Origin of the sequence: Bradyrhizobium tropiciagri, assembly GCF_018130505.1 — a bacterium.
Classification (GTDB): Bacteria; Pseudomonadota; Alphaproteobacteria; order Rhizobiales; family Xanthobacteraceae; genus Bradyrhizobium; species Bradyrhizobium tropiciagri_B.
This window is the reverse complement of sequence record NZ_JAFCKH010000014.1, coordinates 1-112,797: the sequence shown is the minus strand read 5'-3', so window position 1 is coordinate 112,797 and position 112,797 is coordinate 1. Positions and strand designations below refer to the sequence as shown.

Annotated in this window: 99 protein-coding genes, 2 tRNA genes and 1 pseudogene; 52 read left to right on the top strand and 50 right to left on the bottom strand. The window is 65.5% G+C overall.

The annotated features are described in order from the left end of the window. Positions 1-280: 280 nt before the first annotated feature. On the bottom strand, positions 281-853 hold the full coding sequence (locus tag JQ633_RS30680) for a hypothetical protein (RefSeq protein WP_211989217.1): 573 nt from the start codon (positions 851-853) through the stop codon (positions 281-283). 108 nt (positions 854-961) lie between these two features. Here JQ633_RS30680 and JQ633_RS30675 point away from each other — a divergent pair, with 108 nt between their 5' ends. Continuing rightward, positions 962-1,906, top strand: coding sequence for a LysR family transcriptional regulator (locus JQ633_RS30675; protein ID WP_211989214.1), 945 nt, complete (start codon positions 962-964; stop codon positions 1,904-1,906). A 74-nt stretch (positions 1,907-1,980) separates the two neighbouring features. After that, a pseudogene (locus tag JQ633_RS30670) lies at positions 1,981-2,322 on the top strand (IS5 family transposase); the annotation flags it as partial. 305 nt (positions 2,323-2,627) lie between these two features. Here JQ633_RS30670 and JQ633_RS30665 read toward each other — a convergent pair. From JQ633_RS30665 to JQ633_RS30655, 3 genes are all read right to left on the bottom strand, one after another. After that, positions 2,628-3,044: a cupin domain-containing protein gene (locus tag JQ633_RS30665; protein ID WP_349631631.1), complete on the bottom strand. Its 417-nt coding sequence runs from the start codon at positions 3,042-3,044 to the stop codon at positions 2,628-2,630. Between the two features lie 261 nt (positions 3,045-3,305). After that, positions 3,306-3,382 (bottom strand) — tRNA-Arg (locus JQ633_RS30660). Between the two features lie 92 nt (positions 3,383-3,474). Continuing rightward, entirely contained in the window at positions 3,475-3,756 is a 282-nt protein-coding gene (locus tag JQ633_RS30655; protein ID WP_211989209.1) for a hypothetical protein, read from the bottom strand. 222 nt (positions 3,757-3,978) lie between these two features. On the opposite strand from JQ633_RS30655, the gene JQ633_RS30650 reads away from it, so the two are divergent. Beyond that, positions 3,979-4,431 (top strand): hypothetical protein, encoded by a 453-nt coding sequence (locus JQ633_RS30650; protein ID WP_211989202.1) that lies wholly within the window; start codon positions 3,979-3,981, stop codon positions 4,429-4,431. Positions 4,432-4,646: 215 nt separating this feature from the next. Here JQ633_RS30650 and JQ633_RS30645 read toward each other — a convergent pair whose 3' ends face one another. From JQ633_RS30645 to JQ633_RS30635, 3 genes are all read right to left on the bottom strand, one after another. Further along, the gene (locus tag JQ633_RS30645) at positions 4,647-6,911 is read right to left on the bottom strand and encodes a cation:proton antiporter domain-containing protein (RefSeq protein WP_211989200.1); all 2,265 of its coding nucleotides are present in this window, start codon (positions 6,909-6,911) and stop codon (positions 4,647-4,649) included. Between the two features lie 148 nt (positions 6,912-7,059). Further along, entirely contained in the window at positions 7,060-7,347 is a 288-nt protein-coding gene (locus tag JQ633_RS30640; protein WP_249159762.1) for a hypothetical protein, read from the bottom strand. Positions 7,348-7,375: 28 nt separating this feature from the next. Next, positions 7,376-7,600, bottom strand: coding sequence for a hypothetical protein (locus JQ633_RS30635; RefSeq protein ID WP_211989196.1), 225 nt, complete (start codon positions 7,598-7,600; stop codon positions 7,376-7,378). Between the two features lie 422 nt (positions 7,601-8,022). On the opposite strand from JQ633_RS30635, the gene JQ633_RS30630 reads away from it, so the two are divergent. Then, complete coding sequence (locus JQ633_RS30630) at positions 8,023-9,648, top strand: L,D-transpeptidase (RefSeq protein ID WP_211989194.1); 1,626 nt, start codon at positions 8,023-8,025, stop codon at positions 9,646-9,648. 11 nt (positions 9,649-9,659) lie between these two features. On the opposite strand, the gene JQ633_RS30625 is transcribed toward JQ633_RS30630, so the two are convergent. Beyond that, positions 9,660-10,061, bottom strand: a complete 402-nt coding sequence (locus tag JQ633_RS30625) for a muconolactone Delta-isomerase family protein (RefSeq protein WP_211989192.1) — start codon at positions 10,059-10,061, stop codon at positions 9,660-9,662. Between the two features lie 100 nt (positions 10,062-10,161). Continuing rightward, entirely contained in the window at positions 10,162-10,455 is a 294-nt protein-coding gene (locus JQ633_RS30620) for a hypothetical protein (RefSeq protein ID WP_211989189.1), read from the bottom strand. Positions 10,456-10,582: 127 nt separating this feature from the next. On the opposite strand from JQ633_RS30620, the gene JQ633_RS30615 reads away from it, so the two are divergent. Then, entirely contained in the window at positions 10,583-11,548 is a 966-nt protein-coding gene (locus tag JQ633_RS30615) for a GlxA family transcriptional regulator (RefSeq protein WP_211989186.1), read from the top strand. Between the two features lie 49 nt (positions 11,549-11,597). Here the strand turns inward: JQ633_RS30615 and JQ633_RS30610 are convergent, their stop codons facing one another. Beyond that, positions 11,598-12,422: a YkgJ family cysteine cluster protein gene (locus tag JQ633_RS30610; RefSeq protein ID WP_211989184.1), complete on the bottom strand. Its 825-nt coding sequence runs from the start codon at positions 12,420-12,422 to the stop codon at positions 11,598-11,600. A 648-nt stretch (positions 12,423-13,070) separates the two neighbouring features. Here JQ633_RS30610 and JQ633_RS30605 point away from each other — a divergent pair. Then, positions 13,071-13,940 carry a DMT family transporter gene (locus JQ633_RS30605; RefSeq protein WP_211989181.1) on the top strand — a complete coding sequence of 290 codons (870 nt, stop codon included), beginning with the start codon at positions 13,071-13,073 and terminating at the stop codon, positions 13,938-13,940. Here the strand turns inward: JQ633_RS30605 and JQ633_RS30600 are convergent. Then, positions 13,937-15,400, bottom strand: coding sequence for a cryptochrome/photolyase family protein (locus tag JQ633_RS30600; protein WP_211989178.1), 1,464 nt, complete (start codon positions 15,398-15,400; stop codon positions 13,937-13,939). The two genes, JQ633_RS30605 and JQ633_RS30600, sit on opposite strands and share 4 nt — an antisense overlap. An 18-nt stretch (positions 15,401-15,418) precedes the next feature. Next, positions 15,419-16,078, bottom strand: a complete 660-nt coding sequence (locus JQ633_RS30595) for a peroxiredoxin (protein WP_211989174.1) — start codon at positions 16,076-16,078, stop codon at positions 15,419-15,421. A 387-nt stretch (positions 16,079-16,465) separates the two neighbouring features. On the opposite strand from JQ633_RS30595, the gene JQ633_RS30590 reads away from it, so the two are divergent. Next, on the top strand, positions 16,466-17,047 hold the full coding sequence (locus tag JQ633_RS30590; RefSeq protein ID WP_211989172.1) for a hypothetical protein: 582 nt from the start codon (positions 16,466-16,468) through the stop codon (positions 17,045-17,047). A 60-nt stretch (positions 17,048-17,107) separates the two neighbouring features. Here the strand turns inward: JQ633_RS30590 and JQ633_RS30585 are convergent, their stop codons facing one another. From JQ633_RS30585 to JQ633_RS30565, 5 genes are all read right to left on the bottom strand, one after another. After that, entirely contained in the window at positions 17,108-18,949 is a 1,842-nt protein-coding gene (locus tag JQ633_RS30585) for an alkaline phosphatase family protein (RefSeq protein ID WP_211989170.1), read from the bottom strand. A 139-nt stretch (positions 18,950-19,088) separates the two neighbouring features. Beyond that, on the bottom strand, positions 19,089-22,313 hold the full coding sequence (locus JQ633_RS30580; protein ID WP_211989168.1) for an efflux RND transporter permease subunit: 3,225 nt from the start codon (positions 22,311-22,313) through the stop codon (positions 19,089-19,091). Then, on the bottom strand, positions 22,306-23,529 hold the full coding sequence (locus tag JQ633_RS30575; protein ID WP_211989166.1) for an efflux RND transporter periplasmic adaptor subunit: 1,224 nt from the start codon (positions 23,527-23,529) through the stop codon (positions 22,306-22,308). The genes JQ633_RS30580 and JQ633_RS30575 overlap by 8 nt, the downstream gene beginning before the upstream one ends. Before the next feature lie 113 nt (positions 23,530-23,642). Continuing rightward, a complete protein-coding gene (locus JQ633_RS30570; RefSeq protein WP_211989164.1) occupies positions 23,643-23,972 on the bottom strand; it encodes a hypothetical protein in 330 nt (109 codons plus the stop codon). Positions 23,973-24,076: 104 nt separating this feature from the next. After that, the gene (locus tag JQ633_RS30565; protein ID WP_211989162.1) at positions 24,077-24,304 is read right to left on the bottom strand and encodes a hypothetical protein; all 228 of its coding nucleotides are present in this window, start codon (positions 24,302-24,304) and stop codon (positions 24,077-24,079) included. A 198-nt stretch (positions 24,305-24,502) separates the two neighbouring features. Here JQ633_RS30565 and JQ633_RS30560 point away from each other — a divergent pair, with 198 nt between their 5' ends. After that, positions 24,503-27,187: a bifunctional diguanylate cyclase/phosphodiesterase gene (locus JQ633_RS30560; RefSeq protein WP_249159761.1), complete on the top strand. Its 2,685-nt coding sequence runs from the start codon at positions 24,503-24,505 to the stop codon at positions 27,185-27,187. Between the two features lie 53 nt (positions 27,188-27,240). Here the strand turns inward: JQ633_RS30560 and JQ633_RS30555 are convergent, their stop codons facing one another. Both JQ633_RS30555 and JQ633_RS30550 read right to left on the bottom strand, forming a co-directional pair. Then, complete coding sequence (locus JQ633_RS30555; protein ID WP_249159760.1) at positions 27,241-29,706, bottom strand: PAS domain-containing hybrid sensor histidine kinase/response regulator; 2,466 nt, start codon at positions 29,704-29,706, stop codon at positions 27,241-27,243. 72 nt (positions 29,707-29,778) lie between these two features. Beyond that, positions 29,779-30,540 carry a thermonuclease family protein gene (locus JQ633_RS30550; protein ID WP_211989156.1) on the bottom strand — a complete coding sequence of 254 codons (762 nt, stop codon included), beginning with the start codon at positions 30,538-30,540 and terminating at the stop codon, positions 29,779-29,781. Positions 30,541-30,782: 242 nt separating this feature from the next. Between JQ633_RS30550 and JQ633_RS30545 the strand changes: the two genes are divergently transcribed. The 4 genes from JQ633_RS30545 (at position 30,783) to JQ633_RS30530 (ending at position 34,447) form a co-directional block, all read left to right on the top strand. Further along, entirely contained in the window at positions 30,783-30,989 is a 207-nt protein-coding gene (locus tag JQ633_RS30545) for a hypothetical protein (protein WP_211989154.1), read from the top strand. A 180-nt stretch (positions 30,990-31,169) separates the two neighbouring features. Continuing rightward, positions 31,170-33,185 (top strand): acetyl-CoA carboxylase biotin carboxylase subunit, encoded by a 2,016-nt coding sequence (locus JQ633_RS30540; RefSeq protein WP_211989152.1) that lies wholly within the window; start codon positions 31,170-31,172, stop codon positions 33,183-33,185. A gap of 99 nt (positions 33,186-33,284) precedes the next feature. Continuing rightward, positions 33,285-34,151, top strand: coding sequence for an isocitrate lyase/PEP mutase family protein (locus JQ633_RS30535; protein ID WP_211989151.1), 867 nt, complete (start codon positions 33,285-33,287; stop codon positions 34,149-34,151). Continuing rightward, positions 34,148-34,447, top strand: coding sequence for an acylphosphatase (locus JQ633_RS30530; RefSeq protein ID WP_211989150.1), 300 nt, complete (start codon positions 34,148-34,150; stop codon positions 34,445-34,447). Before JQ633_RS30535 ends, JQ633_RS30530 begins: the two co-directional genes overlap by 4 nt. A 9-nt stretch (positions 34,448-34,456) precedes the next feature. On the opposite strand, the gene JQ633_RS30525 is transcribed toward JQ633_RS30530, so the two are convergent. After that, a complete protein-coding gene (locus JQ633_RS30525) occupies positions 34,457-35,269 on the bottom strand; it encodes a class I SAM-dependent methyltransferase (protein ID WP_211989149.1) in 813 nt (270 codons plus the stop codon). A 176-nt stretch (positions 35,270-35,445) separates the two neighbouring features. Here JQ633_RS30525 and JQ633_RS30520 point away from each other — a divergent pair, with 176 nt between their 5' ends. From JQ633_RS30520 to JQ633_RS30505, 4 genes are read left to right on the top strand one after another with little or no spacing between them, the layout of a single operon-like run. Next, entirely contained in the window at positions 35,446-36,003 is a 558-nt protein-coding gene (locus tag JQ633_RS30520; protein WP_211989148.1) for a GbsR/MarR family transcriptional regulator, read from the top strand. Between the two features lie 24 nt (positions 36,004-36,027). After that, positions 36,028-36,693 carry a DUF4166 domain-containing protein gene (locus tag JQ633_RS30515; protein WP_211989147.1) on the top strand — a complete coding sequence of 222 codons (666 nt, stop codon included), beginning with the start codon at positions 36,028-36,030 and terminating at the stop codon, positions 36,691-36,693. Beyond that, positions 36,690-38,126: a TIGR01777 family oxidoreductase gene (locus tag JQ633_RS30510; RefSeq protein WP_211989146.1), complete on the top strand. Its 1,437-nt coding sequence runs from the start codon at positions 36,690-36,692 to the stop codon at positions 38,124-38,126. Before JQ633_RS30515 ends, JQ633_RS30510 begins: the two co-directional genes overlap by 4 nt. A 10-nt stretch (positions 38,127-38,136) precedes the next feature. Further along, positions 38,137-38,559 (top strand): hypothetical protein, encoded by a 423-nt coding sequence (locus JQ633_RS30505; RefSeq protein WP_211989142.1) that lies wholly within the window; start codon positions 38,137-38,139, stop codon positions 38,557-38,559. A gap of 3 nt (positions 38,560-38,562) precedes the next feature. Here JQ633_RS30505 and JQ633_RS30500 read toward each other — a convergent pair whose 3' ends face one another. Beyond that, positions 38,563-39,417, bottom strand: coding sequence for a LysR family transcriptional regulator (locus JQ633_RS30500; RefSeq protein ID WP_211989140.1), 855 nt, complete (start codon positions 39,415-39,417; stop codon positions 38,563-38,565). Positions 39,418-39,536: 119 nt separating this feature from the next. Here JQ633_RS30500 and JQ633_RS30495 point away from each other — a divergent pair, with 119 nt between their 5' ends. Continuing rightward, positions 39,537-39,965 (top strand): tautomerase family protein, encoded by a 429-nt coding sequence (locus tag JQ633_RS30495; RefSeq protein ID WP_211989138.1) that lies wholly within the window; start codon positions 39,537-39,539, stop codon positions 39,963-39,965. A 24-nt stretch (positions 39,966-39,989) separates the two neighbouring features. Here JQ633_RS30495 and JQ633_RS30490 read toward each other — a convergent pair whose 3' ends face one another. Together JQ633_RS30490 and lipB are read right to left on the bottom strand one after the other, a co-directional pair. Next, the gene (locus JQ633_RS30490; RefSeq protein ID WP_211989136.1) at positions 39,990-40,652 is read right to left on the bottom strand and encodes an SGNH/GDSL hydrolase family protein; all 663 of its coding nucleotides are present in this window, start codon (positions 40,650-40,652) and stop codon (positions 39,990-39,992) included. Next, the gene (gene lipB / locus JQ633_RS30485) at positions 40,652-41,389 is read right to left on the bottom strand and encodes a lipoyl(octanoyl) transferase LipB (RefSeq protein WP_211989134.1); all 738 of its coding nucleotides are present in this window, start codon (positions 41,387-41,389) and stop codon (positions 40,652-40,654) included. Before lipB ends, JQ633_RS30490 begins: the two co-directional genes overlap by 1 nt. A gap of 60 nt (positions 41,390-41,449) precedes the next feature. Between lipB and JQ633_RS30480 the strand changes: the two genes are divergently transcribed. Continuing rightward, positions 41,450-41,692, top strand: coding sequence for a FliM/FliN family flagellar motor switch protein (locus tag JQ633_RS30480; protein WP_171712315.1), 243 nt, complete (start codon positions 41,450-41,452; stop codon positions 41,690-41,692). 96 nt (positions 41,693-41,788) lie between these two features. Further along, positions 41,789-41,873: transfer RNA gene (locus JQ633_RS30475), tRNA-Leu, on the top strand. 85 nt (positions 41,874-41,958) lie between these two features. Here JQ633_RS30475 and JQ633_RS30470 read toward each other — a convergent pair. Continuing rightward, positions 41,959-43,587: a winged helix-turn-helix domain-containing tetratricopeptide repeat protein gene (locus JQ633_RS30470; protein ID WP_249159759.1), complete on the bottom strand. Its 1,629-nt coding sequence runs from the start codon at positions 43,585-43,587 to the stop codon at positions 41,959-41,961. 32 nt (positions 43,588-43,619) lie between these two features. On the opposite strand from JQ633_RS30470, the gene JQ633_RS30465 reads away from it, so the two are divergent. Next, positions 43,620-44,810 carry an acyl-CoA dehydrogenase family protein gene (locus tag JQ633_RS30465; protein WP_211989132.1) on the top strand — a complete coding sequence of 397 codons (1,191 nt, stop codon included), beginning with the start codon at positions 43,620-43,622 and terminating at the stop codon, positions 44,808-44,810. A 24-nt stretch (positions 44,811-44,834) separates the two neighbouring features. Continuing rightward, positions 44,835-45,737, top strand: a complete 903-nt coding sequence (locus JQ633_RS30460) for a GNAT family N-acetyltransferase (protein WP_211989424.1) — start codon at positions 44,835-44,837, stop codon at positions 45,735-45,737. Between the two features lie 15 nt (positions 45,738-45,752). Here JQ633_RS30460 and JQ633_RS30455 read toward each other — a convergent pair whose 3' ends face one another. Genes JQ633_RS30455 through JQ633_RS30435 form a run of 5 tightly spaced genes read right to left on the bottom strand, consistent with a single transcriptional unit; the run spans position 45,753 to position 56,293 of the window. Further along, positions 45,753-47,819, bottom strand: a complete 2,067-nt coding sequence (locus tag JQ633_RS30455) for an SWIM zinc finger family protein (RefSeq protein ID WP_211989125.1) — start codon at positions 47,817-47,819, stop codon at positions 45,753-45,755. Between the two features lie 9 nt (positions 47,820-47,828). Then, the gene (locus tag JQ633_RS30450) at positions 47,829-48,995 is read right to left on the bottom strand and encodes a VWA domain-containing protein (protein ID WP_211989124.1); all 1,167 of its coding nucleotides are present in this window, start codon (positions 48,993-48,995) and stop codon (positions 47,829-47,831) included. Further along, a complete protein-coding gene (locus JQ633_RS30445) occupies positions 48,992-51,409 on the bottom strand; it encodes a DUF5682 family protein (protein WP_211989123.1) in 2,418 nt (805 codons plus the stop codon). Before JQ633_RS30445 ends, JQ633_RS30450 begins: the two co-directional genes overlap by 4 nt. A 10-nt stretch (positions 51,410-51,419) precedes the next feature. Next, a complete protein-coding gene (locus JQ633_RS30440) occupies positions 51,420-52,523 on the bottom strand; it encodes an ATP-binding protein (RefSeq protein ID WP_211989122.1) in 1,104 nt (367 codons plus the stop codon). Beyond that, on the bottom strand, positions 52,523-56,293 hold the full coding sequence (locus JQ633_RS30435) for a DUF4132 domain-containing protein (RefSeq protein WP_211989121.1): 3,771 nt from the start codon (positions 56,291-56,293) through the stop codon (positions 52,523-52,525). Before JQ633_RS30435 ends, JQ633_RS30440 begins: the two co-directional genes overlap by 1 nt. 550 nt (positions 56,294-56,843) lie before the next feature. On the opposite strand from JQ633_RS30435, the gene JQ633_RS30430 reads away from it, so the two are divergent. Beyond that, the gene (locus JQ633_RS30430) at positions 56,844-57,218 is read left to right on the top strand and encodes a hypothetical protein (protein ID WP_211989120.1); all 375 of its coding nucleotides are present in this window, start codon (positions 56,844-56,846) and stop codon (positions 57,216-57,218) included. Here the strand turns inward: JQ633_RS30430 and JQ633_RS30425 are convergent. Together JQ633_RS30425 and JQ633_RS30420 are read right to left on the bottom strand one after the other, a co-directional pair. Next, entirely contained in the window at positions 57,215-58,582 is a 1,368-nt protein-coding gene (locus JQ633_RS30425; RefSeq protein ID WP_211989119.1) for a polysaccharide deacetylase family protein, read from the bottom strand. The two genes, JQ633_RS30430 and JQ633_RS30425, sit on opposite strands and share 4 nt — an antisense overlap. 96 nt (positions 58,583-58,678) lie before the next feature. Then, positions 58,679-59,494 carry a polysaccharide deacetylase family protein gene (locus JQ633_RS30420; protein ID WP_211989116.1) on the bottom strand — a complete coding sequence of 272 codons (816 nt, stop codon included), beginning with the start codon at positions 59,492-59,494 and terminating at the stop codon, positions 58,679-58,681. An 84-nt stretch (positions 59,495-59,578) separates the two neighbouring features. Here JQ633_RS30420 and mgtE point away from each other — a divergent pair, with 84 nt between their 5' ends. Then, entirely contained in the window at positions 59,579-60,997 is a 1,419-nt protein-coding gene (mgtE, locus tag JQ633_RS30415) for a magnesium transporter (protein WP_211989114.1), read from the top strand. A 69-nt stretch (positions 60,998-61,066) separates the two neighbouring features. Continuing rightward, positions 61,067-61,375: a helix-turn-helix domain-containing protein gene (locus JQ633_RS30410; RefSeq protein ID WP_211989112.1), complete on the top strand. Its 309-nt coding sequence runs from the start codon at positions 61,067-61,069 to the stop codon at positions 61,373-61,375. A gap of 279 nt (positions 61,376-61,654) precedes the next feature. On the opposite strand, the gene JQ633_RS30405 is transcribed toward JQ633_RS30410, so the two are convergent. Further along, complete coding sequence (locus tag JQ633_RS30405; RefSeq protein ID WP_211989110.1) at positions 61,655-61,822, bottom strand: hypothetical protein; 168 nt, start codon at positions 61,820-61,822, stop codon at positions 61,655-61,657. 225 nt (positions 61,823-62,047) lie between these two features. On the opposite strand from JQ633_RS30405, the gene JQ633_RS30400 reads away from it, so the two are divergent. Then, positions 62,048-62,389, top strand: a complete 342-nt coding sequence (locus JQ633_RS30400) for a nuclear transport factor 2 family protein (RefSeq protein ID WP_249159758.1) — start codon at positions 62,048-62,050, stop codon at positions 62,387-62,389. A 6-nt stretch (positions 62,390-62,395) separates the two neighbouring features. Here the strand turns inward: JQ633_RS30400 and JQ633_RS30395 are convergent, their stop codons facing one another. Next, positions 62,396-63,730, bottom strand: coding sequence for a histidine kinase (locus JQ633_RS30395; protein ID WP_249159757.1), 1,335 nt, complete (start codon positions 63,728-63,730; stop codon positions 62,396-62,398). 71 nt (positions 63,731-63,801) lie between these two features. On the opposite strand from JQ633_RS30395, the gene JQ633_RS30390 reads away from it, so the two are divergent. Continuing rightward, positions 63,802-64,446, top strand: a complete 645-nt coding sequence (locus JQ633_RS30390; protein ID WP_211989108.1) for a response regulator transcription factor — start codon at positions 63,802-63,804, stop codon at positions 64,444-64,446. A 137-nt stretch (positions 64,447-64,583) separates the two neighbouring features. Here the strand turns inward: JQ633_RS30390 and JQ633_RS30385 are convergent, their stop codons facing one another. Continuing rightward, on the bottom strand, positions 64,584-65,027 hold the full coding sequence (locus JQ633_RS30385) for a hypothetical protein (RefSeq protein WP_211989106.1): 444 nt from the start codon (positions 65,025-65,027) through the stop codon (positions 64,584-64,586). Between the two features lie 343 nt (positions 65,028-65,370). Further along, positions 65,371-65,517, bottom strand: coding sequence for a hypothetical protein (locus tag JQ633_RS30380; RefSeq protein ID WP_211989103.1), 147 nt, complete (start codon positions 65,515-65,517; stop codon positions 65,371-65,373). 278 nt (positions 65,518-65,795) lie between these two features. On the opposite strand from JQ633_RS30380, the gene JQ633_RS30375 reads away from it, so the two are divergent. Beyond that, positions 65,796-67,058, top strand: a complete 1,263-nt coding sequence (locus JQ633_RS30375; protein WP_211989101.1) for an MFS transporter — start codon at positions 65,796-65,798, stop codon at positions 67,056-67,058. A gap of 94 nt (positions 67,059-67,152) precedes the next feature. Here the strand turns inward: JQ633_RS30375 and JQ633_RS30370 are convergent, their stop codons facing one another. Then, the gene (locus JQ633_RS30370) at positions 67,153-69,426 is read right to left on the bottom strand and encodes an FdhF/YdeP family oxidoreductase (protein WP_211989099.1); all 2,274 of its coding nucleotides are present in this window, start codon (positions 69,424-69,426) and stop codon (positions 67,153-67,155) included. A 296-nt stretch (positions 69,427-69,722) separates the two neighbouring features. Continuing rightward, positions 69,723-70,493 carry an enoyl-CoA hydratase gene (locus JQ633_RS30365; protein ID WP_211989098.1) on the bottom strand — a complete coding sequence of 257 codons (771 nt, stop codon included), beginning with the start codon at positions 70,491-70,493 and terminating at the stop codon, positions 69,723-69,725. Between the two features lie 132 nt (positions 70,494-70,625). Between JQ633_RS30365 and JQ633_RS30360 the strand changes: the two genes are divergently transcribed. Beyond that, entirely contained in the window at positions 70,626-71,165 is a 540-nt protein-coding gene (locus JQ633_RS30360; protein ID WP_211989097.1) for a PaaI family thioesterase, read from the top strand. 71 nt (positions 71,166-71,236) lie between these two features. Next, entirely contained in the window at positions 71,237-71,848 is a 612-nt protein-coding gene (locus JQ633_RS30355; protein ID WP_211989096.1) for a TetR/AcrR family transcriptional regulator, read from the top strand. Between the two features lie 19 nt (positions 71,849-71,867). Here the strand turns inward: JQ633_RS30355 and JQ633_RS30350 are convergent, their stop codons facing one another. Then, positions 71,868-73,439, bottom strand: a complete 1,572-nt coding sequence (locus tag JQ633_RS30350; RefSeq protein ID WP_211989095.1) for a winged helix-turn-helix domain-containing tetratricopeptide repeat protein — start codon at positions 73,437-73,439, stop codon at positions 71,868-71,870. Positions 73,440-73,602: 163 nt separating this feature from the next. Here JQ633_RS30350 and JQ633_RS30345 point away from each other — a divergent pair, with 163 nt between their 5' ends. Beyond that, positions 73,603-73,845 (top strand): DUF1127 domain-containing protein, encoded by a 243-nt coding sequence (locus JQ633_RS30345; protein ID WP_211989094.1) that lies wholly within the window; start codon positions 73,603-73,605, stop codon positions 73,843-73,845. A 12-nt stretch (positions 73,846-73,857) separates the two neighbouring features. Here JQ633_RS30345 and JQ633_RS30340 read toward each other — a convergent pair whose 3' ends face one another. Next, positions 73,858-74,772: a LysR family transcriptional regulator gene (locus tag JQ633_RS30340; protein WP_211989092.1), complete on the bottom strand. Its 915-nt coding sequence runs from the start codon at positions 74,770-74,772 to the stop codon at positions 73,858-73,860. 120 nt (positions 74,773-74,892) lie between these two features. Here JQ633_RS30340 and JQ633_RS30335 point away from each other — a divergent pair, with 120 nt between their 5' ends. The 9 genes from JQ633_RS30335 to JQ633_RS30295 all read left to right on the top strand — a co-directional run bounded on the left by JQ633_RS30335 (position 74,893) and on the right by JQ633_RS30295 (position 84,776). Further along, the gene (locus JQ633_RS30335) at positions 74,893-76,389 is read left to right on the top strand and encodes a CoA-acylating methylmalonate-semialdehyde dehydrogenase (protein WP_211989090.1); all 1,497 of its coding nucleotides are present in this window, start codon (positions 74,893-74,895) and stop codon (positions 76,387-76,389) included. 22 nt (positions 76,390-76,411) lie between these two features. Beyond that, positions 76,412-77,557, top strand: coding sequence for an isobutyryl-CoA dehydrogenase (locus JQ633_RS30330; RefSeq protein ID WP_211989417.1), 1,146 nt, complete (start codon positions 76,412-76,414; stop codon positions 77,555-77,557). Continuing rightward, positions 77,554-78,636 carry an enoyl-CoA hydratase/isomerase family protein gene (locus JQ633_RS30325; protein ID WP_211989088.1) on the top strand — a complete coding sequence of 361 codons (1,083 nt, stop codon included), beginning with the start codon at positions 77,554-77,556 and terminating at the stop codon, positions 78,634-78,636. The genes JQ633_RS30330 and JQ633_RS30325 overlap by 4 nt, the downstream gene beginning before the upstream one ends. A 24-nt stretch (positions 78,637-78,660) precedes the next feature. Continuing rightward, positions 78,661-79,548, top strand: a complete 888-nt coding sequence (mmsB, locus tag JQ633_RS30320; protein WP_211989087.1) for a 3-hydroxyisobutyrate dehydrogenase — start codon at positions 78,661-78,663, stop codon at positions 79,546-79,548. Positions 79,549-79,681: 133 nt separating this feature from the next. Then, on the top strand, positions 79,682-81,412 hold the full coding sequence (locus JQ633_RS30315; protein ID WP_211989081.1) for an AMP-binding protein: 1,731 nt from the start codon (positions 79,682-79,684) through the stop codon (positions 81,410-81,412). 5 nt (positions 81,413-81,417) lie between these two features. Further along, on the top strand, positions 81,418-81,897 hold the full coding sequence (locus JQ633_RS30310; protein ID WP_211989080.1) for a MaoC family dehydratase: 480 nt from the start codon (positions 81,418-81,420) through the stop codon (positions 81,895-81,897). A 170-nt stretch (positions 81,898-82,067) separates the two neighbouring features. After that, a complete protein-coding gene (locus JQ633_RS30305; protein WP_211989079.1) occupies positions 82,068-82,214 on the top strand; it encodes a hypothetical protein in 147 nt (48 codons plus the stop codon). 305 nt (positions 82,215-82,519) lie between these two features. After that, a complete protein-coding gene (locus JQ633_RS30300; RefSeq protein ID WP_211989075.1) occupies positions 82,520-83,437 on the top strand; it encodes an SDR family NAD(P)-dependent oxidoreductase in 918 nt (305 codons plus the stop codon). 97 nt (positions 83,438-83,534) lie between these two features. After that, the gene (locus tag JQ633_RS30295) at positions 83,535-84,776 is read left to right on the top strand and encodes an NAD(P)/FAD-dependent oxidoreductase (protein WP_211989073.1); all 1,242 of its coding nucleotides are present in this window, start codon (positions 83,535-83,537) and stop codon (positions 84,774-84,776) included. 92 nt (positions 84,777-84,868) lie between these two features. Here JQ633_RS30295 and JQ633_RS30290 read toward each other — a convergent pair whose 3' ends face one another. The 3 genes from JQ633_RS30290 to JQ633_RS30280 form a co-directional block, all read right to left on the bottom strand. Further along, entirely contained in the window at positions 84,869-85,948 is a 1,080-nt protein-coding gene (locus JQ633_RS30290; protein ID WP_211989071.1) for a D-TA family PLP-dependent enzyme, read from the bottom strand. A 108-nt stretch (positions 85,949-86,056) separates the two neighbouring features. Next, on the bottom strand, positions 86,057-87,874 hold the full coding sequence (locus tag JQ633_RS30285) for an ABC-F family ATP-binding cassette domain-containing protein (RefSeq protein ID WP_211989069.1): 1,818 nt from the start codon (positions 87,872-87,874) through the stop codon (positions 86,057-86,059). Positions 87,875-87,878: 4 nt separating this feature from the next. Then, a complete protein-coding gene (locus JQ633_RS30280; protein WP_211989067.1) occupies positions 87,879-88,373 on the bottom strand; it encodes a YaiI/YqxD family protein in 495 nt (164 codons plus the stop codon). A 134-nt stretch (positions 88,374-88,507) separates the two neighbouring features. Between JQ633_RS30280 and JQ633_RS30275 the strand changes: the two genes are divergently transcribed. Together JQ633_RS30275 and JQ633_RS30270 are read left to right on the top strand one after the other, a co-directional pair. Further along, entirely contained in the window at positions 88,508-89,314 is an 807-nt protein-coding gene (locus JQ633_RS30275) for a hypothetical protein (protein ID WP_211989065.1), read from the top strand. After that, entirely contained in the window at positions 89,315-89,923 is a 609-nt protein-coding gene (locus JQ633_RS30270) for a 2-hydroxychromene-2-carboxylate isomerase (protein WP_211989063.1), read from the top strand. It abuts the gene before it with no gap. A gap of 156 nt (positions 89,924-90,079) precedes the next feature. Here the strand turns inward: JQ633_RS30270 and JQ633_RS30265 are convergent, their stop codons facing one another. Then, positions 90,080-92,452 (bottom strand): xanthine dehydrogenase family protein molybdopterin-binding subunit, encoded by a 2,373-nt coding sequence (locus JQ633_RS30265; protein ID WP_211989061.1) that lies wholly within the window; start codon positions 92,450-92,452, stop codon positions 90,080-90,082. 201 nt (positions 92,453-92,653) lie between these two features. Here JQ633_RS30265 and JQ633_RS30260 point away from each other — a divergent pair, with 201 nt between their 5' ends. Then, entirely contained in the window at positions 92,654-93,697 is a 1,044-nt protein-coding gene (locus JQ633_RS30260; RefSeq protein WP_249159771.1) for a Ppx/GppA phosphatase family protein, read from the top strand. 164 nt (positions 93,698-93,861) lie between these two features. Next, the gene (locus JQ633_RS30255) at positions 93,862-94,557 is read left to right on the top strand and encodes an RlmE family RNA methyltransferase (RefSeq protein WP_211989052.1); all 696 of its coding nucleotides are present in this window, start codon (positions 93,862-93,864) and stop codon (positions 94,555-94,557) included. Between the two features lie 65 nt (positions 94,558-94,622). Here JQ633_RS30255 and JQ633_RS30250 read toward each other — a convergent pair whose 3' ends face one another. From JQ633_RS30250 to JQ633_RS30240, 3 genes are all read right to left on the bottom strand, one after another. Continuing rightward, positions 94,623-95,396 (bottom strand): COG4705 family protein, encoded by a 774-nt coding sequence (locus JQ633_RS30250; protein WP_211989050.1) that lies wholly within the window; start codon positions 95,394-95,396, stop codon positions 94,623-94,625. Positions 95,397-95,524: 128 nt separating this feature from the next. Continuing rightward, positions 95,525-96,964, bottom strand: a complete 1,440-nt coding sequence (locus JQ633_RS30245) for an MFS transporter (RefSeq protein WP_433995710.1) — start codon at positions 96,962-96,964, stop codon at positions 95,525-95,527. 311 nt (positions 96,965-97,275) lie between these two features. Next, positions 97,276-100,497 (bottom strand): AIDA repeat-containing protein, encoded by a 3,222-nt coding sequence (locus tag JQ633_RS30240; protein WP_249159756.1) that lies wholly within the window; start codon positions 100,495-100,497, stop codon positions 97,276-97,278. Positions 100,498-101,159: 662 nt separating this feature from the next. Between JQ633_RS30240 and JQ633_RS30235 the strand changes: the two genes are divergently transcribed. The 4 genes from JQ633_RS30235 to JQ633_RS30220 all read left to right on the top strand — a co-directional run bounded on the left by JQ633_RS30235 (position 101,160) and on the right by JQ633_RS30220 (position 104,758). After that, positions 101,160-101,405: a hypothetical protein gene (locus tag JQ633_RS30235; RefSeq protein WP_211989045.1), complete on the top strand. Its 246-nt coding sequence runs from the start codon at positions 101,160-101,162 to the stop codon at positions 101,403-101,405. A gap of 202 nt (positions 101,406-101,607) precedes the next feature. After that, positions 101,608-103,098: an IMP dehydrogenase gene (gene guaB / locus JQ633_RS30230; protein WP_211989043.1), complete on the top strand. Its 1,491-nt coding sequence runs from the start codon at positions 101,608-101,610 to the stop codon at positions 103,096-103,098. A 208-nt stretch (positions 103,099-103,306) separates the two neighbouring features. Then, the gene (locus tag JQ633_RS30225) at positions 103,307-104,329 is read left to right on the top strand and encodes an NADP-dependent oxidoreductase (protein WP_211989035.1); all 1,023 of its coding nucleotides are present in this window, start codon (positions 103,307-103,309) and stop codon (positions 104,327-104,329) included. Between the two features lie 108 nt (positions 104,330-104,437). Continuing rightward, positions 104,438-104,758, top strand: a complete 321-nt coding sequence (locus tag JQ633_RS30220) for a hypothetical protein (protein ID WP_349631630.1) — start codon at positions 104,438-104,440, stop codon at positions 104,756-104,758. Between the two features lie 7 nt (positions 104,759-104,765). On the opposite strand, the gene JQ633_RS30215 is transcribed toward JQ633_RS30220, so the two are convergent. Beyond that, positions 104,766-105,605, bottom strand: coding sequence for a metallophosphoesterase family protein (locus JQ633_RS30215; RefSeq protein WP_211989033.1), 840 nt, complete (start codon positions 105,603-105,605; stop codon positions 104,766-104,768). Positions 105,606-105,884: 279 nt separating this feature from the next. Here JQ633_RS30215 and JQ633_RS30210 point away from each other — a divergent pair, with 279 nt between their 5' ends. Continuing rightward, on the top strand, positions 105,885-106,307 hold the full coding sequence (locus tag JQ633_RS30210; protein ID WP_211989031.1) for an MAPEG family protein: 423 nt from the start codon (positions 105,885-105,887) through the stop codon (positions 106,305-106,307). 24 nt (positions 106,308-106,331) lie between these two features. Then, positions 106,332-107,630, top strand: a complete 1,299-nt coding sequence (locus JQ633_RS30205; protein WP_211989029.1) for an RsmB/NOP family class I SAM-dependent RNA methyltransferase — start codon at positions 106,332-106,334, stop codon at positions 107,628-107,630. Between the two features lie 86 nt (positions 107,631-107,716). Here the strand turns inward: JQ633_RS30205 and JQ633_RS30200 are convergent, their stop codons facing one another. Next, entirely contained in the window at positions 107,717-108,967 is a 1,251-nt protein-coding gene (locus JQ633_RS30200; RefSeq protein ID WP_211989027.1) for an MFS transporter, read from the bottom strand. Between the two features lie 114 nt (positions 108,968-109,081). Between JQ633_RS30200 and JQ633_RS30195 the strand changes: the two genes are divergently transcribed. After that, entirely contained in the window at positions 109,082-109,531 is a 450-nt protein-coding gene (locus JQ633_RS30195; protein WP_211989025.1) for a winged helix-turn-helix transcriptional regulator, read from the top strand. Positions 109,532-109,629: 98 nt separating this feature from the next. Here JQ633_RS30195 and JQ633_RS30190 read toward each other — a convergent pair whose 3' ends face one another. Together JQ633_RS30190 and JQ633_RS30185 are read right to left on the bottom strand one after the other, a co-directional pair. After that, entirely contained in the window at positions 109,630-109,962 is a 333-nt protein-coding gene (locus JQ633_RS30190; RefSeq protein ID WP_211989023.1) for a DHCW motif cupin fold protein, read from the bottom strand. 119 nt (positions 109,963-110,081) lie between these two features. Continuing rightward, entirely contained in the window at positions 110,082-110,453 is a 372-nt protein-coding gene (locus JQ633_RS30185; RefSeq protein ID WP_211989021.1) for a nuclear transport factor 2 family protein, read from the bottom strand. Positions 110,454-110,591: 138 nt separating this feature from the next. Between JQ633_RS30185 and guaA the strand changes: the two genes are divergently transcribed. Together guaA and JQ633_RS30175 are read left to right on the top strand one after the other, a co-directional pair. Further along, a complete protein-coding gene (guaA, locus tag JQ633_RS30180) occupies positions 110,592-112,190 on the top strand; it encodes a glutamine-hydrolyzing GMP synthase (protein ID WP_211989014.1) in 1,599 nt (532 codons plus the stop codon). 458 nt (positions 112,191-112,648) lie between these two features. Beyond that, a partial coding sequence (locus JQ633_RS30175; RefSeq protein WP_211989403.1) for an FAD-dependent oxidoreductase occupies positions 112,649-112,797 on the top strand: 149 nt, incomplete at its 3' end.

The window sequence follows — 112,797 nt, the reverse complement described above, 5'->3', positions numbered from 1 at the left end:
AAAAGTGGCAATTCGCGACGCCCGTGCTAAGGTGCGTACTCATAAAATCTGCCGCTGAGAGTAGGCGGACCTGATGTCCGCTTGTCCCCCAACAGCGGCGCGAAAGCGGAAGTTGTCGGACGTCGAGAAGGGCCACAAGCGGAAATCGAGCACCGGATTACGAGCGGGAAACAGGATGCTTCAGTTCAAGGTTAGTCATGCTCGGAACCGTTCCGTGCATCCGCTTCTCGGCTAGGATAGGCCCGGACCTGACGGAGCAACTTCTTTGAGCCCGCCGCGGTTAGCCAGCCTGCTGGCCCAGACTTGCCTCGTAACGCGCGCTGGCCAATTCGAAGTTGCGGCGCGCTTCTTCGCGGTCGGATCGGCCCTCTTGAAGCGTCAATGAATCCCATTTGCTGCGTTCCGCGGCAAAGAAATCGCCGCCGTAGATGTGGATTGCACCACTCAGCCGATCGATCGGGTTGATCACCGAATGGATGATGTCGGTACCGAGAGGCACGGTATCGCGCGCGCACAAGGCCTTGGCGCCGGCAGCCTCTATCCTGCTTGGTTCGTCCGAAATGCGCCGCCAGAAGACGTTGTCCTCGCGACCGGCGTAAACGCCGATCACGGCCCACATGTGATGATCGTGAGGCGGCACGATGTAGCCGGGGGGCCATACCACGTTGAGGATGGTCAGCGTCTCGGAATGGAAGAGCGCGCGGCTCTCGGGACGCGAGGGCTCGCCGAGCCCCTTGAACACCGCTGATGGTTCAGACATCGCGCGGGCAACGACCTCGTGAATCGCCCGGTGAGTTGAATCCTCCGCGAACGCCGCGCGGCAGTCGGCAACGAAACGCTCTGTTTCAAACATCGCGATTTCCCTTGGCAAATTTCGGCTTGACGACCTAAGGATGTCGCGACTTGCTCAATGTGTCCAATGCATTTATTGTCTAATAATTCATGCGATTGGTGCATTGAAATGGACCTTCGACAGCTGCGCACCTTCGTCGTCGTTGCCGAGGCAGGCGGCTTTGCCGCCGCGCAACAGCAGCTGCGCCTAAGCCAGCCTGCAGCTTCTCGCCAGATCCAGGCGCTCGAAGACGAGCTGGGGATACCATTGTTCGACCGCGTTGGCCGCGGGATCAAGCTGACTTCAGAGGGCGAGGATCTGCTACGGCGCGGCCGCCGTCTCCTGCAGGATGCAGAGTCGTTCGGCGAGCGTGCACGCGCACTGAGAACCGGCAAGGCCGGTGCCCTGCGGGTCGGGTGCAGCACCCAGCATATGGAAACGGTGCTGGCCAATTTCCTGCCTACGTTCCGGCGCAAGCACCCCTCCGTGGTCATCGAGTTGATCGAGGATGGTGGCGCCCGCGTTCCGGATCGTCTGCAGCGCGGCGACGTTCATCTCGCGATCATTCCAGCCGCAGACGATGGCTATCACCGTCGGTTGCTGGCTCCCGTCCATATGCTTGCTGTGGTTTCGCCGCGACATGGCTTCGCAAGCAGGCGGAAGCTGGAAATTGCGGAACTCGCCGAGGAGTCATTGCTTCTCCTGCGCCGGGACTTCGCATCTCGCGGCTGGTTCGATGCCGCCTGCAACATCGCGCACATCAGGCCACGCGTGACTCTTGAAAGCGCGGCGCCTCACACGCTGCTCGCGCTGGCAAAAGGCGGGAACGATGTCGCCATCGTGCCGTCGAACGTCCATATCCCGCCCGTCGGCGTTCGGGCCTTTCCGCTGATTCACAGCGGCGCCTCGATCGGGCGCTGGACCGCCGTAGCGTGGGATCCGCAGCGCTTTCTGGCGCCTTACGCCAAATCCTTTATCGACGAACTCGTCGCCTATTGCGGCCAGCGCTATCCGGGACGCGAGTTTGCCAAACGCGTTTCTCCTCTACCGAGACCGCAAGAAACAGAGGCATAATCGCATTGCACGTGTTGCCGCGGGTTGGCCTGCTTCCGGAGCCAGGCCGCAATGAGGGCACAGTCGAAACGCTGCAGGCGCACGACGTTCGACTTGCTGGAAAATTGCTGTCTCGTCTCAAATCCGGATCAATGCTCCTTGCCGACCGTGGCTACGACGCCGATTGGATCAGAGAGCTTGCCATGAAGAAAGGCGCGTGGGCCAATATCCCGCCCAAAAGCAACCGAAGCGATCCGATCTGCTTTAGCCCGTACCTCTATCGCGCTCGCAACCAGGTCGAACGGTTCTTCAACAGGATCAAACAATGCCGTCGGGTGGCGACGCGCTACGACAGGCTTGCGGGAAACTACCTCGCCTTCATCCAACTCGCATCTATCCGGCTATGGTTGGCCGCGCGTTATGAGTCCGCACCCTAGCTTTGCAGCGTCGGGACGCCCCGACATTTTTCCGACTACACCTGCCTACTAGTCCCGGGGCCTCATTGCTCCGGGGCCATTTTCTTCTGGCAACCTCACCATCTGTCGTATCAACGCTGGAGTATGCAATGATGATCGCGCCGAATACGCGCCCAGTGCAGGAGTCGCCAACGGTCGGCTGCGCTGGCCTGCGCAGACACATTGGCTTGGTCAATCCGCAATGCATCAGGCACGGCAAGCCGCCGGGACACGATTTTTCGAGCCCGACGGCGTAGCTTCCTCAGTTCGTGAGGCCGCGCGCAGCCTTACTTTACAGGCTCCATCATTGGTTTGCCTTTGTCGATGATGTGGACCGTCAACATCTTCAGGGTCTTGTCGCCGGCCACTTTGAAACCCCCATGGGGAACGTCACGAATGTTAATCGTCGCTGCTCCCGTGGGAAACGGCACCTCTTTGCCATCGGGCAGTGCCAACGTTGCGCCCTCCAGAACGTAGACGGCTTCCTCGCCGTGATGAGTGTGGCGAACAAGGTTGTTTCCGGGCGATACGTCAACGACGCTGACTACGATCTCCATGTTTGTGCCAGTTAAATCGGCTCGTTTCAATTCCGTTCGGTTCGTTTGAGCATTTGCGGAGCAACTAAGGGCAAAGAAAATCAAAACGAAAAACCGAAGCATCATTTCCTCCCTCAAAAGTTGATAATTGAAAATCAATCTGGCCACCGCGAATTGCGATGGCACTCCATTCAACCGCAACTGCAGAGCGAGTTCAATGACGGGCTTGATCCACGGATGGGAGAGGGGGCGCTATCTCGATTGCGCTCACTCGCAAGGCTGACGAGAGTTCATCGGCATTGTCGCGGGCGATTGTGCAGGAAGCAAATCGTCGGCAAGATCATCGCGAACCGATCGTCTCTGGATGCTCACGATCCCGCTGCACGACCGCGCTGATCGTTTCAGCCGCTGCGCTGAGGCTTAGATGTTTGGCGCACTCGGAGAGATTCGAACTCCCGACCCTCGGAATCGAAATCCGATGCTCTATCCAGCTGAGCTACGAGTGCATTGAGGGGTCGATTACCAGACTTGCGGGATCAGGGCCAGCAGGCGCGGGGTGTGTTCCGCGCGCCGCCGTCCGGTGTCCGCGAGCCGGCCTTCAGTAGCAGGGATGGCGGCGGCCGTCCTGGCCGATATAGGCGGCCGAGCTCTGGTAGCATTTGTTGAACGAGGGGCCGTCGTAATAGGCGAAGGTGCCGGGCGTCGGGCCGGGGCCGTAATTGTGCAGGTAGCTGATGTGGTAGGGCAGGCCCCAATGGGCGTGGCGGTGGTGATGCCGGTGGTGGCGCGGGTGGGCGGAGAGGTCGGCCGCGACCGCGGGGACGGCCAGAAGGGCCGTGGCGGCGAGGGCGAATGCAGCGAAAAGCCTGGTCTTGGTCATCTTGGTCAGCCTCCGGACATCACGCGGGAATCGGCATTTTCGCCACTCCTTGTGTCCATTTAACCCGGAATCGGGCGAAAAGCTGCGGAAATTCGGTCACAGCGCGCCAAATTTTGCCTTTTTGAGGATGCTTAACGGATTGCCAACACAGTCCGGCCAGAGTCTTGCGGTCAGGTCCGGTCCGGGCCGACCTTCCTCGGCACCTCGGTTTCGAACGGGTCCATGCGCATCACGCCCCTTGCCCTGCTGGCCTTCGGCGCGCTGCTGGCGATCACGCCGGCGCGCGCGGCGGTGCTGCACATCACGCGTGACCATGGCGGCTATGTCGAGGAGTACAAGGCGAAGTACAAGCAGATCCGCGAGCGCGGCGAGCGCGTCGTCATCGACGGCATCTGCAACTCGGCCTGCACGCTGGTGTTCGGCATCGTGCCGATGAACAAGATCTGCGTCACGCCGCGCGCCAGCCTCGGCTTCCACCAGGCCTATTACGACAAGGCCTTCACCTTCGGCATCAAGGTCACCAGCATGGAGGGCACCTCCGACCTGATGTCGTATTACCCGAGCAGCGTGAAGGACTGGATCCGCCGCAACGGCGGGCTCACCACCGAGATGAAGAAGATCAAGAACGGCACCGAGCTCTGGAAGATCGTCGATCCCTGTCCGGACGAGTGGTAGGGCGATTGAGCCGCAGCGACATTCTCGCTCGACGCGTCTGCTTCACGCGAACCGGCGGTGTCCGCAAAATTTCGGAATAATGAAAAAATACCACTGAGTTGCCCGACGCGTCAAGCCGTCTTTTTCGAGGGCTCGCGGCCGCCGGCTACTTTGCATGGGGTTGTTTTTGGAGATTTGGGGCTGGTGCCCTTGCTTCGTCCCGTCAGCGCGGAATCTCAGGTCTTCGGCCTGACCTCGCCATCTGACACCAAGAGCACCGAGGCCTTCGACTTGCCGAGCACGGCGGCGGCGACGCTGCCGAAGTTCAGCGTATCGCCCTGGATGCGGTCGACGCCGAGCACCACGAGGTCTGCGCGGCTCGATGCGATCTCCTGCAGGATCGCGACCTCGGGCGCGGTGTTGGCGCGCAGCGTCGTCGCGACGTTGACGTCGTAGCGCGATGCGGTGGCCGCGATGTCCTTGAGGATCGCTTCCTCGCGCGCCAGCGACATGCTGGGGCTGCCGCGGCGGGCGCCCTTGTCGCGCGTGGTGGAGACATAGACCACCTGCAGCGGCTCGCTGGAGAGGCGCGCCAGCGCGATCGCGACCTCGGCGCCGCGCCGCGAGACGTTGCTGCCCGAGACCGGCACCAGGATCTTCCGCGCGTTCTCCGTCGGCTCTTCCAGGTGGACGCCCCTGGCGGCCGCGATCGCCAGCGGGCCGTCGAAGCCGGAGGTCATCTCGTCGATCCGCCGGTCGAAGCCGCCGTCGCGGTCCTCGACCCGCGCCATGCCGACGACGAGCAGGTCAAAGCCCTTCCTGGCTTCCTCGGCGATCGCCTCCGCGACCGCCTTCTCGGGCGCGCGGGTGATGACGTCGACATTGCCGCCGCCGTCGGCGTCCGCCTCGGCGCTGGCCTTCGCCGCGTTGATCACGGCCGACTCGTGGCTTTGCTCCTCGCTGCGCTTCTTCTCCGCGAGCTTGGCCTCGGCGCCGACATGCAGCACCGTGATCGGCAGGCCGCGGCCGCCGGCGAGGAGGCCGGCGAGATGCGCCGCGAACTTGGCGTTGGCGCTTTCGTCGACCGCGAGCAGCAGCCGCTCGAGATTGGCGACGAAGCCGCGCTGCTCATATTCCTCGCGCGCCAGCCGCTCCTCTTCGTCCTTGCCGAGCGGCAGCTTCGCCAGCGCCGCGCGCAGCATCGGCGGCATCGCCATCGTGGTCAGGATCGCCATGGTGACGATCATCGAGAACATGGTCTGGCTCAGCACGCCCATCGACAGGCCGATGGTGGCGATGATCACCTCGGTCGAGCCGCGCGCATTCATGCCGCTGGCCAGCGCGTAGGATTCCTGCCGCGTCAGCCCGCCCAGCGCGCCGCCGGCGAAGGCGCCGCCGAACTTGCCGATGCTCGCGATCAGGATCAGCGCCGCGGTCAGCAGCAGCAGCGAGGGATCCTTCAGCACGGTGAGATCGGCGGAAAGGCCGGCGAGGCCGAAAAACACCGGCATGAACAGGCTCGAGATCAGCCCGCGCAGCCGCTCGTCGATCTGCCGTGTGAGAATGGGGGACTCGCCGACCAGCACGCCGGCGATGAAGGCGCCGAGCACGGTGTGCACGCCGATCAGATGCGTGATCATCGCCATCACGCTCATCAAAAGCAGGATCACGGTGATGACAGCTGCCGAGCTGACCAGATTGTCGTTGGCCCAGCGGATCAGGCGGAACACCAGGCGACGGCCAATCGTGAAGCTGATTGCGAGGAAGGCCAGCGTGCCGAACAGCGCCTGCGCCACCGACACGAGATCGAGCGTGCCGCGCGAGGCGAGACTGAAGATCATCGCGATGATGATCCAGCCGATCGTGTCGTCGATGATCGCGGAGGCGACGATGATCTGGCCGACATTGCGCCGCATGAAGCTCATCTCGCGCACCACGACGGCGACGATCTTCACCGAGGAGATCGACAGCGCGGTGCCGAGGAACAGCGCCGCGATCAGTCGTGCCTCCGGATGCGGCAACAGACTCTGCGGCAGGAACTCGCCGAGCGTAAAGCCGCAGACGAACGGCACCGCGATGCCGGCGATCGAGATCGTGGTGGCGGCGCGGCCGACCTTGCGCACCAGCTTGAGATCGGTCTCCATGCCGGTCAGCAACAGCAGCAGCAGGATGCCGAAATGCGCGATGCCGTCGAGCAGCGCCCTCTGCTCGGCCGACGGCGGAAAGATCGCTGCCTGCGCCGACGGCCACAGCCAGCCGAACAGGGAAGGGCCGAGCAGGAGGCCGCCGAGCAACTCGCCGATCACCGACGGCTGCCTGACGCGCTGCATCAATTCGCCGAGCCCGCGCCCGACCACGATCAGCAGCGCGATCTGCGCCAGCAGGATGAACTCGGACGGCTTTGCCGTCTTGCCGCCCTCGGCACCCGCTGCCGTGACGGTCGCAAGCAGGATGACGGCCGCCCAGATCGTCGGTTGGAGCCGCCCCCAGCGGATCGCCATTGCCACTCCGATTGCTCGTCACGGCGGGCAGCGCGGCCCGCACCTCACTCTGTCAACGCCCGAGTTCCCGAAGCGATCCATGCTCGCGCCGGGGTGTCGTCACAGTTTGGATGAGATTTACGATTGGAACCGGGTCGGGCGCACCCTACTACTTCGATCGCAGCACCTGCCGAACCAGGGCGCGATCATCGTTCGCCTGCGAAGGCACGCGTTCGAATCTGGAGCGGCTGAAGCAGCCGAGGCCGCCCAGCTCGTAATAGCCGTCGCGCTCGAGATCCCGCGTCACCTCGTAGACCCGTCCCACCGACAGCGTGTCCCGCTGCAGCGTGTCGTCGACGCAACGGACGTGGAAAATCTTGCCTGTCTCGACCAATGCCTTCATCCCTGACTGTTGACGTTCGTCGGCCGGCGCGTCGTGCGACACGCGGGCCATCATCACATGCGATGATCGTCGCCGTTGACGATCACGATACTTCTTTCGGCAGCTTCCATTCGGGCGCCGGATCGAAGGTTTCGTCGTCGGCAATCCGCTTCATGTGGTAGCCCGCCGGAAGCACCTGGCCGCCGGCCTCGTCCGCGATGGGAACATCGAGCACGAGGCCCGATATCAGCGCATGCTCCCACGCTTCCTTCTCGGTCGGGAAGGCGCGGTCGATTTGCTTGTCGCGATCGAACAACGCGTAGGCCATCCTGCTTCCTTCGACGCAGCTTGAGCGCGGCCGGTTCATGGCCGTCTCGCATGTTCACTTGTGAACGTTTGGCTGTGGCGGGCGTTCCTCGCGCAGATCGATGAAACGGACGCGGTGTCACGTTTCTGCCGCGAGCCTTGAGGATCATCCGGAGCGCCGGCGAGTTGGTTTCACGATACGCCGCAAGACGCTGGCGGGAGCGGTCCGGTCTGCCATGCGTCAATATCAGCCATCGGCTGCCCTTCCTCCGGTGCGGGCCGTCGTATATGAGAATCTACACCGGAAACCTGCCGGTGGCCCGAGAATTGAGTCCTAGGATCGAATTGGGCGCGTGGAGAGTGACGAAAGTTAATTAATCCAAGAACCGTAATGTGGCACTTGATCGACGCAGGCACCGACACGCACTTCAAGCGGGGCAGAGAATGGGACATCGATTGACGACGGCGCGCTCGACCACGGCGATGCGACGTTGGAGGCTTCCCGCGATTGTGACATTGGCGGCGGTCGTCACACTCGCTGGGCTGACCGCGGGCGTTGAAGCGCGCGAGGCGCGCCGCGCGGCGGCGGTCGAGGCGACGGCGCCTCGCGAGGCCGGCCCGCCGATCATGGCGATCGTGTCGATCAAGTCGCAGCAGGTCACGTTCTACGACGCCGACGGCTGGATCGTGCGCGCGCCGGTGTCGACCGGCATCAAGGGCCGCGAGACGCCGGCCGGCGTGTTCGCCGTGATCGAGAAGGACAAGGATCACCACTCGACCCTCTATGACGATGCATGGATGCCGAACATGCAGCGCATCACCTGGAACGGCGTCGCGCTGCACGGCGGGCCGCTGCCTGGCTATGCCGCCTCGCACGGCTGTGTGCGCATGCCTTACGAGTTTGCCGAAAAACTGTTCGACAAGACCTGGATCGGGATGCGGGTGATCGTCTCGCCGAACGACGCCGAGCCAGTCGCTTTCTCCCACCCCGCGCTGCTGGTGCCGAACAAGGATGCCATCGCGGCCGCCCCCGGCCGGGCCCAGGCGGCCGCCCGCGAGGCCGCGGACGCGGCGAAGGTCGCCGACGAGGCGAAGAAGGCCGCCGCGACGACCGCGCGCGATCTCACATCGCTCACTGCGTCACTGCGCAAGCTGGAACAGGCGAAGACCCGCACCGCCGCCGAGCTCGCCTTCGCCGACAAGGTGATCGCGAGCGCCAAGACCGATCAGGCCAAGGCGAAGGCCGAAGAGCTGAAGCAGAAGGCCGCGCCCAAGGCCGAGGAAGCCGCGACCCAGCTCGAGGCCGCCAAGGCCGACGCGACCGCGAAGCGCGACGCTGCAGCCGCGGCGAAGGACGCCGCCAAGGCGGCCGAGACAAAAAAGGCCGACACCGCCAAGGTGGCGCTGGATGCCAAGCTCGCGCTCGAGCCGGTTTCGATCTACATCAGCCGCGCGACGCGAAAGCTCTACGTGCGGCGCAACACCCACAAGCCCTGGGCCGACGGAGGCGAGGTGTTCGATTCGAGCATCGAGTCCCCAGTCACCATCCGCGATCCGGACAAGCCGATCGGCACGCATATCTTCACGGCGATGGCGCGCAGCGATAGCGGCCTGCGCTGGAGCGTGGTCTCGATCGACGGCGGCGACAGCGCCAAGGACGCGCTCGACCGCATCACCATCCCGCAGGATGTGCTCGATCGCATCGGCCCGACGGCGTTGCCGCGTTCCTCGATCATCGTCTCGGACGAGCCGCTGAGCACCGAAACCAACTATCGCACCGAGTTCGTCGCGGTGCTGAGCAACCAGCCGCAGGGCGGCTTCATCACCCGCAAGCCGTCGATGGAGGATCGCATCGCGCGGACCGGCGGCTGGGGCAGCGAGGACGACGACGGCTTCGGCTTCTTCCAGCGCAGCTGGGACCCGCAGGGCGGAACGACGACAACGCGCCGGCGCGGCGGCCAGCAGCAGTATTACGGCGGCCAGACCTATTATGGTGACCAGAGCTACGGACAGTCCGGGCAGTATTACGGGCAGACCGCGCCGCAGGTGCGGCAACCTGGCCTGTGGTGAATTGACAAGGCCTATGGCGAACCCGTCGCCATTCCCTGTAATTGCCGCAGCGGATTGAGCGGGGCCAGCGGGATCAGCTCGAAGCTCATGAGGTGAGCTTGGCCCAGCGGCAGCTTCTCCAGCATCTCATGCGCGGCTGCGGTGTCGGTCACGTTCAGGATGAACGCGACGCCGGGACGCCCTTGCAGCGAATACCATTGGTCGATCTTGCCATCGAGATAGAGCTTCACGGTCTCCCGGACCTCGGTAGGCAGGATCGCGCGCGCCGCGGCCGGATCGATGCCCGGGTTGATGGTCCCGATCGCGAGGATGCGCGTGGTCGGCGTCGGCGGGGCGGACTGCGCGCGTAGGGGACCCGCGTTCGTCGCGAGAAGGATCGACGCCAGCAGCGCAGCCGCGATTGTGATCTTCATTGTCGCTCTTCCTTGTTTGCTCTTCGTTGCGACCCGTATCGCCGTCCCTGAGGGCGGCGATACGGTTTGATTTCGGATGTGATCAATTTGAGCTGTGCGCTCACTTGCCCTGGATCAAGAGCCCCAGCGGGGCGAGCGGGCCGACCTGCATCAGCTCGTATGAAGCATGGCCGCCGGTCACGAGCGGCAAGGCCTCGACGGTCGCCCTGGCCTGATCGAGCGACTCGACGTTCATCAGGAAGATCACGCCGGGCTTGTCCTGGCGATACCAGAACTGCTCGATCTTGCCGTCGAGATACAGCTTCAGCGTGGCCGGCACCTCGCCCGGCATGATCTGCTGCCGCTGCTCCGGCGTGAGCGGCTTGATGATGTTTCCGATCGCGATGACTTTCATGTGCGCTCTCCTTTGTTATCCGCTTGTCCGCGGCGGCCGCTTTCGAGGCTGCCGACGGCGAAAGGACTAGCGCGGAGGCCGCGGGACCGGTATTGTCGTAAACGACAACTTTGAGGTCATTTACGCCATGCGCATCCTGCTGCTCGCCCTGGAAGGATTCTGGGACACCGGGCTGACCGTGATGCTCGATGCATTCACGATCGCCAATAATTTCGCGAAGGCGCAGACCGGCGGAACGCTGCATCTCGACGTCTCGATCGTCGGCGTGCGGAAACAGGTCCACTCCGGCCAGGGCTTTGCGATACCGGTCAAGCCGATCACGCCGGAGCTGAAGCCGGACTGGGTGATCGTGCCGGCGCTGAACACCAGCCGGCCCGAGCAACTCATTCCGGCGCTCGCGCGGCGCGACGTCAGGCAGGCGATCGAGCAGCTGCGAAGCTGGCATGCCGCGGGCGCGCGCATCGCCGCGTCGTGTATCGGTACCTTCGTTCTGGCCGAGGCCGGGCTGCTCGACGAAGGCGAGGCGACGACCACGTGGTGGTTGGCGCCGCTGTTCCGGCAGCGTTATCCCAATGTCCGGCTCGATGAAGGACGCATGCTGGTGACGTCGGATCGGGTGGTCACGGCAGGTGCCGCGATGGGGCACCTCGATCTGGCGCTCTGGTTCATACGCCAGGCGAGTCCGGAACTGGCCGCCGTCGTGTCACGCTATCTGTTGGCGGACCTGCGCTCCTCGCAGGCGCGGTTCGTTGTTCCCAACCATCTCGCGCAGGCCGATCCGCTCATCGAGCGGTTCGAACGCTGGGCGCGCGAGCATCTGAAAGAGGGGTTCTCGCTGCAGGTGGCGGCTGACGCGCTCGCGACCAGCCCGCGCACATTGCAGCGCCGCTGCGAAGCGGTGCTCGGCAAATCGCCGCTGTCCTATTTCCAGGATCTGCGGGTGGAGCGCGCCCGGTCGCTGCTGGCCGGCAGCGGCCTCGATATCGAGGCGATCGCCGCCGAGGTCGGCTATGTCGACGGAGCAACGTTGCGGACCCTGTTGCGCGAACGTCTGGGGCGCGGTGTGCGCGAGCTCCGTGCCGATCTGCGTTGAATCACTTGGCTCGAGACGAGCCTGGTCGCCGCGAGCGAGATCGGCGCGACTACTTCGCCGGCGCGGCCTGTGATCTCGACAACTCGAGCAGGGCAGGCCGGTACGGCGGGTAGGGGTCGTCGTCCTCGGGAATGGCGCAATGGCCGAATTCCTGCTGGATGCGCTGGATCTCCATGACCCGCTCGTTCAACCGCTGCAGGTGCTCCAGCGACCGCGCTTTCCAGTAGCGGAACGTGTCGAGCGTCAACGGCACGAAGGCGGTGCCGAACAGCGTCGGATCGGGCACGACGGTCCGGCCGATCAGCAGATATTTGTTCTCGCCGACGATGATGAGGGTGGCATAGGGGCGCGTTGCGGTCACCCTGATGCCGTTGAGCGACAGCTCGACCAGCTTGCTGAAATACGGCTCCTCGCGCCAGCGCTCCGGATTCTCGATGTCGACCTGCGCGTTCAATGTGTCGAGGCCGAAATGCAAGACGATGCCGGCTTTTTCCGGGAACCAGTCGTCGTCGAAATGTCCCCGCAGCCAGGCGCAACTGAATGAGCGGCACTGCCGCGGGCGCTGTTCGTAGATCTCGCACCCGCCGCCGGCCATGATGTGCTTGCACACGGTATCGATCGGTTTGCCGAGATCGGTGACTTCGAGCACCTTGCAACAGAGCGTACACGTTCCGCACTGCCGGACGGTCGGCGCGGCGGGAATGCCGAGCGTCCACCCGCCCTTGCTCTCGCGGAAAAGCAGCTTCTGCTTCTCCAGCGCGTTCAGGGCGCGCTCGACCTTGAGGCGGGACAACCCGGTCGCATCGACAATACTCTTTGTCGTCGTCGCGCCGCTCTCGACCGCGCGAACCACGACCAATGCCACTTGATCCATGTTCGTTTTTCTTGACCGGCGTTTCTTGTGCCTGGCTTGTCGAGCTCTGGCGGCGACAATTCGCCCAGGCTCCAACATCCAAAATCAGGGCAGCCGAACGCTGCCTCGATCACAACACTACTTGAGTCTATCCGCGGTAACGTGATGTAGCGCGGTGCAAATCTGCATGGCTTCGTTGAAGACAAATCGTCGTGATCGATGCGATAAGCCTATCGCGGCATTTTCATACCAAGGGTGCGGCGGTGAAATGATACCCGTCATTTCAGCGCGGTCCGAGCTGACCGTTCTCGCTGCGCTCGAGCCGACCTGCGAACCGGCAAGACCCTCGATAGAGGCTGCGCGAGCTGCGTCTTCTCAAGTTCCGAATTGTCTCTTGACGTGCACCCATGTTGCGAGAGCGCGAAGGCGCATCCCCATCCTCAGCTGTCATCGGCCGGCTTGACCGGGCGATCCAGTACGCCGAGGCCTCTCGGCTCAACAACGACTGCCTCTGGAATACTGGATCACCCGGTCAAGCCGGGTGATGACGCCGCGTTGTTTGGCTGTCGACGCAGGGACGACACTGCGAGCACGGCAAGCGCCCCGCGCAAGCACGCTGCAAACTTCGCGATTGCCCATTGCCCCATCTTCGGGCAATGACGGCGGCAAATGAACAAGAGTTTCGAGGAAATTGCCGCTCGTCTCGCGCCGGCGATCTTTGTCGTGCTGTGGAGCACGGGATTCATCGGCACCAAATACGTCATCGACAATGCCGAGCCGCTGACCTACCTGGCGATCCGTATGGCGTTCGTGGTGGTGGTGATGGCGGTGATCGCCGCGGTCGCGCGGCCGGCATGGCCGGATCGCATCGGCGTGTTCCACAGCGCGGTGGCCGGCATCCTGGTGCACGGCTTTTATCTCGGTGGCACCGCGATCGCGATCGCGCATTCGATACCGGCCGGGCTGTCGGCGCTGATCCCGGGCCTGCAGCCGATCCTGACCTCGACCATCGCCAACCGCTGGCTGGGCGAGCGCGTCACGCCGCTGCAATGGGGCGGGCTCGTGCTCGGGCTCGCCGGCGTCGTGCTGATCCTGCACAACCGGCCGATGACGGGCGACGCGGGCTGGGGCTGGCTCGCCTCCGGCGTCTCGCTGATCAGCATCACGCTCGGCACGCTCTATCAGCGCCGCTACTGCAACCGGATCGACTGGCGCGCCGGCAATTTCGTGCAGTATGTCGCGGTCACGATCTTCTTCGGCATCGGTGCCTGGCTGTTCGAGACCAACGTCGTGCACTGGACCAGCGAGTTCATCCTGGCGCTGGCCTGGCTGGTGTTCGCGCTGTCGATCGGCTCGATCTCGCTGTTGTACTGGCTGATCCGTCACCACGCCGCGACCTCGGTCGCGAGCCTGTTCTATCTGGTGCCGGCAGTGACCGCGCTGATGGCTTATGTGCTGTTCAACGAACGGCTCGACTATGTCGCCATCGCGGGCATGGCCGCCTGCGCTGCGGCGGTGCTGCTGGTCAATCGCCGCTAATCCTTGCCGCGGATCTTTGCGTAAGCGGCAAGCGCGCGTTCGCGGCCCAGCTTGTGATCGACGATCGGCTTCGGATAAGTCTTGCCGAGTTCAATGCCGGCGCCTGCGAGTTCGATCGGCGTCGCGGTCCAGGGCTGATGGATCAGATCATCGGGCAGCTGCGCCAGCTCCGGCACCCAGCGCCTGATATAGCCGCCCTGGGGATCGAACTTCTCGCCCTGCAGGATCGGATTGAAGACGCGGAAATACGGCGCGGCGTCGGCGCCGGAGCCCGCGACCCATTGCCAGTTGGCGGGGTTGGAGCCGGCATCGGCATCGACCAGCGTATCCCAGAACCATTGTTCGCCGGCACGCCAGTCGATCAACAGGTGCTTCACCAGGAACGAGGCGACCACCATCCGCACCCGGTTATGCATCACGCCGCTGTGCCAGAGCTCGCGCATGCCGGCGTCGACGATCGGATAGCCGGTCAGGCCGCGCTGCCAGGCCTTCAGCGCACGGGCATCGCGCTTCCACGGGAACGCGTCGAATTGCTCCTGCAGATTCCGCTCGGCCATGTCGGGGATGTCGAACAGCAGATGGCGGCAGAACTCGCGCCAGCCGAGTTCGCTGAGGAACTTGTCGATGTCGCCGGCAAGCCGTGGGTGCTCGGCGGCGGCAAAGCGCGCGGCGTACCAGACCTGCCGTGGGCTGATCTCGCCGAAGCGCAGATACGGCGACAGGCGGGAGGTGCCGTCGCGGTCGGGCCGGTCGCGATCTCCAGTGTAGCCGCGGATGCCGTCGCCGAGGAACGCCTTGAGCCGCGCCTGCGCCGCGGCCTCGCCGGGTGTCCAGCTCTCGCGCAGGCCGCCGGCCCAGTCGGGCCGGCTCGGCTCGAGCTTCCAGTCGTCGAGGGATTCGCCCTCAAGTCTGCCAACCGGGGTGAGCTTCTTCGGCGCAGGCAAAGGTCTTGGGGGATCGCCCAGCCCCTGGACGCGCCGCCAGAACGGCGTGAACACGCGCAGGGCGCGGTTCTCCTTGTTGCGGATCGCGCGCGGTTCGACGAGCAGGTCGCCGGGGAAAATCTGCGTAGAGATGCCGTCACTTGCGAGCGCGGCCTCGACGTCCTTCGCAACCGCTTGATGCGGCGTCTGCGAAATCTCGTTCCAGAACACGGCGCTCGCCTTGGTCTCGCGGGCGAGCTGCGCGATCACGGAGGCGGCGGGCCCGGAGCGCAGCAGCAGCGTTCCGCCGATCGCCTCAAGGCTCGCGCGAAGCGATCGCAGCGATTGCGCGAGCCACCAGCGCGCCGCGCCCCCGAGGGGGCGCGCGGCGGGTGGCCTCAATGCGCGACTGTCCTCGTCGCGGATATAGAGGCTGATGACCGGCGCGCCGCGGCCGGCCGCCTCGTGCAGGGCCGGGTGATCCGACAGCCGCAGATCGTCGCGGAACCAGACGATGATCGGCGGCGCGGACGTCACCCGGACGCTGCGTGCCGGTTACTTCGGCTGCGGCACGATGCGGATATACGGCTTCGGCGACTTCCAGCCCTGCGGATAGATGGTCTTGGCCTCGTCGTCGCTGACCGAGCCCGCGATGATCACGTCTTCGCCCTGCTTCCAGTCGGCAGGGGTGGCAACGCGATGCTTGGCGGTCATCTGCAGCGAGTCGATCGAGCGCAGGATCTCCTGGAAGTTGCGGCCGGTGGTCATCGGATAGACCATTACCAGCTTGATCTTCTTGTCCGGGCCGATCACGAACACGTTGCGGACGGTCTGGTTGTCGGCCGCGGTGCGGGTGAGGGGATCGCCCGAGGTCGAGGCCGGCAGCATGTCGTAGAGCTTGGAGACGTTGAAGTCGGTGTCGCCGATCATCGGGTAGTTCGGCGCGGCGCCCTGGGTCTCCTTGATGTCCTCGGACCATTTGGCGTGGCGGTCGACCGGGTCGACTGACAGGCCCATCAGCTTGACACCGCGCTTGTCGAATTCCGGCTTCAGCCTGGCCAGCGCGCCGAGCTCGGTGGTGCAGACGGGGGTGAAATCCTTGGGGTGGGAGAACAGCAGCGCCCAGCTGCTGCCGATCCAGTCGTGGAAGCGGATTTTACCTTCGGTGGTCTCAGCTTCGAAATCGGGGGCGACTGCGCCAATCTGAAGTGCCATGATCTTACCTCATCTCATTGAAGTTGCTGATGAATTCTTTATAGAGGCGTCCACGCCAATATACGGCGCGCAAAGGCTTAAGTGAACTGGCTGATGAAAAAGGCGAAATTCTTCTCTCAACGCGGGAACTCATAACACCTTCTTTTGATACCCGCGCCTGCGGCGAAATAACAGATGCGACACGAAAAGCTTGGAAATGCCCAGATATTGCCGCTTCCCGTCGTCATCACGCCGACCCTGGTTGCTATACGACCGAACCATGACATGGGTCCCAGCGACTAAATGGCAACCATCTAAAAATCTCGGAACGCAAGTTCCGAATCGTTAACCACTCGTTTACGCCCGCGTGGAAAAGCTGGCCTAAGATAGGAATTGAAAGCTCCAACAATGTCTGCCCCAAGTACCAAGGCCGCTGAGTCTCTCAGCGGTGCGTTGCATCCATCCTGCCGCAAGACCGCCGCCCATGCGCTGACCATCGTGCGCGATGGCGTCATCACCGGCGAAGGCCCGACCACCCGCGGCCGCATCCATTTCTCTCGCTCGCTCGATGCCGATGACGCCGCCTGGTGTGCGCGCATCCTGACCGCATCCGCCGTCGAGCATCAGCCGGTCAGCCGCGCCGAGGTCGAGGCGCTGTTCGCGATCAACGAGGCCGCGGCCGAGCGCTCGGACGACGGCAGGTTCGACGACCTGCTCGCCAAGGCGATCGCCCATCACGCCGCTTCGGAGTCCGGCCTGCCGGTGCCACCGCGCACCGTGGCGCTGGCCGCCGATACCGACATCGAGGATTGGGCGCCGACGCAGGGTTCGAAGATCGACACCAAGGTGCTGGAGTGGATCGCGGGCCAGATGCGTGGCAAGCGCCGCGCCGGTCACGCGCTGGCGGCAATGGTGGCGACGCTGGTCGGTGCGGCCGCGCTGCCGCTCGCAACCCAGCTGCCCAACATGTTCGACATCGGGATGATGTGATCGCCCGGGATGATGCGTGCATCATCCCGAACGAACGGTTTCAAGCAATAGCGGCGGGGATTACTTCCCCGCCGTTTTCTGTTTGCCGCTGGTCTCCTCGAGCCCGAGCGTACGCCCCGGGAATCCCGCGACGTCGAAATAGCGGGTGGAGTTCACGCGCTGGAATTTCAGCACCGTGCGCAGGCCGTTGGCCGCCGCCTTCTTCGAGCTGAGGGTGCCTTCGGCCATCTTCGGCACGATGCCGTTCGGCAGCGCTTCCGACATCACCCGGCCGACCAGTCCGCCATTGTTCGGCGCGCGCAGGCCGAGCAGTTGCGCCGCGGTCATGCCGACGTCGGCGTTGCTGACCGGGAGTGCATCGACATAGCCTGACTTGAAGTCCGGGCCGATCGCCGCGGTGAAGTTGAAGGTGTCGCCGCGGCTGAAGCTGCCGTGCATGCCCTGGCCCTGGCGCAGCACGGTGTCGGCGATCTGCACCGAGCAGTTGGTCGGGATCTCGCAGCCGCTCGACCAGGAGCGGAAGTTGACCACGATCGACGGGTTAGGGGTCACCGCCTTGCCCTTCAGGTTGAGGTTGGACATCGGCAGCGTGCCGGGGAAGTTGCCGAGCTTGTCGTCGACGAACAGGCCGCTGACATAGTCCTGCTCGAGCAGCGCCTTGATGACGCGGTCGGCGAGCTTCTTGTCCTTGTTCGGCAGATAGATCAGGTCCGAGCCGCCATTGGTCGCGATCACGACGTCCGGCTTGGCCGGGTCCTGGCCGAGCACGCCGTTGCCGGCCTTCGGGTGGGCGTTGTCGGCGACCTTGGCGTTCTTGTCGTTGGGGTCGAACAGCGGCAGGTTCAGCGCCTTGGCGAGATCGATCGCCAAGAAGCCCATCGGCAGGAAATCCTTCGGCGTGTCGTCGTAGGCGATTTTGGCCGAGGGGCTGGTCTTGCTCTCCTTCGAGATCGTCGAGAAGCCGTGGTCGGAGGAGACGATGATGTTGGTGTTGTCGGCGAGCCCGAGGTCGTCGAGCGTCTTGCGCAGCTGCGCGAGGTTGTTGTCGGCGTTCTTGATGCCCGCCATCGAGGTCGGACCGTTGATGCCGGGGGTGATGGTGTTGAGGCTGTCGCCGGTGTTGTGCTGACTGCCGTCGGGATCGCGCGACCAGAACACCAACACGAACGGCTTGTTGCGCGCCTTGAACATCGGCAGCACGACCTTGGTCGCGACATCGGCCATGTAGCCCTGCTGCGCGATATTGGCGACCGTGGTGCCCGGGGTCTTCGCGTCACCGGCCTTGGCATTGTCGCCGCGGCTCGGGGTGGCCAGCGGCAGGCCGGCCTTGGTCAACGCGTCCTTCATCTCGTCGGAGAGCGGCACGCCGGTCTTCCCGCCGGTGGAATCGTCGACCACGATCGTGTTCTTGCCGCGATCGGTGTGATCGAACAGCAGCGTCGGGCCGACCTTGCCGATGGCTGCGGTGCTGAAGCCCTGGCCGCGGGCCATTTTCAGCAGCGTCTCCTCGTTGAGGTAGTCGCCGTTGAAATGGTCGTCGACGTCGGCGAGCACGGCGTCGTTCTCGATGAAGGGGACAACGGTGTCGCCCGCCGGCACCGAGGTGTAGCCGGTGTAGATTGTGTTGGAGAAAGTGCCGGTGTCGCCGAGATAATGGCCGGTCGACAGCGCCGAGCTATTGGCCATGGTGAAGGTCGGGAACAGCGAATGCGAATTCTTGAAGTTGACGCCCTTGTCGCGGATCGCGGCCATCGCCGGTGCGGTCTCCGGGGTCACGATGCCGCCGCGCAGGCCGTCGGGGACGAACAGAATGAGGTTGCGGGGCTTTGCATTTTGCGCCGAGGCGGCGCCCGCTGAGAGCGCGATCATGCTGGCGGACAGCAAGGTGATGGCACGACGCATTTATATTTCCCCCTGAAAAGCAAACCGCGGCGGATCGCCGCTGCCTCCGTTTAGTTTTGCCACATGACAGAATTGTAACAGCGGTTTCTCGCTGCCATAACTGTGCAGTTTTTCCAGCGCAGCGGCGCTCAACAAGCCGTCATTCGGCTGGCTGAACGGCCGCGCCCTCGTCACGCGCCAGCTTACCGGCATGACCGTACCGCGCATAGAGCGCAGGCAGCACGGCCAGCGTCAGCAGGGTCGCACTGATCAGGCCGCCGATCACCACGGTGGCGAGCGGCTTCTGCACCTCGGCGCCGGTGCCGGTGGCAAAGGCCATCGGCACGAAGCCGAGCGAGGCCACCAGCGCCGTCATCACCACGGGCCGGAAGCGGGTGAGGGCGCCTTGCTCGATCGCCGCCCGCGTCGGCACGCCGCGTTCGCGCAACTGCCTGACGTAGCTCAGCATCACCAGGCCGTTCAGCACCGCGACGCCCGACAGCGCGATGAAGCCCACCGCCGCCGAGATCGAGAACGGCATGCCGCGCAGCCACAGTGCAGCGACGCCGCCGGTCAGCGCCAGCGGCACCGCGCTGAACACCAGCAGCGCATCGCGCGCCGAGCCCATCGCCGCCAGCAGCAGCAGGAAGATCATCGCAAAGCAGGCCGGCACGACCAGTGCGAGCCGTTGGCGCGCCGCCGCGAGATTCTCCGATTGGCCGCTCCAACTCATCCAGTAGCCCGGCGGCAGCTTGACCGATTGCGCGACCCTGGCCTGGGCTTCCTCGACCACCGAGCCGAGATCGCGGCCGCGGACATTGGCCGTCACCACGATGCGACGCTTGCCGTTTTCGCGGCTGATCTGGTTCGGCCCTTCGGTGAAGGAGAACTGGGCCACCCGATTCAGCGGCAGGCTCTGCACCGGCGAGGCCGGCGTCGCCTTCGGCAACGCGACCGGCAAATTGCTCAGCGCCTCCAGATCTGACCGCACGCTCTCCGGCAGCCGCACCACGATGTCGAAGCTGCGATCGCCCTCGTAGACCACGCCGGCATCCTGGCCGCCGACCGCGGCGCCGATCACATCGTGCACGGAGGAGACGCTAAGACCACGGCGCGCGATCGCCGCCTTGTCGACCTTGATCTCCAACACGGGCAGGCCGCCGGCCTGCTCGACCTTGACGTCGGTCGCGCCGCGCACGCCCCGCAGCGCCGCCGCGACCTGGCCCGCGGCCTTCTGCATAGGCTCGAACTCGTCGCCGAACACCTTGACCGCGATGTCGCCGCGCACGCCGGCGAGCAGCTCGTTGAAGCGCATCTGGATCGGCTGGGTGAACTCATAGACGTTACCGGGCAGCCGGCCGACCGCCTTGGCGATCTCGTCGATCAGCTGCTCCTTGGTCATCGACGGATTCGGCCAGGCTTCGCGCGGCTTCAGGATGATGAAGGTGTCGGAGGCGTTCGGCGGCATCGGATCGCTCGCCACCTCGGCAGTGCCGGTCTTGGAGAAGACGAACGATACCTGCGGGAAGCGGCTGACGGTCTTTTCGACCGACAGCTGCATCGCCTGCGACTGCGACAGCGCCGTGCTTGGAATCCGCAGCGCGTGCATGGCGATATTCTTCTCGTCGAGCGAGCGGATGAACTCCTGACCGAGGCGTGAGAACCCGACCAGGGCGGCCGCGAACAGCGCGACCGCCACTGCGATGACGGGGGCGGGTGTCGCAACCGAGCGCCGCAGCAATGGATGATACCAGCGCTTCAGCGCGGCAACGATGCGGTTTTCTTTCTCCTGGACACGACCGGTGATGGTGATCGCGATCAGCGCCGGAACCAGCGTCAGTGACAGTACGAAGGCGGCGGCGAGCGCGAGGATCACGGTGAGCGCCATCGGCTCGAACATCTTGCCTTCGACGCCGGTGAAGGTGAGCAGCGGCACATAGACCAGCAGGATGATGGTCTGGCCATAGAGGCTCGGCTGCACCATCTCCACGGCGGAGGCGCGCACCGTCGCCAGCCGCTCGTCGCGGCTGAGCACGCGGCCGAGGGCGTGCTGCTTCTCGGCGAGATGCCGCAGGCTGTTCTCGGTGATGATGACGGCGCCGTCGACGATCAGGCCGAAATCCAGCGCGCCGAGGCTCATCAGATTGGCGCTGATGCGGCCCTGCCACATGCCGATGGCGGTCATCAGCATCGCAATCGGGATCACCAGCGCCGTGATCAACGCCGCGCGGAAATTGCCGAGCAGCAGGAACAGTACGGCGATCACGAGTAGCGCGCCTTCGCCGAGGTTGCGCGCAACCGTGCCGATGGTCGCATCCACCAATTGGGTGCGATCGAGCACCGTCTCGACTTCGACACCTGGCGGCAGTGACGGCGCGATCGCGCGCAGTTTGGCGCCAACCGCCGCCGACACCGTGCGGCTGTTGGCGCCGATCAGCATCAAGGCGGTGCCGACCACAACCTCGCGGCCGTTCTCGCTGGCGCTGCCGGTGCGGGTCTCGCCGCCGATTGATACGGTCGCGATGTCGCGTATCCGCACCGGGACGCCGCCGCGGGTGGTGACGACGACGGCGCCGAGCTCCTCGATATTCTCGAGGCGGCCGCCGGAGCGCACCACAAAGCCTTCGCCGTTGCGTTCGATGTAGCGCGCGCCCCGGCTGACATTGTTGCTTTCGATCGCCTTGGCGACGTCGGCGAAGGTGAGGCCGAGCGCGATCAGCTTGGCCGCGTCGGGATTGACCTGATACTGCTTCAGGTAGCCGCCGATCGAATCGACGCCGGCGACACCAGGGACCATCTTGATCTGCGGCTTGATGATCCAGTCCTGCACCGTGCGCAGATAGGCGTCCTTCTCGACCTCGCTCTGCAGAACCTGGCCATCCGCGGTGAGGAAGTGGCCATCCTTCTGTAGGCCCGGCGTGCCGTCGCTCCGCACGGGCTGACCCGAGAAATGGACGGTCCACATGTAGATTTCACCGAGCCCGGTCGAGGTCGGACCGATCCGCGGCTCGATGCCCTGCGGCAGCCGCGCGCGGACCTCGGTCAGGCGCTCGCCGACCTGCTGGCGGGCGAAATAGATGTCGGTGGATTCGCTAAACACCGCGGTGATCTGCGAGAATCCGTTGCGGGACAGCGAGCGCGTGCTCTCCAGCCCCGGCGCGCCGGCGAGCGCCGTCTCGATCGGAAAGGTGATCTGCTTCTCGATCTCCGCCGGCGACAGTGCCGGCGCCGTCGTGTTGATCTGCACCTGCTTGTTGGTGATGTCAGGGACCGCGTCGATCGGCAGCCTGGTCAGTGCGATGCCGCCGAGGAACATCAGGATCGCCGCGAGCGTGACGACGACCCAGCGGTGACTGATCGCAAGGCCGATGATGCGCTCAATCATGGCCGTGCTCCGCCTGGTCTTTCTCGAGCTCGGCCTTGAGCGTGAAGGTGTTCTGCACGGCGATAGTCTCGCCGGGAGCGAGACCGGCCACGATCTCGATATCGTCGTCGTCCTCGCGGCCGGTCCGCACCGACCTGGCCTCGAACCCGTCGGCATCGCGCACGAACACGGTGGGCGTGCCCTTGATGGATTGAACCGCCTTCTTCGAGACGATCACAGTCGACGGCGCCCCGGCGAGCGGCACCTCCGCGGTGACGAAGGTGCCGGGTTTCCAGCGATGGTCCTTGTTGGGCAGCGTCGCAATCACGCGCGCGTTGCGGGTCTCGCGGTCGAGCAGGGGGCTGACGAAGATCACATCCGCGCTGGCTTCATCCTCGGTGCCGACGGCGCGGATCTTGACCGACACGCCTTCACGGACCGCGCCGATGTCTTCGGGCGAGACCGCGAGATCGACCCAGATGTCGTCGAGATTGACGATGACGTAGAGCTCACTCTCCTGGCCCTCGCGTCCGATCAGCCCGCCGAGATCGACCCGCCGCTCGGAAACGCGGCCCGAGATCGGCGCCCGCAGAAACTGGGTCCGCAAGCTTTCCGGTGGCTGGTTCGGCAGGTCCGCGATCTCGCTGTCCGACAAGCCCAGCGCGAACAGTTTCTGCCGTGCGCCGTCGAGCTTGATCTGGGCATCGTTCGCGCTCAGCCTGGTGCGCAGGAACTCGTTCTCCGACACGGTGCGGCTCTCCACCAGCGTCTTCTGCCTGTTGTACAGCGTCTGCTGCAGGTCGTTGGTCAGGAGGGCGGCGAGGTAGCCGCTCTTGGCATCGGCGACCTCGCGGCTCTCGATGGCGGCGACGATTTCGCCCTTCTCGACGCTGTCGCCGAGCCGCTTGCGCAGTTCAGTGACCGTCCCGAGCACGCGCACCGAGACACGGCCGATATGGTCGGCGTCGGGGATCAGCGAGCCCGGTGCGAGGAAATGGCGCTTCAGCATGCCGCCGCTTGCCTGCGTCAGCGTGACGCCGGCGTCGCGAAGCTGGTCGTCGCTGAGCTCGATGTGGCCGGGAGGATGGTGCCTGGCCTCGGCCGTTGGCGCGCCGGTGGTCGCGGCCTGCTGCACCTGGGTGTGCAGGATGACGGGCCAGCCGATCCAACCGGCGGCCAGCATGACCAGGCCGATGCCGGCGGCGACGCCGGCGAAAAATACAACAATCCGTTTCATCTACGCCTCTCCGCAGCGCGGGCAGCAAGCCACGCGCCGTCGCAACATCGATCTGTGCGGAAACGTGCCCGCTGCCCGGCGGCAGCGAGACACGGCCGGTCATGCCGACCGGATCAGGCGCGTGGTGGTTTGAAGGGTGACAGGCGATCGGCCGAGGCGGGCAACTGCATCGCGGCATCGCCGTAGCTGTGCGAAGCATAGGCGATGGCGACCGCAGTCTCCTGCGGAGCCATCGACGCGACGTGCGTCAGGCAGTGATCGCCGTGCAGCGAGGCGGGATGTGCCGGCGCCTTGCCGCCGGTGTCGTTGATCGACCGCGCAATGGAGACAGCGGACGAGACGTCGTCGTCGCCATCGAACGCCCAGCCGTGGAAGATGGACAGCACCAGCGCGAGCGAGATCAATCCCGCGAGCAGGCTGCGCCAGCCGCGCGTTCGCTGCAAAGTTCGAATCGTGGCGGCGGAAGCGTCCATGCGCCCCTAGTTAGCGCCGCAATCGCGCGCATTCAAGTTCCGGGCGCGGCGGAATCGCGTCGAATACTATAACGTCAGACGTTGTCCGCCACGCGACGCATCAGCCATCGCCGGGCCGCGACGACGGCCCAGATTGCCTCGACGAGGCCGAATGGCCACGCGCCCTGCAGAAAGCCGTAGGCGGAACCGAGCGCGCAGGCGACCGCGAAGGCCAGGATGAACCAGGGGCTGCGATCTTCGGCCGCATAGCAGACGAGCATCATCGTCACGGCGAACAATCCGAACAGTGTGAGTGCATCCATCGCGATCGATCCCCGGTCTTGGGGACGTTGATATCCCACCCATCCGTGCGATGAAATATGAGCTCGGCTCCGCAGCTTGGCTATGCGGTCGTCTTAACCCCCCGATAACTGACTTTCCTAACGACCCCTTGGGTTGTGTTCCCGTACAAGGGCACCCCCAGGGGCAGGAAAATGTCGGTTTGTTCAACGAACAGCGGGATGCCGGAAAGCCGGCGGCTGCCGAATGAAGGTGTGCGGCGCGCCTCGCGCGCCGGCGCCATTCAATGGCTCGTCTTGAGCGCGGCGTTGCTGGTGCTCGCGATCACGCTCGGCACCGGCTATCTTGCCTTGCAGTTCCGCGAACGCACGCTCGACGTTTCCGAACGCGAGCTCAACAACACCGCGCTGCTGCTGTCGCGGCATTTCGACCAGCAGCTCAGCGATCTCCAGCACGTCCACGACGATATCGTGAATTACCTGCGCGCCGGCCAGATCGACACCGCCGACCAGTTCGAACGATCGATGTCGCTGCTCAGCGCGCACGAGATGCTGCGCACACGGCTGGCGGCGCTGCCGCATGTCGGCGGGCTCAACCTGTTCAATGCCAAGGGCTGGCTGATCAACTCGTCCGAGATGTGGCCGGTGCAGGACATCAGCATCTCCGACCGGCGCTATTTCCAGGAGTTCATCTCGGGAAGGCCGACGTCGCCAGTCATCGTCGAGCCCGCGATGAGCAAGGTGACTGGAAAGTGGACCACGATCTTCGCCCGCAAGATCACCGGCCGTAACGGCGAGATCATCGGCTTCGCCAGTCGCGGCGTCGAGCCCAGCCATTTCGAGGATTTCGTCGCCTCGCTTGCGCTGAACGACGACACCGTGATCTCGATGATCCACCGCGACGGCACCATCATCGCGCGCTATCCGCAGGATGCCAGCGTGGTCGGCGGCAACATCGTCGACCAGCCGCTGTTCCGCAAGGTCCTGAGCCTGGGCGGCAATACCTCGGGCCGCTTCGCCGGCCCCTCGGGTGAGGATAATATCGGGGCGGTCAGATCGCTGGCGCATTTTCCGATCCTGATCCTCGCGACGACCCAGACCTCGACCGCGCTGGCGGACTGGCGCGCCCAGACCAAGCTGCAATTCTGCGCCGCGGTGCTCGCGGTCCTCATCGTCGTCGTCACGATCTTCCTGATCGTCCGCCAGCTGCGGCGTCAGCATGATGCCGCGCAGCGACGGCTGAGCGAGAAGAGTCAGCACCTCGACACCGCGATCAACACCATGACGCAGGCGCTGCTGCTGTTCGACGCCGACGCGCGGCTGGTGATCTGCAATCAGCAATATATCGACATGTTCGGATTGTCGCCCGACGTCGCAAAGCCGGGATGCCATCTGCGCGACCTGATCCTGCATCGGCAGGAGACCGGCTCGTTCGTCGGCGATGTCGACGAATACTGCGCCCGCTTCACCAATCCGGAGAGCGACAAGATCCGGGACACGCTGGTGTCGACACCCGACGGCCGCAACATCCGCCTGGTCTACCGGCGATCGCCCGACGGCGGCTGGGCCACCACGCTCGAGGATGTCACCGAGGGGCGGCGCGCGCAGGCCAAGATCGAGTATCTCGCGCATTACGATGCGCTGACCAGATTGCCGAACCGGACGCTGCTGCAGCGTCACGCGGAAGGGCTGTTGCGCGAGCCGGCGGCCCCCGCCTTCGCGATTCACTATATCGACATCGACGAGTTCAAGCGCATCAACGACACGCTGGGGCATCTGATCGGCGATGAATTCCTCCGCGGCGTTGCCGAGAAGCTGCGCCAGGCGGTCGGCCCGAACGACTTCATTGCGCGCCTCGGCGGCGACGAGTTCGCCATCATCCAGCACGATATCGCTTCCGACGACGATGTCAGCGACCTGGTCGCGCGCATCTACCAGTCGCTGCGGGCGCCGTTCGATTGCCACGGCCATCGCCTGTCGGGCGATGCCAGCATCGGGATCGCGATCGCGCCACGCCATGGCACCGATCTGTTCGGCCTGCTCAAATGCGCCGATCTTGCGATGTATGCCGCCAAGGCGGCGGGCCGCAGGACGTACCGCTTCTTCGATCCGGCGATGGAGAAGCAGGCCCATCTGCGCCGCGCGCTGGAGGCTGATATGCGCACCGCGCTGAGCGAGGGCGGCTTCGAGCTGCACTACCAGCCGCTGGTCGACCTGCGCAGCGACGAGGTGACCTGCTGCGAGGCGCTGCTGCGCTGGCGGCACCCGGTGCGCGGCATGATTTCGCCGGCGGAATTCGTGCCGATCGCCGAGGAGACCGGGCTGATCGAGGAGATCGGGCAGTGGGTGCTGCGCACCGCCTGCATTGAGGCGGCGAACTGGCCGGCGCACGTGCGGGTCGCCGTCAACGTCTCGCCGGTCCAGTTCAAGTCGGAGACGCTGGCGCTGAAGGTCGCGAGCGTGCTTGCCGAGAGCGGGCTCGACCCGCGGAGGCTCGAGCTCGAGATCACCGAGGCGGTGCTGATCGCCGATGACGACGCGGCGCTGGTCACGCTCGGCGAACTGCGCACGCTCGGCGTTCACATCGCGCTCGACGATTTCGGGACCGGCTATTCGTCGCTGCAATACCTGCAGCGCTTCCCGTTCGACAAGATCAAGATCGATCGCAGCTTCGTCAAGGAAGTGACCGGCAACTCCGGCTCGGCCTCGATCATCCGCGCCGTGGTCTCGATCGCCGCCGACCGCAACATGATCACGACCGCCGAAGGCGTCGAGACTGACCAGCAGCGCGACACCGTGCAGATGCTCGGCTGCACACAGATGCAGGGCTATCTGTTCAGCAAGCCGGTTCCGGCGCATGACGTGCGCATGCTGCTCGCGGCCGACGGTGTCGAGGACGCCGCCTGAGGGCGTCGAATTCGGCCGGCATCGCCCGCGTCAGCCGACACGGCGCGGGGCGCTCACGGCTTCATGGCAGTCGCGCGCTGCTCGGTGATCGCCTTGCGCAGCGTGCGCGACAGCGCTTCGACCGAATAGGGTTTCTGGATCAGCTCGAACCCGCTATGGGCGTTCTCGGCGAGCACGTTGCTGTAGCCGCTGGTCAGCACCACCGGCAGGCCGGGGAAGCGGTCGCGTATGACGCCGGCGAGCTCGACGCCGTTCATGCCGGGCATGATCACGTCGGAGAACACGAGGTCGGCGGCGAACTCGTTCTCCGAGAGCATCGCGAGCGCGGCGTTGGCGCTGGCGGCGCGCTTGACCGAATAGCCGAGGTCCTCGAGCAGCTCGGTGGAGAACTGGCCGACCTCGTCATTGTCCTCCACGACGAGCACGCGATAGCCGCGGCCGATCGAGGCCTGCTCGCTGCCGGTGGCGGCGGCGATCTTGGCATCGAGAGGCCGCATCGCCTGCGGCAGATAGATCGTGAAGGTCGCGCCATGGCCGAGCGTGCTGGTGACCTCGATGTCGCCGTCGGACTGCTTGACGAAGCCGAACGCCTGGCTCAATCCGAGCCCGGTGCCCTTGCCGACTTCCTTGGTCGTGAAGAACGGCTCGAAGATCGCGTCGAGATTTTCCGGTGAGATGCCGGTGCCGGTATCCCGGATCGAGATCGCGACGAAATCGCCGCTGCGCGAAGCCTGCGCGCGCAGGGCAGGGATGTGCTGCACCTTCCTGACCGCGATCGTCAGCAGTCCCTCGCCATTCATGGCGTCGCGGCCGTTGACCGCAAGGTTGATCAACGCCGTCTCGAACTGGCCGATGTCGGCAATCGTAAAGCAGTCGGGATTGTCGATCCGGACCTCGATGTGAATGCTGGCGCCGACCAGCGGGCGGATCAGCTGCGCCACGGCGTCGACCTGCGCGCCGACATTGAAGACCTCGGGTTTCAGCGGCTGCCGGCGGGCAAATGCCAGCAGCTGGCCGGTAAGCTTGGAGGCTCGCTCGACCGTCTCGGAGATCGCGTCGATGTAGCGGCGGCGGCGATCGTCGGGGAGCTCGCGGCGGCGCAGGAAGTCGGTCGCGGAGCGGATGATGGTGAGCAGGTTGTTGAAGTCGTGCGCAACGCCGCCGGTGAGCTGGCCGACCGCCTCCATCTTCTGCGATTGCCGCAGGGCCTCCTCGCCGAGGCGACGCTCGGTGATGTCGACGGCCTCGGGCACCGCGCCGACGATACTGCCGTGCTGATCGTGCAGCGGCCGCATCGCGAAGTCGAAATAGCGCTCGCCGATCGGCAGGCGCAGCGGCATCTCGAGCTTGACCTCTTCGCCGCCCATCACCGTGGCGAAGGCGCTTCGTACCGTCGCCGGCATGCCTTCGGTCGCCGTGAACCACGGCGTGTCCCAGAACGGCTTGCCGACGACGTCGGCCGGCTCGGCGCGGATGCCGGCCAGCGCGGTCTGGTTGGTGTAGAGCAAGTCCCCGTTCCGGTTGAGCAGCATCTGATATTGATGGCTTGTCTCCAGGATCGCGCGCATCTGCGCTTCGCGCGATTCGAGCTGTGCGGTGCGCTCCAGGATGCGCCGCTCCAGCGACTCGTTGAGCTTGCGCAGCTCGATCTCGGCTTCCTTGGCGGCGGTGATGTCATGGGCGACGCCGATGAAGCCGATATGCTTGCCGGTCGGATCCCAGCGCGGCTGCGATTCCGAGCGCAGCCAGCGCCAGTCGCCGGCGGCGTTACGGTAGCGCGCTTCCAGCACGAACGGCTTCAGCGACAGCTCGCCGGAGATCTGCTCCTGCAGGATGCGGGGCAGGTCATCCGGATGCAGCGCCTTGCGCCAGTCGAATACGATCGCTTCCTCGAACGGCAGGCCGAGGAAGTCGAGATAGGCCTGGTTGGCGAATGAGCGCGTGCGGTCGAGCTTGGTCACCCAGATCGGCACCGGCGCGCTGTCGGCGATCAGGCGGAAGCGCTCCTCGCTCTCGCGCAGCGTCTCCTGCGCCAGCATCTGGTCGGTGACGTCGAGATCGGCGCCGACGAGGCGCAGCGCGCGGCCGCTGCGGTCGCGCTCGATCTTGGCGACGACCCGGATCCAGCGGCTCTCGCTGTCGCTCGGGCGGATGATGCGGTATTCGTCGGTGTAGTCCTCGCCGCCGTTCTTGAGCACGTCGAACAGGTGCGCGATCGTGCGCTCGCGGTCCTCGGGATGAATCCGCGCGATCCAGTTCTCATAGGCTTCGTTGACGTGATCGTCCGGCAGCCCGTGGACCAGCAGATATTCGGGGGAGCGGCGGTTCCTGACGCCGTCGCGGAAGTCGATCTCGAGCCCGCCGACCCGCGCGATGCGCTGGATCCGCGCCAGCTCGGCCTCGCGCTCCTGCAATTCGCGGTGGGCGCGGTCGCGCTCGCGTGCCATCTCCTCAAGGTGCTGCCGCAGCCGTTCGGCGGCCGCGGCCTCAGGAAGCACATCGGGATCGGATGGGGTCATACGCGCCGGCAACCTCTGCGATACAGTCTCACACAGGACGAGGCGGCTTTGCCAGCGGTGATTTTGCTGCCGTCACTTGCTCTTGCTGCTCGGCCGGCAATTATAGGCCCTGCGGAACCCGGCGGCCTGCGCATCCTCCTCGGAGCAGAACCAGTGATCCTGTGCCAGGCCGGGATAGCTGCGGCAGGCCTGCAGGTGGTAGATGCCGACATTGCCCGTGACGCGGGCACGCACGGCGTATTTGCCCTTGATGTTGCAGCTGTCCGGCATCGGCAGGTCGGCGGGGAAGAGCGCATCGCGGATCTGCTGGTCGCGGTTGGCCGGACAGGAATTGCCGAGCAGGGTGCCGTCCTTCTTGCCGACGCGAAAGTCGCTCGGCGCGACGAAGCAGCCTTTCCACAGGCCGGAACGACTGTCTTTGGCCGCAGCCTCATCCGGCTTGAATCGGCCAGTGGCCGACGCCTCGACATTCAAGGCGTAGCCCTGGCTGACGAGTTGTTCGCTCAGGCTGGTCGGGTCGCCGTCGAGCTTGCAGACGCCGAGGCGGCGCTTCTTGAAGGTCGGATCGACACCGATATCATCGCAATGGATCGGCTTGCCGCCGATCAATTTGGTCAGCTGGTCGCGCGCCTCGACACCGCAACTCCAGACATCGGCGTGCTCGTCGATGCAGAGTTGATCGATCGCCGGCGCATCGATGCCGTCGAGCCGGTAGGTGGTGCTGCCGAGCTGGATCGTGCCGCCGTCCTTGATCACCGCAGACGCGGCGAGGGCGGAGGGCGCGGACAGGCATGTCAGGAGCAACGTCGCGAGGAGGGCAACTCGGGATCGCATTTTCTTCATTTCGGGGCCTGGCTGATGTTACGGACTTAGTAGCACAGGCTGGCCGCGATCAAACCAAGCGCGCGTGCCGGATTGATGACGGGTCCATCCTTGGCAACCATCGCCGATATGCCGCCTCGATCCGTCTCGTTGGAAAGAACGGGTGGGACCGGCGCGCCGGCCCAATCGGCGGTTGACTTCATGAGAACAAAATAGGAACATAGGCCTTCGCCAAATTGATCCGGACACTTCCGATGACTTCCGCCCAACCCGAATCCGATGACGATGACGGGCTGGAAGCGGCTGTCGACCAGGCGATTGCGGCCTGCGGCGGCGACATGCGCGCAACCATCCGTGCGCTGATCGTCGCCAACGAATTCCTGGAGAATGAGGTCGGCGAATTGATGAAAGCAGTCTCGCACGCCTATGTGCGCGGCCGCTTCCAGACCTATTCGGGCTGAAATACCTCTCGGGCTACCGTCCAAGGGCTCGTCAAGCGCCGGGCAGGGCCGCGATTAGGCCGTTGCCTCCGGGGCGTTTTGCTGTACCACGGAGTGGTCACGCCATTCGCCCGTGCCAATTGCGCGGGGAGGATCCTACCCAAGTCCGAAAAGCCCAAGAAAAAGCGCAAGCAAGAGAGCATGTTCAAACGAATCCTGATCGCCAACCGCGGCGAGATCGCCTGCCGGGTCATCAAGACTGCGCGCCGTATGGGCATCGAGACGGTCGCCGTCTATTCCGAGGCCGACCGCGACGCGTTGCATGTCGAGATGGCCGACGAGGCCGTGCTGATCGGGCCGCCCGCGGCCGCCGAGAGCTATCTTCTGATCGACAAGATCGTCGAGGCCTGCCGCAAGACCGGTGCGCAGGCGGTGCATCCCGGCTACGGCTTCCTCTCCGAGCGCGAGGCGTTTCCGCGCGCGCTGGAGGCGGCGGGCATCGTGTTCATCGGCCCGAACCCCGGCGCCATCGCCGCGATGGGCGATAAGATCGAATCCAAGAAGGCGGCCGCGAAGGCCAAAGTCTCGACCGTGCCGGGTCATCTCGGCGTCATCGAGGATGACAAGCACGCCGTGCAGATCGCCGACGAGATCGGCTATCCCGTGATGATCAAGGCCTCCGCCGGCGGCGGCGGCAAGGGCATGCGGATCGCGCATTCGAGGGCCGAGGTCGCCGAGGGTTTCAACCTTGCGAAGGCCGAAGCGAAGTCTTCGTTCGGCGACGATCGCGTGTTCGTCGAAAAGTTCATCGTCGATCCACGGCACATCGAGATCCAGGTGCTCGGCGACAAGCACGGCAACGTGATCTATCTCGGCGAGCGCGAATGTTCGATCCAGCGCCGCAACCAGAAGGTCATCGAGGAAGCGCCGTCGCCGCTGCTCGACGAACAGACCCGCCGCAAGATGGGCGAGCAGGCGGTGGCGCTGGCCAAGGCGGTGAACTACGATTCGGCCGGTACCGTGGAATTCGTCGCCGGCCAGGACAAGAGCTTCTACTTCCTGGAAATGAACACCCGCCTGCAGGTCGAGCACCCCGTCACCGAATTGATCACCGGCATCGACCTTGTCGAGCAGATGATCCGCGTCGCCGACGGCGAGAAGCTCGCGATCGCGCAGAAGGACGTCACGCTGACCGGCTGGGCGGTGGAATCCCGCGTCTATGCCGAGGATCCGTTCCGCAATTTCCTGCCGTCGATCGGGCGGCTGGTGAAGTATCGCCCGCCGGCCGAAGCCAGTCATAACGGCGTCACGATCCGCAACGACACCGGCGTGCAGGAAGGTGGCGAGATCTCGATCCATTACGATCCGATGATCGCCAAGCTCGTCACCCATGCGCCGTCGCGCGCCGCGGCGATCGAGGCGCAGGCGACGGCGCTCGATGCGTTCTATGTCGACGGCATCAGGCACAACATCCCGTTCCTGTCAGCGCTGATGAACCATCCGCGCTGGCGCGAGGGCCGGCTCTCGACCGGCTTCATCGCGGAGGAATTCCCGAAGGGATTTGCCGCGCGGCCGCCGGAGGGCGAGATCGCGCGGCGGCTCGCGGCGGTCGGTGCTGCGATCGACCACGTGCTCGGTGAGCGCAAGCGGCAGATTTCCGGCCAGATGGGCGGCCGCGTCGTGCAGCGCGAGCGCCGCCGTGCGGTGTGGCTCGATCGCAGCGAGATCGCGCTCGACGTCGCGCGCGAGGCCGATGCCATCGCGGTGCGCTTCGTCGGTGCCGACGGGCTGCCGGGCAATCCGCACAATCTGGTATCGAGCTGGGTGCCGGGTGAGCCGGTGTGGCAGGGCACGATCGACGGTAACTACGTCGCGCTGCAGGTGCGGGCGATCAGCAACGGCTTCCGTCTGGCGCATCAGGGCTTTGAGGTGCCGGTCTATGTCTTCACCGAGACCGAGGCGACTTCGGCGCGGCTGATGCCGGTGGTCTCGGCCGCCGACACCGGCAAGAAGCTGCTGTGTCCGATGCCGGGCCTCGTGGTGTCGATCGCGGTGACCGAGGGCCAGGAGGTCAAGGCCGGCGAGACCTTGGCCGTGGTCGAGGCGATGAAGATGCAGAACGTGCTGCGCGCCGAGCGCGACGGCACGGTGAAGAAGATCCACGCTGCAGCGGGCGCCACGCTCGCCGTCGATGCGTTGATTCTCGAATTCGCTTGAAACTGTCATTCCGGGGCTCGCGAAGCGAGAACCCGGAATCTCGAGATTCCGGGTTCGATGCTTCGCATCGCCCCGGAATGACATCAGTGAGGTTCCCCGATGGCCTTCCGCAAACGCCGCGAAGCACTCCGCGCCATTCTTTCCGGTTCGACTTGCATCCGTCCGGGCTCGGTCTATGACGCGACCTCGATCCGGATCGCGGAGGATCTCGGTTTCGAGCTCGGCATGTTCGGCGGTTCGGTCGCCTCGCTCTCGGTGCTCGGCGATCCCGACATTGCGTTGATCACGCTGACTGAACTGGCCGAGCAGGTGCGACGGATGTCGCGTGCCTCGGCGCTGCCGTTCGTGGTCGATGCCGACCATGGCTACGGCAACGCGCTCAACGTCCGCCGCACCGTGCAGGAGCTGGAAGCCGCCGGCACCGCGGGGCTGACCATCGAGGATACGCTGCTGCCGCAGGCGTACAGTCAAGCGAAGCCGCAACTGATCTCGCTGGAGGAGGGCGTCGGCAAGATGAAGGGCGCGCTCGACGGCCGCAGCGATCCCTCGCTCGTCATCCTCGGCCGCACCGGCGCCGTTTCCATGACCAGTCTCGACGATGCGATCGCGCGGGCAAAGGCGTATGAAGCCGTTGGTGTCGATGGGCTGTTCTTCACCGGCATCAAGTCGCGCGGCGAATTGGAGGCGATCTCCGCCGCGACGAGGCTGCCGATCGTGCTCGGCGGCGCGCCAGAGGAGATGACCGCGCCGGACTATCTGGCGAGTCAGCGCGTCAGGATCGCGCTGCAGGGCCATGCGCCGTTCGCCGCCGCGACGCAAGCGGTCTACGAGACCCTGAAGGCGCTGCGCGAAGGCGCCTCGCCGAAGAACCTGAGGGGCATCGCGTCATCCGAACTGACCAGCCGCGTGATGCGCGAGGCTGAGACCAAGGCGCGTACCGGCGAGTTCCTGGGCCTCAAGACGTGAGTGGCGTAATCCGCCACGTCACCATCAGCGGCCGCGTGCAGGGCGTCGGCTACCGGGCATGGGTGCATTCCGAAGCCACCTCGCGCGGTCTCGAAGGCTGGGTGCGCAACCGCCGCGACGGCAGCGTCGAGGCGGTGTTGTCGGGACCTGAAGATACTGTGTCCGAGATGATTGCCGCCTGCCGGCGAGGGCCATCGTCGGCGCGCGTCGACGGCGTGCAGGCGGATGCCGGCACGTCCGACCTGCTGAACCTGCGCGGGGCGGGCGAGCGGTTCGCGTTCCTGCCGACGCTCTGACGCGCGCGGCTATGCCGCGGAGATCACCAGCGCCTGAATCTTCCCGTCGATGGGACCATTGCCGAAGCGGCGTGCCAAAGCTTCCGCGACGCGCTGCGTCGTGGCCTCGAGTCCCGGCGTGCCCCGTGCCTCGATCTCACCGCGCATCGGTGTGCCCTGGCAGTAGGCGATCGCGGCATCCTGAGCTGAGGCCGCGGGACTGCGATGCGTCACCATCTCGATTGTGATGTCGCGAAACCCGGCGGCGGTCAGGTCGCCGCGAACGCGCGCCGCATCGTGATAGCCGTGTGGGGTCCGCGCCATGAATTGCGGCGGGTCGCTCGCAAACACCTGGTGCATCGTCTGCTGCATCACGTCCGCGAAATCGTTCTCCTCGATCCTGTCCCAGACGTTGAACAGGAACCGGCCGCCAGGCCTGAGCACACGTCGCACTTCGGCGTAACCCTTGATGCGGTCGGGAAAGAACATCGCGCCGAACTGGCAGGCGACGACATCGAAGCTCGCATCGGCAAACGGCAGCGATAGCGCGTCGGCCTGTTGCCATGTGATGTTCGACTTGCCTGCAAGGTGCGTCCTGGCCTGCGCCAGCATCGGCTCGTTGAGATCGGTCGCGGTGATATGGGTGTCGGGCAATTCGGCGGCCAGCACCGTCGTCACGGCGCCGGTGCCGGCCGCGATCTCCAGCAGGTCGTGCGGCCGGTGTCCCTTGATGCGCTGCGCGAGATCGCGGGCATAGGGCGCAAAAATCATCGGCACCATCAGCCGGTCGTAGATCTGCGGGACCGATCCCGAAAAAACCTTGTCGGAAGAGGGGGCCGTCATGACGCGCTCCTTTGCGAAGGCGGGTGGGCCGGGGTCGAGCCTGCCCTGAACCAAGCCTGTCTCGAAGTATGAAGCAGTGATCCGCCCGCGCCAACGTCCAGAATAGGGTCGCAGCCCGGTTCTGCGGCCCGCACCGGGCTCTTGACTTCCACTCTGAATTATCTGATATTTCTGTCATGACAGAAATAACCGGCAAGAAGAAACTCCCCGCGGCCGTCGAGCGCTTCATCCTGCATTGGGGCGACATGGGCGACGAATGGGGCGTCAACCGCTCGGTCAGCCAGATCCACGGGCTGCTCTATCTGGCGGAGGCGCCGATGACGGCGGAGGACGTCGCCGACACGCTCGGCATGGCACGCTCCAACGTCTCCAACTCGATCAAGGAATTGCTGGCCTGGGGCTTGATCCGCCGCGTGCCGATCCTCGGCGACCGCCGCGATCATTTCGAGGCCGAGACCGACATCTGGGAGGTCGCGGCCAGGATCGCGGCCGGACGCAAGGAACGCGAGATCGACCCCGCTGTCGCGGCGCTGCGCGCCTGTGTCTCCGATGCCGCCGACGATCCGGCCATCAGCGCGGTCGCCAGCAAGCGGCTGAAGGAGATGCTGGCTTTCACCGAGCTGGTCGACCGCTGGTACGAGCAGATGCTGAAAGTGCCGCGGCCGCGCCTGGTCGCGCTGATCAAGCTCGGCGAGAAGATCGTGAGTTTCCTGCCGACAGGCAGAACCAAATAGGGACGGCAGTCACGGGAGTGTGCGATGGCGTCAGCAAGGATATCCACCTTAAGAACATCGCCAGCTTCCGATACCAGACTGCTCGACGACCACCGCTTCCGCGCATTGCTGTCGGATGAGGATTGGGGCCGCCTGCCGGTCGCGATCTGGCGGCGATTCTCAAAACGCTTCGAGGACGGCAACACCGTCGTCTATGTCGGCGAGGTCGACGAGGCCGGCTTCAGCCGCACCGGCTGGTGGCTGGCGCAGGCGGCGCGCCTGATCGGCGGACCATTGCCGACCGGCAGCGAGACGGGTGTGCCGATGATCGTCACGGTCACCGAGGACGCGGCGAGCGGCGGCCAGGTCTGGACCCGCATCTGCGCGCGCCGCGACGGCTTTCCGCAGGTCATTCACTCCGCCAAACGCTTCGCCGGGCCGACCGGCCTGGAAGAGTTTGTCGGCTTCGGCGTCAGCATGGCCCTGCGCATCGCGGTCGAGCACGAGGCGCTGGTGTTTCACAGCGTGTTCTATTCATTGCAGATCGGTCCCTTCCGGCTGCGGCTGCCGGAATGGCTGACCCCGGGCGATCTCACCGTGACCCATTCCGATCTCGGCGGCGGCGACTTCCGCTTCACGCTCGAGATCATCCACCCGCGTTTTGGTCGGCTGCTGCGGCAGTCGGCCGTGTTCAGGGAGGCCTCGTCATGACGCCGCTGCTATGGACGCTGATCGCGATACAGATCGCGATGGGCGTGTTCGATACCTTCTATCATCACGAATTCACCGAGCGGCTGGCCTGGCGTCCCTCGCAGCGTTACGAGCTCAAGCTGCACGGCGCGCGCAACATGCTCTATGCGCTGCTGTTCCTGGTGCTCGGCTGGCTCGAGGTGTACGGCATCCTCGCGATGGCTGTGATCGCGGTGCTGGTGGTCGAGGTCGTCATTACGCTGATGGACTTCGTCGAAGAGGACCTGAGCCGAAAACTGCCGCCGAGCGAGCGGATCAATCACACACTGCTCGCGCTCAACTATGGCGCCATCCTCGTGCTGCTGCTGCCGGTCCTGATCGGTTGGGCGATGCAGCCGACCGGCATTGTGCTCGCCTACACCGGATGGCTCAGTATCATCGCGGCAGCCTCAGCGGTCGGTGCTGCACTGTGCGGCGTCAGGGATTTCGCCGCCGCGCGGCGGCTCGGGCGGATGACCAGCGTGCCGGCGGCAACGCTGGTCGAGAAGCTGCCGGCGCGGCAGACCGTGCTCGTCACCGGCGCGACCGGCTTCATCGGCAGCCGCCTGGTTGCAAGCCTCGCCGCATCGGGCCATCAGGTGATTGCGCTGATCCGCAATCCGGCCAAGGCCGAGATGCTGCCGCCGCCGATCCACCTGATCACCAGCCTCGACCAGTTGCCCGCCAACATCAGGATCGACGCCATCGTCAATCTCGCGGGCGAGCCGATCGGCAACGGCCTGTGGACCGAAGCCAAGCGCCGCGAAATCCTGGCCTCGCGTATCGACATGACGGCCGATGTCGTCAGGCTGATCGCGCGGCTCGAGCGCAAGCCACAGGTGCTGGTGAACGGCTCGGCGATCGGATGGTACGGGCTGTGGCAGGATCAGGTGCTGACGGAATCCGCGAAGTCGCATGCCTGCTTCAGCCACGAGCTGTGCGAGGCCTGGGAGACCGCGGCGAAGCCCGCCGCCGATCACGGCGTGCGCGTCGCATACTTGCGGATCGGGCTCGTGATCGGCACCGATGGCGGCTTCATCACGCGGATGCTGACGCCGTTCGAGTTCGGCCTCGGCGGACCGCTCGGCTCAGGCAAACAGTGGATGTCGTGGATCGAGCGCGACGACCTCGTGCGCCTGATCGCGCATGTGATCGCCAAGCCCGAATTGTCAGGGCCGATCAACGCGACCGCGCCGATCCCCGTCACCAATACGAAGTTCACCGAAGAGTTGGGGCGCCGCCTGCACCGTCCGGCGATCTTCCGCATTCCCGCCGCGCTGCTGCGGACGGTCGGCGGCGACTTCGCCAACGAACTGCTGCTCGGCGGCCAGCGCGTACTGCCGAACAAGGCGCTGAGCAACGGCTTTGTGTTCCGGCACGAAACCCTGCGCAGCGCGTTCGAGGCCATCCTGTGAGGAGGGCAAGATGTCCAGCACTTGTTCCCATGCATTCGGTGGCTGGCTCGCCGGATGTGGCGCCGCCACTGCGGTGATCTCGGCCGTCGGACAGACGGCCATGATGTTCGCCTCGCGCGGCGATGTCGCCCATCTTCTACGGGGCATCGTCGTGCTCCTGCTGCCATCGGCCGCGGTATTCGTCATCACCTGCCTGCTGACCGCGATCCCCGCGGCGATCGTGATCTGGCTCAGCGAAGAATTCCGGATCCGATCCGCCGGCTTCTTCGCCTGCGCCGGCGCCGCCATCGGAGCGCTCTGCATCAGCCTCCTGGTGTGGTCTCCGGCAATCTGGACCTCGGGCATCGGTTGTCTGTTCGTCGTGGCCGGATTCGTTGCGGGCCTGACCTACTGGTTCGTCATGCGCGAGCTGTCGGAGTACGAGCCCGCCTAAAGTCTAGGCCGCCGCGGCGACGCTGCGAAACGTCGCCGCCAGCGTGCGCAGCGCCGCGAGCTTGGCGGGATCGCTGACCTTCGAATGCAGCATCACCTTTGACGAGCCGAGCCGCGGCAGCTTGTGCGCCGGGCCGATATCGATCAGGTCCGGCGGCGCGATGCGGCGGACCAGCGGAGCGACCGCGAGGCCCGCTTGCGCAGCGGCGACCACGGCGGTGACGCCGCCGCCGACGAAGCTTTCGGTCCAGCCGATACCGGCCTTGTCGAGCGCGCGTACGGCGAGCGCTCGTACCCCGCAGGGCGGCGCCAGCGTTGCGAGCGGCAGCGCATCGCCGCGCGGCCATACGAAGCGTTTTGCCGCGAACCAGCCGAACGCGTCTTCGGCCAGCTTCTCGCCGCCGCGCCGGCTGCCTTCCTGGCGTACGATCACGGCGTCGAGCTCGCCGGCATCATAGGCGTCGAGCATCGCGCGCGAGAAGCCGATGGTCACCGCGAGCGCGAGCTGCGAGGCCATCGCATGCAGCCGCTCCAAGAGCGGCACCAGTTCGGGGCCAGCGGCATGGTCGCTGATCCCCAGCGTGAGCTGCTGCCGCGCCGGCCGCTCGCCTGACAGCGCGCGGTCATGTGCTTCGATCAGCGCGCGGGCATGATGCCGGAAGGCGGCGCCGTCGGCGGTCAGCCGCACCGCGCGCGGCGAGCGCTCGACCAGCCGCTTGCCGAGCACGGTCTCGAGCCGCTGCAGCTTCATGCTGATCGCGGCCTGGGTGGTGCCGAGCGCCTCGGCGGCGCGGGTGAAGCCCTGCAACTCGGCGACGAGAAGGAAGGCCTGCACGGTGTCGATATCCAGCGTGGTCATTGATGATCAGTATTCGTTATCATTGCTATTGTAAGAGATAAGATACCAAAATGATGCCGGCGGGTCTAGCTAGGGGAGGCGCGGTTCACCCGCACCAACCGAATTCAAGGAGACCGATCATGCCGCTCATCACCGTCACCTACGCCACCTCCCGCCAGACGCCGTCGCTGAAGTCCGACATCGCCGCCGCCGTGTCCGAGCTCACCGCAACCATCCTGCACAAGGATCCCAAGGTCACCGCCATCATCGTCAAGTCGGCCGATGCCGCCGGCTGGTTCGCCGGCGGCAAGTCGCTCTCTGAGCAGCACCTGGCGAGCTACTGGCTCGACATCCATGTCAGCGAAGGCACCAACACCAAGGACGAGAAGGCCGCCTATCTCGCCGCACTGTTCCAGCGGATGGGCGAACTGCTCGGCCCGCTGCACGAGGAGACCTATGCCCATGTCGACGAGGTCAAGGGCGATGCCTACGGCTTCGGTGGCCTGACCCAGGAGCGCCGGTACATCGCCGGCAAGCTCGAGGTCTCACCGCGGAAGCAGGCAGCCTGACGGCTGGCTCGCGCCGATGTCACCTCACGGACATTGCCCGTTGATCGCGGTCTCGATCGTGCTTGTCCAGGCGGCATAGCCGTCCTGGCTGAGATGCACGCCGTCTGCGACCAGCGGGCTTGTCTGGCTTCGCAACATGCCGACATCGATCAGCGGGACCGCACGCTCGCGCGCCGTCTGACGAATCACCCGGTCGATGTCGGACAGGCGGGAGCGGTCGACCTCGTCGGCAAGCGAGCCCGATTTGGCGACCGGCGCCAGCGACACCACGAACACCTTGCTGCCGAGCGCGGTGGCTCGCTGCACGATCTCCGGATAAGTCTCGGCGAACGGTCGCCGGTCGACCAGGATGCTGTCATTGACGCCGACCGAGATCACCAGCACGGCAGGCGCGAACCGGATGCGATCGAACGCCTCGACGAGGCGAAGCACGCCGCTCGACACAGCCCCGGAATAGCCCGCATTGATCACCGGACGGCCGCAGATGGTCGGCGTGAAATTGGCATGCTCGACCAGGCTGTCGCCGAGGAAGGCGACCGGCTTCTCGCTGCTCCCGCGCGCGACGAAATCCTGCACCCGCTGCAGCATTTCCTTTTCCCGGCGCTCGGCCGTCGGCGTCTGCATGAAGCGAAACAGCAGCCCGGCGGCGATCAGAACGACAAAGGCGACCAGGAAACGCTTGCGCATCAGGTCAGGGCAGCCTGTTCGCCGGCGTGGTGCGGCGAGGCGGCGCCGAACACCTCGGAGAAGGCCTGGCGGAGGGCGACATCGACATCGGCCATGGTGACGGGCAGGCCGAGATCGACCAGTGAGGTGACGCCGTAGCGCGGATCGACCACGCCGCAGGGCACGATCGCCTGGAAGTGCGACAGGTCGGGCTCGACATTGATCGCGATGCCGTGGAACGAGACCCAGCGCCGCAGCCGGACGCCGATCGCGGCGATCTTGTCCTCATGTCCGGGCCCCTTGTCCTCCCGCTTGACCCAGACCCCAACGCGGTTCTCGCGGCGCTCGCCGCGGACGTTGAAGGCGGCCAGCGTGCGGATGATCCATTCCTCGAGCGAGGCGACATAGGCGCGCACATCCGGCCGCCGCCGCTTCAGGTCGAGCATCACATAGGCTACCCGCTGGCCGGGGCCGTGATAGGTGACCTGCCCGCCGCGGCCGCTCTGAAAGGTCGGAAAGTGCGGATCGAGCAGGTCGTCGGCCTTGCCGCTGGTCCCGGAGGTGTAGAGCGGGGGATGCTCCAGCAGCCACACCTGCTCCGGCGCGGTCCCGGCGGCGATCGCGGCGACCCGCTCGTCCATGGCGGCGAGGGAATCGGGGTAGGCGACCGGTCGGTCCGAAATCCGCCATTCCACCGCGCCGTCGCCGGCGGCGAGCGCAAAACGCGTCAAATCAAGGCTTTGGCGGTCGTTAACCATTGGCTAACCCTAGCGTGGTCAGGTGAAACCACAATTTAGTTCCCATTCGGCGGTTCAGAAGTGGCCACCCTCGACAAAGTCAGCGTCAACCTCATGGTGGTCCTCGGCACCACCACCATGCCGATTCACCAGGTCATGCGGCTGTCCCGCGGTGCCATCATCGAACTGGATGCCACCGAGGCCGACGAGGTCAAGATCCTCGCCAACAACCTTCCGGTCGCCAGCGGCGTCGTTCTGGTCGACCGCAACCGGATCGCGGTCGAAGTCAAGCAGATGCTGCCGAAATCCCCCGATGTCAGGTAGTTAATTCGCTCACTTAACGCCTTGTCCCTGCATCCGCGATTTGTTACATCGCGCCGTCGATCCGGCGGCGCCCCTTGGGTTCCATCCGGTATCCCAGCGCTCGTGGCGGAATTGGTAGACGCGCTGCCTTGAGGTGGCAGTGGGTAACACCGTGGGGGTTCGAGTCCCTCCGAGCGCACCAATGGCTTAGGCCATTGATGCGAAAGATGTTTTCGCGAAGCCTCTCTCCCAATCATCGGATTGATCAACGACAGGGCTGTGCGCCGTCAACCGGTCAGCCCTGCCTCGCGCAATCCGTCGAGGAAGTGCTCGCGGTCGGCAGGCTCGCGATATCTCTCGGCTCTTGCCCGCGCGAGCTCGAGCGTCTTCGCGGGCGCGGCCTTGCCATTCGCATTCAGCTCGCGGCGCCGTTCGCTGACGAATGCGTCCGCCGCGGACCGCGCCTCGCCGAGCCGTCCGAGCTGCGCATAGCAGGCCGCGAGCAGACCGTGCGACCACCTGTCGAACGATCGCGCCGCCAGCAGCGCCTTGACCGCCTGCTCGTATTCGCGTCCCGAATAAAGCGCGAGCGCGTGATACCAATGGTACAGATTTGGCGGAAAGGGATTGAGCCGTTTGGCTGTACCGATCCATGTGAGCGCCTCGCGCCACCGGCCCCAGTAGACCAGGATGTTGGCATAGACGGCGGCGACGTCGGCATCGTTCGGATTGAGCGCGAGCGCACGGCTAAAATGGATTTCGGCCTTGGCGTCTTCCTTCCGCAGGAACAGCAGCTGGGCGAAGACGCCGTGCGACCAGGCGTCGCCATCGTCGATATCGAGAGCGGTCTCGATCTCGCCCAGCGCCTCATCCAATGTTGCGGCCATAGGCGATTCGAGGAACACGTCGCAGACGATGGTCCAGGCGATGTTGACGTGGGCGCGGGCATATTGCGGGTCGAGCGCGACGGCGTTTTGGAAATAGGCCCTGGCCTGCGCCATGTCCTTCACGGTCAACTGGCGCCATCGCTCGTTTCCGAGCAGTACAAGATCGTAGGCGGTGATGCTGGAGGTTGGCTTGCGCCTTGCGATCTCGCGGCCGGCGTCCTCCAGTCGGCCGGGCAGGGCGGCAACGATCGCCCGGACGATCTCGTCCTGTAGCGCGAAGATGTCCTCGAGGTCGCGGTCGTAGCGTTCGGTCCAGAGGCTGTAGCCGCTCGCGGCATCGAGAAGCTGGACGGTCACGCGCACCCGGCTGCCGACCTTGCGCACGGTGCCTTCAGCCACGTAGCGGACGCCGAGCTCGCGCCCCACGCGCTTGATCTCGGCCGACTTGCCCCGGTAGGTGAAGCTGGAGTGGCGGGCGACAACGAACAGCGAGCGGAAGCGCGACAGCTCTGCGATGATGTCGCCGGTGATGCCGTCGGAGAAATAATCCTGCCCGGCATCGCCGCTGAGATTCGAGAATGGAAGCACCGCCAGCGATGGCCTATCGGATACGGCAGGTGACGTAGCCTGGCCGGGCCCAGAGTCTGCAGTGACCGGCGGCCCGACATAACGGTAACCACGGCGCGGCAGCGTTTCGATCCAGCTCGCGCCGCCATCGACGTCGGCAAAGATCCGCCGAAGGGCGGCGATCTGCACCGTCAGATTGCTCTCCTCGATCGCAAGCCCGGGCCACGCCGCCTCGATCAATGCGTCCTTGGAGACCGGCGTTCCAGCCTGCTCGACAAGCAGCCGAAGCAGCATAACCGCGCGCCGTCCGAGCGCGACCGGCTCGGACTCGCGGAACAGCATCTCGGCCTCCGCGTCGAGCCGGTAGGGACCGAATTGGTGGATCGCCGCCATGGCCGGGAGTCTACATTTTTTGCAACTTTTTCGGAACGGATTCAGGACCTCAGGGCAGCGGGCGCTCATGCTGCGGACTGAAAAATCTCGAGGAGTGCCCGATGCGCGATCCATACCATGCGGTGAAGATGGACGATCCGGTGGCCGGCGCCCCGGATCGCGTATCCCACGTGCTCGAAGCCATCCATGTGTTGGCCCCGCTGATCACAGGACGGCGCAGCGAGTTCGATCGCGATCGGCGGTTGCCGGACGAGGTCTTTGCGGCGCTGGCCGATGCCGGCCTGTTTCGCCTGTGGCTCCCTGAAGCTCTCGGCGGGCCGGAGCTGTCGCCCTTCGATTTCATGCGCGTCATTGAGGCCGCCTCGGCGCTCGACGGCTCGGTCGGCTGGCTCGCCGGCAATGGCGGCGGCATGAGCCGGATCGGCGGCTACCTCGATGAGGCCGTGGTGCGCGAGTGGTTTGCCGACCCGCGCGCCTTCGTCGTCAGCTCGACCGGCGCGGTCGGCACGGTGGGCCCGGTCGCCGGCGGCTATCGTCTGTCCGGGCGCTGGCCGTTCGGCAGCGGCGCACACCATGGGACGCGCTTCATGGTGCTGGCCAGCGTCAGGCCCGAGGATCCGGATTCGCCGCTGTTGTGCTGCTACCTCGGCCGCGCCGACGTGACCATCCTCGACAATTGGCATGTGTCGGGACTGCGCGGCACCGGAAGTTTCGATTTCGATGCACGGGATATCTTCGTCCCTGCTGCTCACGTCCATCCGTTCCTCGGCCTGCAGCCGACGCAGCCCGGACTGCTCTATCGCATGCCGCCATCGTCGGTGTTCGCGTGGAGCATCTGCGGGGTGCCGCTCGGCATCGCGGCCGGTGCCATCGCGTCGTTCGCGGAGCTCGCCGGCCGCAAGAGCCGGCAGGGCACGCGGGTGTTGCTGTGCGAACGCGAGACCGTCCAGGCGACGGTCGGGCGGGCAAGAGCGATGCTGCGCGCAGCCCGCGGCTTCCTGACCGATGCGATGGCGGAGTTGATGGCCGCCACCGACACGGGCGGCCAACGGCTGGTCGAGGCACGCGCCGACATCCGGATCGCCAACGCCCATGCCGCCGAGACCGCGATGTCCGTCACCGACATGCTGGCTGCAAGCGCAGGCGCGGCCGCCATCTTCGAGAGCTGCGCCCTGGAGCGTGCGGCTCGCGATGCGCACGCCGCGGCGAAGCACATCGCAATGAGTCCGAACAATTACGTCACCGCGGGCCGGCTTGCGCTCGGGCTCGATCCCGGCACGGCGCGGTTTTGAACGAACGTGGTAGGGGTGTTGCCGATGTCTGTTATCTGCCGGCCTGCGCGTCCGCAGGATCTGGAGCTTGCCGATGACCTCGTCGTCTCCAGCATCAACGATCTCACCGGGCGCCATGGCTTTGGGCCGATGGCCGTGCGTTCGCCTCCCGACTTTCAACGGTTTTCGTTGAAAGACGATGCCGACGGTCTCTGGGTGGCGGAGGAGGGCGAGCGGATGCTCGGCTTCGCCTGGAGCTGGGTCTGCGGCGACATGTGGTTCCTGGCGCAGCTGTTCGTAACACCCGGTCAGCAGGCGCGGGGCGTCGGCAACGAGCTGATCACGCGGACGCTCGCGCACGCCGGCAAATCGGGCGCTTCCAACCGTGTGTTGATCACCTTCAGCTTCAACACGGTCTCGCAAGGGCTCTACATCCGCCATGGACTGTTCCCGCGATTTCCCATCTACAGTGTCAGTGCACCGCGAGAGCAGCTGATCCGCAGCTTGCACGGCCCGCAATATGACGTGACGCCGCTCACGGAGGACGCGTCGACCTTGCGCCGTCTTGCGCAGGCGGACGAACGGGTGCTTGGCATCTCGCGTGAAAAGCATCACCGCTATCTGATCAATGCCGGCGGCGCGCGTGGATTCAATCTCCACGACGGAAGCGATTGGGTCGGCTACGCCTATGTGGACGGCGGCGGACATGTCGGCCCGCTGGCGGTCATGGAGCCGCACGCCATCGCGCCCGCGCTGAGAACAGCGCTGCATCTGGCGGCCGAGAGCGGCGCGCCGCGGGTTTCGGCGTTCCTGCCCGGCGCAAGTGAGATCGCGCTCAACGTCGCGATAGAGCATGGCATGCGGATCAAGATTCCGATGCTGCTGATGTCGTCGCGGGAGTTCGGTAATTGGGCGCAGTATCTGCCACGCAACCCGGGCTTCATGTGAGATGGTTCGCGCCGATCAGGTCCACACCTGCAGCCGGCTGGTGAAGCTTTGCAGCGTGAACAGGCCCTGCGCGGTGGCCAGCGCCGCGGCGGAGGTGTCGCTGTCGCGGCTTGCGATGGTTCGCGAGACCAACTGGGCCAGCGGGGGCAGCGACGCAAGCTGGTAGGTCTTCGCCAGCGGCGCCAGCAAGCGCTCGCGGGTGGAGGCGTGCAGACCTGCCTCCGCGAAGCCAATCAGCGCATCGACGCCGCCTTGCAGCAGCTGAGCGGTCTGGCGCACGGTGACGTCGGCCGGCGGGGGCGGCGCGAACTGGGCGACCGTCCGCCGCAGCCCCGCCATGATGCGGGAGACCACGTCCTTGCCCGGCGCCGCGGCACGCTCGGGGAAATCGAGCGCGATCTGGCTGTCGCTCCACAGCGCCATCGGCTCCAGCACCAGCTTTCCTGCATCGAGCCGCGCGATCGCGACGATGGCGAAGGGGCGCTTGCTGCCGCCGTCGCCGAGTGCGGCCTCAAGCGCGGCGATGCGGCGGGCGCCGAGGCCGCGGCCCTCGTCGTCGTGATCGAGCGTGAGCGAAATCCAGGCGCCGCCCGCATCCATCAGCGGCCAGCGCAGCCGCTGGCTCAAATCGTCGAACGCCACCGGCGCGATCCGGCTCGGCAGCAGCACGACCGGCTGGGCCGAGGGCGGCGGCGCATCGAGCGTCGGCGCGAAAGAGCGCGACAGATGGTCGGCGAGACCATGCCATGACAAATGGGCGAGCGCGGCCAGCGAAGCCTCTTGCGTCCAGGTCGCGACCAGCTCGCGCACCGGCTTGAACGGCTGGATCGCTTCCGCGCGGCTCGTCTGTGACAGCGACAGCCGGCCGCTCGAAGACGCCTGCGCGCCGGCGAGGCGGAATGTCGATGATGACAGCCGGGCCAGCGTGTGGCCCCAGACCGCTTGGGTGCGATAGGCCTCGCGCGGGTCGAAGCGGGTGTCGTGCGTGGTGCTTCGCGCGAGCGTCGCGGTGAAACGGCGACCCGTCGCCGGTTCGACGAAGTGGCCGGTCACACCGACCGCGCCAGTGATCGTCTCGAACATGGTGGCGCCGAGGCCGATCAGTTCGACATCGCCGATCGGCTCGTATTCGGCGCGCACCGTTCCCGCAAGCTTGCGCAGTCGCGCATCATCTTTGGTCTGCGACACCGCGAACAGCAAGGCGTGGGCGAAAGCGAGCTCGCGCAGCAGCTCGACCGGGTCATGATTGACGTTGCGCGCGCGGCGCTGCTCCAGCCCTTCGGCGATGCGCCGCAGCGTGGCGGACAGCCGCGGCATCGCCTCGGCACGGCTCGACACCGCGAGCAACATCAGCCGCTCCTCGAGCGCGCGCGAAGGGACCGCGAAGCCCTGCGCATAGGCGCGGCAGACCACGTCCTGCATGACGCCGAGCAATGCCGGATCGGGTGCCAGCATCACTTGATCGGACGCAGCTTCAGTGTCGTCGAGCTCGATGGCGTCATGGCCGAAATGCCGCCGTGCCGCGAGGATGGCGGCGGCATGGCCGGCCGGACGGCGGCGTTCGGGCAGGCTTGATACGACGGAGCCGAAATCGCCCTGGCCGGGGATCGCGACCTCGATCTCCTCCGCCTTCAGTCGCAGCACGACCTTGAGCGTGAGCGGCCCGGCGTCGACGTTGGTGGCTTCGGCCAGCGCCGACAGCCGTAGCGCCTCGCGCAGGCCGGTCTTGCCGACGGCCTTCAGCAGGACCTTGCGATCGAACGCCGCGAGGCGGGCGGGCCAATCGATGTCGGCAGCCGGTGCAGCCGCCGGCTCACCGGCCTGCGTGCGTAGCGCGAACACCACAGCGACCTTGTGCCGGCACAGTGTCGCGGCCGGACAGGTGCAGCGCGCCTTGGCGAGGCCCTTGGCGTCGAGCCGCACCGTGGCGCCCTCGATCGTCCCGACGATCTCATCAGTACCGATGGATTCGAACTGCACATTGGTCGCATCGGCACGTGCCCGCCGCACGATGCCCTTGGAGGCCATTGCCTCCAGCGCAGCATCGTCGATCTGGGCGTAGAGCGGGACAAGCGGGGACATCGCGCGCCTCTAATCCATGACGCCCACCAGCCATTCGGCGAAGCGGTCGGGCGTCATCGCCGCGACGTGCATGCCAAGGCCGACGAGTTTCGCGGCGGCGGAACGATCGAAAACAGCTTCACCGTTGGTGTCGAGCGCGGCGAGGCCGATCAGCGTGACGCGGGCTTCGGCGAGGCGCCGGACACAGCGCAGCAGCTCGGTCAGCGAGCCGCCTTCCTCGAAATCGCTGATCAGCGCGACCACGGTGCGGCTCGGATTGACGACGAGGCTTTCGCAATAGGTCATGGCGCGCGCAATATCCGTGCCGCCGCCGAGCTGCACCGACAGCAAGAGGTCGACCGGATCGGCGAGCTTGTCCGACATGTCGACGATCGAGGTGTCGAAGGCGATGAAGCGCACATCGACGGCGGGCAGGCCGGCGAGGATCGAGGCCATCACGGTGGCGTGGATCAGCGAGTTCAGCATCGAGCCGCTCTGGTCGACGCACAGGATGATGGTCCACGGCATGCGCCGCTTCTGGCGGGACACGAAATGCAGCCGCTCGGCAATGATGGCCTTATGCTCGGGGCTGAAGTGCCGGAGATTGTCACGGATGGTGCGGCGCAGGTCGAGATTGGCCGCCGAGCGCAGCTTGCCGCGGCGGAAGCGATCGCGCCGGCCGGACAGAGCGCGCTCCATCTCGGCCTTCAGCTTCCGCTTCAGGTCCTCGACCACGGCGTCGACGACGCGGCGGATCGCCTCGACCAGGTCCTTGTCAGCCTTGCCCTTGAAGGCGAGCAGCACCTTCATCAGGTCGAGATTGGGCTCCAGCTTCTGCAGCGCCGCGGGACTTGCGAACAATCCGGCCAGGCCGAGATCGTTCAGCGCATGGCCCTGAATGGTCTCGAACACCGAAGCCGGAAACAGCTTGCGGCTGTCATTGAGCCAGTCGGGAATCGTGATCTGGCTCGGATCGAGCGAGCCTTTGCGGCCGCTGCCGAGGCGCAGGCCGCGCTGCCGTCCGCGCTCCGCATAGATGCGTTCGAGCAATTGATCGCGCCGCAGATCCTCGGCCGACAGGCCCGAACTGCCGAGCTGATTATCGGCATAGCGCCCGAGCGCCATGCGCCAGCGCAGCAGGCGGCGCGTCTGCTCGGCGGACAAGGGCTGGGTTGGCCGGTCGTTCGGCTGCGTCATGGCAAGGGCTCCAGCCAGGCGGAGAGGCCATCGGCCTGCCATTGGCCGCGCAGGCGCTCGCTGAGCGCCAGATGGTCCGTCAGCACGCGCGCATCCGGCACCTGCTGCAACAGCGCGATGTCGTCCTCGCCGGCGCCGTGCGCGGCCGCGACGATCGCGGCGACCTTGTCGGTCTCCTGCGGAGAGAGCTCGGCAAAGGCCATGCGCAGCTGCGGCAGCAGATCCAGGAAGCCCTGGTCGTCGACCGCACCGAACAGATTGTCGATCGCCGTGATGACGCTGCTGTTGTTGACGAACAGCTGCGGCGCCAGCGCCATCACGCCGGACAGCGTGCGGATTGCATCTCCCGGGCGCTCGAACGCGCCGGCCAGCGCGGCCGAGAGGCGTCGTCCGGCCTCGGTCTCGTCGACCAGCCCGATCAGGGCGGCGAGCGCGATGATGGCGCCGTTCAGTTGCGGATCGAGCTGCGCTTCCAGTAGGCCTTGCAGGGCATCGCGCAGCGGCTGTGCCGGGAACGGCGGATCGGGATCGGCCATCGCTTCGGCCAGCGCCGAAAGGCAGGCGATCGCTTCGCCGACCGTGTCGGCGTTGACCGCCGCAAGATCGGGCAGCAATTCGGCGATCCGCCGCGCCAGCCGGTCGAGCAAAGGCGGGAGCAGATCGGCGAATGCCTTGATGGTCGCGTCGGACTGCATCGCCTTGGCCCGGCTGTCGAGGGCTTGACCGGTGACCAGGGCCTTGGTCAGCCGCAACAGGTTGGTGTCGGAGCCGACTGCGTCGCTGACGGCTACGAACAGCGGGTCGGCGGCGCTGCCGATCCCGGCGTCGAAGGCGATGCTGAGGAGATCGAATGCCGCCGCGGCGTTGTTGCGCTGGCCATCGTGCTCGAGGTCGGCGAGGCGGCGGGTCAGGATGGCGGCGGCCACATCGCGGACGGTTTCGCCATCGGCCGCGCGCTCGATCAGCGCAGCCTCGACCGCCGGCGACCAGGCATAACTCCAGGTCTCCATCAGCATGTCGGCGCGGAAGCCATGCACCCGGTCGGGGCCCCTGAGGCGCTCGGCAAAGGGCGGCGCGACCAGCCGCATGGCGTGCAGGAACTGGCTGGTCTGGCCGTGGCGCGGCTTGCGGTAGATATCGAGCTCGCGCGTCTTCGGCACGGCGTCTTCCAGCGACAGGCCAAATGACCTCGCTTCAGTGCGGGCGCGTTCGATCAGCGGAGGCAGCCGGCTGCCCGGCGGCAGGTCGCCGAGCCGGTCACCCTGCAGATAGGTCCGGAAGGCCGCAAGCAGCGGATGCGCGCCGACCTCGATCTCCTCCTTGATCGCGGACGACTGCAGCGCGTCGAACAGCTCGGTTCGTCCGGGTTCGGCCAAGCCGCGCAACTCGGCCAGCCGTCGGGCCGTCTCCACCATGGAGCACAGCGTCGGGAACGAGAACGCCAGCGCCGGCTCGCTTTCGAGCAGATGCGCGCGGAAGCCGACCAAGATGTCTTCGGTCAGCGAGGCGCCGGCGTTGCTGTCGTCTCCGATCAGGCGTTGCCATGCGCGCTCGTAAAAACCCGGCAGCGGCAGGCCGGCGCCATAGCCGTTCAACCGGTCGAGCGCACGGAAGTCGTAGCGGATCAGCCAGGCGTTCGAACGGCTCGCGGCGCTGGCCGGGCACGCCGCCTCCGCCTTGGCGTCGATCAGGGCCGGCGTGTGGAAGCCTCCGGTCACGACGGCGATCGGGCCGGTGCGCGCTGCGATCGCCTCCTGGATGCAGGCGCGCATCATGGCCTCGCGCTGCAGCGTCCCGTCCGTCTGCAATTCAGCCGGGTCAGACGCCGCCCGCAACGCCGAGCAATAGGCGCCGACGCTGGCGAAGAAGCCGCGCCAGTCGGTGCTGCGGGCACGGGCCTCGAACAGTCCGTCCCACAGCGCAAGGCCGTCGCGAAAACCTGTGCGCGCGCACATCGCGTCGACATAGGCGCCGCGATCGAACATGGTCTCGCGCATCGGCAGCAGCGGCTGATCCGGCCGGTCGCGACGATCGGACAGCATCGCGGCATGGCGGGACGGCAGATCGATGAAGCGGACGGTGACGCCGAGCTCGCTCGCCTGCTGGATCGCAACGAATTCGGGCGAGTGGCGGCAGATCGGATAGTAGGTGGTGCCGCTGCGGCCTTTCTCGGCGTTGTCGGGCAGCGCCACCATGGCGACCGGCGGGACGACGCCGGGGGCGAGCAGTTCAGTGATCAGCGGTTCGAAGTCGACCGGACCCTCGATCAGGACGGCGGCAGGACGGATCGCGCGCAGCGCCTCGCGCAGATGCAGCGCGCACGCCGGCGAGTGATGCCGGATCGGGAAGAAGTACAGGTCGCGCTCGGGATCGAACAGACGGATCGCGGTCGCGGCCGGATCGAGTACGGTCATGCCGCGAGCCTCAGCTCTGGTCCTTCATTGCCTTCACCGCGCCGAGAAAATCCGACCACACCTTGCTGCGGCGGGCTCGCTCCCTGACGATGTGATCGACATAGGCACGGACTTTCTTCACATCCTCCGCATTGTCCTTGACGATGACGCCCTGCAATTGCCGGCCGATATGGGCGCCGCCGACGTCGCCATTGCCGAGGAACGCCGCTTCGAGCGCCGCCGCATGCGCGATGTTCACGGCCTCCGCCGTCGACATCACCGCCGCCGGCTTCGACAGCGGCACGTTGTCCCTGGTCTGGCCGCGGCGCAGATCCTGGAAGGTGGTGACGAGCAGATCGGTGACCTCGTCGGGGAAGTTCACGGTGATCTCGGCCTGGCCGAGCCGCTTGCCGACTTCCTGACGGATCAGCTCCGTCTCCAGCGCCGGATCGGTCAGCGGCAACACGGTCTCGAAGTTGAAGCGGCGCTTCAGCGCGCTCGACATCTCATGCACGCCGCGGTCGCGGAGGTTGGCGGTGCCGATCACCGAGAAGCCCGGCGCGGCGTAGACACTCGCGCTCTCGCCGAGCTCTGGCACCGACATCACCTTTTCCGACAGCACCGAGATCAGCACGTCCTGGATCTCCGGCGGGCAACGCGTCAGCTCTTCGATCCGGACGACCCGGCCGAGCCGCATCGCTTCCATGACCGGGGAGGGGACCAGCGCGCGCGGCGTCGGACCCTCGGCGATCAGCAGCGCATAGTTCCAGCCGTAGCGGACATGGTCCTCGGTGACGCCGGTCGATCCCTGCACCACCAGCATCGACGAGCCGCTGATCGCAGCCGCCAGCAATTCCGACAGCATCGATTTGGCAGTGCCGGGCTCGCCGACCAGCATCAGGCCTTGCTCGCTCATCAGGGCGACCAGCGCGCGTTCGACCAGCGCGTCGTCGCCATAGAATTTGCGGCGAACGGACAGCTTGCTGTCGCCGAGGATGAAGCTGCGCACCGCGCGTGCGGAGAGCGCCCATCCCGGGGGCCGCCGGCCCTGATCGGCCGCCTTCAGCGCCGCGAGTTCGTCGGCGAACCTGATTTCGGCGCTCGGGCGCAGCTGCAATGCGTTTCGTTGTTCCATTACCAGGCCACCTTGTTGCGCCAGTCCTCGGCAAATCCGCTGCCGGCGGTCGCGATCTGGTGCAGGTCGTTCCAGACTTCGCTCAGCAGCACCGGCGGCACATCGCTCAGGGCAAGCTGCGTGCCGTAGGTCGACCGGCCACCCTTGCGCGCGCGGACGAATTTGGCTGCCACCAGTGCCACCGCGCGATTTTCCTCCGGCAGCGGCGATCCCGTGAACTCGATCACGGCATTGATCCCGACGCCGGCGAACGGCTTGAGGTACTGCGTGAACCAGCCGCCATCCTCGGCCTGCGCGCGCTCATAGCCGAGCTTCTGCGCTGAGCTGCGCAACTTGAAGGCCTCGATGACGTAGCCGGCGCGGTCATCGATCGAATTGCCGGCCGCGCTTGCCAGTACCGGACGGTCGAGCTGGTTGAACAGCGGTTCGACCTTGTAATCCGCGAGGTGCTGCTTCCAGGCTTCGCTTTGCTCACCGGTAAGCAGCGAACGGTGCGCCAGCTGGACGCCGGTGAACGAGTCGGGATCGACGGCGTTGTCGCCGCTATCGGTGAGCGACAGGTCCTCGAGCGGCCGGAACGAGGCGACGACGTTGCCGTCCGCATCGAGGCCGAGCCAGATCACCTGCTGCACCAGCCGTCCGACGATCGGGTGCTCGAGCAGGAAGCGCTTCCATTCGCCAACCTGCCAGCGCCGGCTGACGCAGAGCGCCTCGTACAAGCGCTTGGCCTGGAATTCGTGGACCTGCTTCAACTCCTTCTTGGCGTTGGAGAGCGCCTTCTTGGCTTCCGCGGCGCTTTCCTTGTCCGGACCTTCGCTGACCTGCGGCAGGCTCTTCACCACCTTGCCGTCGGGATTGTACAGCGTGAGCACATCTTCGGCGTCGAGCTTGGCCTGGTAGAGGCGGGTGCCGATTTCGAGGTCGAGGATGCCGCGCTCGTCGAGGCCCGCGGTCGGGATGGTGCGGTCGGCCAGTTCGTCGGTGCTCCAGCCCCGCTCGTCGGCGATGCGCTCGACCAGCGCCTGTGCCAGCAGCTGCACCGAGTTGGTGCGATGGCGGCGGGCGATCGACAGCAGCATCTGGAGCGCGGCCGGCGAGGGGTTGCCGCTGAGATATTCGGTGAGCGCCTTGACCTGCGAGACCCGCTTGTAATGATCGCGCATGTAGGTGCGGACCATCTGCACCGCGAAGGTGCCCTCGGCCCGCATCGCAAGCCCGAGGATGCCGCGGTCGGCATGGGCGTTGTTGAGATAGATTCCGAGCTTCTCGGCGCGCAGATCGGCGAACGCCTTCTCATAGGTGTAGGAGCTGTAGAACTCGTTGTTCCAGCGCTTGGCGTAGGCCTGATACTGGTCATAGCGCGCCTGGGCGTGGGCCTTGGCGTGCGCATTGGCTTCGTCTTCGGAACAGTGCGTTGCGTCGTAACGCAGGAAGCTGCCGAGGATGTGGCGGCCGAATGCCTCGGCGCTCTCGGGGGCGAGTTCGTCGAGCCAGAGCGAGAACAGCACGTTGCCGCCGGGCTGTGCCAGCTTGCCGGCAAGGGCAATCCACCAGCGCGGAACGTCCGCCGGAACGGCGCCACCGCCGGCCCACGTGAGCGCCGGAAGGCTGTCGAGCGAGAACCACTCGATGTCCTTGGCCTTCTTGCCCTTCAGGCCGGCCGTGGCTTCCTTGGTCAGGATCTCAGGAGAGACGTAGCTGGAGATATCGACCTTGAGGCGGCGCAACGCGCCGAGCAGCGAGGCCCGAACCAGTTCGGATTTTTCCTTGCCGAGCGCCTTCTTCAGCGGCTCGATGGCGGCCTCGGCACCGATCGCGCCGAGCATGTCGGCGACACCCGAGCGGACATCCTGCTTGCTGTCCGACAGGAACGGCACCAGACGCTGCTCGATACCGTCGATGCCGAGCAACAGCGCGCGGGCCGGCTTGTTGACGGATTTCTTGGACGACAGCGCGTGGGTCAGCACGGTGTTGAAATAGCGCGCCGGCAGTTTTGGAAACAGGCGCAGCAGACTGAGCGCGTTGACGGTCGGCGGTTCGCGGAAATCGGTTGCCGCAGCCTGCCCGAGCGCCTGGTCGAGCACGTCGAATTGCGCTGCGAGATAGGGCCAGACCACGGCCGCGGACAGCTCTTCGGAGATGCCGACATTCAGCGCCTGGACAGCAAGGGCCTTTGCTTCCAGTGCCGGCTGGATCAAGGCGGCGAGGGTTCGCAGATCGTTGCCATTGGTCAGTCGCGCATGGATCGCGCCGTGGATGCCGCCTTGGCCGCTCATCAGGTTTGCGAGCACCCAGTAGTGGTTTTGGGTTGAAGCGGCAAAGATGGCGCGTGCGCGGCAGAGATGCCACAAGGTGAGGTCGGCACTGTTGAACGGCGGTTCGGCTGCCGCCTCGACGCCGTAGGGCGAAAACACTGAAAAATAGCCGATCTTGGAAACTTCGGCCGTATCGATCGGACTGTCCGAGCTGAGCAGCGCGCAATATTTATCGACGATGGCGGGATCGATCGCTTTGGGCTGCACCGGTGCGGCCCAGTTCTTGCGCTGCTCGGCCGTGGCGTTGTCGCGGCGCGCCTTCTGGCTCTCGTAGTTCTTCATCCACTGCGCGTATGCCTTGTCGAGCAGGCCGAGATATCCGGCCTTGACGCTGTCAGGCAGCGGCGTTGGTCCCGGCATCGCCGCGAGCGGCGGGGACAGCACCTCGGTGCCGTCAGCGGCGAGGTAACCGTCCGCGCCGTCGCCGCTCAACGTGCGCGGAGTTTCCGCGGCCGCCTCGCGAACGACGGCCGATCCCATTCCGAGCTCGATGACCTTGCGAACCGTCTTCGAGTTTTCCTTGGCGAGATGCGCTTCGAGCAGCGGCCGCGCGCCTTCGCCCATCACGAGCGGCAGCAGCTGCGCGGCCTGCGCGCGCGCCGTCGGATTACCGTCTGCCAGGGTCTGGGCGGCGCTGGCGGCAAGCGTCTCGGGCGGCGCGGCCAGCAGCGCATTCTGGGCCGCCTCGCGAACCGCCTTGCTGGAAGACATCAGGTATTGCCGATAGACGAAGTCGAAATACTCGCCCTTGATCAGATCGAACTGCTTCAGGATCTGGATGACGGTGGCCTGGGCCGGACGGTCGTATTTTTCGAATGCCGCCATGACTGCCTGCTGTTCCGCCGGCAGGTTGCCTTCGAAATCAAACTTCGATGCGACGTCGTAATTGTGAAAGTAGTATTGGCTGCTCTTTTCCAGAACGAGCAAGTCCAGCGCGAGGGCCGTTGCGTTGTCCTCCGCATCGCGCCAGTTCAGGATCGTGGTGAGATCGGCGCGCTGGGCCTGGTCGGTCCGGTACGACAGGAAGGCCCGGAGCCAGAGCGGGCTCGGTCCTTGATGACCATAGAGACCGTAGCGCGTGCCCTTCTGAGGCGCCGTGATGACCTCGAAATAGCGACGTATCCAGATCGCTTCCGGCCCGTGTTGCCGCTTGAGGACATTGCCGCGGGCGAGAGCCGCCTTCTGCACCGCGGCTTGGGCCGCAGCATTGGCCGTATGCGAGTAGCTGCTGAGCGCGGCCTGGACTGAGTTCGCCTGTTGCTCGAGCTGCAGCAGCACCGAGCTGTTCTCCCCGGTCAGGACGTAGCTGATCGTCCGCGCTGCGAGGTCCGGACTGACCGCCTCCAGCCGCTTGAGGTCGGTTGCGATATTGGTCGCCGTTGCGTTGTCGGCCTCCGTGGCAGGCAATCCCGCCAGTTTGCCGATGCCGATTATCGATTTGAGAAAATCAAACATGCATGCATTCTTGATTGGAGGGCGATCCTGCGATCGCAGACGTCGGGCGAGAATCCTTTGAGTTCTGAACGACCCAATCGGTTCATTCTAGCGATCGCAGATCACGGCTGCACGAACTGGAGATCGGCTTTGGCCACAACTGACCGTCGTGTCGGGAAGGGTATGAGAGGCATCCTCCGCAGTATCGCTCGTTCCGCAATATGATTTGAAGAACATAGCTCAATTCCGATGCGAGGCCTTAAAACCATCGCAACGCTGCCGGAACGCTCCGCGCGCGCCGATCGCAACGGTCGGGCGCTGGCCGGGCGCTCGGTTGCTGCGGCAAGTCGTTGAACTTGCTGCCGTCTTCTTCTCCCTCCAGCGGCCCGGCGAGCGTCGGCGCGGATTCGGCCTCGACAATTTGGCGAATAGCGCTGTGACCACGGCCGTCGTGTAACAGCTGTCACCTATTGTCGCGGACGGCATGGCCCGCCGGTTCGGCGTCGCCGGCCGGATATACCTGCCTTGATCGCACCGCCCCCCGCGAGCCAGCCCCCACCCGGAGCGCCTGATGAGGTTTCTGAGCTACGCCTACTGTGTCGTCTCCAACTTCGTGTTCCTGGGGCTGGTCTATTTCAGTCTGAACTTCCTCGACCAATATCCGCAGCGCGCGACAGTCGCGATCCTGATGCTGGTCTACGCGGCGATGCACGCGTTCTCGGCGCTGCGCTCGTTCTATTTCTTCCAGCGCATCGAGCGCCTGGAGGGCGAGACGCGGCGGCTGGCCTCGGCCGCCGGAGAGGGGCCGAATTCCACCGCATCGCGGAAGCAGATCGTCCTGGGGGTCACCGAGCTCAGGCACGCCGGCGAGGTCAAGGCGTATATCGATCTGTTCTTTCTGGCGCTGGTGATCCTGCTCTGCATCGCCAAGATCGTCACAGGCTAGTCGGGCACCCGTTTGGCGTTCGCCGACGCCACCGCACGCGGCACCCGCTTCTTCATGCTGGCGAGGCGCAGCGGTTTGCTCGTCGCCGGCTCGGGCTGTTCGACGTGCTGGGCCGGGCCACGGCGTTTGCCGTGGGGGGCGGCGGTGGCGGGACCCTGATGCGCGGCCTGTTTTGGAGGCTTCGCTTGGCGCGCCGGGATCGCCGGCGACCGCGGCATCGCTGTGCCGGCCGCACGCTGCGCCAGCCTGGGCGAGCGGGCCGCGAGCAGCGTCAGGCCGAGCGCTTCGGGGACCCTGAACACGTCGGCTCCCGGAAGCGCCAGGGTCGGGGCGGCTGCGAGCTGGGCGAGGCGCGGCTGCGGCCAGGCGGTCGGGCGCAGCGCGGGCAGGCGCGCTCGCTGCGCGTGATCGAGCAGGTCGGCGTCGCGCCAGTCCATGTCGGCAATCACCGGCGCCGGCAGGGTCCGCGTCTCGGTGAAGACGAAGTTCGGAATCCGCGGCCAGCGGGTGATCGCCACCGTCTCGGTCGGCGGGTGCAGATACCATTGCTGGGGCTCGGTCGGCGTCGCCGGACGATCCGCGGTTGCCGGTACGACGTGAACGATGCGATAGCCGCGCTCTTTCAGCGTGGCCAGGATTCGCGGCAGCGCCGCGACGGTGCGCGGCTGGATGTCGTGCAGCAGCAGGATGCCCTTCCGCTTGGCCTCGATGCGTTGGATCGCGAGCTCGTAGACCCGCTGCGAGGAGATATGGCGCCAGTCGTCGGCCGGGAAGTCCGCGCTCCAGGTCTGGATGCCCTGCGAGGCCAGATAATTCTCGACGATCTCGGCGCGCATCAATCCGGGGATGCGGAAGAACGGCGCCAGCTTGCTCTTGTCGCCGTTCAACGCCGCCAGCGTCGAGGCGATGCCGTCGTCGATCTCCTGCCGGGCACGCTCGAGCGGCATCCTGTCCATGGTCAGCGGATGGTGCTGGCTGTGCGTGCCGACGGTATGCCCGGCCGCGATCAGCTTGCGCACGCCCTCGGGGTTGGCGTTGGCCTGGCTGCCGATGGTGAAGAAGGTCGCCTTGACGCATTGGCTGGCGAGGATCGCCAGCACCTGGTTCGAGTATTTCGGCAGCGGCCCGTCGTCGAAGGTCAGCACCACCTCGTGATCGGCGAGCGGCAGCGTCTCCCGGTACTGCATGGTGCCGATTCGCGGATGTTCCCGGGGATCGACCACAAGGGTCCGCGAGGTGCCGAGTGCATTGGGGTTCGGGCAATCCGCGGCGAGCGCCGCCTGGGGAGTCATGAAGGCGAGGAGCGCCGCGCCCAAAACGATGCGGGATTGCTTTTGAGTATTGACGAGAAGGCTGGCGAGCATAGGGCCTGGGCCGCATTCCAAACGCACTGGCGAATCCTTAGGTGCGGCGCCATGAATGCCGCCTTAACGGTCTGTAATCCAGCCCCTATTCCGGGTTCAACGTGACCTGTCGGACACGGTTTTCACCCCCGCCGGGACGATGTGGACAATCCGATAATTATGCTCATGCAGATATCTTAAAAAGGCCGGCAGCATCTGGGCCGTGCGCATTTGCGGGTCATGCAGCAGGATGATTCCCTTGCGGGCGGCTTCGAGCCGGCCGGTAAGCAGCCTGAGCTCCTCCTCTGGCGTCATCTTGACCCAGTCGCTGGCCCAGAAATCGGCTCCGAACACCGCGATACCGCGCTTTTCGAGGTGATCCAACAGCTCGGGCGTCGACTCGAAATATGGGAACCGGAAGAACGGCGTGGCCGGGACGGTGCTGTCGATCCCGCGCAGGGCCATTCCGACCGCCTCGATCCCGCGATTGATGTTCGCCTCGGCCTGCGCCGTCGGCATCTTGTTGAGATGCGGATGGTCCCAGGTGTGATAGCCGATGGTGTGGCCAAGGCGCGCGATCTTGCGGACCATGTCGGGATGATCTGCTGCGTTGCGGCCGACCATGAAGAAGGTGGCGCGCACGCATTCGGCCCCCAGCGCCGTCAGCACCTTGTCGGTGACGCCGGGCGTCGGCCCGTCGTCGAAGGTCAGCACCACCTCGCGATCGTGCAGCGGCAGGGTCTGCGGGAAGCTCTTCAGCCCGACGCGCGGATAGGTCGCAGGGTCCACCTCCATCACCCGCGCGGTGCCGAGCGCATCATCGCGCGTGCATTCAGCGGCCCGAGCTGAGCCGACCGGCACTGCCGGCGTCAATGCGAGCAGCACCACGGTCGCGTTCAGGATCGATCGTGCTTTGCTCGACATATTTCTCATTGCGCCGGGCCCCGCCGATTAGGTAATCCGTTCCGCACTACTCACACCTGTTTTTCCCCTCCTGTCAAACCGGCGAAACACGGCATGGCCGAGAATATCGACGTTGCCCGCCCCGCCGAGACGTTGCTGGACCGCACGCCGATGCGGGACGAGGAGGGCCAGCTCCGCCACGAATTCGTCGAAGAGGTCACCCGCGCCATCCACGCCGCCGACCGTCCCTTGCTGTGCGAGACGGTCGCGGAACTGCACGAGGCCGATCTCGGCGATTTGATCGCGGCGCTGGAGCCGGACGACCGCGTCACCCTGGTCGAGATCACCGGCACGGATTTCGACTTCTCCGCGCTCAACGAGGTCGACGAGGCGGTCCGTGAGGAGATCCTCGAGGAACTCGAGCCGGAGACGGTCGCCGAGGGTGTCCGCGAGCTCGAATCCGACGACGCCGTCGAACTGCTGGAAAGCCTCGACGAGGAGGACCAGGAAGAAATCCTGGAGAAGCTGCCGGCCGCCGAGCGCGAAGATATCGAGCGCAGCCTGCTGTATCCGGAAAACTCCGCCGGCCGGCGGATGCAGACCGAGTTCATTGCGGTGCCGCCGGATTGGACTGTCGGGCAGGCGATCGACTACATGCGCGACACGCCCGACCTGCCGGACCGCTTCTACGAGATCTACGTGGTCGATGCCGAGAAGCACTGGCTCGGCGCGGTTCCGCTCGACGTGCTGCTGCGCGCGCGCCGCCCGGTGCCGATCACCGACCTCGTCGACGAGGACCGCCGCCGCGTCTCCGCCCTGGAGGATCAGGAGCAGGTGGCGCGGATGTTCGGCAAGTACAATCTGGTCGCCGCGCCCGTGGTCGACACCACCAACCGGCTGGTCGGCGTGATCACCATCGACGACGTCGTCGACGTCATCGAGGAGGAGGCCGACGAGGATCTGAAGGCGCTCGGCGGCGTCACCCATCCTGAAGAGCTCTCCGACACGGTCTGGACCATCGCCCGCGGCCGCTTCAACTGGCTGCTGGTCAATCTTGCCACCGCGTTTTTGGCCTCGTCGGTGCTTGGCCTGTTCGAGGGCCAGCTCGAGAAGATGGTGGCGCTCGCGGTGCTGGCGCCGATTGTGGCGAGCCAGGGCGGCAATGCGGCAACCCAGACCATGACGGTCGCGGTGCGCGCACTGGCCACCCGCGAGCTCGGCTCCGCCAATGCAATGCGCGTGGTGCTGCGCGAGACCATGGTCGGCCTCGTCAACGGCATCGCCTTTGCCGTCATCACCGGCGTCGCCGCGGTGGCCTGGTTCAAGATTCCCGGCCTCGGCCTCGTGATCGGCCTTGCCATCATCTGCAATCTGGTCGCCGGTGCGCTCGGCGGCATCTTGATTCCGATGGTGCTGGAACGGGTGCGGGCCGATCCGGCCGTTGCGTCCGGCACCTTCGTCACGACCGTCACCGACGTGGTCGGATTCTTCTCGTTCCTCGGCATCGCAACGCTGTGGTTTGGGCTGAAGTAGCCACTTTTTTATCGTTAATCCGACCTTAACGGGCTTCATGGATGATGCGCCCATCTCCAGGGGGCCATCATGCGGCGCTTGCGGCTCAAGGCGGACGGACGGATCGTCGAACTGCGCGACGGCAGGGAATTCCCGCTCGCGCCGCCTGAACCGGTGACGTCGGCAACCGCGCAGCCCGCGGTGCGCGACCTGCGCCGCCGCGCCCAACTGACCCAGCTCGAATTCGCCGCCAAGCTCGGCGTCCCCGTGGAAACAATCCGCAACTGGGAGCAGGGCAAGCGCGCGCCGCGCGGCCCCGCCCGCGCACTGCTCGCGGTGATCGCGCACTCGCCCGAGACCGTGTTCGCTGCGCTGGCGAGCGAGCCGACGGCGGCGTAGGCGAGGGCGTCGTGCGTCCTCCGCCGGCATTGTCGAACTGATCGCTCTGGCGCGCCGCACTTTCGCAGGGACGACAGCGAGCTGGTTTGCATCGCCCGCCAAACACCGCGGTGTCGTCACCCGGCTTGACCGGGTGATCCAGTATTCCAGAGGCAGCAGTGCTTGAACCGAGAGGCAGCGGCGTACTGGATCGCCCGGTTAAACCGGGCGACGACAGTTGTGGGGGTACAGCCTCGCATTCTCGCGATATCACTTGTCCGAGAGTCTTGCTGTTCGTCGCTAGTCTTTGCGCCAGGCGCCGAGCAGGAACCGCCGCACCGGCGGCGAGCCCGCCTGCTTTTGGACGTCCGGCAGATCGACGACGTAACGCTTCATCATCAGCTTGATCGCAAGCCCGATGATAATGAACGGCGTCACATAGATCGCGAAAACTTCGAAGGCGTTCATGACATTCCTCCGCGATTTCCAGGCCACAGATTATCACATTATTCCCGAGGCCGGTTGGCAAGACGGCGAAGGCGTTTGAGCCTGCTAACCTGCCAAGGGAAGCCTGGCGTGTTGCTTTGCCGCGGTGCCAGACCGCGAAAGGTTGCCCCAAGCACCGTTCACGCTGTATTCAGCAGGTTCGGTCCAGTTGCCCATACGGGCGAGCATTGTGCTGGCGAGGTTCAATTGACCGATCATGTCGATGAAATGGCTGTCGTGGTGGACTGGCTCGATTGCTGCAGGAGCCGCGATCTCGAGGGACTGCTCGAGCTTTATGCGGATGACGCCCGGCTCGACTGTGCCTGCGAAGGCGCCGGGATCAGCGGGCGTTCCGCGCTCGCCGATTATTGGGGGCCGAAACTGGCCGCCCTGTCGCCGGAGGCGTTCGGGCTCGAAGAGATCACGCCCCGGCAGGATGGCGTCGTGCTCGATTACCTGAGCTTCGAGGGCAGGGCGGTTCGGATCGCCTTTGCGTTCGATGTAGAGGGCAGGATTTCGCACATGCGTTGTGCGCCGTCATCGCGGTGACGGACCTCAATCTTTCGTATGTTGATCGAGCGGGAGGCGGCATCGAACGACGGTCTGGCGTTGCTCGCGAACCAGTTCGAGCGTTCCATCGAGCGCGCGCACCCGTTCATGCATCCCGGTCAGGCCCCTGCCAAACGGCTTGTCCTCCGGCAAGCCAACGCCATCGTCCGTGATCTCGATCCGGACCTGACCGGCCTCGAACGCGGTCGAGATCTCCATCGTCGTTGCCCGGGCATGCCGAAGCACGTTGGTGACGCCCTCCTGAACGAAACGATAAGCGGTCTGTGACATCAAGCCGTCGAGCCCGTCCAGACGAGGATCGAGCCGGGAGCTCAGACGGAGGCCCGGCGCTTGCGACCGCGCATCGCGCAGCAAGGCCTGCACGCTTTCCAGCAATCCGAGTTCGGCGATGTAGAGTGGACTAAGGCCCTCCAACACGCGCCGATTCACCCGCTGCAAGGCTTCGGCCGCGCTCAGGACGCCATGGGCCGGTGAGCCGGGTTCCGGCGGTCCCTCCGCACCGGCCTCGAACAGCGCGGTGGCATTGGCGCGAATGGCGAACAGCAGCGGGCCCATTTCGTCATGCAGCTCGCGAGCCAGCTCGCGGCGCTCATCGTCCTGCACCGCGACGATCTTGCGCAGCAGGTCGCGGTTGTCCTGGCTGAGCCGCTTCAGCGTGGCCGCGAGCTGGTTTGCTTCCGCGCAGCTCTTGCGAATCTCCGGAGGGCCGGCCTGGGGGATGATTGCGTCGTAATTGCCGTCTTGCATGCGCGTGAGGCCGGCGCCGAGTTGCTCCAGCGGGCGAAGCGCCGTGCCGGTCGTGAAATAGGCAGTGAGGGCCGCGAGCAGCATCAGCGCTGAGCTGGATGCGACGATGACCAGGAAGCCGAGCCACTTCTCGAAGAGGTCCGCCGACAGGTCGGGAACGAAGACAATGTCGCCGACATGCGCCGTCCCGATCCTGATGGGGGAGGCCGAGCCGAACTGAGGAACCTGCACCAGTGTGGCGAACCACGCTGGAATGCTGCCGTGGGGAGGGAGCGTGCCTGTACGGTGCGGCCTGGACCCGGCCGGGACGAATGCGATTGCTTCGTCGCTGCCCAGCCCCCCTGCGAACGCGTCGAGAATTTGCTGCGGCTCGCCTGCGGCCGCGAGCGCGGCATTCAATGCGTTGGCCACGAGGCGGGCGGAGCGGGCGCTGTCGGCGTTCTCGTTCTCGAACTGCTCGGGCGAGACGGTCCGCACAGCGAGGCCGCCGAGCAGGAGGGCGCCGACGACCATGGCCGCCATCGGCAGCAACAGCCGGGCGCGAAGCGAGAGGTTGTTCCAAATGTTGAACAATTCTAAGCTCCGTTACGCGGATATTTTCGTACAATCGGTCCGCGACGTTCTATGAAGGTCACGGAGGACGGGTGCAGGATACGGCGAAATCAGCCACCAGGATATTGATCGTCGACGACCATCCGGTGGTGATCTCGGGCTGCCGGTCGCTGTTCGCCGCCGACAAATCGGTGAGGATCGACGAAGCCGCCGACGCCAAGGCCGGTCATCGCGCCTTCATGCAGAAGCGGCCGGACGTAACCATCATCGATATCAAGCTCCCGGACGTGTCGGGCTTCGAGTTGCTGCGCAGGATCAGGAAGGACGATCCGGACGCCCGCATCATCATGTTCAGCATGAATGACGATCCCGCGTTCGTCGTGCGCGCGGTGGAGATGGGTGCCCAGGGCTACATCTCGAAGGGGGATGATCCCCGCTTGTTCGTGAAAGCCGTGCGCAAGGTGGCGGCCGGCGAGAAATTCATCTCGCCGCATCTGGCCAAGGCGATCGCATTCTCCAGCGCCGCGATCAAGGCGAGCCCGGCGTCCTTGATGACCGCCCGGGAACTGGAGATCCTCCGGCTGCTGGGGCGCGGCGACAAGATCGTCGACGCCGCATCGGCCCTCGGCATTTCCTACAAGACCGTCGCCAATACGACCTCGCTGCTCAAGCAGAAGCTCGGCGCAAAGAACCATTCCGACCTCGTCCGTATCGCGGTCGAGATGCAGCTCGGCTGACCGGCTCAGATCGAACTGGCCGGGTGCGGTGGTGCGGCCAGTTTCTCGCTGCCGGAGGCTGGACTGCATTTCGTCAGGGCAATAGATGCGGCAAATGCAGGCGTCCGGCGGGTTCGCTTGTGGTCCTGGCGGCGTTTTCACCAGCTGGCGGACGGCCAGCCGAACCAGTCCGGCGTCCGATAACTCGCAACGCGCTGGCCGACCTCGCGCATGGCGGGGCGCGGCCGGGCTTCGCGCCGCGCCTGCCGCGTCGGCTTTGCCCGCCGAGCATGCCGTTCGGGGCCCTTGCGCAAGGCTGCCTGCGGCTCGTGGATCTCCGTCAGCTTCGCCGGCGGCGTGCGCGGAGCGGAGGCTTCGGCAGCCACGGCAATCGGGGCAGGAACGGCCGCGGTGACGAGCGGTGCGCTCGTATCCATCCGGATGGCCTCGGGCCATTTGTGGCGTGAGTGGATGCGTATCACGGAATGGTCGATGTCGCTGCGGGCCTCGGTGACCGACGCCGCCGGAAGATACCAGTCGAGCAGGAACAGCAGACTCAGCAGCACCCCTGCCGTGAAGATGAAATATCGGAGCAGAGGCATTGCACGTTCACCGCCATCACGGACCGGACGTCCGCGCCGGCGCCGAACAACGGGAATAAATGGCAACGGTTCCTGGAGATTGCATTCTGCCGGCGAGCGAATCCTGTGCTCGCGGTGCTGTCCACTGACAAACATTCAGGTCGCCGCGAGTCAATGAGACAGGAAAGTTAAGCAATGGGTGTCGGAACGATTTGTGCCCGCCGCAGTTGACGCTGTGATTTGAGACACAATCAACTTCCCAAGCAAGAGCTCCGGCGCAGTCCCCCGGCTGCGTCGGAGCCGCTTTTTTTGCTGACGACGTTGCGCCGATGTTATCGGGATTGCGCGCGATCGGAGCGCACCGCTAGAGCGGAATCCGGACCTGCTGCGCCGCCGGCATGGCGAAGTTCTTGGCCGGTCTTGACGCCACGAACAGGTTGGCCGTGACGAGGAGCGCGATTGAAAACAGCGATACCAACGACGCGCATGCAAACTGTTCGCCCATACCCATCTCTGCCTCTCCAGATTCCCTGAAACGGAGAACTGGATAAAAGTCGCTTCGTTCCTGCGGCTGGGAAAAACTGGCAGTGGTGTGGGACCGGCGCTCCGTGACCGCGCCGCGGCGGCTTCGCCGGGTGACGCCTCCGGCATGGCGGCATGCGGCGCCGGCAATTGACACGGGCCTTGCCGCCGCTACGGTTCCGTCCGGGACGTTTTCCCAAGAGAATCAAGACCCAGAAGAAGCCAAAAAAGAAGGGCAGAGAACGCCGTGAAACGCGTCATCGCGTCGTGAGCGGGCCCACGCGGACCTCCGCGCTCGCGCCATTCCGCATCCGCAGCTATCGCTTTCAATGGCCGTCCGATCTGCTCACCTCGTGGGCGTTCGAGGTCGAGACGCTGGTGCTCGGCTGGTACATCATGGTCGAGACCGGCTCGGTGCTGCTGCTGACCGTGCTCGCCTCGCTGCAATATGTCGGCACGCTGGTGGCGCCGGTGGTCGGCATGATCGGCGATCGCATGGGGCACCGCGATCTGCTTGCCGTGATGCGGTTCGCCTATACGGCGCTCGCCGGGACCCTGATGACGCTGGCGCTGACCGGGCACCTGGCGCCTCTGAAGGTCATGATCATCGTCGCGATCATGGGCGTGATCCGCCCGTCGGATCTCGGCGTGCGCGGCGCGCTGCTCGCCGACATCATGCCATCAGAGCAATTGGTCGGCGCCATCAGCCTGGCGCGCACCACGCAGGACTCGGCGCGCATCGCCGGCGCGCTGACCGGGGCCGGGCTGTTTGCCGCGCTCGGCATCGGCTACGTCTATGTCGGGATCACCTGCTTCTATTTCCTCGCCGCCGTGCTAATGCTGTGCATGACACGCCCGGCGAAGACCCACGTCATGGCCGATCACGCGGTCACCGGCACGTTCGGCGCGACGCTGCTGCGCGACCTCAAGGAGGGTATCGTCTATGCCTGGAGTGGTCCGGGCATGCGCGCCGCGCTCTGCGTCGCGTTCCTCGCCAACCTCACCGCGTTTCCGCTGACCAACGGCTTGCTGCCTTACGTCGCGCGCGACATCTTCCATACCGATCAGACCGGGCTCGGCTATCTCTCGGCGAGCTTTGCGGTTGGCTCGCTGATCGGCTCGATCACGCTCAGCATGGCCGGCGGCGTGCGGATCGCGCGGCTGCTGATCGGCGCGACGCTGGCCTGGTATGCGATGCTGCTGGTGTTCGTCGAGCTCAGGACCATGCCGGTGGCGATGGCCTGCCTGGTGCTGGCCGGCGTCGCGCAGAGCATGTCGATGATCGCAGCCGCCGTGATGCTGATGCGCAACGCCAGCGCGCACTTGCGCGGCCGCGTGATGGGCGTGCGCATGATGGTGATCTACGGCCTGCCGCTCGGCCTGCTCGCCGCCGGCAGCCTGATCGACCTGATCGGCTATTCCGCCACCGGCACGCTGCTCGCCGCCGCCGGCTTCATCGCGATGCTCGGCATCGCGCTGCATTGGCGCGCCGATCTCTGGCCGCTGCACGCGCCGGCGAATGCAAGATGAGGTCGTAGCCCGGATGGAGCGTAGCGCAATCCGGGGCAGGTCGATCCGCGGATGGCGTGCCCCGGATTTCGCTGCGCTTCATCCGGGCTACAAGCTATGAGCCCGCTCGACGCAAATGGACGGGCACCGACTTGTACGATGGCGTGCCGCTCTCCTTGTCCCGATAGTCGAGCGGCACGAGGCCATTGGCTTCGGGATAATAGGCGGCGACCGAGCCGCGGGCGATGTCATAGGCGATCGCGGTGAGGGTGAGGCGGCGTGGTGCGCCCGTCGGCAGCGCGGTCTCGATCTCGACCAGATCGCCATGGGCGAGGCCGAGTGCGGAGAGATCGTCGGCATTCGCAAACAGCACATCGCGCCGGCCGAACACGCCGCGGTAGCGGTCGTTCAGGCCGTAGATCGTAGTGTTGTACTGATCGTGGCTGCGGATGGTGGTGAGCTTGAGCACGGTCGTGTCGCTCAGCACCGGATCCTCCTCGAGGCCATCGAAGATCAGGAATTCGGCCTTGCCTGACGGCGTCGTCCATTTGCGCTCGGTCGGCGGCAGCGGCAGGCGGAAGCCGCCGGGAATCCGGATGCGCGCGTTGTAATCCCTGAAATCGGGGAACACGCCCTCGATGGCGTCGCGGATGCGGTCGTAGTCGGCGATCAATTCCAGCCACGGTACCTTGCTCGCCGGCAGGGTCGCCATCGCAATGCCGGCGACGATGGCCGATTCCGAACGCAGATGCTCGGAGGCCGGAGTAAGCTTGCCGCGCGAGGCGTGCACCATCGACATGGAATCTTCGACCGTCACGACCTGCGGCCCGGAGGCCTGGATGTCCTGCTCGGTGCGGCCGAGCACCGGCAGGATGATCGATTGCTTGCCGATCAGAAGATGCGAGCGATTGAGCTTTGTCGCCAGATGCACGGCGAGCTCGAGCTTGCGCATGCCCGCTGCGCAGCGTTCGGGATCGGACAGCGCGATGGCAAAATTGCCGCCGAGCGCGATCAGCACCTTCGACCGGCCGTCGTCGATCGCTTCCATCGCCGCGACCGCGTCATGGCCGTGTTTGCGCGGCGGCTTGAAGCCGAAGGTGCGTTCGATGCCCTCATACATCGGGATGTTGGGCTTCTCGGTGATGCCGACGGTGCGATTGCCCTGCACGTTGGAGTGACCGCGCAGCGGGCAGATGCCGGCGCCCGGCTTGCCGTAATTGCCCTTCAGCAACAGCAGGTTTGCGATCTGTTGGACGTTGTCGGTGCCGCGGCTGTGCTGGGTGATGCCCATTCCGTAGGTGACGATGGTGGCCCTGGATTTGGCGTAGAGCGCGGCGACCTCGGCGAGCTTTGCGCGGGCAAATCCGGAGACCGTCTCGATCGAATCCCAGGGCGTGGCGCGCAAATCGGCAGCGAACGCATCGAAGCCCCGGGTGTGCTCGGCGATGAAGGCGTGATCGAGCACGTCGCGCGTGGCGTCGTCCATCTCGATCAGCGCCTTCATGATGCCCTTCAGCACCGCGGCGTCGGCGCCGACCTTGGGCTGGTAGTAGGTCGAGGCGATCCGCGTCGAGCCGAGCGTGACCATCTCGATCGGGTCCTGCGGATCGGCGAACCGCTCCAGCGCGCGCTCGCGCAGCGGATTGAACACGATGATCGGCGCGCCGCGGCGCGAGACCTCCCACAGCGTGCCCATCATGCGCGGATGATTGGTGCCGGGGTTGTGGCCCATCGCGATGATCAGCTCGCAATGGTCGAAGTCGTCCAGCGACACCGTGCCCTTGCCGATGCCGATCGATTGCGGCAGGCCGACGCTGGTCGCCTCGTGGCACATGTTGGAGCAATCTGGAAAATTGCTGCTGCCGTACTCGCGCGCGAAGATCTGGAACAGGAACGCGGCTTCATTCGAGGCCCGGCCGGAGGTGTAGAACTCGGCCATGTCGGGATCGGGCAGGCCGCGAAGACTTGCGCCGATCCGCGCGAAGGCGTCGTCCCACGAGATCGGCTGATAGGTGTCGCTCGCTGCGTCATAGGCGAGGGGGTGGGTGAGGCGGCCCTCGTTCTCGAGATGGAAGTCGCTCCAGCCGAGCAGCTCGGTGACGGTGTGGGCGGCGAAGAACTCCGGCGTGACGCGCTTGCTGGTCGCCTCCCAGGTCACGGCCTTGGCGCCGTTCTCGCAGAACTGGAAGGTGGAGGTGTGCTCCTTGTCGGGCCAGGCGCAGCCCGGACAATCGAAGCCGTCGGGCTTGTTGGTCCGCAGCAGCGTGATCGGTGCCTCGACGAAATCCATCTGGGTGCGCACCGCCTCCGCGGTGGCCTTGAGGGCGCCCCAGCCGCCGGCCGGTGCATCATAAGGGCGGATCCCGGGAACGTCGCGCTTTTGGACCATATGTCCTCCTGCAACTTTTTGAGTGTGACCCCGTGCGTCGAATCCCCAAAAGGTGATTGTTTGTTGGCGGCATGCGCCGCGATCAGCGAGATCAGCGCGTTCGGATCGACGTTCTCGATCCGGATGGGCAGTCTCGCAATGAAGCCTAGCCTAATGGGCTCAGGCCTGTGGTCAACAGTCCGTCAGCATATGCAGCAGCCGTACCCGGGTGCAGCGAAGCGCAATCCGGGGCCGCTCGATCCGCGGATAACGCGTTCCCGGATTTCGCTACGCTCCATCCGGGCTACAAGCTTCCGCTATCGCTTGCGATCCAAAAACCCCTGCATCAGACGCTGCGGTTCGCCGGTCAGGAAGGACTGTCCGAACACGCCGACGCTGAGGTTGACCGATTCCGTCAGCGGCAGCTCTTCCCACTGCCGCAGCAGATCCTTCTGGATGCGCAGCGCCTCGGGGCCGCATTCCAGCAACGCCTTCACGGTGTGCTCGACGGCGTCATCGAGGCCGCCGGGCTTCGCCACGGTGTCGACGAGGCCCCAGGCCAGCGCGGTTTGTGCGTCGATGTTCTCTGCGGTCATCATCAGCCAGCGGGCGCGGCCCCAGCCGATCAGGCGCGGCAGCAGCGCCGCATGGATCACCGAGGGGATGCCGACGCGCACCTCGGGCATGCCGAACATCGCGTCATGCGCGGCGATGCGGACGTCGCAGGCGGCGGCGACTTCGAGGCCGCCGCCGAGGCACCAGCCGGGCAGCCGCGCGATCACCGGCGCCGGGAACTGGCGCACCGCCTCGCAGAGGTCGCGCAGGCGGCTGATGAAGGCTTCCGCGGATGCCTGGTCGAGCCGCGCCATCTCCCGGATGTCGGCGCCGCCGATCATGCTGCGCTCGCTCTCGCCGGTCAGGATCACGGCGCGGATATCGCGGTTGGCGGCGAGGTGTTCAAAACCCTCGCGCACGCCGTCGGTGACGTCGGAGCTGAGGATGTTGAGCTTGCCGGCGTTGCAGATCGTCAGGCGAACGACGCCCCTGGCGTCGCCGGCGATGCCGCAATGGGGATTGAGCATGTCCATGGATGGTCTCTGGAAGCAGGGAATGATCGCGCCATGTCCGGGACAAAGCCGGCCGCTGTCAAGGGATCGCGGCCAGTTGCGTCACGAAGCCCGCATCTATAGAATTATAGTAATCATATAAATGGAGCCGTCATGACCGTCGCCGAGAGTACCGACCTTCATTCGCCCGAGTTGCTGCGCGTGCGTGTCGTCGAGTGGCAGGCGCCGGGGCCGGTGGCGAAAGCCGCGATGCCGATGTCCGGCATCGAGGCGATGCGGGCGATCCGCGACGGCGTCCTGCCGCCGCCGCCGATGGCCAAGCTGATCGGCTTCCGCATGGCCGTGGTCGACGAAGGGCGGATCGTGATGGAACTCGATCCGCAAGAGAGCCTGGAAAATACCATCGGCCTGCTGCACGGCGCGACCGCGGCGGCGCTGCTCGACACCGCCATGGGCTGCGCGATCTCCACCGCGTTGCCGGCCGGACAGACTTCGGTAACGCTGGATCTCAAACTGACCTATCTGCGTCCACTCTCGGTGCGCTCGGGAACCATCAGCGCCGAGGGCAAGGTGATCAAGCTCGGGCGCCAGACCAGCTACACCGAGGGATTCGTCCGCGACGGCAAGGGCAATCTCGCAGTGCACGCAACCGCGACCTTTTCCATGATCGGCGAGGAGCCCAAGGTGAAGTAGCTACGAAATAGCTACAGCTTTTCCGGCGCAAATCTGCTATTATATGATTAGAAACATTTCATGAGAGTGGCATGCGCTATTCCAAGGAACACAAGCAGGAGACCCACGCGCGGATCGTGCGGAAGGCTTCGGTGCGGCTGCGCGAGAAGGGTGCCCACGGCATCGGCGTTGCTGACCTGATGAAGGATGCCGGGCTGACCCATGGCGGCTTCTATGCGCATTTCGATTCGCGCGAGGCGCTGGTGATCGAGGCCTTCAACTACGCGATGGACCGCGCCACGGAGCGTTGGCGCAAGGTCACGGCCGACGTGGCGCCGGAGAAGCGACTGGCGACCATCGTCGATGGCTATCTGACGACGGTTCATCGCGATGATCCGGGCCAGGGCTGCGCGGTGCCCTCGCTCGGCGCCGAGATCGCGCGCGAGACCCCGAAGACCCGCAAGGCGTTCGCGCTCAAGCTCGAGCAGATGATCGACATGATTGCCGACCAGATCCTCGACGTGCCGCGCAAGACCGCGCGCAAGCAGGCGATGGCGACGCTGGCGACCATGATGGGCACCATCGTGATGTCGCGGATCGCCGGCAACGGCGAATTGTCGGAGGAGATCCTGGCCTCCGGCCGCGAAGCGGCGCTCGCCCGTGCCGCGGCGGCCAAGCCGCCGGCGAAGAAGAAGGTGAATTAGGTCGGCCCCCAAGCGGCGATCATTCCGGCAGCCCGGCTTCCCGAAGACCTTTGGCAAGACGGGCAATATGCTCTGCCTGCCGAAATGGCGTCAGATCTTCCAGGTTGGAAGCGCGCAAATCGGGATTGATTTCGCGTGCCCGTGCCAAGCCTTTTTTGGCTGCTCCAAGATGTCCGCCGAGCGCATTGCTGGCTGCGAATATGCAGGTTGACAGCAGGAACTCCGGATTGGCGCGCATTGCCTTTTCCGCGCTCGACGAGGCCATGTCGTAGCGCCCCGCCAGGAAATGGGCGAACGCCACGGCTCCATTGATGTTGGAGATGTAAGGATCGAGCGGGCTCAGGCGGATGGCACGCGCCGCGTGATCGAGGGCGAGGTCCGGCTCGCCCTTCCAAACTCTCATCCAGGCACTCAGGGTCCAGGCTTGCGCCAGGTTCGGGTTGATCGCCAGGCCGCGATCCATGAAGGCCACGGCATCGTCGAACTCATGGGCCAGGAAGGCGAGGACATATGCACCCATGCACAGCGCCACCGGGTCATCCGCGCCCAGATGCACCGCTCTCCTGGCCAACCGGATGGCTTCGGCGGTCTCCTGTGCCTGATCGATCATCCAGCGACGCGCCTTGCGCGGGGCGTAGCACCACGCGGCCATGCCATGGGCGCACGCCAGACGGGGGTCGAGTTCGATCGCCTTCTGGAACAGCCGGAGCGCCTCGCTGTTCGCGTCCCTGGTCCAGAAGCGGGTCTTCGCCAAGCCGCGCCAGTAATAGTCGTATGCATCCAGATTCTCGGTTGGCTTGCATCGGGCCCGCCTGATTTCTTCACGCTGCAGCGTGGGGGCGATTGCACCCACGACGCTGGAAGTCAGCTCGTCCTGCAGATCGAAGATATCCTCCAGCGCGCCGTCAAAACGGTCCGCCCAGAGATGGGCTCCGGTTTCGGCATCGATGAGTTGACCCGCGATACGAACGCGAGTCCCGGCCTTGCGGACGCTGCCTTCGAGAACATAACGCACCGCCAGTTCGCGACCGACCTGTTTGATGTCCACGGTTCGGCCCTTGTAGGTGAAACTCGAATTGCGTGCGATCACGAACAGCCAACGAAACCGCGACAGCGCCATCGTGATGTCTTCCACGACGCCGTCGGCGAAATACTCTTGCTCCGGGTCGGCACCCAGGTTCTGGAATGGGAGCACGGCAATCGAGGGCTTGTCGGGGAGCGCGATGGAGGGCTGCCGTGGTTCTGCCGGGGCGTCGGCCATAGCCGCGCCGGACGGCGCGGGCTCTTCCCGGACCGCGCCGACGAACCGGAAACCCTTGCGCGGCAGTGTCTTGATGAGGCGTTGTTCCTCGCCGGAATCGCCGATAGCGCCGCGTGCCGCGTTGAAGCGTGTCGTCAACGCCGCATCCGACACGATGCGCCCATTCCAAATGGCATCGATGATGTCGTCTTTGCTGACGACGCGCTCCCTGTTGCGGATCAGAAAGTCGAGCAGGTCGAATACCTGTGGCGTGACGGACATCATCTCCGTCCCGCGATGCAACTCGCGCCGGTCCGTGTCGAGTGCGTACTCCTCGAAGAGATAGCGCAAGCTGCGAAAACCTTGGCTGTGCCTCCGATCGAGGCGCCGTGGCACCGCTTCCACCGTCAAGAATAAGCTGCCGGTGAGGAAAATGTAAGCGGCCTGTCAAGCGTGACCGCTCAAGCCCCGATACCTGTCTGCACAGGACAATACGCAAGCCGGAGGTGCTGCAATGAGCACGACCTACAGTCCAACGAGTTCGGCTCCGACGACCGCATCGACGCCGCGGATCTCCGGCGTCTTCAGCGGCTTTTGGGAGGCCATTCAGGAATGGCGCAAATGGGAGCGGCTGCGCGCCGATCTCTACAGGCTGAGTGACCGGGAGCTGATCGACATCGGGATCTCGCGTGGCGAGGTCGATTATGTCGCATCGAACCCGGATACCGACCCGCGAGGCGTTCGATCCGCCGGATGACGTCGGCGAGGCCTACGCTCCGCTAAACAGCGCGCGTTCGGTCTCCACGGTCTCGTAGATGTAATCCGCCACCGCGCGGATGCGCGCGAGGTCCTTGCTGTCGGCGTGCATCAAAAGCCAGAAGGTGCGGGAGATCCGCACCTCGTCCGGCAGCACCGGCGTGAGCTCCGGATGCGCTGATGCCATGAAGTGCGGCAGCACGGCGATGCCGAAGCCGGCGATGGTGGCGTTGAGCTGCGCGATCAGATTGGCGCTGCGGAATTTGGCCGAGATCTTCGGCGAGACCTGCGGCAGATAGTCCAGTTCCGGCGTGAACAGTAGTTCCTCGATGTAGCCGACGAAGCGATGCTTCGGCAGGTCGGCGCGCGCTGCAATCTTCGGCGCCTTCGCGAGATAGGCGGGTGCGGCATAAAGCCCGAGCGTGTAGTCGAGCAGCTTGCGGCCGACGATGCGGCCTTCCTTCGGCATGGTCAGGCTGATCGCGATGTCGGCCTCGCGCTTGGAGAGCGAGAACAGCCGCGCCGTAGCCACCAGTTGCAGATCGAGATCGGGATACCGCTCGGTGAACTTGACCAGCCGCGAGGCCAGGAAGTGGCTGCCGAAGCCATCCGGCGCGCCGATCCGCACCGTGCCGGTGAGATGCGCGCGCGAGCCGCCGACCGCCTCCTGGTTGGCGACGATGGTGGATTCCATCGCCTCCGCGCTGTCGGCGACGCGCTGGCCGGCCTCGGTCAGCAGATAGCCGGTCTTGCGCCGATCAAACAGTTTTGCGGAAAGGTGACGCTCCAGCCGGTCGACACGCCGGATCACTGTGGCATGATCGACGCCGAGTTGCTTGGCGGCAGCCGAAACCGATCCGCCGCGCACGATGGCCAGCACGAAGCGGAAGTCGTCCCAGTCGATTGTGCCGCCGCCTTGATCCAGCATTTCCGCACATCTATGGTGCAATTTATCGGACTTGTATCCTGTAAAATGCAGGGTCAATAGAGTTTGTAAAGCGATCCCGCCGCCTGCAGCGGCGATTCAGGTCCCAGAGGGAGGTTATCCATGCGCTCAGTCGGACATTTCGTTGGTGGCAAGGAGGTCAAGGGTACGTCGGGCCGCACGGCTGACGTCTTCGAGCCGATGACCGGCGACGTCCAGGCCAAGGTTGCGCTGGCCTCCAAGGCCGAAGTCCGCGCCGCGGTCGAGAACGCCAGGGCCGCCCAGCCGGAATGGGCCGCCACAAACCCGCAGCGCCGCGCACGCGTCATGATGCGGTTCGTCGAGCTGGTGCAGCGCGATTACGACAAGCTCGCCGAGTTGCTCGCGCGTGAGCACGGCAAGACCGTTCCCGACGCCAAGGGCGACATCCAGCGCGGCCTCGAGGTCGCCGAGTTCGCCTGCGGCATCCCGCATCTGATGAAGGGCGAGTACACCGAAGGCGCCGGCCCCGGCATCGACATCTATTCGATGCGCCAGCCGCTCGGTGTCGTCGCCGGCATCACGCCGTTCAACTTCCCGGCGATGATCCCGATGTGGAAGTTCGCCCCGGCCATCGCCTGCGGCAACGCCTTTATCCTGAAGCCCTCGGAGCGCGATCCCGGCGTGCCGATGAAGCTCGCCGAGCTGATGATCGAAGCGGGCCTGCCGGCCGGCATCCTCAATGTCGTCAACGGCGACAAGGAGGCGGTCGACGCCATCCTCGACGATCCCGACATCAAGGCGGTCGGCTTCGTCGGCTCGACCCCGATCGCGCAGTACATCTATGAGCGTGCCGCGCAGACCGGCAAGCGCTGCCAGTGCTTCGGCGGCGCCAAGAACCACGCCATCGTGATGCCCGACGCCGATATGGACCAGACCGTCGACGCGCTGATCGGCGCCGGCTACGGCTCGGCCGGCGAGCGCTGCATGGCGGTCTCGGTCGCGGTGCCCGTCGGCAAGACCACCGCCGACCGGTTGATGGAAAAGCTGATCCCGCGCGTCGAGTCGCTCAAGATCGGCACCTCGGTCGATCCGTCCGCCGACTACGGCCCGCTGGTAACCCGCGAGGCGGTCGAGAAGGTCAAGAGCTACATCGACATCGGCATCAAGGAAGGTGCGACGCTCGCGGTCGACGGCCGCGGCTTCAAGATGCAGGGCTATGAGAAGGGCTTCTATCTCGGCGGCTCGCTGTTCGACAACGTCACCAAGGACATGCGGATCTACAAGGAAGAGATTTTTGGTCCGGTGCTCTCGGTCGTGCGCGCCCACGATTACAGCGAAGCGCTGGCGCTGCCCTCCGAACATGACTACGGCAACGGTGTTGCGATCTTCACCCGCGACGGCGACGCCGCGCGCGACTTCGCCGCCAAGGTGAATGTCGGCATGGTTGGCATCAACGTGCCGATCCCGGTGCCGATCGCGTACTACACTTTCGGCGGCTGGAAGAAGTCGGGCTTCGGCGATCTCAACCAGCACGGTCCGGATTCGGTCCGTTTCTACACCAAGACCAAGACCGTGACCTCGCGCTGGCCGTCCGGTGTCAAGGAAGGCGCGGAGTTCTCGATCCCGACGATGAAGTGAGTCTGTTCTGAGCGAGGCGATGATGCAGTTCGCTCTGAACGAGGACCAGATCGCCATTCGCGACATGGCGCGGGCGTTTGCGGCTTCGAGGATCGCGCCGCACGCGCTCGAATGGGACGAGAAGAAGCATTTTCCCGTCGACGTGATGCGCGAGGCGGCGAGCCTCGGCATCGGCGGCATCTACATCAAGGACGACGTCGGCGGCTCGGCGATGACGCGCTTCGACGCGGCGCTGATCTTCGAGGCGCTGGCGGGCGGCTGTCCGACCACCTCGGCCTTCATCTCGATCCACAACATGGCGTCCTGGATGATCGATGCCTATGGCAACGACACCCAGCGCCACAAATGGCTGCCGAAGCTCTGCACCATGGAGCTGCTGGCGAGCTACTGCCTGACCGAGCCGGGCGCCGGCTCCGACGCCGCCGCCTTGCGCACGCGCGCGGTGCGCGACGGCGATCACTACGTGCTCAATGGCCAGAAGCAGTTCATCTCCGGCGCCGGCGATACCGATCTTCTGGTGGCGATGGTGCGCACCGGCGGCGATGGTCCGGGCGGCGTCTCGACGCTCGTCATTGACGGCAAGACGCCGGGCGTCTCGTTCGGCGCCAATGAACGCAAGATGGGCTGGAACGCGCAGCCGACCCGCGCGGTGATGTTCGAGAACGCCCGCGTGCCGGTCGAGAACCGGCTTGGCGACGAGGGCATCGGTTTCAAGATCGCGATGGCCGGGCTCGACGGCGGCCGCCTCAACATCGCCGCGTGCTCGCTCGGCGGCGCGCAGGCGGCGCTCGACAGGGCGCTGGCCTACATGAAGGACCGCAAGGCGTTCGGAAAGCGGCTCGACGAGTTTCAGGCGCTGCAGTTCAAGATCGCCGACATGGCGACCGAGCTTGAGGCCGCGCGCACCTTCCTGTGGCGCGCCGCCGCTGCGCTCGACCGCAAGGATCCGGACGCGGGCATGCTGTGCGCCATGGCCAAGCGGTTCGGCACCGATGTCGGCTTCGAGGTCGCCAACCAGGCGCTGCAGTTGCATGGCGGCTACGGCTATCTCAGCGAATACGGCGTCGAGAAGATCGTGCGCGATCTGCGCGTGCACCAGATCCTCGAAGGCACCAATGAAATCATGCGGCTGATCGTGTCGCGCAAGTTGATCGAGGGCGCGCGATGAATGATGCGACAGCGGCCGAGGGCGACCTGATCGCACGCAAGGAGGGGTCGGCGGGCATCATCCGCCTCAACCGGCCGAAGGCGATCAATGCGGTGACGCTGGAGATGTTCCACGACATCGACCGCGCGCTCGATGCGTTCGAGGCCGATCCCGAGGTTGCCGTGATCGTGCTGGAGGGCGCCGGCGAGCGCGGCCTGTGCGCCGGCGGCGACATCCGCGCGCTCTGGGAAAGCTCGAAGGTCAAAGGCGATCTCGGCAAGATCCTGTGGCGCGACGAATACATCCTCAACGCGCGGATCAAGAAGTTTCCAAAACCCTATGTCGCCTTCATGGACGGCATCGTCATGGGCGGTGGCGTCGGGCTGTCGGCGCATGCGCGTCATCGCGTGGTGACGGACAAGACCAAGCTTGCGATGCCGGAAGTCGGCCTCGGCTTCTTCCCCGATGTCGGCGGCACCTATCTGCTGTCGCGCTCGCCGGGTGAGATCGGGACCTATTTCGGGCTCACCGGCACCACGATGAACGGCCCCGATGCGGTTTACGCGAAATTCGCCGATGCCGTGGTGCCGAGTGCGAAGCTCCCCGCCTTGCGCGAGGCGCTGACCAAGGTTGCTCCAGGTACGAGTTCGGCCGAGATCGACAGGTTGATCGCCGAGTTTGCCACCGGCGAGACGGCCGGCCCCGTCGCCGCGAAGCAGGCGGCGATCGACGGCTGGTTCACGCATGACCGGATGCAGGACATCGTTGCCGCCTTGACGGCTGACGGGTCGGAGCTCGCGCAGGCGGCGCTGAAGACGCTCAGTGAGAAGTCGCCGCGCGGCATGGTAGTGACGCTGAAGCTGCTGAGGCTGGCGCGGGCGAGCGGGACGCTGGAACAATGCCTGGTGCGCGAATATCGCGCCGCGCTGGAGGTGTTCGCCAGCGACGATTTCCGCGAGGGCGTGCGCGCCGCCGTGATCGACAAGGACCGCAATCCGAAGTGGTCGCCGCCGCGGATCGAGGATGTGACCGCGGCGATGGTCGCGCCTTACTTCGCCGAGATCGGCGCCGATGAGTTGAAGTTTCCGAACAGCAAATAGAAACGTCGCAAGGGGAGAAGCGTCATGGCATCAGTCGCATTCATCGGGCTCGGCAATATGGGCGGGCCGATGGCGGCCAATCTGGTCAAGGCCGGCCACAAGGTGACCGCGTTCGATCTGGTCGCGGCGTCCCGCGATCAGGCCAAGAGCGACGGCGCCGCGATCGCCGAGAGCGGCGCCAGTGCTGTGAAGGGCGCCGACGTCGTCATCACCATGCTGCCGGCCGGCAAGCATGTGCTCGGCGTCTGGAACGAGATCCTCCCGCACATGGCCAAGGGCACGCTGATCATCGACTGCTCGACCATCGACGTCGAGAGCGCCAAGCAGGCGCATGCGCTGGCGGCGAAGCACGGCATGGCCTCGGTCGATGCGCCGGTCTCCGGCGGCACCGGCGGCGCCAAGGGCGCGACGCTGACCTTCATGTGCGGCGGCGAGGACAAGGCGTTCGCTGCGGCCCAGCCGGTGCTGGCGAACATGGGCAAGAAGATCGTGCATTGCGGCGCCGGCGGCGCGGGGCAGGCGGCCAAGATCTGCAACAACATGATTCTTGGCATCTCGATGATTGCGGTCGGCGAGGCTTTCGTGCTCGCCGAGAAGCTCGGCCTGTCGCACCAGGCGCTGTTCGACGTCGCCTCGACCTCGTCGGGGCAGTGCTGGTCGCTCACGACCTATTGCCCGGTTCCCGGCCCGGTGCCGACATCGCCGGCCAACAACGACTACAAGCCGGGATTCGCCTCCAATTTGATGGTGAAGGACCTGACACTGGCGCAGGATGCCGCCAACGCGGCCGGCGCCGTGACGCCGCTCGGCAAGCATGCGCAGGAGCTCTATAAGACCTTCGACGCGTCGGGACACGGCGGGGTCGACTTTTCCGGAATTATCCAGCACGTTCGGGGACTCGCTGGAAAATAGCGAGGCTCCCCCGTAGCCCGGATGGAGCGCAGCGAAATCCGGGACAATTCTGCCAGCTTGCGCGACCGGATCCGGATTGCGCTGCGCTCCATCCGGGCTACGTTGAACCTACATTCGACGGGCTCGGAAGAAGATGACCACATTCCAGGACGCACGCGCCTTTCTGCTCAAGCACCGCACCGACTACGACACCGCGGTGAGGGATTTTCGCTGGCCGGATCCGGTGCCGTTCAACTGGGCGCTGGACTGGTTTGACGAACTGGCGAAAGCATCCGACAGCCGTGACCGCGCGGCGCTGTGGATCGTCGATGCTCCCAGCGGCAACGAGACCAAGCTCTCCTTCGCCGATCTCTCGCGCCGCTCCAACCAGGTTGCGAACTTCCTGCGCGCGCAGGGACTAAAGCGCGGCGATCATCTGCTGCTGTTGCTCGGCAATGTCGTGCCGCTATGGGAGACCATGCTGGCGGCGATGAAGCTCGGCGTCGTCGTGATTCCGGCGACCACGCTGCTGACGCCGGATGAATTGCGCGACCGGCTTGATCGCGGACGGGCGCGGGCGGTGATTGCCACGCAGGATCAGGTCACGAAGTTCGCGGGCCTCGGCAGCGAGAAGCTGGTGCGTATCGTGGTCGGCGCGACGCAGGCGCATGACGGCTGGCTGCCGTTCGAGGAGGCCGCGAAGGCGCCCGAGGCGTTCACGCCCGATGGCCCGACCAACGCCGACGATCCGATGCTGCTCTATTTCACCTCGGGCACCACGGCAAAGCCGAAGCTGGTGCGGCACAGCCAGCGCAGCTATCCGGTCGGCCATCTCTCGACCATGTACTGGATCGGGCTCAAGCCCGGCGACGTCCATCTCAACATCTCCTCGCCCGGCTGGGCCAAGCATGCCTGGAGCTGCTTCTTCGCACCCTGGAATGCCGGTGCCACCGTGTTCGTGGTGAACCAGCCGCGATTCGACGCCAAGGGACTGCTGGCAACCATCGGGCGCTGCGGCGTGACCACGCTGTGCGCGCCACCGACGGTGTGGCGGCTGTTCATCCAGGAGCAGCTTGCGAGCTTCAAGGTGTCCTTGCGCGAAGTCTGCGGCGCCGGCGAGCCGCTCAATCCCGAAGTGATCGACCAGGTGCAGGCCGCCTGGGGCCTGACCATCCGCGACGGCTACGGCCAGACCGAGACCACGGCGCTGGCCGGCAATTCGCCGGGGCAGAAGGTGAAGGTCGGCTCGATGGGGCGGCCGCTGCCGGGCTATCGCGTGCAGGTCACCGACAATGACGGCCATGCCGCCACGGAAGGCGAGGTGACGCTGCTGCTCGGCGCTGACAGGCCCGCCGGCCTGATGCAGGGCTATCAGGGCGATGACGGCAAGCTCGGCGGCGCCGATGGCGCGATCTATCGCAGCGGCGACGTCGTGTTCACCGACGAGAAGGGCTATCTCACCTTCGTCGGCCGCACCGACGACGTGTTCAAATCCTCCGACTACCGCATCTCGCCATTCGAGCTGGAGAGCGTGCTGCTCGAGCACGACGCGGTCGCCGAAGCCGCTGTCGTGCCCAGCCCGGATCCGATCCGGCTCGCGATCCCGAAGGCCTACGTGCTGCTGGTTGCCGGCGTCGAGCGCACGCCCGAGACGGCGCTGTCGATCTTCAAGCACCTGCACACCCGCCTCGCGCCGTTCAAGCGCATTCGCAAGCTCGAACTGGTCACCGAACTGCCGAAGACGATCTCGGGAAAAATCCGCCGCGTGCAGTTGCGCCGGCTCGAACATGACGATAATCGCGGTGATGCGTTGCGCGGAGCCGAGTTCCGCGAGGAAGAATTTCCCGAACTGCAGAAAGTGCGGACTTCGGGATCGGAGAGCTAGCCAACATGAACGAAGTCTGGAAGAAGCCGCCGGTGTCGCTTGCGACCTACCAGGGCATGGTCGGCAAGGAGATCGGCGTGTCCTCATGGCACCTGCTGGATCAGGGCCGCATCGACACCTATGCCGATGTGATCGAGGATCACCAGTTCATCCACGTCGATCCAGAACGCGCGAAGAAGGAGACCGCCTTCGGCACCACCATCGCGCACGGTTTTCTCACGATGTCGCTGATGTCGATCATGTCCTACGAGGTGATGCCGGTGCTCGAGGGCACCGCGATGGGCGTCAATTACGGCTTCGACAAGCTGCGTTTCCTCTCGCCGGTCCGCGCCGGAAAACGCGTCCGCGGCCGTTTCGTGCTGGCGGAAGCCACGCTGCGGAAACCGAAGGAACTGCTCTCGCGCACCAATGTCACGGTCGAGATCGAGGGCGAGGAAAAGCCTGCGCTGGTCGCCGACTGGCTCGGCCTGATCTACTTCAACTAGGGATTAAGAGAACGGCTGCGCACACCCTGTCTCGCTTGCGGGGCAGGGGCCCTCGCTGATCGGATGGTGCGGTGCATCGTCCGACTGGTCCACATGGCGCATTGACGGCGGCGATTTCCGGTGTCCATCATCCTCCCTTCAGGCGGTGCGGGTTCCGGGGAGTGGCAGCCATGGTGCAGAACATCGTCGCCGGACTTGTTGTGGTCGCATTGATCGTGATCGGCTTGATCAGCTACGCCCAGGAGCATCACGAGTGCTGGAACGGGCACCTGCTCAAGAGCCTGAAGCCGTGCGGGTCGATGGCTCCGTCGGTATAGCGGCTCCACGTGACCGTTCCGGCCGGGCTTGACCCGGCCATCCATCGCTGCTCAAAAGTCTCCAACCTTTTCATGCCGCTTGGGCGGTGCACCCTCTCCCCCTGTGGGAGAGGATGGCGCAATCGAGTGGAGCGAGATGAAGCCGGGTGAGGGGTGTCTCTCCGCGAGCTCATCCGTGGAGAGAACCCCTCATCCGGCGCCGTAGCCGACGCTACACGTCGGCGTGTTTTAACGGACGGCGGCTGTAGGCCGCCTACGCCACCTTCTCCCACAAGGGGAGAAGGGAAGAACAGCAGGACTTGCATATGGCAATCAGGTTTGACGGACGCGTCGCTATCGTCACCGGCGCGGGCAATGGTCTTGGGCGCGCGCATGCGCTGGGGCTCGCCAGCCGCGGCGCCAAGGTCGTGGTCAACGATTTCGGCGGCGCGCGCGACGGCACCGGCGGCTCGCTGTCTCCGGCCGAGACCGTGGTCGAGGAGATCCGCAAGGCGGGCGGCACGGCGATGGCCGATGGCGCCGATGTCTCGAACTTCGAGCAGGTCACCGCGATGGTCGAGCGCGCCACCAAGGAGTGGGGCAGCGTCGATCTGCTCTGCGCCAATGCCGGCATTCTGCGCGACAAATCGTTCGCCAAGCTCGAAGTCGCCGACTGGGAGAAGGTGCTCGGCGTGCATCTCACCGGCACCTTCTACTGCTGCAAGGCGGTGTGGGCCGGGATGCGCGAGCGCAACTACGGCCGCATCGTGCTGACGACCTCCTCGTCCGGTCTGTTCGGCAATTTCGGCCAGGCCAATTACGGTGCCGCGAAGGCCGGCATGGTCGGCCTGATGAACGTGCTGGCGGAAGAGGGCCGCAAGAACAACATCAAGGTCAACACGGTCTCGCCGACGGCGGCGACCCGCATGACCGAGGAACTGCTGCCGCCGCAGGCGCTGCAACTGATGAAGCCGGAGGCGATCACGCCGGCGGTCGAATTCCTGCTCAGCGAGGATGCGCCGACCCGCACCATCATGGGTGCCGGCGCCGGCTCGTTCGCCGTCATCAAGGTGCTGGAGACCGAAGGCGTCAACCTGCCGCAATCCGAATGGACCCCGGACGCGATCGCCGCAAATTTTGCCGAGATCGGCAACATGTCGACCGCCAAGGCACTGCAGGGCGCGTTCGAGCAGACCCAGAAATACGTCGCGCAGGCCGCGGCGCGCGCCGGGATCAAATTGTAGCCCCCGTCATTTCGGGGCGCGCGAAGCGCGAACCCGGAATCTCGAGATTCCGGGTCTGGCACCATCCCGGAATGACGTTCATGCAAATGGACGCTTCATGTCCTCATTCCCCGCCAAACCCACCGCGATCATCGGAGCCGGCCCCGCCGGCCTGATGGCGGCGGAGACGCTCGCGCAAGGCGGCGCACAGGTCACCGTCTACGACGCGATGCCGTCCGCCGGGCGCAAATTCCTGATGGCCGGCCGCGGTGGGCTCAATCTCACCCACTCCGAACCGCTGCCGGAATTCCTCGCGCGCTATCGCGAGGCGATGCCGCATCTGGAGGCGGCGGTCGAGGCGTTTCCGCCGGCGGCGCTGCGCGACTGGAGCGCGGCGCTGGGGCAGCCGACCTTCGTCGGCAGCAGCGGCCGGGTGTTTCCGGAAGCATTCAAGGCATCGCCTTTGCTGCGCGCATGGCTGCGGCGGCTCGACGCGGCGGGCGTGCGGTTCGCATTCCGCCATCGCTGGATCGGCTGGGACGAAGCCGGCGCGCTGTTGTTCGCAACATCAGATGGTCCGCGCGTGGTCAATGCCGGCGCCTCGGTGCTCGCGCTCGGCGGCGCAAGCTGGCCGCGGCTCGGCTCCGACGGCGCGTGGACGGTGACACTCGCGGCAAAAGGCATCGCCATCGCACCGATGCGCCCGGCCAACTCCGGCTTCGTGGTTGCCTGGTCGGATGTGTTTCGTGATCGTTTCGAGGGCCAGCCGCTTAAGGGCGTCGCGCTGACGATCGGCTCGCACACGGTGCGCGGCGAGGCGATCGTCACCCGCACCGGCATTGAAGGCGGCGCGATCTATGCGTTGTCCGCGGAGCTGCGCGAGGCGGTGCTGGCCAATGGCGAGGCAACGCTCGGCGTGGCGCTGCGGCCTGATCTGGCAAAGCAGGACCTGGCCAGCCGCCTGTCGGCGCCGAAGGGCAAGCAGTCCCTCTCGAACTTCCTGCGCAAGGCGGCACAGCTGTCGCCGGTCGGCATCGGCCTGTTGCAGGAGGTCGCGGCGGCGTCGGGCCGGCCGTTGGCCTCACTGACGCCGGCCGATCTCGCCGACCTGATCAACGCGGTGCCGATCCGGATCACCGGCGTCGCTCCGATCGCGCGCGCGATCTCGAGCGCCGGCGGCATCAGCTTCGACGAGCTCGACGCGCAGTTCATGCTGCGCAAGCTGCCCGGCACCTTTGCCGCCGGCGAAATGCTCGACTGGGAGGCGCCGACCGGCGGCTATCTGCTGCAGGCGTCGTTCGCAACCGGCGCCGCTGCCGGGAAGGGCGCGCTGAGGTGGCTTGCTCAGCTCGCTTCGTAGGATGGGTAGAGCGAAGCGAAACCCATCAGCTTTCCATCCGCGCGGTGGGATGATGGGTATCGCTGCGCTCCACCCATCCTACGGGACAGCGCCTACCGCAGCTTCCCTCTCGCTGCGACAGGCAGCGTGCCGATGATCTCGTCGCCGCGCACCATCACGACCTCGTCCATCATGTTGACGACGACGCAGACATGGTTGGGCACGATGCGCACGACGTCGCCGACGCCGGGCCGCGTGTTGCTACGGGAGAGATCGAGGAATCCGTGCTCCTCGGCGAAGCGCGCGATTTTGGCTTCGGGATGTTCAAGGATCAGGCCGTGGCCTTCGAGGCCGCCGGTATCCGACGTCAGCGTCTTCGAGCCGGCATCGAGGATGCCGCGCTCCGGGCCGGCACGGCTGACGACGGTGGAGTAGATGTGCAGCGCGCAGTCGTCCCAGGTAGCGACGCCGGCGGCGACCTGCATGCGGTCGTTGTAGATGTAGGTGCCGAAGCGGTGCTCGGTGCCGCCCTTCAGCTTGCCGATGTTCTTCAGGTTTGGTGTGCCGCCGGTCGAGACGATTGTGGCATCGAGGCCGTGCGCGCGCACGCCAGCCAGCGCCTCGTCGTAGAATTTCTGCGCGTCGGCCCAGCCGGTCTCGGTCGGATAGAGCATGAAGCCGGCGAAGCTCAGGCCTTTTGACGCAGCGATCTCGCGTGCCAGCGCAATCGCCTCGGCCGGCGTCTCGACGCCGGCGCGCTTGCGCCCGGTGTCGCATTCGACCACCACCGAGAGCGGGCGGCCCGAGGCGGCGGCTGCCTTCGGCAGGTCACCGACCACCACCGAATTGTCGGCCGCAACGGTGACGTTGGTCTTGCCCTGCAGCGCCCCTAACCGCGCCATCTTCTCGTCGCCGAGCAGATTGTAGGAGATGAGAATGTTGTCGATGCCGGCATCCGCCATGATCTCGGCCTCGCCGAGCTTCTGGCAGGTGATGCCCTTCGCGCCGGCCTTGACCTGTAGCTGCGCCAGGGTCGGGTTCTTGTGGGTCTTGATATGAGGACGGTTGGCGACCCCGGCGGCATCGCAGGCGGCCTGGATGCGCGCGATGTTGCGCTCGACCCGGTCCATATCGATCACGGCGCAGGGCGTGCCGTATTCCTTGGCGATCTTGGCGGCGAGGGGCGTGGTCATCGGGGCGTCTCCGGTTCGGCCTTGTAGGATGGGTGGAGCGAAGCGATACCTATCAAAGTCTTTCGTCGTGTGATGATGGGTATCGCTACGCTCCACCCATCCTACCCATCACGCCTGTTCGATCTCTTCGCGCAACACTTCGAGCTCGAGCCAGCGATCCTCCGCGGCATTCAACTCTTCCTGCGCCTTGGCGATCGCGGCGGACGCCGCATCGAATTTCTTGCGATCCTTGCTGTAAAGGTTCGGATCGTCGAGCAGCTTCTGTTGCTTCGCGATCTCGGCCTGCAGCTTCTCCATCGTCTTCGGCAGCGTCTCCAGCGCGTGCTTCTCGTTGAAGCTCAGCCGGCGTCTGGTTGCGGCTTCGGGCGCCGCGGCTTTCGCTTCCTTCTTCTCCTCGACCGGGCCTTGCGCCTTCACCGTCTCGCGCTTCACATCAGTGCCGCGCTGCGCCAGCATGTCGGAGTAGCCGCCGGCATATTCGATCCAGCGGCCCTGGCCTTCCGGCACCACCACGGAGGTCACGACGCGGTCGAGGAAGTCGCGGTCGTGGCTGATCAGGATCACCGTGCCCTCGTAGTCGCCGAGCATTTCTTCCAGCACGTCGAGGGTTTCCAGATCGAGGTCGTTGGTCGGTTCGTCCAGGATCAAGAGGTTCGACGGTTTTGCCAGCGCGCGCGCCAGCATCAACCGGCCGCGCTCGCCGCCGGAGAGGGCTTCGAGCGGCGTGCCGCGCTGCTCCTGCGCGAACAGAAAGTCCTTCATGTAGCCGATCACGTGCTTCGGCTTGTCGCCGACCATCACATGGTCGCCGCGGCCGCCGGTCAGGGCTTCCGCCAGCGTCAGCTTGGGGTCGAGGCTTTCGCGATGCTGGTCCAGCGTCGCCATCTCGATATTGGCCCCGAGCCGTACCATACCGGAATCCGGCGGATCGTTGCCGATCAGGAGATGCACCAGCGTGGTCTTGCCGGCGCCGTTGGGGCCGACGATGCCGATGCGGTCGCCGCGCTGAATGCGGGTGGAGAAGCCGTCGACGATGGTACGTTCGCCATAGGCCTTCACGATGTTCTTGGCCTCGATGACAAGGCGGCCGGATTTGTCGGCCTCGGTGGCGGCGAGCGTGGCATTGCCGGTGGCGCCGCGATAGTTGCGGCGCTGGTCGCGCAGCGCAAACAGATTGCCGAGCCGTTTGACGTTGCGCTTGCGGCGGCCGGAGACGCCGTGGCGCAGCCAGTGCTCTTCGTTGACGATCTTGCGGTCGAGCTTGTGCTGCTCGCGCTCTTCCTCTTCCAGCACCTCGTCGCGCCACGCTTCGAACGCGCCGAAGCCGCGGTCGATCTGCCGGATCTGGCCGCGATCGAGCCATGCCGTGCTGCGCGACAGATTGGTGAGGAAGCGGCGGTCGTGGCTGATCAGCACCAGCGCGCAGCGCCGGCTCTCCAGTTCGCCTTCCAGCCATTCGATGGTCGGCAAATCGAGATGGTTGGTCGGTTCGTCCAGCAAGAGGATGTCGGGCGAGGGCGCCAGCACCCGCGCCAACGCCGCGCGGCGCGCCTCGCCGCCGGAGACATGCGCCGGGTCTTCCTCGCCGGTGAGGCCGAGTTGCTCGAGCAGGTAGCGCGCCTGGTAATGGTCGTCACCGGGGCCGAGGCCGGCTTCGACATAGGACAGCGTCGTCTTGTGGTCGCCGAAATCCGGCTCCTGCGGCAGATAGCGGATGGTGGCGCCGGGCTGCACGAAACGGCTGCCCGCGTCGGGCTCGACCAGGCCGGCCGCGATGCGCAGCAAGGTCGACTTGCCGGAGCCGTTGCGGCCGATCAGGCAGACGCGCTCACCGGCGGAGACCGACAGCTCGACGCCCGACAGCAGCGGCGTGCCGCCGAAGGTCAGGCTGATGTCCTTGAGCTGGATGAGAGGCGGCGGAGCCATCTTGTTATCCTTGGCTCGCGATCTGCTCGGCGCGACGGCGCTGGATGCGGCGGATGGTCTGGTCGAGCGCCGACAGGAACGTCGAGCGGTCGCGCGGCGAGAATGATTTCGGCCCGCCGGTGATCTCACCCGACGACCTGAGATCGGTCATCAGGTTGCGCACCGCTAGCGTCATGCCGATCGATTGTTCGGTGAACGGCTTGCCGTTTGGCGCGATCACGTCGGCGCCGGCTTTGACGCAGCGGCTGGCCAGCGGAATGTCTGCGGTGATCACGACGTCGCCCTCATGCGCGCGTTCTGCGATCCAGTCGTCGGCGGCATCCATCCCGGACCCGGCGGCGACGCGCTCGATCAGCGGATCCTGCGGCACGCGGATGAAATTGCCCGCGACCACGCTGACGGGCACGCCGAGCCGGATCGCGACGCGATAGATCTCGTCCTTCACCGGGCAGGCGTCGGCATCGACATAGATGCGGGTGGGGGCAGTGGTTTCAGTCATCGATCTGGTGGTTGGCAAGCGCGCCCCGTGTACTCCATCGCGCGGAAAATTGCGAGCAAAACGAGAGGCTTGCCACGCTGCTCGGTTCGACTACGATTACGTTGGAAAAACCGCCAAAATAAGGGGGAAACCCGATGGATTCGAAGACCGCTTCGCAGACCTACCGCGTCTCGGCGTACAACACCTCAAAGCTGTCTGAGAACAAGATCCACGACGACACGGTGGCGCGGAAGTTCGGCTTTTCCGGTGGCCTCGTGCCCGGCGTCGACGTGATGGCCTACATGATGCATCTGCCGGTCGAAAAATGGGGCCGCGATTTCCTCGAACGCGGGCTGATCGAGGCGCGGTTCGTGAAGCCGGTCTATGACGGCGAGACCGCGGAGCTGACCGGCCGCGAGACCGGCAACGGGCTGACGATCGAGCTGCACAGCCGCGGCGAGCTCTGCGCCACCGGTACCGCGTCGCTGCCGGCATCAGTGCCGGATTTCGCGATCGCCGACTACCAGCAGGTCGCCGCCGTCGCCGAGCGCAGGCCGGTCGGTCCGTCGTCCTACGAACAGGGCAAATGGCTCGGCACCATCCCGCGCGACTGGTCGGGCGACGCCGCCAAGGAATATCTCACTGATATCAGGGAGACCGATCCGATCTATCTGCGCGAAGGCCTCGGCCATCCCGGCCTGCTGCCGCGAGTGATGAACAAGGTACTGGTCGACAATGCCATCCTCGGGCCGTGGATCCATGTCGGCACAAGGATGCAGCTGCTCTCTGCGGGCAAGATCGGCGACGAACTGACCGCGCGTGCCAAGGTGACCGGCAATTACGACAAGAAAGGCCACCGCTTCGTCGAGCTCGACGCACTGGTTGTCGCCAACGGCACCACGCCGCTGGCGCATTGCTGGCACATCGCCATCTATCAGCCCCGCGAACAGGCGGCGGCGTAGATGTCGGTCATCATCGACTATTATCTGTCGCTCAATTCACCCTGGACCTATCTGGGCAGCGCGCCGTTCGCCGATATCGCGCGCCGCTATGGCGCCACCGTCAACGTCAAGCCCAGCAAGTTCGGTCCGATCTTCGAGCAGACCGGCGGCCTGCCGCTGCCGAAACGCTCGCCGCAGCGGCAGGCCTACCGACTGGTGGATCTGCGGCGCTGGCGCGAGGTGAGGGGCGTTCCGCTCAACGTCGAGCCCAAACACTTTCCAAGCGATGATCTTGCCGCCGTGCGTCTCGTCATTGCCGCCCGCCTGCAGGGCAAGGATGCGCACCGTCTGTCGCTGGAGCTGGGCCGTGCGATCTGGGAGCGCGAGGAGTCGTTCGCCGACGCCGACGTCATGGCGGCAGCCGCGCAACGCGCCGGATTGGATGCGGCGGCGCTGCGCGCAGGCGGCCCGTCGGACGCCGAGCTCGACCAGCTTTACGAGCAGTACACGCAGGACGCGCTGAAAGCCGGCGTGTTCGGTGCACCGAGCTACGTGTTGCCGTCGGGCGAGATTTTCTGGGGGCAGGATCGGCTGGAGCTGCTGGAGCGCGCGCTGAAGAAGCTGGCGTGAACGGCTGCTACCGCATACGCGATGTCGTCCCCCGGCTTGACCGGGGGACCCAGTACGCCGCGGCTTCTCGGTCGATAACGACCGTCTCTGGAATACTGGATCGCCCGGTCGAGCCGGGCGATGACATCTACGTTGTGGTTGAGAGCGGCGCGGTCGCTACGCCGCCGTCTTCTTCGCTTCCTGGATCGCGCGCCAGACGCGTTCGGGCGTGATCGGCATATTGATGTGCTTGATGCCGTAGTCCGACAGCGCATCGACCACCGCATTCACGATGCAGACCAGGCTGCCGGCGCAGCCGGCTTCGCCGCAGCCTTTTGTCCCGAGCGGGTTCGACTTCGCCGGCGAGGGGTGATCGCCGACCTGCATCGAGGGGACGTCGCCGGCGCGCGGCAGCGCGTAGTCCATGAACGAACCGGTGATCGGCTGCCCTGAACCGTCGTAGCTCACTTCCTCCATCAGCGCCTGGCCGATGCCCTGCGCGACGCCGCCATGCAGCTGGCCGGCGACGATCATCGGATTGACGACGACGCCGAAATCATTGACCGCCGCGTAGCGCACGATCTTCGTGACGCCGGTGTCGGGATCGATTTCGACCTCGGCGACGTGGCAGCCGTTCGGGAAGGTCGACGCGGTCTCCTTGGTGGCGTGATCGACGTCGAGCGTCTCGGGCGTACCCTCGGGCAGCTTGCCGGCGCGCATCCGATCGGCGAGCTCCATGATGCCGATCGAGCGGTCGGTGCCGGCGATGGTGAAGCGGCCGCCTCCGAACTCGATGTCGGCCTCGGACGCCTCCAGCAGATGCGCCGCGGCCTTCTTGCCCTTCTCGACGACCAGTGCCGAAGCCTCGACGATCGCCTGGCCGGTCGCGGTGATCGAGCGCGAGCCGCCGGTGCCGTTGCCGAAGCGGACGAGGTCGCTGTCATTCTGCTCCAGCGTGATCTTCTCGAAGGGGACGCCGAGCTGGTCGGACAGCACCTGCGCGAACGGCGTGGCGTGGCCCTGGCCGTAGTCGAGCGTGCCGGTGGTGAGCTTCACCGAACCATCCGGCTCAAAGGTGATCTTGCCGAGCTCGCCGCTCGGCGGCGCGGTGACCTCGAGATAGGAACCGACGGCGATGCCGCGCAGCTTGCCGTTCTTCTTGCTCTCCTTCTTGCGGCGGGCAAAATTCTCGTAGTCGGAGATCTCGAGCGCCTTCTGGAACACGCCGGCGAAATCGCCGCTGTCATAGGTGACGCCGCTCGCCGCCGGGAAGGGCAGCTGCGACGGCTTGATGAAGTTGCGCTTGCGCAAGGTGAGGCGGCTGATGCCCATTTCGTCGGCGGCGGTGTCGATGAGCCGCTCCATGTAGTAGTTCGCCTCGGGCCGGCCGGCGCCGCGATAGGCGCCCATCAGCGTAGTGTTGGTGACGACGGTCTTGATGTCGACGCCGAGCAGCGGCGTGCGGTAGACGCTGGCGAGGTTCTTGCCGGTATTGAGCGACAGCGGGCCCGGCGCGACGCCGGTGATGTAGGCGCCGAGATTGCCGTAGCCCGACAGCCGGACCGCCAGAAACTTGCCGTCGGCATCGAGCGCCAACTCGGCATGGATCAGCTGGGCGCGGCCGTGGCTGTCGGAGAGGAAGCTGGTCGAGCGCTCGTCCAGCCATTTCACCGGACGGCCCAGCGCCTTCGCCGCATGGGCGATGCAGGTGTATTCGGGATAGTTGAGGTTCTTCATCCCGAACGAGCCGCCGACATTGGCGGTGAGGATGCGCACCTTCTCCGGCGCAACGTCGAGGATGCGCGCCAGGATCGCCTTGTTGCCGGAGACGCCCTGGGTCGGCACCTGCAGCGTGATGCGCTCGGTCTTCTTGTCGTAAGCCGCAAGCGCGACGCGCGGCTCCATCGAGACCACGGCGACGCGGGTGTTGACGATGTCGAGCTTCGTCACATGCGCGGCGGCGGCGAACGCCGCCTCGATCTTCTCCGCGTCGCCATAGTGATAGTCGAGCGCGACGTTGTTCGGGATGTTGTCATAAAGCTGCGGCGCGCCGGGCTTCGCCGCTTCCGCAGCGTCGGTCACCGCCGGCAGCGGCTCGATAGCGACCTCGACCGCCTCGGCCGCATCGCGCGCCTGCGCCGCGGTCTCGGCGACCACGAAGGCGATGGGATCCCCGACAAAGCGCACCTTGTCGGTCGGCAACACCGGCCGGTCGGTCTGCAGCAGCGGCGAGCCGTCGCGGCTCTTCAGCGGCATGCCGCAGGTCAGCGGCTTGTAGCCGGCGGCCACGAGGTCCTGGCCGGTCCACACCCCGAGCACGCCGGGCATCGCCTTGGCGGCCGCGGTGTCGATCCCCTTGATGATGCCGTGGGCATGGGAGGAACGGACCATCCAGCAATAGGCCTGGCCGGGCAGCGAGAAATCATCGGTGTATTTGCCCTTGCCGCGCACCAGGGTGTCGTCCTCCTTGCGGCGGACCGGCTGTCCGACACCGTATTTTTGCAGTGCGATAGAATTTTCGAGCGAGCGGGGCGAGGTATGTTCTTGCATCGGAAATGACCTGAAATGCCCGGATTTGCACGGGTTTGGCTGGCGATTGACGAGATAACGCGCGCCGCCCTTAACGACAACGCCCGATTAGGCATGGACCCAATGTGAACAGAGTTTGCGCAGGCTGTTGGCGCTGCTAAAGTTTCCGTGAACGACAATTCCTTCGGCGGGCTGGCCTCGGCCGCGCGGAAAGACAGTTTGATGAATGACGATGTGCGGCTTTGTGACGGTCCTCCGGCCGCCGAAGCCCCGTCAGGGTTGGTTGCGGCAGGCGCGGAGAGCGGCGTCTACGCCGCGCTCGACCTTGGCACCAATAATTGCCGGCTCCTGATCGCCTGTCCCACGGGCGACGGGTTCCGCGTGGTCGATTCCTTCTCGCGAATCATCCGGCTCGGCGAGGGCATTGCCGCGACCGGTTCCATCAGCGAGGCCGCGATCGAGCGCGCCATCGCTGCGCTCTCGATTTGCAGCGACAAGATCCGCTATCGCAAGGCGAAGCGGCTTCGGCTGATCGCCACCGAGGCCTGCCGCGCCGCCGGCAACGCCCAGAGTTTCCGCGAACGCGTCGCCGCCGAGACCGGCATCAAGCTCGAGGTGATCGACCGCGAGACCGAGGCGACGCTCGCGGTGATCGGCTGTTCGCCGCTGCTCGATCCAAAGGGGCGGGGCGCCATCCTGTTCGACATCGGCGGCGGCTCGACCGAGCTGGTGCGGATCGAGCGCGACCCCGGCGCGCCGGACGCGCCGCCGCGAATCAAGGCGTGGATGTCGATCCCGCTCGGCGTCGTGACGCTGGCCGAGCATTTCGGCGGCCGCAACGTCACGCCGGAACTCTATGCACGGATGATCGAGGAGGTCGCCCAGCACGTCGCGCCGTTCGCGGCCGAGCACGGCCAGGACTTGCGCGACATGCACATGCTCGGCACGTCAGGCACCGTGACCACGCTTGCCGGCGTCTACCTCAATCTGCCGCGCTACGATCGCCGCCGCATCGACGGCATCTGGATGAATGATATGGACGTCACTGCGACGATCCAGAAGCTGCTTTGCATGAGCTATGAGCAGCGTGTCCACAACAACTGCATCAGCGTCGAGCGCGCCGATCTGGTGCTCGCCGGCTGCGCCATCCTCGACGCGATCCGCAATGCCTTCCCGCTGCCGCGACTGCGCGTCGCCGACCGCGGCCTGCGTGAGGGCATGCTGGTCGAGATGATGCGCGAGGACGGCGCGCTGCGGGCGTGCTAGATGCTTTTTCGCCTCTCCCCGCCTGCGGGGAGAGGCCGGATCGCATGAAATGCGATCCGGGTGAGGGGGTCTCTCCACATGCTCATCTCTCACCGTCACTGCGGAAGCAGCCCCTCACCCCAACCCTCTCCCCGCAAGAGCGGGGCGTGGGAGAAGAGAAGAACATGGCGAAAGATACCACCGGGCGGCTGCACGTCACGGTCAAGAGCGGCGGCAAGCGCAAGCTGTCGTCAAAACTCTGGCTGGAGCGCCAGCTCAACGATCCCTACGTCGCCAAGGCCAAGGCGATGGGCTATCGCTCGCGCGCCGCCTTCAAGCTGCTCGAGATCGACGACAAGTACCACATGCTCAAGCCGGGCATGACGGTGGTCGACCTCGGCGCCGCGCCGGGCGGCTGGAGCCAGATCGCCGCCAAGCGCACCGGCGCCGCCGACGGCAAAGGCAAGGTGGTCGCGATCGACCTGCTTGAAATGGGTGAGATCCCCGGCGTCACCTTCGCGCAGCTCGACTTCCTCGACCACGACGCGCCCGAGAAGCTGATCGCGATGATGGGCGGCCGCGCCGACATCGTGATGTCCGACATGGCCGCCAACACCACCGGCCATCGCAAGACCGACCAGCTCCGCATCATCGGCCTGGTCGAGACCGCCGCGCATTTCGCCTGCGAGGTCCTCAATCCCGGCGGCGCTTTCCTGGCCAAGGTGTTCCAGAGCGGCGCCGACGCCGAGTTGCTGGCGCAGCTCAAGCGCGACTTCGCCACGGTGCGCCACGTCAAGCCGGCCGCCAGCCGGCAGGATTCCTCCGAGCGTTACGTGCTGGCTACGGGGTTCAGGGGACAGCCCCAATCGTCATTGCGATGAGCGTAGTGACGGAGCAATCCTCGGCGCCGCATATGCGGACGGATGGACTGTTTCTTCCGCAAGTCCTACCCCGCCGTCCGCGAGACTGCTGGATGCGATCCGGCGCGCTGCGGCAGGAGCAGCACGCAGGCGATGATGAAGACGGCCAGGGCTGCGGAGGCGATCGGGCGGCTCAGCGCGAGGCCGCCATCGCTGATCGGCTTGTCGAGAAAGTCGCCGACTGTCGCGCCGAGTGGCCGCGACAGGATGAAGGCCGCCCAAAACAGCATCACGCGCGAGGCCGAGGTCCAGTAATAGGCGGCCGCGATCGCGGCCAGCACCCCGCCGAACACCAGCGCGCCGCCCTCGTAGCCGAGCCCCGTGGAGTCGGCAGCCCAGTCGCCGAGAGCGGTGCCGAGCGTCTGCGATAGCGTGATCGCGGTCCAGTAGAACGTCTCGACCCTTGGCGTGCTCACGGTGTTGACCGAGATCGAGCCGAGCGACCAGTACCAGAGGCCGAGCGTCAGCAGCAGCAGGCAAAGCAGCAGCGTCGCGCCGCCGGTGTAGCCAATGCCGAGCGATCGATCTGCAAAGTCGGCCATGGTCGTGCCGAACGTCGTCGATGCAACGATGGTTGCCCAGTACAGGACCGGATGAAAGGCTTTGGCGGCGATCTGCGCCACGACGAGCGCAGCGAGAACCAGCAGGAACAGCACTGTTCCGGCCAGATAGCCCCAGTTCAATGTCATGGTGATGGTGTCGCCGCCGGTTTCGCCCAGCGTTGTCGCGGCGATCTTGATGATCCAGAAGACGAGCGTGACTTCGGGAACCTTGCTCTTTGTGTATTCGATCGAATTCATGATGCGCCTCCTGCAAGGGCGAGGCGGCTTTATCGTGCAAAGCGGGCGGGGGTTCGGCAGCCCGTTCAACAAAGCTTGAGCGTGTGCCGAGCGCCTCGTGTACGATTGAGGCTGACGTAGGGTTAAGCTCACCCGAGCCGCTGATCCCTTGCGTTCTGCGTATCTTCGGTCGCGGTCTTGACGGCTTCGGTGGCGGCGCGTTTCTCGGCGCCCTTGCGGCTGGCGATGTCGAGCGCCTTGCGGCCGGCGATTTCGTTGCCGGCATCGCCGGGCATCTGCCAGAAGAACCAGGCCGAGGCGGCCGAGATCAGCGACACCACGATGAACGCCGGCGCGAACACGTCGGCGGTGAGCTCGGTCTGGTGATGCAGCGCCAGCGTGCTTTCGACGGAGAAGGCGCCGACCGCGACGCCCGCGGACACCGCGAGCTGCTGGTTGACGCTGACCAGCGTGGTGGCCCGGCTCATCTGCGGCGCGTCGACCTCGGCATAGGCCACGGTGTTGATCGCGGTGAATTGCAGCGAGCGGAAGAAGCCGCCGACCACCAGGATGGTGAAGATCAGCATCAGCGGCGTCGAGATCGTGAACAGGGCGCAGGCGGCGAGGAAGGCCGAACTGACCACCGCGTTGACGGTCATCATGTTGCGGAAGCCGAAGGCGCGGATGATGCGCGCCGCCAACGTCTTCATGCCCATGGCGCCGACCGCGGAGGCAAAGGTGACGAGACCGGACTGGAACGGCGAGAGGCCGAAGCCGACCTGCATCAGCAGCGGCAGCAGGAACGGCAGCGCGCCGATGCCGAGCCGGAACAGGAAGCCGCCGATGATCGATGCGCGCATGGTCGGCAGCCGCAGCAGCGCGAAGTCGAGCACTGGCGAACCGGTGCGCCGGGCGTGCAGGACGTACAGCGTCATCGAGACCGAGCCGACCCCGACCAGCGCGGCGACGATGGTCCAGGGCAGCAGGTTCAGCCCGGCGACCGAGAGGCCGAAGGCGATGCCGGCAAGCCCGATGCCGGCCAGCACGAGGCCGGTGAGATCGAAGCGCTCGGGCTCCGTGCTCTTGATCGGGTCGATGTATTTCAGCGCCAGGAAAATGCCGAGCAGCCCGATCGGGATGTTGATCAGGAAGATCCAGTGCCAGGAGAAATAGGTGGTGATGAAGCCGCCGAGCGGTGGTCCGATCACCGGGCCTATCAGCGCGGGCACCGTCACCCAGGCCATCGCATTGACCAGCGCGCTTTTGTCGACCGAGCGCAGCAGCACCAGCCGCCCGACCGGCGTCATCATCGCCCCGCCGAGGCCCTGAAGGATGCGGGCGAACACGAAATCGGTCACCGAGGAGGACAGCGCGCAGCCGATCGAGCCCAGCATGAACACGCCGACCGCGCCGGCGAACACGATCCGCGCGCCGAATCGATCCGCTGTCCAGCCGCTCGCCGGAATGAACACCGCAAGCGACAGCAGATAGGAGGTGATTGCCAGCTTCAGCGTCAGCGGGCTGGTGCCGATATCGGCGGCGATGGCCGGCAGCGAGGTCGCGATGACGGTGGAATCCATATTCTCCATGAATAGCGCGCTAGCGACTATCAGGGGTATCGTTCGCTGAGTTTTCAAGGGGTTAGCCGGCAAGAGGAAATCTTCGCCGCCTGAACTGGCACAAATCGGTGGGCTTTTGCACCCTGATCCGGGGAATATCGGGGGAGCGGGAATGCCTTGCCTGCTCAGGCATTGCTGGCGGGCTCGGCAGGGCGCTGGATGTTGCGGAGTGTTTCCGGATCTTGGACCTCCGTCAATTGTCCAGAAGATGCGGTCGGCGTCAGAAGCGGATGCTCTCGGTCACAGAGAGCATCCGCGCGGCAGCGCAACGAAACTCAGCTTCACACGATCAAGAAGTTCGATGCGTGCAATTGGCTGATCGCGGTATCGACGAAATCGACAGACCCCGCGCTGGGACCACTCGCCAGCGCAAGCAGGGTCCCGCCGTGCCCATCGTCCTTCAGCGCGCCCATGATGTCGGTGACGGAGTGGTAGTTGCCCACGCCGTTCGCAAGCTCGATGACACCGAGCGGGTCATTGCCAAATCCGGAGATGGTATCGAACTGGCTGCTGGAGTTGATCGAAACGGTGAGTCCGCTGCCGTGATCGCTGATGTCGACATGGGCCGAGCCGTTGATGATGGCCTGGTTGCCAAACCCGGAAAAGTCGAACCGGTCTGATCCGCCATTGACCGTAATGACGTCCTGGCCGATCTGGTTGGTCAGATTTGCCTCGGACCCGTTGAGCACCACGTGATTGGCGGATCCGCCAAGCGTGATCGTGTCGTGGCCCGCGCCGGCCACCACGGTGTCCAAGCCGCCGCCGGCGACGATCGTGTTCGTTCCCGAGCCGACGGTGATCTGGTTTCCCATCCCGCCGAGATTCACGGTGTTGTCGCCATCGCCGAGAGTGACGCTGTTGGTGCCGTCTCCGCCCGTGACGACATCGTTGCCATGCCCAAGCGTGACCGTGTTGCCGTATCCGGACAGCGTCACCTTGTCGTCGCCGTTGCCGGCCGTGATCCGGCTCGCGCCGTCACCGGGATGGACCACATCGTTGCCATCGCCGAGCGTGATGATGTTGCCATATCCGCCGGCGTCGACAGTGTTGTTGCCATTGCCGAGCGCAATCGTGGTGGCGCCGGTCGATCCCGTCACCGTGTTGTTGCCGTCGCCGCCGGTGACGTGATTGACGATCCCCTGCAGATGGACGGTGCTGTCGCCGCTCGTCAGATCAACCGTGCCGTACACTCCGGCGTAAATCGTGTCGTTCCCGCCATTGCCGTGGATCGTATTGAACATGCCGTAGGCGTGGATGGTGTCGTTGCCGGTCGTGCCCTCGATGGTCGCATAACCGGACGCCGGGCCGTCGATCGTCGTGGGAGCGGCGGCCGTCAGCAGAATGCCGCCGGAGCCGTCTTCGCTGATGCCGAAATGCGTCACCGAGGTGTCCGCCAGTGTGAAGGTCTCGCTGGCGGTGCCATTGCTGACCGTGAGCATCGAGCCGGATACCGTTGCCGTTGCATCACTCGCATAGGACAGCCCGGAGAGATCGATGGAGTCGCCGAGCGCAATTCCGTTGATCTGGCTGGCAAAGGTCGATGCGCCCGAAAGCAGCTGCTGTTCGATCTCGAGCGTGCCCAGGCCGGAGAAGGTGATCGCGGCGTCGGAAATCGCGCCCGCCTTGAGGTCGAGCGTGCCGCCGGCGATCGTGGTCGCGCCCGCAACGCCGCCCGCTTCGACGATTTCCGTGGCGCCGAGATGAATTGTCGAAGCGTTCGCGGTGCCCCGATCGAGCACGTCGAGCGTGCCGCCGTTCAGGGTGGTGGAGATGACGATGCCGCCGTCCGCGACGGAGAGGCTTCCTGAATTGAGGAGTGTTCCGGTCGCCGTGCTGGCGTCGAGTGCGGGTTGGCTGGGGTCGCCGGTCGGATCCGGAATCGATCCCGAAACCGTCATCACACCGCCATTGATGGTGGTGTTGTTGGCGATCCCCGCCCCGGACAGGTGCAATTGGCCGCCGCTGTCGACGACGGCTGAATCGAATTCGCTTCTGATGACGCTGCCGTACCAGCCCCCGGGAGGATAATAGATCGTCTCCCCTGACGCATTGGCGCTTCCACCCGAATGAACGATGGTGTCAGTGGCACGGCCGCCATTGGTGAGATTCTGGACACCGCCGGCATTGACGGTGGTCGACGTCGCGATGCCGGTGTCGACGTCCTGCTCGCCGCCATTGTTGATGGTGGTGTGGTCGGCCTGTCCCGGAGGCGGCACGTCGTGGATATAAGCGCCGGTGACGTGCTGGATGCCGCCATCGTTAATCGTGGTGTAACTCGCGGTGGAGATCAGCCCGATATCCTGTTCGCCGCCATTGATGACGGTGTTGCTCGCAGTGCCTCCTGAGCTGAAGTTACCTACGATCTCCTTGCCGCCCACCGATACCGTCGTGTTCGTGGCTGTGCCGCCGTACACCTCGAACTGTATGCCGTCGGCCGCCGTGAAGCCGTCTTCCGTGTAGCCATATTCGATAATGAACGTCGCGCCGCTTTCGAAGGTCGTATGGGAAAGGGTTGCGCCAGCTTCGGCGACGAGCGTTCCGCCTGCGGCGACAACACCGCTATTGAGGATGCCACCGTCCAAAACGTAGAGCGCCGAACTGTTCGCAACGGTAAATCCGGTTTCAATCGTGCCGTCGCCGATCTCCAGAGCGCTGCCGGCGTTGAATGTCGTCCCCGAAAAATCGGCGTTACCGAGCACGATCAAGGTGCCATATTGATTGACGGTCGTGTTGGTCGCGGTCGCGCCGGCGGACAGTTCCATCGTCGCGTAACCATTGATGGTCGTTCCGGTTGCTGTGCCACCCGCATCGACATTCAACGTGCCGAATTCTTGCAGTATCGTGCCAGATACCAATGCTCCGTTCGATACCGTCAGGGTTCCACCATTTTCGAGGGTGGTGCCGGTCGCCGTGCTGGCGTCGACAGCCGGCTGGCCGGGGACGTTGGCGAACGGATCCGGGATCGATCCCGAGACCGTCATGGTGCCGCCATGGACGATCGTGTTGACCGCAGTCCCGCCGCCGGTGACGTCGAATTCGCCCTGGTAGTTGATGGTCGCAGCGTTCGCTACGCTTCGGATCACCGGCTCCGGAAACACGGGCGCCGTTTCCACGGTTTCACCCGAAACCTTGAGGATACCGCCGGAATTGACGACCGTGCCGCTAGCGCTGCCGCCATTGGTCACGTTCTGGACGCCGCCGGAATTGACATTCGTGGCCGTTGCGATGCCGCCGTCGATGTCCTGCTCGCCACCATCATTGATCGCGGTATGATCCGCCTTGCCGGGGGTTGGACCTTCATGGACGTATTCACCGGTGACGCGCTGGACGCCGCCCTGGTTGATGGTCGTATAGATGGCGACGCCATCGAAGACGACGTCCTGCTCTCCGCCATCGATGAGCGTGATGTTTGCCGTGCTGGTCGCGGAGGATCCGCCGACCGTCTGCGAACCGCCGGTCAGGATCGTCGTGTAATCGACGGACGCACCACCGGTGACATCCATCGTGTCGCCATCATTGATGGTAACGCCATTGGCGGGAGGAATAGCCGTCATTTGAATGCTCCACGATCGTTGCTTTGAGGTCAAACAAGCAAAAGCAAAATCGTGCGCAGGCTATTTACGAAGGCTATTCAACCTAAAACTGCGTCAGCTGAAGATGTCTGTCAAGCAGTCGATATTTTTTCAGCTGCAGCGAATACGCATGCATATTGCTGGATGATCGTATCAACAAAGTGACGAAGATTGCGGCGGTCGCGCTCTAGAGTTGTGCGAGACATCCGCATGAGCAGGGATCGTGGTGCGTCGAGAGTTCCATGACCGCGTGTCTCGCCAAGTTGCCGCGGCTTACCGCCAGGAGGCGAGGGTGGCACCGCGAGTCGCGCGATCATGGTCGCGCGACTGGACTCCCATGGTGGATCGGGATGGCACAACCTCCAATTTGTCGAAAACAACCCCATGCAAAGTAGCCGGCGCCCGATGGCTTTTAGACTTTCGCCTCTGATTTCCAGAATTCGTCATCGGCCGTTCGGGGGTGGTGACGATCGCGGTGATCGCACGCTAGGCCTGTGAGGCGGTTCGCGAGCACCGCCATATTGCGAAATCGGGCAAACCACCTAAATCTTGCGTGACGCCGGTATGCATCCGCCGGTGTCCAAAGGTGTGCCGTGATCTACGTCCTTGCCGCTCTGCTGCCGCCGATCGGGCTGCTCCTGAACGGACAGCCGTTCTCGGCCATCTTCAACCTGGTCCTGATCGTGTTTTGCACGATTTTGGGGCTGTTTTTCCATATATTGCTGCTGGTGCCGTCGGCCCATGCCGTCATCGCGGTCCACATGAAGCGGGAGGACCGCCGCCACCGCGAGGTGGTCGAGGCGATCCGCCGGTACGGGCCGCCGCAAGGCTACCGCTAAGATAGCTACGGGGCCTGCTAGTGCGGCCCTGTAAAAAGCCTGTGCATGGCTGGCAAACACTTTGATTCGTCATCCCGCCATGCTATCGACCAGCGTCAACCCCACCGATGGGCACCGATTCCACGGGACGCAGTGAGCGTCACCGCAGGCGGCGTTCATCCGTAAGACCATCGCGGCTGCGGCCGCCGAAAGGAGTTGGCAAATGGCCACGGGATTTCCGGCTATCCGCGAAGCATTCACGTTCGACGATGTGCTTCTCAAGCCCGGTCTGTCTGACGTTCTTCCCTCCGAAGTCGATATCCGCTCGCGCGTTACCCGCGCCATCCCGCTCAACATTCCGATCATCGCTTCCGCGATGGACACCGTCACCGAGGCGCGTATGGCGATCGCGATGGCGCAGGCCGGCGGCCTCGGCGTCATCCACCGCAACTTCGATCCCGACGGCCAGGCCGCGCAGGTGCGGCAGGTCAAGAAGTTCGAATCCGGCATGGTGGTCAACCCGCTGACCATCGGCCCCGACGCCACGCTGGCGGATGCGCTGGCGCTGATGAAGGATCACGGCATTTCCGGCATCCCGGTCGTCACCGGCGCCGGCAAGAACGTGCCGGGCAAGCTGGTCGGCATCCTGACCAACCGCGACGTGCGCTTCGCCAGCGATCCGAAGCAGAAGGTTTCGGAGCTGATGACGCATCAGAACCTCGTCACCGTGCGCGAGAGCGTCGGCCAGGACGAGGCGAAGCGGATGCTGCACCAGCATCGCATCGAGAAGCTGCTGGTGGTCGACGAGCAATATCGCTGCGTCGGCCTGATCACGGTCAAGGACATCGAAAAGGCGGTCGCCCATCCGCTGGCCTGCAAGGACGAGCATGGCCGGCTGCGCGTCGCCGCCGCCACCACGGTCGGCGAGACCGGCTATGAGCGCACCGAGCGGCTGATCGATGCCGGCGTCGACGTCGTCGTGGTCGACACCGCGCACGGCCATTCCAAGCACGTGCTTGCCGCGGTCAACCGCATCAAGAAGCTCTCCAATTCCGTGCAGGTCGTGGCCGGCAACGTCGCCACCGAAGACGGCGCGCAGGCCCTGATCGATGCCGGCGCCGACTGCATCAAGGTCGGCATCGGCCCGGGCTCGATCTGCACCACGCGCATCGTCGCCGGCGTCGGCGTGCCGCAGCTCACCGCGATCATGGATGCGGTGTCGGCGGCGAAGAAGGCCGGCGTGCCCGTGATCGCCGACGGCGGTATCAAATATTCCGGCGACCTCGCCAAGGCGCTCGCCGCCGGCGCCGACATCGCGATGGTCGGCTCGCTGCTCGCCGGCACCGACGAGACCCCGGGCGAAGTCTTCCTGTGGCAGGGCCGTTCCTACAAGGCCTATCGCGGCATGGGCTCGGTCGGCGCGATGGCGCGCGGTTCGGCCGACCGCTACTTCCAGCAGGACATCAAGGACACGCTGAAGCTGGTGCCCGAGGGTATCGAGGGCCAGGTGCCTTACAAGGGCCCGGTCGGCAACGTCATGCACCAGCTCGCCGGCGGTCTCCGTGCGGCGATGGGCTATGTCGGTGCGAAGAATATCGCCGACTTCCACGAAAAGGCGCAGTTCGTCCGTATCACGGGCGCCGGCCTGCGCGAGAGCCATGTCCACGACGTGACCATCACCCGCGAAGCCCCGAACTATCCGGGCGGGGTGTAAGGCTCTCTCCAATCGTCATTCCGGGTTCGTTTCGCGCCCCGGAATGACGGCGTGATGCTGACGTATCGTATCGCGCCATGACGGCCATCATTTCAAACAGAATTTCAAACACCCGCGCGCCTGAAAGAGCAAATCCGTCTCCCTTGCGGGGAGGCGGATTGCATGCCTACGTTTCCGCCACGAACCAATCATCCAAAGAGGAAACCGTATGTCCCAAGGAAAGCGCATCGTTCTCGCCGCACGCCCGCAGGGTGAGCCCACCGCCGCCAATTTCCGCCTCGAGGACTACACGCCGCCGACACCCGGCGCGGGCGAGGTGCTGCTGCGCACCATCTGGCTGTCGCTCGATCCCTATATGCGCGGCCGCATGAATGATGGTCCGTCCTACGCCGCGCCGGTCCCGGTCGGCGGCGTCATGGAGGCGGGCACCGTCAGCGAGGTGATCGCCTCGAACAACCCGGGCTTTGCAAAGGGCGACATCGTGCTGTCGCGCGCGGGCTGGCAGACGCATGCGCTGTCCAACGGACAGGGCCTCGCCAAGATCGATCCGAAGATCGCGCCGATCTCCACGGCGGTCGGTGTGCTCGGCATGCCCGGCATGACCGCCTATACGGGCCTGCTCGAGATCGGCAAGCCGAAGCCGGGCGAGACCGTGGTCGTTGCCGGCGCGTCCGGCGCGGTCGGATCGGCGGTCGGCCAGATCGCAAAGATCAAGGGCGCGCGTGCGGTCGGCATCGCCGGTGGCAAGGACAAATGCGACTATGTGAAGAATGAGCTCGGTTTCGATGCTTGCCTGGATCATCGCGATCCGGATTTGGCTGCCAATCTGAAGGAGGCTTGCCCGAAGGGCATCGACGTCTATTTCGAGAATGTCGGTGGTCCCGTGTTCGAGGCGGTCTATCCGCAGCTCAACGCTTTCGCGCGCGTGCCGGTGTGCGGCCTGATTGCGCATTACAACGACAGGGAAGCGAGGGCACCGAAATGGGCCTCCACGATCATGTTCGCGATCCTGACCAAGCGGCTGACCTTCCGCGGCTTCATCGTCAGCGACTTTGCCGCCATGCACGGCGACTTCCTGCGCGACATGTCGCAGTGGGTGCGCGAGGGCAAGGTCAAGTACAAGGAGTTCGTGACCGAGGGGCTGGACAGCGCGCCGGAGGCCTTCATGGGCCTGCTCAAGGGCGCCAATTTCGGCAAGCAGCTGGTCCGGGTCGGGCCGGACAAGGCCTAGGCGAGGGCCTTTCAGGTCGCATTGCGCGCAGGAGCGTATCAAAAGCGCCACAACCGGGGGTATTGGGGGCATTTTTGCCCCCATTTGCTTGACCGGCGCCCTTAGGAATTGAATCAATATGGCTATATTTCAGGTGTAGCCATGATTTTTGAGTTGATTGTTTTAGGGGTCATCCTGCTGGCCGTTGGTTATTGGGCGACGATGTTCGCCATGGGCCGCCGTGACGACGTGCTTCACGGCGATTTCGTCGAGGACGAGCCCGACCCAGTACCGGTTCGCCCGGTCCGCCCTCCTGCCGTTCGCGCCGCCTTCAGGCCGTCTGCGCCTCCCGCGCGGCCGGAGCCGGGCGCTCGGCAGCCCGACCAGGACTCGCTGCAGGCGCTGCTCACGGTCATCAAGCGCGACCTGAAGGACGCCGCGCAGATCTGAGATCAGCTCAAGCCGACGGCGCCTTGCCGAGCAGCACGTCGAGGTCGACATCGGCCTGGCCCTTGGCCCTGACGTGACGCACTTCGAAACTGTCGGGCTGGAAGCGGTATTCGACGAGGCCGGTCTCCTTGATGCCGATCCGCTCCTGTCGTGCGTCGGAGATGACGAAGCCGGCCGAGGGCGCCCAGATCTGCCGGACATGGCCGAACGTGTAGTCGCGGCGCTGGTGCACGTGGCCGCTGCCGACCAGCCGCAGATCGACCTTGCCGAACATCTCGATCAGGCGCTGCCGCGCCGGCTGCGGCACGAAGCGGATCGCGGTCTCGGGTTTTTCGGGATCGGTGGGCAGGTCGAGATAAAGCGGCTTGTGCAGGAACAGCGCGACCGGCTTGCCGCCGGCCTTGTCGAGTTGCGCCGCGAGCCAGTCGAACTGCGCGGCCTCGCTGTCGAGGCCGGTGTTCATGATCAGCGAGTTGAGGCCGATGAAGCACCAGCCGGCGGCCTCGAACTGCCAACGGTCCGCGCCGAACACTGAAGTGAAGGCGCCGCAGGTGGCTTCGGTCGGCAGTTGCGTCGGCACCGGACCGACCGCGGTGGGATTGTCGCCGATGTCGTGATTGCCCGGCAGATAGCGGCAGTCGACCGGCAGCGCGCGGTGCAGCTCGGCGGCGAACGCCAGATCGTCGCGGCTGGTCGGCCCGTCGAAAGCGACGTCGCCAGTGTTGAGCACGAGATCGGGCCGCGTCGCATCGATGTGCTCGCTGACGCAGTGAAAGTTGTCGATCAGCAGCTTGAGGCGGCGGGCGAGGTGGGTGTCGGAGATCTGGGTCAGGCGAAACTGGGACATGGCATCGATCCTTTCGCCGCGATGGTAGGTCCGCGCGAAGTCGGAACGATGACGATTTCAATGACTTATTCGATGCTCTGTTTGATGCATTGTTTGATGTCCTGTTCGAATCCGCACCTTCGATGCCCGCGACCGCAGGGGCTGAAACCGCCGTCATTCCCGGGAGTTGACGATCCGGGCTCAGGTGCCGGTTCGGCCGGCTGCCGCGGGCCCTTCATTGTCAGCGGCCGATGCGGCGGCTAAGAGGCGTCAGGGCTCCGCAGGCTGAGGGAGATTCTTATGTCTGTTCAAATGGTTTTACTGCCGGTCTTCATCCAGATCGGGCTCACCTTCGCGCTGTTGTTCGGCATGGCGACGACACGCACGCGGGCCCTCACCAGCGGTGAGACCAAGATGCGGGACATCGCGCTGCGCCAGCCGAACTGGCCGGTCAAAGCCACCCAGTTCGGCAACAGCTTCGCCAATCAGTTCGAAATCCCGGTGCTGTTCTACATCCTGATTGCCATTGCGCTGCCGCTGCGCCATGCCGATCTGGTCATCGTGCTGCTGTCCTGGGTGTTCGTGGTGACGCGTTTCGCCCATGCCGGCATCTTCGTCACCTCCAATGACGTGCGGCCGCGGTCGCTCGCCTGGTTTGCCGGCGCCATCGTCGTCCTCGTGATGTGGCTGTATTTCGCGCTCCGGATCCTGCTGGTGATCTGACGCGCCTCGAACCGAAAGAGATCCATGACTCCCGCTGCCCGGCTTTCCGCCGCGATCGAGCTGATCGCTACCATCGATTCACAGCGCGTTCCCGCCGCCAAGGCGCTGAAGGAATGGGGCACCGCGCACCGCTATGCCGGCTCGGGCGACCGTGCCGCGATCTCGGGCCTGATCTGGGACGTGCTGCGCCGGCAATCCTCCGCGGCGTATCTGATGGACGGCGACAGTGCCCGCGCGCGGGTGCTCGGCATGCTCAAGCTGGAGCGCGGCATGGACCTCGCCACCATCGCGGCGCTGTGCGACGGCAGCCGCTTTGCGCCGGAGCCGCTGACCGCGGTGGAGGAGGCCGCGCTGACTTCGCGGTCGCTGGATGGCGCGCCGGCGCATGTCGCGGGCGACTATCCGGAGTGGCTCGATCCTTACCTGGCAAACGTGTTCGGGGAGGATCGCGCCGCGGAGGCGACCGCGATGGCGAGCCGCGCGCCGCTCGATCTGCGCGTCAACACGCTGAAGGGCAAGCGCGAGAAGATCCTGCCGCGGCTGTCGCATCTCGGAGCGAAGGAGACGCCGTGGTCGCCGCTCGGCCTGCGCATCGAGCTCGGCGCCGACGCGCGCAACCCCGGCATCCATTCCGAGGAAGATTTCATCAAGGGCGCGATCGAGGTGCAGGACGAGGGCTCGCAGCTCGCCGCGCTGCTGGCGGCGGCAAAACCCGGCGAGCAGGTGATCGATCTCTGCGCCGGCGCCGGCGGCAAGACGCTGGCGCTCGCGGCCCAGATGGGCGGCAAGGGCCGGCTCATCGCGACGGATCACGACAAGCGCCAGCTCGCGCCGATCCATGAGCGGCTGTCGCGCGCCGGCGTGCACAATTGCGATGTGCGCACGCCGCGCGGCGAGGCGGACGTGCTGTCCGACATCAAGGCTTCCGCCGACCTCGTGCTGATCGACGCGCCCTGCACCGGCACCGGCACCTGGCGCCGCAACCCCGATGCCAAGTGGCGCATGCGCCCCGGCGCGCTCGAGGTGCGGCTGAAGGACCAGGCCGAGGTGCTGGCGCGTGCCGTGCCGCTGGTGAAGGCGGGCGGCCGGATCGCCTACATCACCTGCTCGGTGCTGGCGGAGGAGAACGGCGCGCAGGTGCGCGCGTTTGTTGCGCAGCATCCGGAATTTTCCGTGCAGCCGCCGGAGCAGACGGCGAGTGTGCTGTGGGACAAGGCCGAGGATTTTGCCGCGGCAGCGCTGCAGTCGGAGGAGGGCTGGCTGATGACGCCGCGACGAACGGGCACGGACGGATTCTTTGTGTCAGTTCTGAAGAAGGCGTAGCCGCGTAGGGTGGGCAAAGGAGTGTAGCGACGTGCCCACCATCACGCGCAGTGCGAGAATGGTGGGCACGCTGCGCTTTGCCCACCCTACGGCGCCGCGCAAGCACTTTGCGCCGCGGGCATCCGACTCACCGTCATGATCCACACCAATAGCGCCGCGGCGCTGATGCCCGCGCCGAGCATGCAGACGCCGGTCCACCCCGCCATCGCGTACACCATTGTCGAACTGATCGCGCCCAGCGCGCTGCCGATCGAATAGAACACCATGTAGCCGCCGATCAGTCGGCTCGATGCATCGGGCCGCGCGGCGACGATCAGGCTCTGGTTGGTGACGTGCACCGCCTGCAGCGAGAAATCCAGCATCAGCACGCCGGCGAGCAGCAGCCACAGCGACTGATGCAGGCAGGCGATCGGCGCCCAGGCTGCGAGCATCAACAGCAGCGACAGGCCGGTGGTGCGCTGCGCCCAGCCGCGGTCGGCGAGCCGGCCGGTATTGCGCGCCGCCAGCGCCCCGGCGACGCCGGCGATCCCGAGCAGTCCGATCGCGGTGTGCGAGAGCGAGAACGGCTGCGCCGCCAGCGGCAGCACGATCGAGGTCCAGAACACATTGAGATTGGCGAAGATCAGGAGCGCGAACAGCGCGCGCTCGCGCAGCACCGGCTCCTGCGCGAACAGCGCGGCGGTCGAGCGCAGCAGGCCGAGATAGGACGATCCGGCCATTGTCTTTGACTGATTCCGCGGCAGCACGCGCGCGAGCAGGACCGCCATCAGCAGCATCAGCACTGAAGATGCCAGATAGACGGTGCGCCAGCCGCCGATATCGGCCAGCGTGCCGGAGACGAAACGCGCCAGCAGGATGCCGGTGACGACGCCGCTGGTGACCGTGCCGATGGCGCGGCCGCGCTCGCTCGGCGCCGCCAGCGTCGCGGCATAGGCGACCAGCACCTGAACCACCACGGCGAGCAGCCCGACCAGCACCATGCCGGCCAGCAGCACCGCCGCGTTCGACGCCGTGCCGACGATCACCAGCGCCGCGGCCGACAGCACGGTCTGTCCGACCACGAGACGGCGGCGGTCCCAGAGATCGCCGAGCGGCACGATCAGCATCAGCCCGAAGGCGTAACCGACCTGGGTCAGCGTCACCACGATGCCGACGGCGGCGGGCGCGATGCCGAGATCCTGCGCCATCGCATCGAGCAGCGGTTGCGCGAAATAGATGTTGGCGACGCTGAGTCCGCAGGCGGCCGCGAACAGCAGGGCGGTGGCCGGTGAAAGCCCGCGTGCCGGCGTTTCGACCGTGGCCGCGGGGTGGGCCGTCGCTGCGTCCTGCTTCGTCATGATCGTCTCCACTGCACGTCCAATCTGGTCTTATAATGAGACCAGTTGCATCGCGCGCTGTCTAGTCCTATTTTGAGACCAGTTCGAAATCGTGATCGGGAAGGGAACGTGGCGATGAAGCGGACTGGATTCGCCAAGGCAGATTGTCCGGTGGCGCGCGCGCTGGATGCGATCGGCGACTGGTGGTCGCTGCTGATCGTGCGCGACGCGTTCGACGGACTGCGGAGGTTCGGTGATTTCCAGGAGAATCTCGGCATCGCCAAGGGCATGCTGACCGCACGGCTGCGAAAGCTGGTCGAACTGGGCGTGCTCGAGCAGGTCGCCGCCTCCGACGGCAGCGCCTATCAGGACTATGTGCTGACGAAGCGGGGGCGCGAGCTGTTTCCCGTCGTGGTCAGCCTGCGGCAATGGGGCGAGGCGAATTTGTTCGTGCGCGGTGAGCCGCATTCGGTGCTGGTCGATGCGCAAGGCGAGCGGGTCGGCCGGCTGGTGCTGCCGTCGAAGGCCGGCAAGCCGCTGGCGTGGTCGGATACCAGCGTGAAGAAGGTTGCGCGCAAGCGGTGAGCGCTCGCTGCGTAGGGTGGGCAAAGCGAAGCGTGCCCACCATCAAGTGGCGTGCTCGCGAAGGTAGGCACGCTTCGCTTTGCCCACCCTACGGGTTGTCAATCCACAATGAACAACGTCGCCCCCATCGCGGTCGACGAGCGGTGCGCGGCGTCGCCGAAATCCGACACCTGGTAGCTCATGCCTTCCTTCAGCGTGAAGCGGCGTCCGTCGCGCAGCTCGGTATCGAGCTCGCCCTTGACGACAAACAGCACGTGGCCGCGATCGCACCAGTGGTCGGCGAGATAGCCCGGCGAATATTCCACTATCCGCACCCGCAGGTCGCCTACATCGAGCGTGCGCCATAGCGCCTCGCCGGTCTCTCCCGGATGCACTGTCGGCGCGAGCCGGCTCCAGTCGGTGACGGTGAAGGGCAGGGTCGGGATTTTCATGCGGCAGGTCCTTGCTCTGCGTAGGATGGGTGGAGCGCAGCGATACCCATCAACGGTGCCGCCGCACGATCGAATGATGGGTATCGCTGCGCTCCACCCATCCTACGATTCCACCGTGCTCACACCACCGGATGGTTCGCCGAACCCTGCCTGATCTTCCCCGCCGCATCCAGCCGCAGATATTCGCAGATTCGCTTGCCGCGCTCGTTCCGATAGAGCACCGCCACGCTGTCCGGCGAGACGAACAGCTCGATCAGCTCGAAATGCAGATCGGGCAGTTTCGCGAGCGCAGTGCCCCAATAGGCGCGCAGGGCGTCCTTGCCGCGCACCGTGCCGCTCGCGCCGAAGCCGAGCGCGGGGATCCGGTCCGAGGTCATCTCGGCGTCCTCGGCATAGAGCGTCAGCACCCGCTCGAGGTCGTGCGAGTTCCAGGCCGCGATCCAGCCGCGGCCGAGCGTCGCGAGATGCGACGGTTCGAAATGATCCGGCATGTTTCCTCCCGCAATCGTACTTGGTCAAATTAGGTCAACAATACTGACCCAATATGGATTTGTCCATGCCCAAAGAAGAATGTGGGCGCGCCCCCACGCGCGGTTGCGGGGGCGGGCGTCGTCGCGTATCTGCTTGCCATGACAGCCCAGCAGACAGCCCGCGAACCGTCGACGCCCACCGCGGCCTCGGCGCATGACAAGATTCTGATTGTCGATTTCGGCAGCCAGGTGACGCAACTGATCGCCCGCCGCGTCCGCGAGATGGGGGTCTATTCCGAGATCGTGCCGTTTCAGAAGGCGGAGGCCGCCTTCAACGAGATGAAGCCGAAGGCGGTGATCCTCTCCGGCGGCCCGGAATCGGTGCACGAGACCGGCTCGCCGCGCGCCCCGCAGCTGATCTTCGAGTCCGGCGTTCCCGTGCTCGGCATCTGCTACGGCCAGATGACGCTGGCGGCCCAGCTCGGCGGTCAGGTCGAGGGCGGCCATCATCGCGAGTTCGGCCGCGCCGATGTCGAGGTCAAGACCGAGAGCGCGCTGTTCGACGGCGTCTGGGGCTTTGGCGAGAAGCACCAGGTCTGGATGAGCCATGGCGACCGCATCACGAAGATGCCGCCCGGCTTCTCGGTGGCCGGCACATCGCCGAATGCGCCGTTCGCGATCATCCAGGACGAGAAGCGCAAGTACTACGGCCTGATGTTCCACCCCGAGGTGGTGCACACGCCCGACGGCGCCAAGCTGATCCGCAATTTCGTGCGCAAGATCGCCGGCCTCACCGGCGACTGGACCATGCGCGCCTTCCGCGAGGAGGCGATCGAGAAGATCCGCGCCCAGGTCGGCAAGGGCAAGGTGATCTGCGGCCTCTCTGGCGGCGTCGATTCTGCGGTCGCGGCGGTGCTGATCCACGAGGCGATCGGCGACCAGCTCACCTGCGTGTTCGTCGATCACGGCCTGCTGCGGCTCGACGAGGCCAGGACCGTCGTCGACCTGTTCCGCAACCACTACAACATCCCGCTGGTCCATGTGGACGCGTCGAAAGAGTTTCTGGGCGAGCTCGAAGGCGTCACCGATCCCGAAGCCAAGCGCAAGACCATCGGCCGGCTCTTCATCGACGTGTTCGAGGCCGAGGCCAAGAAGATCGGCGGCGCGGAGTTCCTGGCGCAGGGCACGCTCTATCCCGACGTGATCGAGAGCGTCTCCTTCACCGGCGGCCCGTCGGTCACGATCAAGTCGCACCACAATGTCGGTGGCCTGCCTGCGCGCATGAACATGAAGCTGGTCGAACCGCTGCGCGAACTGTTCAAGGACGAGGTGCGCGTGCTCGGCCGCGAGCTCGGCCTGCCCGAAGTGTTCGTCGGCCGCCACCCGTTCCCGGGCCCGGGCCTCGCCATCCGCTGCCCCGGCGACATCACCCGCGACAAGCTCGACATCCTCCGCAATGCCGATGCCGTCTACATCGACCAGATCCGCAAGCACGGCCTCTACGACGAAATCTGGCAGGCCTTCGCCGTGCTGCTGCCGGTGAAAACCGTCGGCGTGATGGGCGACGGCCGCACCTACGAATACGTCGTCGGCCTCCGCGCCGTGACCTCGACCGACGGCATGACCGCGGACTTCTACCAGTTCGACATGAAGTTCTTAGGTGAGACCGCGACGCGCATCATCAACGAGGTGAAGGGCGTGAACCGGGTGGTGTACGACGTGACCAGCAAGCCGCCGGGGACGATTGAGTGGGAGTAGGACGATCGGCTGCCGCCGCGCGGTTTGGCGTAGTTTGGTGGGCCTCTTTTGGTTTCTTCAAGTGAGAACTGACAAGGGTGCGGCCCCTTGTATTCAGATCGAGGATTGAACTCCACCGTACGTTTGGCAACGGAGTAGTGCGGCGCGTTCCAGCGTGCGGTAGCACGCAGAAGGCGGAGAATCGAGCGCGAGCAGCCCTGCAAAGTCGCCGCGCAGAATGATGGTGAGCACTCTGGTGCAAGACCATTGCCGACCGTTGAGGGGGCAGAAGAGCAGGTCCTCGACTTCATAGGTCGTGTTCTGTCTCAATCAAGTTGTCATCCGTATTGGACTGATGCGCCCGAGCCAAATAGGGCTCTCAAGAGCCGGTTTGAATCAGAGACCAAAATGACGACCAGAGGCGCCACGCCAGCACTCACACATAAGTTCATCGACGCGCTGTGGTGTGCCCATTGACCATGGCTGATTTCGACGTCGATCTCTTCGTTATCGGTGGTGGCTCGGGAGGGGTTCGCGCCGCTCGCGTCGCCGCCGGCTATGGCGCGAGGGTCATGGTCGCCGAAGAGTACCGGATGGGCGGCACCTGTGTGATTCGCGGCTGCGTGCC

What these genes read in the sequence shown, in the direction of transcription:
- JQ633_RS30680 (WP_211989217.1), bottom strand. Translation starts at nt 853, where the DNA reads ATGTTTGAAACAGAGCGTTTCGTTGCCGACTGCCGCGCGGCGTTCGCG.
- JQ633_RS30675 (WP_211989214.1), top strand. Translation starts at nt 962, where the DNA reads ATGGACCTTCGACAGCTGCGCACCTTCGTCGTCGTTGCCGAGGCAGGC.
- JQ633_RS30655 (WP_211989209.1), bottom strand. Translation starts at nt 3,756, where the DNA reads ATGACCAAGACCAGGCTTTTCGCTGCATTCGCCCTCGCCGCCACGGCC.
- JQ633_RS30650 (WP_211989202.1), top strand. Translation starts at nt 3,979, where the DNA reads ATGCGCATCACGCCCCTTGCCCTGCTGGCCTTCGGCGCGCTGCTGGCG.
- JQ633_RS30645 (WP_211989200.1), bottom strand. Translation starts at nt 6,911, where the DNA reads ATGGCGATCCGCTGGGGGCGGCTCCAACCGACGATCTGGGCGGCCGTC.
- JQ633_RS30640 (WP_249159762.1), bottom strand. Translation starts at nt 7,347, where the DNA reads ATGATGGCCCGCGTGTCGCACGACGCGCCGGCCGACGAACGTCAACAG.
- JQ633_RS30635 (WP_211989196.1), bottom strand. Translation starts at nt 7,600, where the DNA reads ATGGCCTACGCGTTGTTCGATCGCGACAAGCAAATCGACCGCGCCTTC.
- JQ633_RS30630 (WP_211989194.1), top strand. Translation starts at nt 8,023, where the DNA reads ATGGGACATCGATTGACGACGGCGCGCTCGACCACGGCGATGCGACGT.
- JQ633_RS30625 (WP_211989192.1), bottom strand. Translation starts at nt 10,061, where the DNA reads ATGAAGATCACAATCGCGGCTGCGCTGCTGGCGTCGATCCTTCTCGCG.
- JQ633_RS30620 (WP_211989189.1), bottom strand. Translation starts at nt 10,455, where the DNA reads ATGAAAGTCATCGCGATCGGAAACATCATCAAGCCGCTCACGCCGGAG.
- JQ633_RS30615 (WP_211989186.1), top strand. Translation starts at nt 10,583, where the DNA reads ATGCGCATCCTGCTGCTCGCCCTGGAAGGATTCTGGGACACCGGGCTG.
- JQ633_RS30610 (WP_211989184.1), bottom strand. Translation starts at nt 12,422, where the DNA reads ATGGATCAAGTGGCATTGGTCGTGGTTCGCGCGGTCGAGAGCGGCGCG.
- JQ633_RS30605 (WP_211989181.1), top strand. Translation starts at nt 13,071, where the DNA reads ATGAACAAGAGTTTCGAGGAAATTGCCGCTCGTCTCGCGCCGGCGATC.
- JQ633_RS30595 (WP_211989174.1), bottom strand. Translation starts at nt 16,078, where the DNA reads ATGGCACTTCAGATTGGCGCAGTCGCCCCCGATTTCGAAGCTGAGACC.
- JQ633_RS30590 (WP_211989172.1), top strand. Translation starts at nt 16,466, where the DNA reads ATGTCTGCCCCAAGTACCAAGGCCGCTGAGTCTCTCAGCGGTGCGTTG.
- JQ633_RS30585 (WP_211989170.1), bottom strand. Translation starts at nt 18,949, where the DNA reads ATGCGTCGTGCCATCACCTTGCTGTCCGCCAGCATGATCGCGCTCTCA.
- JQ633_RS30580 (WP_211989168.1), bottom strand. Translation starts at nt 22,313, where the DNA reads ATGATTGAGCGCATCATCGGCCTTGCGATCAGTCACCGCTGGGTCGTC.
- JQ633_RS30575 (WP_211989166.1), bottom strand. Translation starts at nt 23,529, where the DNA reads ATGAAACGGATTGTTGTATTTTTCGCCGGCGTCGCCGCCGGCATCGGC.
- JQ633_RS30565 (WP_211989162.1), bottom strand. Translation starts at nt 24,304, where the DNA reads ATGGATGCACTCACACTGTTCGGATTGTTCGCCGTGACGATGATGCTC.
- JQ633_RS30560 (WP_249159761.1), top strand. Translation starts at nt 24,503, where the DNA reads ATGCCGGAAAGCCGGCGGCTGCCGAATGAAGGTGTGCGGCGCGCCTCG.
- JQ633_RS30555 (WP_249159760.1), bottom strand. Translation starts at nt 29,706, where the DNA reads ATGACCCCATCCGATCCCGATGTGCTTCCTGAGGCCGCGGCCGCCGAA.
- JQ633_RS30550 (WP_211989156.1), bottom strand. Translation starts at nt 30,540, where the DNA reads ATGCGATCCCGAGTTGCCCTCCTCGCGACGTTGCTCCTGACATGCCTG.
- JQ633_RS30545 (WP_211989154.1), top strand. Translation starts at nt 30,783, where the DNA reads ATGACTTCCGCCCAACCCGAATCCGATGACGATGACGGGCTGGAAGCG.
- JQ633_RS30540 (WP_211989152.1), top strand. Translation starts at nt 31,170, where the DNA reads ATGTTCAAACGAATCCTGATCGCCAACCGCGGCGAGATCGCCTGCCGG.
- JQ633_RS30535 (WP_211989151.1), top strand. Translation starts at nt 33,285, where the DNA reads ATGGCCTTCCGCAAACGCCGCGAAGCACTCCGCGCCATTCTTTCCGGT.
- JQ633_RS30525 (WP_211989149.1), bottom strand. Translation starts at nt 35,269, where the DNA reads ATGACGGCCCCCTCTTCCGACAAGGTTTTTTCGGGATCGGTCCCGCAG.
- JQ633_RS30520 (WP_211989148.1), top strand. Translation starts at nt 35,446, where the DNA reads ATGACAGAAATAACCGGCAAGAAGAAACTCCCCGCGGCCGTCGAGCGC.
- JQ633_RS30515 (WP_211989147.1), top strand. Translation starts at nt 36,028, where the DNA reads ATGGCGTCAGCAAGGATATCCACCTTAAGAACATCGCCAGCTTCCGAT.
- JQ633_RS30510 (WP_211989146.1), top strand. Translation starts at nt 36,690, where the DNA reads ATGACGCCGCTGCTATGGACGCTGATCGCGATACAGATCGCGATGGGC.
- JQ633_RS30505 (WP_211989142.1), top strand. Translation starts at nt 38,137, where the DNA reads ATGTCCAGCACTTGTTCCCATGCATTCGGTGGCTGGCTCGCCGGATGT.
- JQ633_RS30500 (WP_211989140.1), bottom strand. Translation starts at nt 39,417, where the DNA reads ATGACCACGCTGGATATCGACACCGTGCAGGCCTTCCTTCTCGTCGCC.
- JQ633_RS30495 (WP_211989138.1), top strand. Translation starts at nt 39,537, where the DNA reads ATGCCGCTCATCACCGTCACCTACGCCACCTCCCGCCAGACGCCGTCG.
- JQ633_RS30490 (WP_211989136.1), bottom strand. Translation starts at nt 40,652, where the DNA reads ATGCGCAAGCGTTTCCTGGTCGCCTTTGTCGTTCTGATCGCCGCCGGG.
- lipB (WP_211989134.1), bottom strand. Translation starts at nt 41,389, where the DNA reads ATGGTTAACGACCGCCAAAGCCTTGATTTGACGCGTTTTGCGCTCGCC.
- JQ633_RS30470 (WP_249159759.1), bottom strand. Translation starts at nt 43,587, where the DNA reads ATGAGCGCCCGCTGCCCTGAGGTCCTGAATCCGTTCCGAAAAAGTTGC.
- JQ633_RS30465 (WP_211989132.1), top strand. Translation starts at nt 43,620, where the DNA reads ATGCGCGATCCATACCATGCGGTGAAGATGGACGATCCGGTGGCCGGC.
- JQ633_RS30460 (WP_211989424.1), top strand. Translation starts at nt 44,835, where the DNA reads ATGTCTGTTATCTGCCGGCCTGCGCGTCCGCAGGATCTGGAGCTTGCC.
- JQ633_RS30455 (WP_211989125.1), bottom strand. Translation starts at nt 47,819, where the DNA reads ATGTCCCCGCTTGTCCCGCTCTACGCCCAGATCGACGATGCTGCGCTG.
- JQ633_RS30450 (WP_211989124.1), bottom strand. Translation starts at nt 48,995, where the DNA reads ATGACGCAGCCGAACGACCGGCCAACCCAGCCCTTGTCCGCCGAGCAG.
- JQ633_RS30445 (WP_211989123.1), bottom strand. Translation starts at nt 51,409, where the DNA reads ATGACCGTACTCGATCCGGCCGCGACCGCGATCCGTCTGTTCGATCCC.
- JQ633_RS30440 (WP_211989122.1), bottom strand. Translation starts at nt 52,523, where the DNA reads ATGGAACAACGAAACGCATTGCAGCTGCGCCCGAGCGCCGAAATCAGG.
- JQ633_RS30435 (WP_211989121.1), bottom strand. Translation starts at nt 56,293, where the DNA reads ATGTTTGATTTTCTCAAATCGATAATCGGCATCGGCAAACTGGCGGGA.
- JQ633_RS30430 (WP_211989120.1), top strand. Translation starts at nt 56,844, where the DNA reads ATGAGGTTTCTGAGCTACGCCTACTGTGTCGTCTCCAACTTCGTGTTC.
- JQ633_RS30425 (WP_211989119.1), bottom strand. Translation starts at nt 58,582, where the DNA reads ATGCTCGCCAGCCTTCTCGTCAATACTCAAAAGCAATCCCGCATCGTT.
- JQ633_RS30420 (WP_211989116.1), bottom strand. Translation starts at nt 59,494, where the DNA reads ATGAGAAATATGTCGAGCAAAGCACGATCGATCCTGAACGCGACCGTG.
- mgtE (WP_211989114.1), top strand. Translation starts at nt 59,579, where the DNA reads ATGGCCGAGAATATCGACGTTGCCCGCCCCGCCGAGACGTTGCTGGAC.
- JQ633_RS30410 (WP_211989112.1), top strand. Translation starts at nt 61,067, where the DNA reads ATGCGGCGCTTGCGGCTCAAGGCGGACGGACGGATCGTCGAACTGCGC.
- JQ633_RS30405 (WP_211989110.1), bottom strand. Translation starts at nt 61,822, where the DNA reads ATGAACGCCTTCGAAGTTTTCGCGATCTATGTGACGCCGTTCATTATC.
- JQ633_RS30385 (WP_211989106.1), bottom strand. Translation starts at nt 65,027, where the DNA reads ATGCCTCTGCTCCGATATTTCATCTTCACGGCAGGGGTGCTGCTGAGT.
- JQ633_RS30380 (WP_211989103.1), bottom strand. Translation starts at nt 65,517, where the DNA reads ATGGGTATGGGCGAACAGTTTGCATGCGCGTCGTTGGTATCGCTGTTT.
- JQ633_RS30370 (WP_211989099.1), bottom strand. Translation starts at nt 69,426, where the DNA reads ATGGTCCAAAAGCGCGACGTTCCCGGGATCCGCCCTTATGATGCACCG.
- JQ633_RS30365 (WP_211989098.1), bottom strand. Translation starts at nt 70,493, where the DNA reads ATGGACATGCTCAATCCCCATTGCGGCATCGCCGGCGACGCCAGGGGC.
- JQ633_RS30360 (WP_211989097.1), top strand. Translation starts at nt 70,626, where the DNA reads ATGACCGTCGCCGAGAGTACCGACCTTCATTCGCCCGAGTTGCTGCGC.
- JQ633_RS30355 (WP_211989096.1), top strand. Translation starts at nt 71,237, where the DNA reads ATGCGCTATTCCAAGGAACACAAGCAGGAGACCCACGCGCGGATCGTG.
- JQ633_RS30345 (WP_211989094.1), top strand. Translation starts at nt 73,603, where the DNA reads ATGAGCACGACCTACAGTCCAACGAGTTCGGCTCCGACGACCGCATCG.
- JQ633_RS30340 (WP_211989092.1), bottom strand. Translation starts at nt 74,772, where the DNA reads ATGCTGGATCAAGGCGGCGGCACAATCGACTGGGACGACTTCCGCTTC.
- JQ633_RS30335 (WP_211989090.1), top strand. Translation starts at nt 74,893, where the DNA reads ATGCGCTCAGTCGGACATTTCGTTGGTGGCAAGGAGGTCAAGGGTACG.
- JQ633_RS30330 (WP_211989417.1), top strand. Translation starts at nt 76,412, where the DNA reads ATGCAGTTCGCTCTGAACGAGGACCAGATCGCCATTCGCGACATGGCG.
- JQ633_RS30325 (WP_211989088.1), top strand. Translation starts at nt 77,554, where the DNA reads ATGAATGATGCGACAGCGGCCGAGGGCGACCTGATCGCACGCAAGGAG.
- mmsB (WP_211989087.1), top strand. Translation starts at nt 78,661, where the DNA reads ATGGCATCAGTCGCATTCATCGGGCTCGGCAATATGGGCGGGCCGATG.
- JQ633_RS30315 (WP_211989081.1), top strand. Translation starts at nt 79,682, where the DNA reads ATGACCACATTCCAGGACGCACGCGCCTTTCTGCTCAAGCACCGCACC.
- JQ633_RS30310 (WP_211989080.1), top strand. Translation starts at nt 81,418, where the DNA reads ATGAACGAAGTCTGGAAGAAGCCGCCGGTGTCGCTTGCGACCTACCAG.
- JQ633_RS30305 (WP_211989079.1), top strand. Translation starts at nt 82,068, where the DNA reads ATGGTGCAGAACATCGTCGCCGGACTTGTTGTGGTCGCATTGATCGTG.
- JQ633_RS30300 (WP_211989075.1), top strand. Translation starts at nt 82,520, where the DNA reads ATGGCAATCAGGTTTGACGGACGCGTCGCTATCGTCACCGGCGCGGGC.
- JQ633_RS30295 (WP_211989073.1), top strand. Translation starts at nt 83,535, where the DNA reads ATGTCCTCATTCCCCGCCAAACCCACCGCGATCATCGGAGCCGGCCCC.
- JQ633_RS30290 (WP_211989071.1), bottom strand. Translation starts at nt 85,948, where the DNA reads ATGACCACGCCCCTCGCCGCCAAGATCGCCAAGGAATACGGCACGCCC.
- JQ633_RS30285 (WP_211989069.1), bottom strand. Translation starts at nt 87,874, where the DNA reads ATGGCTCCGCCGCCTCTCATCCAGCTCAAGGACATCAGCCTGACCTTC.
- JQ633_RS30280 (WP_211989067.1), bottom strand. Translation starts at nt 88,373, where the DNA reads ATGACTGAAACCACTGCCCCCACCCGCATCTATGTCGATGCCGACGCC.
- JQ633_RS30275 (WP_211989065.1), top strand. Translation starts at nt 88,508, where the DNA reads ATGGATTCGAAGACCGCTTCGCAGACCTACCGCGTCTCGGCGTACAAC.
- JQ633_RS30270 (WP_211989063.1), top strand. Translation starts at nt 89,315, where the DNA reads ATGTCGGTCATCATCGACTATTATCTGTCGCTCAATTCACCCTGGACC.
- JQ633_RS30265 (WP_211989061.1), bottom strand. Translation starts at nt 92,452, where the DNA reads ATGCAAGAACATACCTCGCCCCGCTCGCTCGAAAATTCTATCGCACTG.
- JQ633_RS30260 (WP_249159771.1), top strand. Translation starts at nt 92,654, where the DNA reads ATGAATGACGATGTGCGGCTTTGTGACGGTCCTCCGGCCGCCGAAGCC.
- JQ633_RS30255 (WP_211989052.1), top strand. Translation starts at nt 93,862, where the DNA reads ATGGCGAAAGATACCACCGGGCGGCTGCACGTCACGGTCAAGAGCGGC.
- JQ633_RS30250 (WP_211989050.1), bottom strand. Translation starts at nt 95,396, where the DNA reads ATGAATTCGATCGAATACACAAAGAGCAAGGTTCCCGAAGTCACGCTC.
- JQ633_RS30245 (WP_433995710.1), bottom strand. Translation starts at nt 96,964, where the DNA reads ATGGAGAATATGGATTCCACCGTCATCGCGACCTCGCTGCCGGCCATC.
- JQ633_RS30240 (WP_249159756.1), bottom strand. Translation starts at nt 100,497, where the DNA reads ATGGATGTCACCGGTGGTGCGTCCGTCGATTACACGACGATCCTGACC.
- guaB (WP_211989043.1), top strand. Translation starts at nt 101,608, where the DNA reads ATGGCCACGGGATTTCCGGCTATCCGCGAAGCATTCACGTTCGACGAT.
- JQ633_RS30225 (WP_211989035.1), top strand. Translation starts at nt 103,307, where the DNA reads ATGTCCCAAGGAAAGCGCATCGTTCTCGCCGCACGCCCGCAGGGTGAG.
- JQ633_RS30215 (WP_211989033.1), bottom strand. Translation starts at nt 105,605, where the DNA reads ATGTCCCAGTTTCGCCTGACCCAGATCTCCGACACCCACCTCGCCCGC.
- JQ633_RS30210 (WP_211989031.1), top strand. Translation starts at nt 105,885, where the DNA reads ATGTCTGTTCAAATGGTTTTACTGCCGGTCTTCATCCAGATCGGGCTC.
- JQ633_RS30205 (WP_211989029.1), top strand. Translation starts at nt 106,332, where the DNA reads ATGACTCCCGCTGCCCGGCTTTCCGCCGCGATCGAGCTGATCGCTACC.
- JQ633_RS30200 (WP_211989027.1), bottom strand. Translation starts at nt 108,967, where the DNA reads ATGACGAAGCAGGACGCAGCGACGGCCCACCCCGCGGCCACGGTCGAA.
- JQ633_RS30195 (WP_211989025.1), top strand. Translation starts at nt 109,082, where the DNA reads ATGAAGCGGACTGGATTCGCCAAGGCAGATTGTCCGGTGGCGCGCGCG.
- JQ633_RS30190 (WP_211989023.1), bottom strand. Translation starts at nt 109,962, where the DNA reads ATGAAAATCCCGACCCTGCCCTTCACCGTCACCGACTGGAGCCGGCTC.
- JQ633_RS30185 (WP_211989021.1), bottom strand. Translation starts at nt 110,453, where the DNA reads ATGCCGGATCATTTCGAACCGTCGCATCTCGCGACGCTCGGCCGCGGC.
- guaA (WP_211989014.1), top strand. Translation starts at nt 110,592, where the DNA reads ATGACAGCCCAGCAGACAGCCCGCGAACCGTCGACGCCCACCGCGGCC.